At 41.0% G+C, this 95218-nt stretch carries 79 protein-coding genes, 1 tRNA gene, 1 pseudogene, 1 riboswitch and 1 other annotated feature; of the genes and pseudogenes, 68 read left to right on the top strand and 13 right to left on the bottom strand.

Annotated elements, in window-relative coordinates:
- Positions 1 to 223 precede the first annotated feature (223 nt).
- Positions 224 to 823, bottom strand: a complete 600-nt coding sequence (locus GMA13_RS06320) for a zeta toxin family protein (RefSeq protein WP_255883245.1) — start codon at positions 821 to 823, stop codon at positions 224 to 226.
- A 272-nt stretch (positions 824 to 1095) separates the two neighbouring features.
- Between GMA13_RS06320 and GMA13_RS06315 the strand changes: the two genes are divergently transcribed.
- A complete protein-coding gene (locus GMA13_RS06315) occupies positions 1096 to 4194 on the top strand; it encodes an ATP-binding protein (protein WP_255883244.1) in 3099 nt (1032 codons plus the stop codon).
- Between the two features lie 864 nt (positions 4195 to 5058).
- Here the strand turns inward: GMA13_RS06315 and GMA13_RS06310 are convergent.
- Positions 5059 to 5134, bottom strand: a tRNA-Val gene (locus GMA13_RS06310).
- A gap of 168 nt (positions 5135 to 5302) precedes the next feature.
- Positions 5303 to 5506 (top strand) — a binding site (T-box leader).
- A gap of 59 nt (positions 5507 to 5565) precedes the next feature.
- Here GMA13_RS06310 and alaS point away from each other — a divergent pair.
- The 6 genes from alaS to GMA13_RS06280 all read left to right on the top strand — a co-directional run bounded on the left by alaS (position 5566) and on the right by GMA13_RS06280 (position 13342).
- Complete coding sequence (gene alaS / locus GMA13_RS06305; protein WP_255883242.1) at positions 5566 to 8202, top strand: alanine--tRNA ligase; 2637 nt, start codon at positions 5566 to 5568, stop codon at positions 8200 to 8202.
- 13 nt (positions 8203 to 8215) lie between these two features.
- Positions 8216 to 8623 (top strand): hypothetical protein, encoded by a 408-nt coding sequence (locus tag GMA13_RS06300; protein ID WP_255883240.1) that lies wholly within the window; start codon positions 8216 to 8218, stop codon positions 8621 to 8623.
- A gap of 81 nt (positions 8624 to 8704) precedes the next feature.
- The gene (locus GMA13_RS06295; RefSeq protein ID WP_255883238.1) at positions 8705 to 10030 is read left to right on the top strand and encodes a carboxyl transferase domain-containing protein; all 1326 of its coding nucleotides are present in this window, start codon (positions 8705 to 8707) and stop codon (positions 10028 to 10030) included.
- Positions 10031 to 10091: 61 nt separating this feature from the next.
- The gene (locus GMA13_RS06290; RefSeq protein WP_255883236.1) at positions 10092 to 10454 is read left to right on the top strand and encodes a biotin/lipoyl-containing protein; all 363 of its coding nucleotides are present in this window, start codon (positions 10092 to 10094) and stop codon (positions 10452 to 10454) included.
- A gap of 31 nt (positions 10455 to 10485) precedes the next feature.
- Positions 10486 to 11889, top strand: coding sequence for an oxaloacetate decarboxylase subunit alpha (locus GMA13_RS06285; RefSeq protein ID WP_255883234.1), 1404 nt, complete (start codon positions 10486 to 10488; stop codon positions 11887 to 11889).
- A gap of 229 nt (positions 11890 to 12118) precedes the next feature.
- The gene (locus GMA13_RS06280; protein ID WP_255883232.1) at positions 12119 to 13342 is read left to right on the top strand and encodes a HAMP domain-containing sensor histidine kinase; all 1224 of its coding nucleotides are present in this window, start codon (positions 12119 to 12121) and stop codon (positions 13340 to 13342) included.
- Positions 13343 to 13391: 49 nt separating this feature from the next.
- Here the strand turns inward: GMA13_RS06280 and GMA13_RS06275 are convergent, their stop codons facing one another.
- The 10 genes from GMA13_RS06275 to GMA13_RS06230 form a co-directional block, all read right to left on the bottom strand.
- Complete coding sequence (locus tag GMA13_RS06275) at positions 13392 to 13811, bottom strand: GNAT family N-acetyltransferase (protein WP_255883231.1); 420 nt, start codon at positions 13809 to 13811, stop codon at positions 13392 to 13394.
- Positions 13812 to 13813: 2 nt separating this feature from the next.
- The gene (thiD, locus tag GMA13_RS06270; RefSeq protein WP_255883246.1) at positions 13814 to 14614 is read right to left on the bottom strand and encodes a bifunctional hydroxymethylpyrimidine kinase/phosphomethylpyrimidine kinase; all 801 of its coding nucleotides are present in this window, start codon (positions 14612 to 14614) and stop codon (positions 13814 to 13816) included.
- Entirely contained in the window at positions 14610 to 15260 is a 651-nt protein-coding gene (locus GMA13_RS06265) for an HAD family phosphatase (protein ID WP_255883230.1), read from the bottom strand. The genes thiD and GMA13_RS06265 overlap by 5 nt, the downstream gene beginning before the upstream one ends.
- 12 nt (positions 15261 to 15272) lie before the next feature.
- Positions 15273 to 16580, bottom strand: a complete 1308-nt coding sequence (gene thiC / locus GMA13_RS06260; protein ID WP_255883228.1) for a phosphomethylpyrimidine synthase ThiC — start codon at positions 16578 to 16580, stop codon at positions 15273 to 15275.
- Positions 16581 to 16624: 44 nt separating this feature from the next.
- Positions 16625 to 16724, bottom strand: a riboswitch (TPP riboswitch).
- 104 nt (positions 16725 to 16828) lie between these two features.
- Positions 16829 to 17968 (bottom strand): L,D-transpeptidase, encoded by a 1140-nt coding sequence (locus GMA13_RS06255; RefSeq protein ID WP_255883227.1) that lies wholly within the window; start codon positions 17966 to 17968, stop codon positions 16829 to 16831.
- A gap of 195 nt (positions 17969 to 18163) precedes the next feature.
- Positions 18164 to 18601 (bottom strand): Rrf2 family transcriptional regulator, encoded by a 438-nt coding sequence (locus GMA13_RS06250; RefSeq protein ID WP_255883226.1) that lies wholly within the window; start codon positions 18599 to 18601, stop codon positions 18164 to 18166.
- A 189-nt stretch (positions 18602 to 18790) separates the two neighbouring features.
- Positions 18791 to 19342 (bottom strand): nucleoside triphosphate pyrophosphatase, encoded by a 552-nt coding sequence (locus GMA13_RS06245; RefSeq protein ID WP_255883223.1) that lies wholly within the window; start codon positions 19340 to 19342, stop codon positions 18791 to 18793.
- A 26-nt stretch (positions 19343 to 19368) separates the two neighbouring features.
- Positions 19369 to 20319, bottom strand: coding sequence for an RluA family pseudouridine synthase (locus GMA13_RS06240; protein ID WP_255883221.1), 951 nt, complete (start codon positions 20317 to 20319; stop codon positions 19369 to 19371).
- A gap of 54 nt (positions 20320 to 20373) precedes the next feature.
- Entirely contained in the window at positions 20374 to 21108 is a 735-nt protein-coding gene (locus GMA13_RS06235; RefSeq protein ID WP_255883220.1) for a YebC/PmpR family DNA-binding transcriptional regulator, read from the bottom strand.
- 92 nt (positions 21109 to 21200) lie between these two features.
- Positions 21201 to 22196, bottom strand: coding sequence for an asparaginase (locus GMA13_RS06230; RefSeq protein ID WP_255883219.1), 996 nt, complete (start codon positions 22194 to 22196; stop codon positions 21201 to 21203).
- A gap of 181 nt (positions 22197 to 22377) precedes the next feature.
- Between GMA13_RS06230 and GMA13_RS06225 the strand changes: the two genes are divergently transcribed.
- The 54 genes and pseudogenes from GMA13_RS06225 (at position 22378) to GMA13_RS05960 (ending at position 84335) form a co-directional block, all read left to right on the top strand.
- Positions 22378 to 23256, top strand: a complete 879-nt coding sequence (locus GMA13_RS06225; RefSeq protein WP_255883218.1) for a YicC/YloC family endoribonuclease — start codon at positions 22378 to 22380, stop codon at positions 23254 to 23256.
- Positions 23257 to 23270: 14 nt separating this feature from the next.
- Positions 23271 to 23522 (top strand): DUF370 domain-containing protein, encoded by a 252-nt coding sequence (locus GMA13_RS06220; protein ID WP_255883217.1) that lies wholly within the window; start codon positions 23271 to 23273, stop codon positions 23520 to 23522.
- A complete protein-coding gene (gmk, locus tag GMA13_RS06215; RefSeq protein WP_255883216.1) occupies positions 23515 to 24117 on the top strand; it encodes a guanylate kinase in 603 nt (200 codons plus the stop codon). The genes GMA13_RS06220 and gmk overlap by 8 nt, the downstream gene beginning before the upstream one ends.
- Position 24118: 1 nt before the next feature.
- A complete protein-coding gene (gene rpoZ / locus GMA13_RS06210; RefSeq protein WP_255883215.1) occupies positions 24119 to 24328 on the top strand; it encodes a DNA-directed RNA polymerase subunit omega in 210 nt (69 codons plus the stop codon).
- Positions 24321 to 26780, top strand: a complete 2460-nt coding sequence (gene priA, locus GMA13_RS06205) for a primosomal protein N' (protein WP_255883214.1) — start codon at positions 24321 to 24323, stop codon at positions 26778 to 26780. Before rpoZ ends, priA begins: the two co-directional genes overlap by 8 nt.
- A gap of 13 nt (positions 26781 to 26793) precedes the next feature.
- The gene (gene def, locus GMA13_RS06200) at positions 26794 to 27264 is read left to right on the top strand and encodes a peptide deformylase (protein WP_255883213.1); all 471 of its coding nucleotides are present in this window, start codon (positions 26794 to 26796) and stop codon (positions 27262 to 27264) included.
- 8 nt (positions 27265 to 27272) lie between these two features.
- Positions 27273 to 28190, top strand: a complete 918-nt coding sequence (fmt, locus tag GMA13_RS06195; protein ID WP_255883212.1) for a methionyl-tRNA formyltransferase — start codon at positions 27273 to 27275, stop codon at positions 28188 to 28190.
- Between the two features lie 15 nt (positions 28191 to 28205).
- Entirely contained in the window at positions 28206 to 28913 is a 708-nt protein-coding gene (locus tag GMA13_RS06190) for a zinc metallopeptidase (protein ID WP_255883211.1), read from the top strand.
- A 39-nt stretch (positions 28914 to 28952) separates the two neighbouring features.
- A complete protein-coding gene (gene rsmB, locus GMA13_RS06185) occupies positions 28953 to 30287 on the top strand; it encodes a 16S rRNA (cytosine(967)-C(5))-methyltransferase RsmB (protein WP_255883210.1) in 1335 nt (444 codons plus the stop codon).
- Complete coding sequence (rlmN, locus tag GMA13_RS06180) at positions 30280 to 31320, top strand: 23S rRNA (adenine(2503)-C(2))-methyltransferase RlmN (protein WP_255883209.1); 1041 nt, start codon at positions 30280 to 30282, stop codon at positions 31318 to 31320. The genes rsmB and rlmN overlap by 8 nt, the downstream gene beginning before the upstream one ends.
- A gap of 57 nt (positions 31321 to 31377) precedes the next feature.
- Positions 31378 to 32127 carry a Stp1/IreP family PP2C-type Ser/Thr phosphatase gene (locus GMA13_RS06175; protein WP_255883208.1) on the top strand — a complete coding sequence of 250 codons (750 nt, stop codon included), beginning with the start codon at positions 31378 to 31380 and terminating at the stop codon, positions 32125 to 32127.
- Positions 32128 to 32130: 3 nt separating this feature from the next.
- The gene (pknB, locus tag GMA13_RS06170) at positions 32131 to 34185 is read left to right on the top strand and encodes a Stk1 family PASTA domain-containing Ser/Thr kinase (RefSeq protein WP_255883207.1); all 2055 of its coding nucleotides are present in this window, start codon (positions 32131 to 32133) and stop codon (positions 34183 to 34185) included.
- 53 nt (positions 34186 to 34238) lie between these two features.
- Positions 34239 to 35123, top strand: coding sequence for a ribosome small subunit-dependent GTPase A (gene rsgA / locus GMA13_RS06165; RefSeq protein WP_255883206.1), 885 nt, complete (start codon positions 34239 to 34241; stop codon positions 35121 to 35123).
- On the top strand, positions 35108 to 35743 hold the full coding sequence (locus GMA13_RS06160) for a thiamine diphosphokinase (RefSeq protein WP_255883205.1): 636 nt from the start codon (positions 35108 to 35110) through the stop codon (positions 35741 to 35743). The genes rsgA and GMA13_RS06160 overlap by 16 nt, the downstream gene beginning before the upstream one ends.
- Before the next feature lie 30 nt (positions 35744 to 35773).
- Complete coding sequence (locus GMA13_RS06155) at positions 35774 to 36490, top strand: hypothetical protein (RefSeq protein WP_255883204.1); 717 nt, start codon at positions 35774 to 35776, stop codon at positions 36488 to 36490.
- Positions 36491 to 36575: 85 nt separating this feature from the next.
- Complete coding sequence (locus GMA13_RS06150; RefSeq protein ID WP_255883203.1) at positions 36576 to 37085, top strand: hypothetical protein; 510 nt, start codon at positions 36576 to 36578, stop codon at positions 37083 to 37085.
- A gap of 31 nt (positions 37086 to 37116) precedes the next feature.
- Positions 37117 to 38388 carry an O-acetylhomoserine aminocarboxypropyltransferase/cysteine synthase family protein gene (locus GMA13_RS06145; protein WP_255883202.1) on the top strand — a complete coding sequence of 424 codons (1272 nt, stop codon included), beginning with the start codon at positions 37117 to 37119 and terminating at the stop codon, positions 38386 to 38388.
- A gap of 4 nt (positions 38389 to 38392) precedes the next feature.
- Positions 38393 to 39055: a cobalamin biosynthesis protein CobQ gene (locus GMA13_RS06140; protein WP_255883201.1), complete on the top strand. Its 663-nt coding sequence runs from the start codon at positions 38393 to 38395 to the stop codon at positions 39053 to 39055.
- Between the two features lie 37 nt (positions 39056 to 39092).
- Positions 39093 to 39299 (top strand): 4Fe-4S binding protein, encoded by a 207-nt coding sequence (locus tag GMA13_RS06135; protein WP_255883200.1) that lies wholly within the window; start codon positions 39093 to 39095, stop codon positions 39297 to 39299.
- Between the two features lie 23 nt (positions 39300 to 39322).
- Positions 39323 to 40384, top strand: coding sequence for a 3-methyl-2-oxobutanoate dehydrogenase subunit VorB (locus tag GMA13_RS06130; protein ID WP_255883199.1), 1062 nt, complete (start codon positions 39323 to 39325; stop codon positions 40382 to 40384).
- Entirely contained in the window at positions 40384 to 41139 is a 756-nt protein-coding gene (locus GMA13_RS06125; protein WP_255883198.1) for a thiamine pyrophosphate-dependent enzyme, read from the top strand. Before GMA13_RS06130 ends, GMA13_RS06125 begins: the two co-directional genes overlap by 1 nt.
- Entirely contained in the window at positions 41136 to 41672 is a 537-nt protein-coding gene (locus tag GMA13_RS06120; protein WP_255883197.1) for a 2-oxoacid:acceptor oxidoreductase family protein, read from the top strand. The genes GMA13_RS06125 and GMA13_RS06120 overlap by 4 nt, the downstream gene beginning before the upstream one ends.
- Before the next feature lies 1 nt (position 41673).
- Complete coding sequence (locus GMA13_RS06115; protein ID WP_255883196.1) at positions 41674 to 42312, top strand: HAD family hydrolase; 639 nt, start codon at positions 41674 to 41676, stop codon at positions 42310 to 42312.
- 121 nt (positions 42313 to 42433) lie between these two features.
- Complete coding sequence (locus GMA13_RS06110; protein ID WP_255883195.1) at positions 42434 to 43696, top strand: chloride channel protein; 1263 nt, start codon at positions 42434 to 42436, stop codon at positions 43694 to 43696.
- Positions 43697 to 43719: 23 nt separating this feature from the next.
- Positions 43720 to 44631 (top strand): aldo/keto reductase family oxidoreductase, encoded by a 912-nt coding sequence (locus GMA13_RS06105; RefSeq protein WP_255883194.1) that lies wholly within the window; start codon positions 43720 to 43722, stop codon positions 44629 to 44631.
- A 120-nt stretch (positions 44632 to 44751) separates the two neighbouring features.
- Complete coding sequence (locus GMA13_RS06100) at positions 44752 to 47490, top strand: CDP-glycerol glycerophosphotransferase family protein (protein WP_255883193.1); 2739 nt, start codon at positions 44752 to 44754, stop codon at positions 47488 to 47490.
- 281 nt (positions 47491 to 47771) lie between these two features.
- Positions 47772 to 55013: a Calx-beta domain-containing protein gene (locus GMA13_RS06095; RefSeq protein ID WP_255883192.1), complete on the top strand. Its 7242-nt coding sequence runs from the start codon at positions 47772 to 47774 to the stop codon at positions 55011 to 55013.
- Positions 55014 to 55064: 51 nt separating this feature from the next.
- Entirely contained in the window at positions 55065 to 55622 is a 558-nt protein-coding gene (locus GMA13_RS06090) for a DUF308 domain-containing protein (RefSeq protein WP_255883191.1), read from the top strand.
- Entirely contained in the window at positions 55619 to 57355 is a 1737-nt protein-coding gene (locus GMA13_RS06085) for an ABC transporter ATP-binding protein (RefSeq protein WP_255883189.1), read from the top strand. The genes GMA13_RS06090 and GMA13_RS06085 overlap by 4 nt, the downstream gene beginning before the upstream one ends.
- The gene (locus tag GMA13_RS06080) at positions 57352 to 59130 is read left to right on the top strand and encodes an ABC transporter ATP-binding protein (protein ID WP_255883188.1); all 1779 of its coding nucleotides are present in this window, start codon (positions 57352 to 57354) and stop codon (positions 59128 to 59130) included. Before GMA13_RS06085 ends, GMA13_RS06080 begins: the two co-directional genes overlap by 4 nt.
- Before the next feature lie 230 nt (positions 59131 to 59360).
- Positions 59361 to 60093, top strand: a pseudogene (locus tag GMA13_RS06075) (macro domain-containing protein).
- Between the two features lie 386 nt (positions 60094 to 60479).
- Positions 60480 to 62123, top strand: a complete 1644-nt coding sequence (locus GMA13_RS06070; protein ID WP_255883187.1) for an Ig-like domain-containing protein — start codon at positions 60480 to 60482, stop codon at positions 62121 to 62123.
- 316 nt (positions 62124 to 62439) lie between these two features.
- The gene (locus GMA13_RS06065; RefSeq protein WP_255883186.1) at positions 62440 to 63156 is read left to right on the top strand and encodes a YveK family protein; all 717 of its coding nucleotides are present in this window, start codon (positions 62440 to 62442) and stop codon (positions 63154 to 63156) included.
- Complete coding sequence (locus tag GMA13_RS06060) at positions 63153 to 63917, top strand: CpsD/CapB family tyrosine-protein kinase (protein ID WP_255883185.1); 765 nt, start codon at positions 63153 to 63155, stop codon at positions 63915 to 63917. Before GMA13_RS06065 ends, GMA13_RS06060 begins: the two co-directional genes overlap by 4 nt.
- A gap of 2 nt (positions 63918 to 63919) precedes the next feature.
- A complete protein-coding gene (locus GMA13_RS06055) occupies positions 63920 to 64675 on the top strand; it encodes a tyrosine-protein phosphatase (RefSeq protein ID WP_255883184.1) in 756 nt (251 codons plus the stop codon).
- A gap of 15 nt (positions 64676 to 64690) precedes the next feature.
- The gene (gene rfbA / locus GMA13_RS06050; protein WP_255883183.1) at positions 64691 to 65575 is read left to right on the top strand and encodes a glucose-1-phosphate thymidylyltransferase RfbA; all 885 of its coding nucleotides are present in this window, start codon (positions 64691 to 64693) and stop codon (positions 65573 to 65575) included.
- Positions 65576 to 65651: 76 nt separating this feature from the next.
- A complete protein-coding gene (rfbB, locus tag GMA13_RS06045; protein ID WP_255883182.1) occupies positions 65652 to 66680 on the top strand; it encodes a dTDP-glucose 4,6-dehydratase in 1029 nt (342 codons plus the stop codon).
- Positions 66681 to 66723: 43 nt separating this feature from the next.
- Complete coding sequence (locus GMA13_RS06040; RefSeq protein WP_255883181.1) at positions 66724 to 67377, top strand: deoxynucleoside kinase; 654 nt, start codon at positions 66724 to 66726, stop codon at positions 67375 to 67377.
- An 11-nt stretch (positions 67378 to 67388) separates the two neighbouring features.
- The gene (gene rfbC, locus GMA13_RS06035; RefSeq protein WP_255883180.1) at positions 67389 to 67943 is read left to right on the top strand and encodes a dTDP-4-dehydrorhamnose 3,5-epimerase; all 555 of its coding nucleotides are present in this window, start codon (positions 67389 to 67391) and stop codon (positions 67941 to 67943) included.
- A 45-nt stretch (positions 67944 to 67988) separates the two neighbouring features.
- Positions 67989 to 69104 (top strand): DegT/DnrJ/EryC1/StrS aminotransferase family protein, encoded by a 1116-nt coding sequence (locus tag GMA13_RS06030; RefSeq protein WP_255883179.1) that lies wholly within the window; start codon positions 67989 to 67991, stop codon positions 69102 to 69104.
- 5 nt (positions 69105 to 69109) lie between these two features.
- Complete coding sequence (locus tag GMA13_RS06025) at positions 69110 to 70267, top strand: acyltransferase (protein ID WP_255883178.1); 1158 nt, start codon at positions 69110 to 69112, stop codon at positions 70265 to 70267.
- Between the two features lies 1 nt (position 70268).
- Positions 70269 to 71477 (top strand): ATP-grasp domain-containing protein, encoded by a 1209-nt coding sequence (locus GMA13_RS06020; RefSeq protein WP_255883177.1) that lies wholly within the window; start codon positions 70269 to 70271, stop codon positions 71475 to 71477.
- 48 nt (positions 71478 to 71525) lie between these two features.
- Positions 71526 to 72485: a hypothetical protein gene (locus tag GMA13_RS06015; RefSeq protein ID WP_255883176.1), complete on the top strand. Its 960-nt coding sequence runs from the start codon at positions 71526 to 71528 to the stop codon at positions 72483 to 72485.
- A 287-nt stretch (positions 72486 to 72772) separates the two neighbouring features.
- Complete coding sequence (locus GMA13_RS06010) at positions 72773 to 73810, top strand: O-antigen ligase (RefSeq protein ID WP_255883175.1); 1038 nt, start codon at positions 72773 to 72775, stop codon at positions 73808 to 73810.
- 23 nt (positions 73811 to 73833) lie between these two features.
- Positions 73834 to 75189, top strand: a complete 1356-nt coding sequence (locus tag GMA13_RS06005; protein WP_255883174.1) for an MmgE/PrpD family protein — start codon at positions 73834 to 73836, stop codon at positions 75187 to 75189.
- A gap of 6 nt (positions 75190 to 75195) precedes the next feature.
- The gene (locus GMA13_RS06000) at positions 75196 to 76161 is read left to right on the top strand and encodes an aldo/keto reductase (protein WP_255883173.1); all 966 of its coding nucleotides are present in this window, start codon (positions 75196 to 75198) and stop codon (positions 76159 to 76161) included.
- 8 nt (positions 76162 to 76169) lie between these two features.
- Positions 76170 to 77309 carry a phosphonopyruvate decarboxylase gene (gene aepY / locus GMA13_RS05995; RefSeq protein WP_255883172.1) on the top strand — a complete coding sequence of 380 codons (1140 nt, stop codon included), beginning with the start codon at positions 76170 to 76172 and terminating at the stop codon, positions 77307 to 77309.
- Positions 77310 to 78212, top strand: a complete 903-nt coding sequence (locus GMA13_RS05990; RefSeq protein WP_255883171.1) for a peptidase — start codon at positions 77310 to 77312, stop codon at positions 78210 to 78212. It abuts the gene before it with no gap.
- Between the two features lie 44 nt (positions 78213 to 78256).
- A complete protein-coding gene (locus GMA13_RS05985) occupies positions 78257 to 79405 on the top strand; it encodes an HpcH/HpaI aldolase/citrate lyase family protein (RefSeq protein ID WP_255883170.1) in 1149 nt (382 codons plus the stop codon).
- A 10-nt stretch (positions 79406 to 79415) separates the two neighbouring features.
- Complete coding sequence (locus tag GMA13_RS05980) at positions 79416 to 79895, top strand: fumarate hydratase C-terminal domain-containing protein (RefSeq protein WP_255883169.1); 480 nt, start codon at positions 79416 to 79418, stop codon at positions 79893 to 79895.
- The gene (locus GMA13_RS05975; protein ID WP_255883168.1) at positions 79895 to 80767 is read left to right on the top strand and encodes a fumarate hydratase; all 873 of its coding nucleotides are present in this window, start codon (positions 79895 to 79897) and stop codon (positions 80765 to 80767) included. The genes GMA13_RS05980 and GMA13_RS05975 overlap by 1 nt, the downstream gene beginning before the upstream one ends.
- Before the next feature lie 37 nt (positions 80768 to 80804).
- Positions 80805 to 81620: a sugar transferase gene (locus GMA13_RS05970; protein WP_255883167.1), complete on the top strand. Its 816-nt coding sequence runs from the start codon at positions 80805 to 80807 to the stop codon at positions 81618 to 81620.
- The gene (locus GMA13_RS05965) at positions 81617 to 82885 is read left to right on the top strand and encodes an acetyl-CoA carboxylase biotin carboxylase subunit family protein (protein WP_255883166.1); all 1269 of its coding nucleotides are present in this window, start codon (positions 81617 to 81619) and stop codon (positions 82883 to 82885) included. The genes GMA13_RS05970 and GMA13_RS05965 overlap by 4 nt, the downstream gene beginning before the upstream one ends.
- A 40-nt stretch (positions 82886 to 82925) precedes the next feature.
- Positions 82926 to 84335, top strand: coding sequence for a lipopolysaccharide biosynthesis protein (locus GMA13_RS05960; protein WP_255883165.1), 1410 nt, complete (start codon positions 82926 to 82928; stop codon positions 84333 to 84335).
- Positions 84336 to 84444: 109 nt separating this feature from the next.
- On the opposite strand, the gene GMA13_RS05955 is transcribed toward GMA13_RS05960, so the two are convergent.
- Positions 84445 to 87276, bottom strand: a complete 2832-nt coding sequence (locus tag GMA13_RS05955; RefSeq protein WP_255883164.1) for a hypothetical protein — start codon at positions 87274 to 87276, stop codon at positions 84445 to 84447.
- A gap of 300 nt (positions 87277 to 87576) precedes the next feature.
- On the opposite strand from GMA13_RS05955, the gene galE reads away from it, so the two are divergent.
- The 7 genes from galE (at position 87577) to GMA13_RS05920 (ending at position 95044) form a co-directional block, all read left to right on the top strand.
- Positions 87577 to 88572, top strand: a complete 996-nt coding sequence (gene galE / locus GMA13_RS05950) for a UDP-glucose 4-epimerase GalE (protein ID WP_255883163.1) — start codon at positions 87577 to 87579, stop codon at positions 88570 to 88572.
- Between the two features lie 53 nt (positions 88573 to 88625).
- Entirely contained in the window at positions 88626 to 88934 is a 309-nt protein-coding gene (locus tag GMA13_RS05945; RefSeq protein ID WP_255883162.1) for a hypothetical protein, read from the top strand.
- 338 nt (positions 88935 to 89272) lie between these two features.
- Positions 89273 to 90778 carry an amino acid adenylation domain-containing protein gene (locus GMA13_RS05940; protein ID WP_255883161.1) on the top strand — a complete coding sequence of 502 codons (1506 nt, stop codon included), beginning with the start codon at positions 89273 to 89275 and terminating at the stop codon, positions 90776 to 90778.
- Between the two features lie 56 nt (positions 90779 to 90834).
- The gene (locus tag GMA13_RS05935; protein ID WP_255883160.1) at positions 90835 to 91062 is read left to right on the top strand and encodes an acyl carrier protein; all 228 of its coding nucleotides are present in this window, start codon (positions 90835 to 90837) and stop codon (positions 91060 to 91062) included.
- Between the two features lie 14 nt (positions 91063 to 91076).
- Positions 91077 to 92252: a diaminopimelate decarboxylase gene (locus GMA13_RS05930; RefSeq protein WP_255883159.1), complete on the top strand. Its 1176-nt coding sequence runs from the start codon at positions 91077 to 91079 to the stop codon at positions 92250 to 92252.
- Positions 92253 to 92273: 21 nt separating this feature from the next.
- Positions 92274 to 93896, top strand: a complete 1623-nt coding sequence (locus GMA13_RS05925) for an MBOAT family protein (RefSeq protein ID WP_255883158.1) — start codon at positions 92274 to 92276, stop codon at positions 93894 to 93896.
- Between the two features lie 8 nt (positions 93897 to 93904).
- The gene (locus GMA13_RS05920; RefSeq protein ID WP_255883157.1) at positions 93905 to 95044 is read left to right on the top strand and encodes a hypothetical protein; all 1140 of its coding nucleotides are present in this window, start codon (positions 93905 to 93907) and stop codon (positions 95042 to 95044) included.
- Positions 95045 to 95218 lie beyond the last annotated feature (174 nt).

The raw sequence follows: 95218 nt of genomic DNA, 5'->3' as shown, positions 1-95218 counted from the left end.
CTTATTATTTCTGTTTCATATTCCTTTACATGTCGATAACTTCTTGGCATAAAAATATCCCTCCTGATGTATATTCTACATCAAGAGGGGTCTTTTTTCTATTGTCCATTTTTTACGGACTTGTTCAAGCGGAACCGGTTCCGCTTTTCTTATCAATACAGAAAAAACCCCCTTGAGATTACGCATACTTAGGTGTGAACTCAAGGGGGTTTAAACAGACGTTTTATAGCTTTAGATTATTAGCTTTGACAATTTTATCAATTTTCTGTTGCTGACGTGTAAGTAGCTCTTTCATCCAATTTGGCTGCTCATAACCATGAGTAATTATTTCTCCGTTTTTATACATTCCAACTTCTTTGTATCCGTTGAAATTGTCATAAAAGTAAGCAACATCACAATATGGAAGAATGCGCTCAAGATTTTCAAATCTGTGCTCAAATCTTTTCAAGACATCATCTTTTGAAATGTTATGACCGCCTTTTCTGACTCTGTTTTCAATGCGATCAAGGGACTCTGTTACAGTATCAAGTCCAACATAGTAAAGACGGATATAATATCCTTTTTCTTTGGCTTTTGTCACCGTCTTTTCGGTTCTGACTCCGCTTAACGTTGTTTCCTGAGTGAATGTAATTCCTTTTGAAAGACAATCATTAATCAAAGCGACAGCATGTTTACCTCCGAGTAATCGGTTGCCTCCGAATTTTTCATTAATTTTATCAACATCAATAATCATGCCAAAATCATTAAGACGAGATTTTAATGAGCCAATTAAGCTACTTTTTCCTACGCCGTTTACTCCACCAACAATATTATATATTTTCAAAACAATCGCCCCTTAGTAATGACTAAATAATAATACAATATATCAATTTAGTCAAGAGCATTAATGTAAGCAAAACCGGAACCGGTTCCGCTTTTATAAATTAAAATATATTGTACGAAAATAAGTTAATGAATTTTTGCATTTATTATTTAAATATGTATTGATAATTTAATTGTAATATGATAATATTTCACATAGGTGATATTTAATCACATCACACATTTATTGATTTCGTAAAATTGTGTAATTCAATACGACGGGAGAGTTAAAACATGATTAATGATATTTTAAATTATTGGTATAAAATTGAATATTTTACACCTTGTTGGCCTATAGACGTAAAGAGGGATATCAATCTTAAAAACCTGGATAAAATAGTTTTGCCGTGGATGAAAGAGCAAAATGATAAAAAAATAAAGCTCAGTTATGATTTGTACTTTGGTAAAATTAAATCAATTGATTTAATAAAGTGGATGTTGAATGAACTTCACGAACAGGTAGAAGAACGTATTGAGCCAGATAATTCAATTACGTGTATATTTGCTTTTAAAGTTGATGAAAAGGGTTATTATGTTGATAAATCATTTTCGGTTTCAAGTTTTGTGTGGGCAGTTTGTGCATTAGTGTCTTCAGGCTCAATTAGAACAGAAATTAATCCTAAGGAAGTTAAGAGCTTTGAGGAAGAGATGAATCTAGTGATAATAAAAGAGCAGGATGATTGTAAAAAACCTCTTGATAAATTGGGTTTAGAGAATCTTTTTGTTAAAATAATTCTTCGCAAGTTAAAATTATACGAAGGATTAGCAGATTTTTCTCTATGGGCTCGAAAGAAAACACAATACGTAAAAAAAGATGGAAGTTTTTCGGATATTGATCCAGCGACTGAACTGTTCCAAAGCTTTTATCTTAATGATATCAAAAGGGTAATTGATCATCCGAGCCCAAAGATTAATGAATACGTGCTTGCAGGTGTACAGGATGAGAATAAAAGACATCGAATTTTAATAGATTCTGATGTACAAGAAATGAAAAAATGTTTAGCAGCATATAATTTTCCCTTAGGATTATGGCCGGGAGAATACAATCCTTCCTTAATGCAACAGATAGGTATAAATATTTGTACCAAAGGAAACGAAGATATATTTTCAATTAATGGACCACCCGGAACCGGTAAGACTACGCTGCTTAAAGAAATTGTTGCCTCAAATGTAATAGAGAGGGCAAGACTTTTAATTGATTACGACAAACCGGATGATGCATTTAGTGTTGCAGAATTTAAAAATCCATGTGACCAATATAATTGCACATATTACCGTATGGATGAAAGATTGAAGAAGTATGGAATAATAGTAGCTTCAAATAACAATGCAGCAGTTGAGAATATCTCATTAGAGCTCCCAAAAATTCCATCAAAGCCAAAGGATAGAACCGAAAGATTTTTTGGACAAGGTAATGAAATTTCAAATGATGTATATTTTTCTGATGTTGCAAGCGAGCTTATAGGAAAACCAGCATGGGGACTTGTTTCTGCAAAACTCGGTAAAAAGGAAAATTTAAAAAAATTAAAGGAACGTCTTTGGTGGGCTAAAGACGGAATTACATTAAAACGATACTATGAGGAAGAGGTCTGTGATTGGAACAGTGCACGCGAAAAATTTGAATTAGCCTTAAAAAAAGTATTAGACGAGAGAAAACAAATTATATATGCGCAAAAATTGACAGAAAAAGGTGAATCACTTGATTTAATTAGAACAAATTTAGTTTTAAATTTGGAAAAATATAAACAGATGAAATTGCATTATTTGGATAAGGAAAAAAGAACAAAGTGTGAATATGATAAGTTAAGTCAATTAGTTACAAGATTAAATTTAATCAATGTCAGAATTAATAGTTTGAATTCAAGTATGAGTTTTTTTCAGAGATTTTTAAAGAGTAACTCAGTAGTAAAAGAGCTACGATGTTTGCGTATTGAAAAGCAAGATATAATTTTTAAAATTGCTGAGCAAAAAAAGATTAATGATAGACTCGAAGAAGAAATAAAGAACTTAAATAATGAAATTTTAAGTTATAGGCATATGTTGGATAGGGAGACTGAAAAATTAAATTTTATAAAAGATTATAATAATGTTGCTGATGATAAATTTTGGGCTGACATAACAAAAAACGAAAAATCACAAGCAAGCTGTCCTTGGGTGTATGAAAGATACAATGAAATGAGAGAAGAACTGTTTTATCAGGCGCTTCAAGTAAATAAAGCATTTGTGTTATCAAGCAAACACGTTAAACAAAACTTGCAACGACTATTTTCTCTGTGGGATGGCAAATACTCTATTGATGATTGTAAAAATTCATATGGAGATCTATTGAATACATTGTTATTGGTGATTCCGGTTATATCTACGACATTTGCTTCTACAGAAACTTTTTTATCGGATATTCAACAAGATGAGCTTGGACTGCTTATTGTTGATGAGGCTGGGCAGGCTACTCCCCAAAGTGCTTTAGGGGCTTTATGGCGTTGTAAAAGAGCGATCATAGTAGGAGATCCTCTACAAGTTGAACCCGTTTTGACTGTTCCAAAAGAGTTGATTAAACGTTTTGCAGATGAATATAATATCTCGGCGTATTATAAGACGCCAGAAATTTCTGTCCAAAAGCTTGCTGATGATATAAATTTATATGGCGGATATAGAAATGTTAATGGTGAAAAAATATGGCTCGGTTGTCCGTTGGTTGTCCATAGACGTTGCTTAAGTCCGATGTTTGAAATTTCAAATGAAGTGGCGTATGAGAATAAAATGTTTTCTAAGACGAACCCACCAAAAGAGGGCACCGTTTTTGTGTTTGAAGATTCAGTATGGTTTGATATCAAGGGTAGGGAAAATGGAAATAAAGATCATACTGTTAAAAATCAAATTGATTTCACTAGAAGTGTATTTAAAGAGTCCATTGAAGTTTCACATGGATTCCCAAATATGTATATTATTACACCATTTAAACGCGTAGCTGATAATTTAAGAAAGATGATGCGTTCTGTATTACTACAATCTGAATATATTGATAGTGAAAGTGTAGATGATTGGATAAAGGAGCATTGTGGTACCGTCCACACATTTCAAGGCAAAGAAGCTCGTGAGGTAATACTTGTTTTAGGATGCGATAATCAATCTGGAAAAGGTGCAGCTCAATGGGTAGGACAGAAGCCGAATATTATTAACGTTGCTGTTTCTAGAGCGCAATTCAGAATAGCCGTCGTTGGAGATTATGATTTGTGGAAAAACATACCGAATGTTCAGGTGATATGCAAATATTTAGAAGACAGGATAAAAAGTATACCTTTAGAGATGGGTGGACTACAACAAAGAAACTGAGGAGACACTATATAGCTTGATGATAAAATAATACCAAGCTATTAAAAGGCTGTATGACTGTATGTAATATTGGTGCAGTTTTGCGAGATTAGCTTTAATCTTCTTTTTTTGAATAGTAATAATTTTATCAGAAACCCGGAACCGGTTCCGCTTTTACAAAACAACCCCACCGTCAGACGCAGCTCTGAGTAGCCGCAAGTCTGAACGGTGGGGGATTTTTTATCTATAAAATTTATAAGAAAAAATTTTACCAAATTATTCAAAAATACTTGATTTATTCGTTGAGATGTGTTACACTATAAAGGAATAAAGAAGAATAAAGCAACCATAGCCCACAACTTGTTACCAGCAAATTGTGAGCTTGCACCTCTCAAAGTGTTGAAGCACTTTAGAGACTTATGGAAGCCATATCTACGGTTATAATACCGTATTTGGAATACATTTGTCAAGTTCGCCACTTTGAGTTTTGTAGAAAAGTGGTGAACTTCTTTTTTCACTACAATTGAATTAGTTGCGGAAACTAAGACGAAGAGCCTGCGACAGCTATGCGATGAACGCCAAGACCTCGGTTTAACCGATGAGCGGGGAGCGAGCCAATTTACGGGGGTAAATTGCTACTGCGGCGCTCGGGTAAGGATTTCCGATGGTAAGGAACAAAAATCCTGAAGAGGAAGCTTTAACCAAACTCTTAAAACACTGGCAAGACGTTGATTTTTCCGGTACAGGCTTTTTACCGGATTAGCCGTTAAGGGCAGTGATAATAAGTTTCCGACAGACAACAAAAATGTTATCAATCTGATGATTGATAGGGTGTTGCTTAGCCACCGGCAAGCGGCGATTAAGCAATGTCCTATCGTTATCAGTTGGTGGGAACAATAGGGCTCGAACCTATGACCCTCTGCTTGTAAGGCAGATGCTCTCCCAGCTGAGCTATGCTCCCTTTTTTCAACGGTTAATATAATATCACAACAACGTAATTTTGTCAATACATAATTTCCGTTTAAGGTGGTCTTTGGATAAAAATTTGCCGTTTTAACTGCATTTTTTACTGTAAAATTATTGACACCATTCCACGAAAAATGTATAATTATTTTAATGTGAATACGAAACAATGGCTGTGAAAGGACAAATTACCGACATCTTGCTGTTCAGAGAGAAAGCCCTCGGCTGAAAGGCTTTTCTGCAAAAAGGTATGAGCCATCCTTGAGCCTGCGGCGAAGAGCCGCACGTATGTCGGCGTTAACGGCGCTAAAGCGGCAGAACTCGTTCTGCAATTTGGGTGGTACCGCAGGATTATACTCTTGCCCCATGTTTGGGGCAGGAGTTTTTTTTGTTTCGTAGATAATTTTATTACATAAGGAGATTTTTGTAATGCAGTGGACAGGACTTAACGAACTTAGAGAAAAGTATTTATCTTTTTTTGAGAGTAAGGGCCATTTGCGATTGCCGAGCTTTTCTTTGATTCCAAAGAACGACAAGAGCCTTTTGCTGATTAATTCCGGCATGGCGCCGATGAAAAAGTACTTCACAGGCGAGATTACACCTCCGAGAAAGAGAGTAACAACCTGCCAGAAGTGTATCAGAACACCTGATATTGAAAGAGTTGGCATAACCGCACGTCACGGAACATTTTTTGAAATGCTCGGAAACTTCTCGTTCGGAGATTATTTCAAGCACGAAGCTACCGCTTGGGCATGGGAGTTCTTTACAAAGGTGCTTGAAATTCCTGAGGAGAAGCTCTATGTTTCAATATACGAAAACGACGATCAGGCCTACGACATTTGGACAAAGGAAATCGGTGTTTCACCTGAGCATATGGTAAGACTCGGCAAGGAGGATAACTTCTGGGAGCACGGCACAGGTCCGTGTGGCCCTTGTTCTGAGATTTATTTTGACAGAGGGCCGGAAAAGGGCTGCGGCAAGCCTGATTGTGCAGTAGGCTGTGACTGTGACAGATACGTTGAGGTCTGGAATCTTGTATTTACTCAGTTTGACAGTGACGGCAACGGCAATTATGCTCCGCTTGACCACCCGAATATTGACACAGGAATGGGTCTTGAAAGACTTGCCTGTGTAATGCAGGGTGTTGACAACCTTTTCCTTGTTGATACCGTCCAGAATATTATGAAGAAAATCAGCGAGCTTACCGGCGTTGCATACGGTGAGAATGATAAGTATGATATTTCCCTGCGTGTTATCACCGACCATATCAGAAGCACAACCTTTATGATTGGCGACGGTGTAATGCCGAGCAACGAGGGCAGAGGCTATGTTCTCAGAAGGCTTTTAAGGAGGGCTTCACGTCACGGCAGATTGTTGGGCGTTAAGGAGCCTTTCCTTTACAAGGTTTGCTCAACTGTAATTGAAGAGAATAAAACTGCATATCCTGAGCTTGTAGAGAAAAAAGATTTTATTGAGCATCTCATAAAGGTTGAAGAGGAAAACTTTAACAAAACAGTTGAACAGGGCTTTGCAATGCTCTATGAGTTTATAGACAAAGAGGACAGTGAGATTTTCTCCGGCGAAAGAGCGTTTAAGCTCAGCGACACCTACGGCTTCCCAATTGACCTCACAAAGGAAATTTTAGCGGAAAAGGGCATTAAGGTTGATGAGAAACGCTACAAGGAACTTTTGGAAAAGCAAAAGGAAAATTCAAAAAATGCAAGGGATAAGTCAGGCACCGAGGCTTGGCTGAGTGAAAACACAGACTTAAGCGGCGTTGATAAGACGGAGTTTGTCGGTTATACCGATTATTCGGCGCAGGCTGAGGTTGCAGCCATTATCAAAGACGGAAAAAGAGTAGACGCCGTATATCAGGATGAGAAGGCTGTTGTAATTCTTAATAAGACCCCATTTTATGCAGAAAGCGGTGGTCAGGCATCAGATACAGGCGTTATCACCGCTGATAATGCGAGCGCAAGGGTACAAACCGTTTCAAAGAATCACGACGGTGTGTTTATGCACACTGTAAATCTTACAAGCGGTATGCTCTCTGTCGGTGATAAGGTTAACGCTCAGATAGATGTTGAAAAGCGTAAGGATACGATGAGAAACCATACAGGTGCTCACCTTCTTCAGGCGGCTCTGCGTCAGGTTCTTGGAACACACGTTCAGCAGGCAGGTCAGCTTGTAAATGATGACAGAATCCGTTTTGACTTTACTCACTTCTCACCGCTTACTGCAGAGGAAATTGCAAAGATTGAGAGAACGGTAAATGAAGAAATTCTTAAAGCTGAGGAGGTTGTTACCAAGGAAATGCCGATTGCAGAGGCTCAAAAGCTCGGCGCAATGGCTCTGTTCGGAGAGAAATACGGCGATATAGTAAGAGTTGTAAAAGCCGGCGACTTTTCCGTTGAATTCTGCGGCGGTACTCATGAGAACAACACATCAAAGCTTGGTCTGTTCAAAATCGTCAGCGAATCCTCAGTTGCGGCAGGCGTCAGAAGAATTGAAGCCGTTACAGGTCACGGCGTTCTCAATACTATAAACAGCTATATGGAGCTGATTCACAAGGCGGTAGCCGCTTTAAGGCTGAATAACCCTGTTGACCTTGCAAGAGGCTGTGAGCAACTTGTCAGCGACAACAAGGAAATGTCAAAGGAAATTGAGCGACTTAACGATTTAATGGCATCAATGCGTATGGGTATGCTCTTTAATAATGCGTACAAGGTTAAGGGTGTCAAGGTTGTATCTGCTGCGTTTAACAACGTAAATGCTGATATGCTCAGGGCAATGTGCCAAAATGCTATCGACAAAACACCTAAGTGCGTTGTTGTGCTTGCAGGTATGAGAGATGGCAAGGTAACATTTGCGTGCAGCTGCGGCAAAGAGGCAAGGGAGCTTCACGGTGCTAATGCAGGCAAGATAGTAAAAGAGGTTGCCAAAATTGCAGGCGGTAACGGCGGCGGCAAGCCGGACATTGCTATGGCAGGTGCAAAAGACCCAACAAAGGTTGACGAAGCAATCATGGCTGTAAACGACATTGTTTCAAACCTTGTTCATGAATAAGTGGTGAAATAAAATGCTTTGTGTTAAACCTACAAATGATGAAAAGCTAAAAAGCGAGATATTAAGCAAGAATGAAATATTTGGTGCTAAGCCCGATGTGCTGACTGCTGTTGAAAGCGGAAGGCTTCTCGGCTATGTCGCCGTTGATCCGATTGACAGGGAATTGAGACTTGCGAATTTCAATATTACAGATTGTGACAGTCTTGACAATCCGAGCAGAGATAACCTTGAAATAGCTGAATATCTGCTTAGAGCAGCAGGAAATTACGCTTACAACAGGCTAATGTTAACCTTAAGCTGTGAAATTCCCGAATACAAACCAATTCTTAAACGATTCGGCTTTGAAGAAATAAACAATAAATTTCAGCTTGATATAAAAGTATTGTTCAAAAAGTGCGAAAATTGCGCATCGGGTCATTAACACTTGTAGTTTTCGCCGATTTACCTTATAATTAATTTGTATATTTTTAAAGATTTTGCAGTATGAAACGGAGGAATAAGAATGAGTACACTCAATAAAAAAGAGGTAATTTCTCAGGCTAAGCAGGAGATAGCAAATTCTGTTGCTTACAAAAGACTTGCCGCTCTTTTTGACGATGGAACATTCACTGAAATTGATGCTTTTGTAAAGAGCAGCGATTCCTATGCCGAGGTTGTCGCAGGTTACGGAGCAGTTAACGGCTGCCCTGCATATGCATTCGCTCAGAACAGTGATTTTGCAGGCGGCGCAATGTCCAAGGCACAGGCGTCAAAGCTTGAAAAAATTTATGATTTAGCGGTTAAAACAGGCAGTCCTGTAATCGGTCTTTATGATTCAAACGGCGCAAGAATGAACGAAGGCGTTGATATGCTCGGCGGTTACGGAAAAATTCTCAACAGCATCAGCAATCTTTCAGGTGTTGTTCCGCAGCTTTCCGTAATTCTTGGTAACTGCTTTGGTGCAGGTGCGCTCAATGCCGCAAATGCGGATGTTATCATTATGAGCAAGGATGCTAAGTTCACTGTTGCAACAAACGGCACAGGCGGCGGCAGTGATGAAGCATATGAGTGCGGTCTTGTTGATGCTGTGGCTGAAAGCGAAGCCGAGGCAATTGAAAAGGCTCGTGAGCTTATTACCTATCTTCCGTCCAATAACCTTTCTATGGCTCCTATTGCTGACAGCGCAGATGCAGAAGCTGTGTCCGGTGATGACCCGATTGCTCTTACAGTTGACGCAGGAACATTCTTTGAGCTTAAGGCTGGCAGCGGAAAGAACGCAAAGGTCGGTTTTGCAAGAATCTGCGGCAGCACAGCAGCTGTTGTTTCAACAAACGGTGAAGAGCTTGACTGCAAGGACTGCAAGAAGATTGCAGATTTCGTTAATCTTTGCGACAGCTTTGCAATTCCCGTTGTTACATTCGCAAACAGCAAGGGCTTTAAGTGCTTGAAGTCAGCTTCCAAGCTTGCCGCAGTTTATGCTCAGGCTACAACAGTTAAAGCCACAGTTGTAACAGGCGAGGCTTACGGCCCGTTCTATGTTGCAGTTGCAGGAACAGGCGCAAATGCCGATGTTACCTTTGCTTGGGCAGACGCAAGCATTGCTCCGCTTCCGCCGGTAACAGGTGCAAATATCCTTTGGGCAGATAAGATGGCTGTTCCGGTTTCACAGCAGCAGGCTGTTATTGACGAGTTCAAGGCAACACAGTGCAGCGCATTTGCAGCAGCAGCCAAGGGATATGTTGAGGATATAATCAACCCGGAGAACACAAGAGCAAAGCTCTTTGCAGCCCTTGATATGTTGGCTGGAAAGAGAGTTTCTACACTTCCGAAGAAGCACAGCACAATCTGATTTTTTCGTACTGCTTATACTTTTATATATTAATGAATAAAACTTAAAAGGAATGATAATAATGAAAAATTTGAGAATTACTGTAAACGGCACTGCATATGATGTTCAGGTTGAGGAGCTGGGTTCGTCAGCAGCTCCGGCACCGGCACCGGCACCTGCTCCGGCGGCAGCTCCGGCACCCGCAGCAGCACCTGCTCCGGCAACAGGTGCAGGCGAGCCGTTAAAGGCTCCAATGCCCGGTACTATTGTTTCCGTTAATGTTACAGCAGGTCAAAGCGTAAACGAGGGCGACGTTGTTGTTATTTTAGAGGCTATGAAGATGGAAAATGAGATTATGGCACCAAAGGCAGGTACAATTACCTCTGTTTCCGTTTCAAAGGGCGAGAGCGTTGCTTCAGGAGCTGTTCTTGTTACAATTCAGTAATATAGAAAGCTTATAGAAAGGACTGACTAAAATGGCAAAGAAAAAAATTCTTGTAACCGAAACAGCGCTTAGAGACGCACATCAGTCTTTGATTGCAACAAGAATGTCAACCGAGGATATGCTTCCGATTTTGCCGATGCTCGACAAGGTTGGTTATCATTCCCTTGAGTGTTGGGGCGGCGCTACATTCGACTCATGTCTCAGATTCTTGAATGAGGACCCATGGGAAAGACTGCGTACAATCAGAAAGAACTGCCCAAACACAAAGCTTCAGATGCTTTTCAGAGGGCAGAATATGCTCGGCTACCGTCACTATGCAGACGATGTTCTTGAATATTTTGTGCAGAAATCCTGCGCAAACGGTATTGACATTATCAGAATATTTGATGCGCTCAACGATATCAAAAACCTTAAAACTGCAATCACGGCAGCTAAAAAAGAAGGCGCTCATGTTCAAGTTGCAATTTCATACACAACAGGCCCTGTATTTACAAACGACTATTACGTAAAGTATGCTAAAAAGATTGCAGAGGCCGGTGCAGATTCAATCTGCATTAAAGATATGGCTGCACTTTTGACTCCTACTAAGACAGTTGAGCTTGTTAAGGCTATCAAGAAGGCAGTTAATCTTCCTGTTGATTTGCACACGCACTACACATCGGGTCTTGCATCTATGTGTCTGTTAAAGGGCGTTGAGGCAGGTGCTGATATAATCGACACAGCTATTTCTCCGCTTGCACTTGGTACGTCACACGCACCGACAGAGTCAATGGTTGCCGCACTTGAAGGCACAGATTACGATACAGGCCTTGACCTTAAGCTTTTGAATGAAATCAGAACCTATTTTATGGGATTAAGAGAAAAATATATTGCTTCAGGCCTTTTGGACCCGAAGATGCTCGCAACAGATACAAACGCACTTATGTATCAGGTTCCGGGCGGAATGCTCTCAAATCTTCTTTCTCAGCTAAAGCAGGCTGGCAAGGAGGATCAGTTTACACAGGTTCTCGAAGAGGTTCCGAGAGTTAGGAAAGATTCCGGTTATCCGCCGCTTGTTACTCCAACATCTCAGATTGTCGGTACTCAGGCTGTGTTCAATGTCATCACAGGCGAGCGCTACAAGATGTGTACAAACGAGTTTAAGGATCTTGTAGCGGGAAAATACGGCACAACTCCTGTTCGTATTGATGATGACTTCAGAAAGAAGATTATCGGCGATGAAAAGCCTGTTACATGCCGTCCGGCAGATCTCCTTGCACCTGAGCTTGACTCACTCAAGGCTGAGTGTGCTCAGTGGACACAGCAGGAGGAGGACGTATTGTCCTATGCTATGTTCCCGAAGGTTGCGGTAGATTTCTTCAAAAAGCGCCGTGATGCACAGGCTGGAATTGACAGAGCAAACCTTGACGAGGAAAAGCAAATTCATCCGGTTTGATTAAACTAAATTAAATTTAAGTTGGGCAACAGCAAGACAATGTAATCTTGCTGTTGCCCTTTTACGATAGCTGTTTTTATTAGATTGTATGTTAGAGTAGGAATTGAGCGGATATAGCATTTTGCTTATATATATGTAAATCTTTTTTGTGCTATTGCATTGCTCTGCGCCTTATGATAAATTAAATATGTTAGAAATTGTCTGATTAAAAGGAGGTTTTGCTTACAGTATGAAACGCTCGCATAAATTCATAATTGCATTTCTTGTGCTTACCGTAATATTTTCGTTTTTGACCGCAGCTGTTACAGCTTTTCAGCTTGATAAAATCCGAGCTGCTTCAAACGAAGGTGTGTTAAGAGCTATTTCAGCAGTGAAGCAAATATGCCCCGATATTAGCGACACTGAAATAGCCAAGATATTAAATGGCAAAGAATATGATAAAAGTCTGGTTGATAGCCTTAAGGCTTACGGTATTTCTCTTGATGATGATTGGGCTGTATATCAAAACCGAGTGATTGCACAGAAGGTTGTAACATTAAATGCAGTATTGTGCGGCGCTATCTGTCTTGTACTGTGCACCTTGTTTCTGCTGTACAGACATAAGCAAAGGGCAGAGGCACGTCGTCTTACGGAATACGTAGAGCGAATCAACAAAAAGGAATATGACCTTTTAATGGAAGAAAACGGTGAGGACGAAATGTCTCTTCTGCGCAATGAGATATACAAGACAACTGTTATGCTCAAGGAACAGCGTGACAATTCTCAAAAGGATAAGGAGAGCCTTAAAGATTCATTGTCTGATATTTCACATCAGCTGCGAACACCATTGACCTCAATCCTTGTTATGGTTGACAATATTCTTGACAACGACAATATGCCGCCGGAAATTCGGTATGAATTTTTGCGTGATATTCGCCGCAGTGCAACCTCAATGAGCTTTTATGTTCAGTCTATACTTACGCTTTCAAGGCTTGAGGTAAATTCCGTCAAGATGAAATCTAAGGAAGAAAGCCTGCTTGGAATAATTAACGAATGTATTCAAAACACTGAGGTTTTGTCCGAGCTTAAGGGGGTTACCGTGACGGCTCAGTGCGATGAAAACCTTAATCTTGTATGTGACTTCAAATGGCTAAGCGAGGCTCTAACCAATATTGTAAAAAACTGCGTTGAACACACTCCTTGCGGCGGTGAGGTGTGTTTGTCAGCACAAAAGACGAAGCTGTATGTCAAAATAACAATATGCGATAACGGAGAGGGCATAACTCCGCAGGATTTGCCGCATATATTTGAACGCTATTATAAGGGCAAAAACTCAAGTGATGAAAGCATCGGCATCGGTCTTGCTCTTGCAAAGGTTATAATTGAAAAAAGCGGCGGTATCATTTCCGTTTATTCAACCGTTGGAAAGGGAACAACCTTTGACATACGCTTTTTCCCTAATGTAAACAGATAAATATAACCCTGATTGTCGGACTGATTTTACAGCCGATAATCGGGGTATTTTATAGCATTTTTTCCATATGTATATGCTCGCAGTATTCGTCATAATATATGTCACCGCTTGCAGTAAAGCCTTGCTTTTCATAAAAGCCTTTTGCCCTTACCTGCGAGGAAAGCGAAAGCTTTTCACCGCCAAGTGACCTAATATACTTTTCCGCCTCTTTTACCATCAAGGCTCCAAGCTGCTTGCCTCGGTGTTCCTTAAGTACCGCAAGCCTGCCTATAATAAACTCGTTTGCTCCGTCACCCTTGAAAAAGCGGCAGCAGGCAATCGGAGAGTTATCATCATACACTACCAAATGCCACGCTTTTTCGTCGGTGTCGTCAAACTCGTTTACAAAACCCTGCTCCGTAATAAAGACAGTTTGTCTTATATCTTTTGCGAATTGCGGCAGGTATGAGGTTATTTCTATGCGTATCAAGCTTATCTCTCCGTCCCTTCAGAGGCAAATCTGTAATTGTGTAGCAGAGGGCCGCTACCATTACCAATGTCAAAATTTACTCTTAATGCACCGCTGATATATTCTTTTGCTGCTGTTACACTGCTGCATATGCTCTTTCCGTCTGCAAGACCGCAGGCTATCGCCGAGGATAGGGTACAGCCTGTGCCGTGGGTGTTGTTGTTTTGAATTTTCGGCGAGCAGAACCATTTATATTCTTTGCCGTCAAACAGCAAATCATCAGCGTCGCAGCTGCTGTGGCCGCCCTTTATCAGCACGGCAGTATGGCACTTATTATATATGAGTTTTGCGGCATTTTCTGCATCAGCCTTGCCGTTTATGGCTATGCCGCTTAAAGCCTCAGCCTCAGGAATGTTTGGCGTCACAATCGAAGCCAGCGGCAGTAAGGAACCTGTTAGCTCGTCAATTGCGTCCTGCTGTAAAAGAGGACTTCCGCTTGTCGATATCATAACAGGGTCAAGGACTATATTCCTTGCGCCGTATTTTTTCAGGCTCTGTGCAATCGCTTTGATTATTCCGGCATTTGACACCATACCTATCTTTACGCTGTCAGGAACAATATCCTCAAAAACGCACTCAAGCTGCTTTGCAACAAACTCAGGCGTGACGTCCGAAACACCGTAAACCCCTGTTGTGTTCTGTGCTGTGAGCGAGGTTATTGCACTCATTGCATACATACCGAAGCAGGTTATAGTCTTAATGTCTGCTTGAATACCTGCACCGCCGCTTGAGTCTGAGCCGGCTATTGTAAGCACTGATTTAATCATAAATTTTTTTCCACTCCTTCATAGAGTTGAGATATACATCGGCAATATCTTTAATTTCATCTGCATTTTTGTCGGCTTCGCTGTCATATACAGCCGCAACGTTAAAGCCTGCACGTTTTGCAGTTTTAACAGCGTAAAGTGCGTCCTCAAACACCCAGGTGTTTTCCTTCTTTGTTCCAAGATGCTCTAAAGCAAGTTCATATATTTGCGCAGTATCCTTGCTGATTCCAAGCTCAGTTCCCGAAAAATACTTGGAAAAATACTTGTCAAGGCTACATCTGGTTGCCGCTGCTTTTACAAGAAAGGTCACATTTGTTGTTGCAACGCACATCTTTATGCCGTTGCTTTTAATTTCTTCAAGAGCCTGCATAACGCCGTCTTTCGGCTGAACCTTGTCCGTATATTCAAATTGTGCTATACGGTTAATATCATCTATTATTTCTGAAACCGTGCGGTCTATACCGTAATTCTCTTTTAAATATTCTGCCGCTTGCTTTATATTCATTGCGGCAACATCTTCAACTAAACCCTCACGAGGCTGTTTTGACATAGACAGCAGGTATTTACCTGCCGCCATACGCCATACATACATTGAGTCATACAATGTTCCGTCAAAGTCAAATATTATTCCGTCAATGCTCATATCAGCAACACCTTATTCGTCAAATATGGATACAATTTCACCGTCGAGTATGCGGTTCATATTCTTAACGGCGCAGAAGTTGCCGCACATACTGCAAGTATCTTCTTTTTCAGGCTTTGCCTCGGCACGGTATCTTTTCGCTTTTTCAGGGTCAATGGAGATTTCAAACATTTTCTCCCAGTCGAGCTTTTTTCTCGCTTTATCCATCTCCAAATCCCATTCAATAGCACCCTTAACACCCTTTGCAATGTCTGCGGCGTGAGCGGCAATTCTTGTGGCTATAATGCCCTCCTTAACATCGTTGACGTCAGGTAGTCTTAAATGCTCTGCCGGCGTTACATAGCACAGGAATGAAGCGCCGCTTGAAGCGGCAATAGCTCCGCCTATTGCAGAGGTTATGTGGTCATATCCCGGAGCAATGTCTGTAACGATAGGGCCGAGAACATAGAACGGTGCGCCGTGACAAAGAGTCTTTTGGATTTCCATATTAGCCGCAATCTGATTAATCGGCATATGTCCGGGTCCTTCAATCATAACCTGTACGTCCTTTTCCCAAGCTCTCTTTGTAAGCTCACCGAGAGTGATAAGTTCTTCAATCTGAGATGCGTCAGTTGCGTCCATAAGGCAACCCGGACGGCAGGCGTCGCCAAGACTTATTGTAACATCATATTCTCGGCAGATGTCAAGAATTTCGTCATAATACTGATAAAACGGGTTTTCCTCGCCTGTCATTTCCATCCAGGCAAAGATAATAGAGCCGCCTCTCGAAACTATGTTCATAAGTCTTTTATTCTTTTTGAACTTTTTGGCTGTTTCCTTGTTTATACCGCAGTGAATTGTCATAAAATCAACGCCGTCCTCAGCGTGCATACGTACAATATCAATCCACTCTCTTGCGGTGATAGTTTTAAGAGCCTTGTGGTAGTACACAACAGCGTCATAAATCGGTACAGTGCCTATCATAGCAGGACACTCAGATGTAAGCCTTCTTCTGAATTTCTGCGTATCGCCGTATGAGCTTAAGTCCATAATAGCTTCTGCACCCATATCCACAGCGCTTTTAACCTTCTCAAGTTCCATATCAATGTCCTTCCAGTCACGTGATGTGCCGAGGTTTACGTTGATTTTTGTCTTTAGCATAGAACCGAGTCCGTTAGGCTCTATGGCTTTGTGCCGCTTGTTGCAGGGGATAATAACCTTACCCTCAGCCATAAGCCTTATAAGCTCATCTCGGTCTATACGCTCCTTAGCGGCAACAGCCTCCATTTCTTTTGTAAAGATGCCCTTTCTTGCGGCATCCATTTGAGTAGTGTACTCCATAAAAAGACCTCCTAAAAAAACAAGGTATACATACTTATATGCATACCTATAATTTTCTGTAATTCCTACGTTGGCATTATCCAAATCAGGTATAAGGGTCGAAGCCGAACTTCCTCTCAGCAAAAAGCTCCCCATATTTTGTTTAATTCTACTCTACCATTTCAGCGGCTTTTTGTCAATATAAAAGACAGCGGCAAATCGGATTAACCGTATCTGACGCTGTCTGATTTTAAATATTTATTACAGTTTTAGTAATAGCCGCCGTCTGAATAGCCGTCACCGCTGTCCGAGTAACCGCTATCGCCGCTGTCCGAGTAACCACCGTCGCCACTGTCCGAGTAACCGTCATCGTCACTGCCCGAGTAACCGCTATCCCCGTCAGAATAATCATATGATGAGGACGTTTCATCTTGCGGTTCATCATATGATGTTGTGTCATCACTTGATGTGTATTCATCAGTAGGCTGAGTGTCATCTGTTGTTTCAACTATATAACCGCTGCTGCCTGTGTCCGGGACCTTAACGGTGCCGCTGATGACAACCGGCGTTCCGAGTACAATATTTTCATATATCTTCTTCATTGCATCAAGCGGAGTGTTAATACAGCCGTTTGAACCCTGATAAGTATAAATATCGCCGCCGTAGCCGGTATCTCTCCACTGTGAATCGTGAAGACCTATATCGTTTGATACATTAATTCCAACCCAGTATTGTGTGGTTACGTCCCAAGTAGGCCCCATAAGGTGAGCAGGTGACGCAAGCTTTCTAACCTCAAAATATCCTGTCGGGGTGTCACAGGCTCCTGCTGTGCCTGTGACAACAGGTGTTTCAACAAGAAGCTTGTTGTTCTTGTAGAACCACATAGTCTGCTTGTCAATGTCAATATGAATGTATGTGTCGCCAACGTCATATCCGTCAATCTGCTGGCTTTCAATGCAGGTAACGGACTTATCAGTTGCTTCGCCGTATACAGTGTCATAGCCTGTCCGAGAGTTATACGGCTTTACTCTGAAATAATATGTATCACCGGTATTAAGCTCCTTAGTTTCGTAGTTTAACTGGTTTGTGGAAATCAGGTGCTCATAGTTTGAACCGTCCTTAGACATATACACCTCATAGCCGGTTGCATTTTTTGATTCACTCCAGTTGAGTTTTATTTTTCTTTTGTCTGAGCTTAACTCAAGCTTTACAGCTGACGGAACAGCAAGCTCCTCTCCGTCAGTAATAGGCGTACTTGAAACCACCATAATAGCACTTTCACCGTTTGTGCTGCAACAGGCAGAAAGCAACACAGCAGCAGCAATTACTGCTACTAAAAAACAAAGAACACGAAAAATAACAGTGAACCTTCCGTTGCCTGTACTTAAAACCTTCCCTTTTTTTGCCATCAAAATTCACCAAGCTGCTTTCGTAAGATAATAAGTTGATTATAACACAAGTTTTTTGTAAATTAAAGAGTGGATTTGAGTTTTATGGAAAATATATGAATTATTATGTAGTTTAAGCGTTATAAGATGTAAAAATACCTACAAAACAAAAATCCGAAATACTGCAAAGCGTATTCCGGATAAAATTATTCTTGATTATATAGAGTAATTATCAAAGGCTTCTTCACTTTGACTGTCAATCAAGTCCTGTAATGTTATACCGTCAAGGTAATCAGTCATAACCTTATAAAGACCTTTCCACATATTAAGCGTCATACATTCGCCGCTTCTATCGCAATAGTTCGGATTCTGTTCCAAGCAGGAAACAGGGGCGATACCTCCCTCAGTTGTACGCAGAATTTCGCCGACAGTATAGCTGTCCGGCGATTTTGAAAGCTTATATCCTCCCTGATAACCTCTGTTTGTTTGTAGATAATCAGCTCCGTTAAGAAGCGGAACAATCTGCTCCAGATATTTTTTTGAAACTCCCTGACGTTTTGCAATGTCCTTCAGTGCAACATATCCGCCGTCAGCGTGTATAGCAAGGTCAAGCAGCATTCTCAGCGCATACCGACCTTTTGTGGAAATCTTCATTGAATTCACCTCTAAATGTAATTATACCACATATTCTGCGCAAAAATCAATATATTTTCCGTCGATAATCCGTACATTGTGTATAGCATAATATGATAAAGATGACTTGTGTTAACGCAGGCAATGATATTAATTTGACTTGTTTCTTAAAAGCTGAAGAGGATTCATCGCAGTGACAGAATCAAAATCTTATATAATCTCCTCAATCCTTCTTTTAAGCGCCGCAACAGGTAAGCCGACAACATTGTAGTAATCTCCGTTTATACTCTTGACAAGCGCAGCTCCTTTGCCTTGAATACCGTAAGCGCCTGCCTTATCCATCGGCTCTCCTGTGTCAACATACGCATTGATTTCATCTTCTGAAAGTGTGAAAAACTCGACAGCCGTTGTCTGTGAAAAAGAAATAACCTCATTTCTGTAATATATAGAACAGCCTGTGATAACCTTGTGCTCTTTGCCTGAGAGCATTTTAAGGGTTTTGCAGGCTTCTTCTTTTGTTTTCGGCTTGCCAAGCATAATGCCGCCTATGAATACTCCCGTATCACAGCCTATTACAATATCATTAAAATGCATTAAGTGAATATGCTCAGCCTTTTTTAACGCAAGATACTCAGGTGTTTTTTCAAGTGGAATATCCTCTGTTATGCACTCGTCTATGTTGGCAGGCTCAACCGTGAAGCTGTCGCATATTAAAGATAAAAGCTGCTGCCTGCGTGGAGAAGCCGAAGCAAGAATAATCATTGTTATACCTCACTTATATTTATAATTTACTTCATCACAAAATGGACATTCTTAGCCTCAAACTCTCTGCCGTTGAGGTAGTCAAGAACGCCGCCGCTTTCATTAAAATCAAACCTAAGCTTATATGCGTACAGAGCCTGATATTTGTAGTCGCTGTCAACGTTTTCTCTTTTGCCGTACTTAACATCTCCGCAAAGCGGATGTCCTATGCTTGCAAGATGCGCCCTTATTTGATGAGTTCTGCCGGTGATAAGCTCAACCTCCAAAAGCGAGGTATTGTCGTTTCTTTCTTCTAAAACACGGTACTTTGTTATCATCGTCTTGCTGCCGTCAACAGGCTTTTGCAATACCTTAACCTTGTTTTGCTTTTCGTTTTTAATCATATATGCGCTCAGGGTGTCCTCTTTAATGTCAAAATGTCCGTGAGCTGCACAAAGGTACAGCTTTTCAATCTCACGGCTTTTAATTTTTAAATTCAGCTCACGCAAAGCCTCTGCATTTTTTGCGCCTATAACAAGACCTCCTGTGTTGCGATCAATTCTGTTTGCAAAGGCAGGTGAGAAGCTCTGTTCACTTTCGGGGTCATATTCGCCTTTGCTGTAAAGATAGTGTTTAAGTCTTGTAACAAGGCTGTCAAAATGGTAGCTTCCATCCGGGTGAACAAGAACGCCCTGCTTTTTGTCAACGATTATTATATTTTCATCCTCATATATTATGTCAATTTGTTTTGGTGCCTTCATAAAGTCATACTGCTTTTTCTTCGGTTTAGCGTCAAAAAACTCGTCCTTAATGTAGAGCGTTATAACATCGCCTTGATTAAGCTTAAGCGAAATATCGGGCTTTTTGCCGTTTACCTTTATGCACTTTTTTCTTAAATACATATACATCATAGATTTGGGCATAGTTGTAAAATGCTTTGACAAAAACTTGTCAAGCCGCTGTCCCGAATCGTTTTTGTTAATTATAATTTCTCTCATAGTCACCGTAAAAAGGCGAGTGCAAAAGCACCCGCCAAAAGTTAGTTTAAATTATTATTCCATTTCCCAGTTATGCCATACGTTCTGAACGTCATCATTGTCCTCAAGCATATCAAGAAGCTTTTGCATCTTTGTGAGCTGATCCTCATCGGTAAGTTTTGTGTAGGTGCTCGGAACCATTTCAACCTCAGCTGACGCAAAGGTATAGCCCTTAGCACTTAAATCCTCGTTAATGCCGGAGAAATCGTCAGGCTCTGTGAAAATCTCAAAAACATCATCGTCAGCCTGAAAATCTGCTGCACCTGCCTCTAAAGCGTCCTCCATAACCTTGTCTTCGTCAAGGTCACATTCCTCACGGTCAATAACCAAAACGCCCTTCTTCTCGAACATAAATGTAACGCATCCGGGTGTACCTAAGTTTCCGCCGTGCTTGTCAAATGCGTGGCGAACGTCAGCTGCTGTTCTGTTCTTGTTGTCTGTCAGAGTTTCAACTATAACAGCAATTCCGCCCGGGCCGTAGCCTTCGTATGTAATAGCCTCGTAGTTGTTAGCGTTGCCCTCGCCTGACGCCTTCTTGATGATTCTTTCAATGTTATCATTCGGCACATTGTTTGCCTTAGCCTTTGCAATGCAGTCACGAAGCTTTGAGTTTACGCTTGGGTCTGCGCTGCCTCCGTCACGAACTGCAACAGCAAGCTCTCTGCCGATTTTTGTAAAAACTTTTGCTCTTGCGGCGTCATTCTTACCCTTTTTCTGCTTAATTGTACTCCATTTATTATGTCCTGACATATATATAAATCCTCCCGAAAAAATTGTCGCTAATTATTCTATCACAAATTCTATCTCTTTGCAACTGTTGAAATACCTCGGTTGCGGCATATTTAAGCCAAATTTATCTCTTCGCATATATTTTTTGCAAACAGCCTTGCCGCTTTGATGCGATTTTCGCAAACGCTCAAAAGCCACAAAAGCTTGCAGTAGGCACTTTCCAAGGTCATATCACAGGCAGAAATTATTCCTAACCGTTCTAAGCTGTTCCCAACGGCATACCTCGACGGAATGATGACGCCATGCCGACACTGAGAAACCATAACAAGCAAAACTCCCTTTTGTACAGCATATTCAACCGCATCCTCCCACGCCTTATTCGGAAGTCCTCCTGTGCCGTAGCCGCAAAGCACAATACCGTCATATCCGCAGTCCGAGCAAAGTTTTAAAACCTCTCCGTTATCTCCGGGAGTAATGTTGATTGAAATTACCTTAGCGTCAAGCTTTTTTTCTTTACTGCACGGCAGTTCACCTGTGTATAAACAGCCTGTGTTTTCACAGAAAAAGCGTGTTGTGCCGTTTTTTATTCTTCCCGCATAATCCTTGTTGACAGACACGAAGCCGTCACCAATTCCTGTTTCCTCTTTGTAACCACGAGTACCGTAAATTATTCGTGAGCCGAACACAATATACACTCCGCAAATACCGCAGCAGGCGGCTTTAATTGCATTTGTAAGATTGTCGGGTGCGTCGCTGTTTTCTTCAAACATAGTTTTCTGCGAGCCTGTGATTATAACAGGCTTGTTTAACTTGCACAATAAAAACGAAAGCATAGCCGCTGTATATGCGAGCGTGTCAGTTCCGTGAGTTATCACAAATCCGTCATATATATCAGCCTTGCCTGTTATTTCGTCAGCAATAAGCTCCCAATGCTCAGGCTTTATAGAGGTGCTGTCAATAAATAAAAGGTCGCTGTAATCAATATTAACGCCGCTGTCAACTGTGATAAAATGTAAAAGCTCAGCGCCGTACAGCGCAGGGGACAGGGCTTGGTTGCCGCTGCCGCAGGAGATTGTTCCGCCTGTTGTGATAAGCAATATTTTTTTCATAGTCAGTCACCTCGCAGAAAAATAGTGTAATACTATAATATAGCAAACAAATGCTTTTATCAATATTAAGCTCAATATTTACACTTTTATGTTTTTTCAGCCTTGCAATTAAATGCAAAAAATGGTATTATAATAGTGTTTATAAATTGGTGTACTGCGCCATAGCGAATGGGATGGTAAAATGGTAAGAAGTATGACAGGCTTCGGCAGAAGCGAGAAAAAGCTTGACGGACGGGAAATTACGGTAGAAATAAAGTCCGTTAATCACCGCTATTTTGAATTTGGCTGCCGTGTGTCGAGAGGTTATGCTTTTTTAGAGGAAAAACTAAAGGCTCATATCCAGAAATCGGTCACAAGGGGCAAGGTTGATGTTTTTGTGTCTATAACCGACTGTGAGGAGAAGCAGGCGAATGTGTCTGTTAATCACTCTCTTGCCTCAGGCTATGTTGCCGCACTCAAGGAACTTAAGGAAAGCTACTGTCTTGCCGGCGAAATCTCTGTGAGCGATATTATGCGCTTTAACGATATTTTCACGGTGCATAAAGCTCCTGAAGACGAGGACGCCGTTTGGCAGAGTGTAAAAACTGTTTTGGACAGTGCGCTTGAAAGTTTCATCACAATGAGGGAACATGAGGGCGTTAAGATGAAGGAGGACATTCTAAGCCGCAGTGAAACGATTTTATCGCTTGTTTCAAAGGTTGAGGAAAAATCCCCCGAAACCGTTACAAAGTACCGCCAAAGACTTGAAGAGAGGCTCAAGGAGATACTCAGCGGAGTAAATATTGACGAGCAGAGAATTCTTACCGAGGCGGCTATTTTTGCCGACAAGGTTGCAGTTGCTGAGGAAACAGTAAGACTACGCAGTCACTTTGACCAAATGTTTGCTATGCTTGACAGCAGTGAACCAATCGGCAGAAAGCTTGACTTCATATTGCAGGAGATGAACCGTGAAACAAACACGATAGGCTCAAAGGTTCAGGACGCACAGCTTGCCCATATTGTTGTTGAAATTAAGGGCGAGCTTGAAAAAATCAGGGAGCAGCTGCAAAACATCGAGTAATTCGGGGTGAATTTATGAGGTTAATCAATATTGGTTTCGGAAATCTTGTGTCGGCTGATAAAATTGTTGCAATAGTATCTCCTGATTCCGCACCGATAAAGAGAATGGTGCAGGATGCGAAGGAGCAAGGAACGCTGGTTGACGCAACCTATGGCAGAAAAACAAAATCGGTTATTATAACCGACTGCGATATGATAGTGCTGTCGGCAAAAACTGCCGAGAGCTTTGAAAACAAAAGCGCAAAGGTGGCAGATGAAAATGAATAATAAAGGAAGAGCTGTTATAATCTCAGGCCCGTCAGGGTCGGGAAAAGGTACAACAGTTGGTGCGTTGCTTGAAGCAAGACCTGATTTGAAGCTTTCAATCTCGGCGACAACACGCTCACCAAGACCGGGTGAACAGCACGGGGTAAACTATTTTTATCTTACCTGTGATGAGTTCAATAATAAGATTAAAAACGGCGAGATGCTTGAATATGCTATGTACTGCGATAATCTTTACGGCACGCCAAAGGAGTATATTGAGCAGTGCATAAACAGCGGTGAGGATATTATCCTTGAAATAGAGGTTCAGGGTGGTGCGCAGGTAAAGGCGAAGATGCCTGATGCGATTTCAATTTTTCTTATTCCGCCAAACAGAGAGTCACTTGAAAAGCGCCTGAGAGGCAGAGGAACCGAAACCGAGGAGGTTATCCTTGCACGTTTGGCTCAGTCCTATGAGGAGCTTAAATATGCGGATAAATATGACTATGTAGTTATCTGCGGCGAAATGAACAAGTGTGTTAGTGATATTTTAAATATTATAGACAGTGAAAAGCTGAAAAGCGCAAATATGCAGGATTATATAAAGGAGAATTTTTGATATGAATATGATAAGACCTTCAATTGACGATATGTTAGCAAACAGAACAACAAGATACGCTTTGGTAGTTGGCGTTGCAAAAAGAGCAAGAGAGATTGCCGCCGAGTTTCATGACGAAGGTATTGTTACTGATAAGAAGCCTGTATTGATGGCTGTTGAGGATTTTAAACAGCATCGTTACGGCATACTTGAACCGGACGTAAATGACTGATATTAATAAGAAAATTTGCAGGGTGGCGGTTGAAAACGCCGCCTTTGGCTTTGATAAGCTATTTGATTACGAAATAGGTGAAGATATCGCTGCGCAAAACGTTATCGGCTGTCGTGTGCTTGTACCGTTCGGAAAGTCAAGAAAGCAACGTCAGGGCATTGTTTTTGACGTTTTCAGCGGTGACGGCGACAGTACAAAAAGTCTAAAAAAAATATCAGTCGTTTTAGATCGGGAACCGCTTCTTTCAGATGAGATGTTAAGGCTTGCGGCGTTTATCAAATCGCAGTATTTCTGCACCTATTACGAGGCGGCAAGGGCAATGCTGCCGGCAGGCTTCAATTATAAAATCAAGGAAACATATTGTCTTAACGCCGATTACAAAGGAAAGCTTATACTTGATGATACTGAGCAGGCAATAGTTTCCTTTGTCGGCTCGGCAAACCACTCTGTATCACGGCAGGAAATATGCTCGGCTTTTGAGCTTGATTTTAACACAAAGCTCCTTGATGACCTTTGCAAAAGCGGTGTGCTTGAATCAAGCGAAAGCGCAGTAAGATGTGTCGGTGATTTGAGCGAAAAAATGGTTGAGCTTTGCACCTTTGATGATGAAGCAGACGCCCTTACGCCAAAGCAAAAAGAGGTTTTTGAGCTTCTGAAAATGGCGGGCGAAATTTCTTTAAAGGAAATAATATATTTTACCGGATACACCAAGGCTGTGGTTGACGCTCTTGTGAAAAAGGGCTATGCAAGGTACTTTGACCGTGAGGTTATCAAGAGTGCTGAGCCGTCAGTTAATGCTGAAACAGTTCAGGAAATAAGTCTGACGCAGGAGCAAAACAGAGCCTACCTTGGCTTGTGTGAAAAATACAAAACCCAAAAGCCGTGTGTGTCGCTTTTGTACGGCGTAACAGGCTCAGGCAAGACCTCGGTTTTTATGAAACTGATTGATAGGATTTCAAAGGACGGCAGGGGTATAATCGTAATGGTGCCTGAAATTGCCTTAACGCCGCAGATTATCAATATTTTTAAGGCTCGCTACGGAGGTAGTGTAGCTGTGTTTCACAGCGCATTATCGCTTGGCGAGAGAATAAACGAATGGAAAAGGGTGCGGTGCGGTGAAGCAAAAATCGCCATCGGCACAAGATCGGCAGTTTTTGCGCCTGTTCAGAACCTTGGACTTATTATAATGGACGAGGAACAGGAATATACCTATAAATCAGAAAGCACTCCACGCTATCACGCACGGGAGGTTGCTAAGTTCAGATGCAAGGAAAATTCCTGTATGCTGCTTTTGTCCTCGGCTACTCCGAGCATTGAGAGCTACTATAAGGCGCAAACAGGAGTGTATTCTCTCTTTACGCTTAGCAAACGCTACGGCAAGGCTCAGCTTCCGCCTGTGCTTGTTGCCGATATGAATATAGAGCTGGAGCAGGGTAATAAAACCGTTGTTTCCTCAGTTTTGCTTCAAAGCCTGCAAGAGAATTTAGCCGAAGGCAAGCAGTCTATTCTATTGCTCAACCGCCGAGGTTACAACACGTTTGTCGCATGCCGCCATTGCAAGGAGGTTGTAAGCTGCCCCAACTGCTCAATTTCTTTGACCTATCATTCTGCTAACAATCGCCTTATGTGCCATTACTGCGGTTATTCAATTGCTTTAACCGATAAATGCCCGTCCTGCCATGAGCACGGACTGCGTTTTTCGGGAACAGGAACACAAAAGGCAGAGGAAACCTTGGCGGCTCTGCTTCCAGGCGCAAGAATACTCCGCCTAGACGCCGACGCAACAATGCGTAAAAATTCACACGAAACTTTGCTCGGCTCGTTTAAGCGAGGAGAGTACGATATTTTAATTGGAACTCAGATGGTTGCAAAGGGACTTGACTTTCCGAATGTCACGCTTGTAGGCGTTTTGTCGGCAGACCAGATATTATACAGTGACGATTACAGGAGCTTTGAACGCAGCTTTTCACTGCTTACACAGGTTGTCGGCAGAGCCGGAAGAGGTGATTGCCCCGGCAGGGCAGTTATTCAAACATTCACTCCTGACAGCTACGTAATAAATCTTTCCGCTATGCAGGACTATCTTGCATTTTACAACACGGAGCTTGCAATGCGTCGCAGCCTTTTGTATCCGCCGTTTTCCGATATTTGTATGATAGGCTTTGTCGGCGATAACGAGCTGTTAACGGCAAACGCCGCTAAGGAGTGTACTCGTCTTTTGTGCCGAAGTGCAAGGGAAACCTACCCACAGCTTCCGCTTCGTGTGCTCGGACCTACTGCTGCGGCGGTAAAAAAAGTTAGCAATAAATACAGATATAAAACAGTTTTAAAATATAAAAACAGCAGGAATTTCCGCACGATGCTGTCACAGCTTCTTATTGACTTCGGGAAAATCAGCAAGTATTCCCGTGTGACGGTATATGTTGACGTTAATCCCGAATCAATACTATAAGGATGTGGTTTCAGTGGCAATCAGAAATATTGTAAAACAGGGCGACAGCATTCTTACAAAGAAATGCCGCACCGTTGAAAAATTCGATGACCGCCTTTTTCAGCTTCTTGATGATATGAAGGAAACGCTTGCTCAGTCAGGCGGTGTTGGTCTTGCGGCTCCGCAGGTGGGCATTTTAAAAAGAGTAGTCGTAATTGATACGGGCGAAAGAGTAGTGGAGTTTATTAATCCTGAGGTTATCAAAACAAAGGGAACACAGCAATCTGTCGAGGGCTGTCTTTCTTGCCCTGATGTATGGGGAATAACAAACAGACCAATGTACGCCACAATTAAGGCGCAGGACAGACACGGCAATGAGTTCTCAATGAACGGCGAGGGCTTGCTTGCAAAGGCGTTCTGCCATGAATGTGACCACCTTGAAGGAATTTTGTTTACAAAATACATCATCAAAAAAATTGACCCTGCCGAGCTTTCAAGAAAGTGAGTGGTAAAATGAGAGTTGTATTTATGGGTACGCCTGACTTTGCCGTGCCTTGCCTTGAAGCGCTTATAAACGCCGATTATGATGTCATCGGAACATTTACTCAGCCGGACAAGCCAAAGGGCAGAGGCTACACTCTTGCGCCACCGCCTGTAAAGGTTACGGCGCTTGAACACAATATTCCGGTCTTTCAGCCTAAAACGCTTAAGGACGGTGATGCCTTAAATATCCTTAAGGAGTTAGCTCCAGACTGCATAGTTGTTGTAGCTTACGGAAAAATACTTCCAAAGGCTATTCTTGATTTGCCGAAATACGGCTGCATAAACGTTCACGCTTCCTTGCTGCCGAAATACAGAGGTGCTGCGCCGATACAGTGGAGTGTTTTAAACGGAGAAGCTGAAACAGGCGTTACCTCTATGTATATGGACGAGGGGCTTGATACGGGCGATATGATTATGAAGCGTTCATGCAAAATCGACGAAAATGAAACGGCAGGTCAGCTTCATGATAAATTGTCACAGCTTGGAGCGTCTATTATTGTTGATACACTTACGGCGCTTGAAAACGGCACTGCGAAGCGTGAAAAGCAGAATGACAGCGACTCCTGCTATTCTCCTATGCTTGATAAGTCGCTTTGCCAAATCAATTGGAGCGACACTGCAAAGCAGGTGCACAACAAGGTGAGAGGCTTAAGTCCCTGGCCTGTTGCAATTGCGTCAATAAACGGTAAGAAAGTTAAAATTCATCAGACACGCCTTTCAGACAAACAGGGAACACCGGGCGAGATAATTGCAACCTCACCGTTAACGGTAGCCTGCGGATGCGGCAGTGTAATTATTGACGAGCTTCAGCTCGAGGGCAAAAAAAGGATGGATAGCCAATCATTTTTAAATGGACATAAGCTTAATATTGGAGACAAATTTCAATGAGGGGTGCTGACTTTAATGTGTCTTTATTATTTTGACAAAACCTATCTGATTTTTATTGTTCCGGCAATAATTATTTCGTTCATAGCCTCAGCAAGAGTTAATTCTGCCTTTAACAAGTATTCAAAAATCGGCAACCGCAGAGCATTAACAGGCGCACAGGCTGCATATAATGTGTTAGCTTCACACGGAATAACTAATGTGCGAATTGAGCACGTCAGAGGTAAGCTGACCGACCATTTTGACCCACGCACAAACACCATAAGGCTGTCTGATGCAGTTTATAGCTGTACGACTATTGCGGCTGTCGGGGTTGCCGCACACGAGGCAGGACATGCCGTTCAGCACGCTGTCGGCTATGTGCCGAATAAAATCCGCAGTGCAATTGTGCCTGTTGTAAACATCGGCTCAAAGCTTTCTTGGATTGTAATTCTGGTTGGACTTTTCCTGCCGGTTCAGTACGATTTTGTTCTTTATATCGGTATTGTGCTGTATTCTCTCACCGTTGTGTTCTCTATTGTAACACTTCCTGTTGAGTTTAACGCCAGCCGCCGTGCCCTTCAAACAATTAAGTCAACCAATATGCTAAGCGCCGAGGACGAGTATTCCGGCGCAAGGGCAGTGCTTTCGGCTGCAGCAATGACGTATGTTGCCTCTGCGTTTGCTTCAATAATGAGCCTGCTGCGCTTGCTTGTTATAGCGGCAGGACGAAGCAACCGAAGATAAATTTCAATATTATCACAGTTAAAGGGAGCCTGCGGCTAAATGGGAAACAGCAGAAAAACATCGTTTAAGGCGCTTTACAACGTGCTTTATAACGACGCATATTCAAATATAGAAATAAACCGAGCCATAAAAGCGTCACAGCTTGACCGCCGTGACGCTGCTCTTGCGTCTGCAATATTTTACGGCGTGCTTGAGCGCAGGCTCACTCTTGACAAAATAATACGACAGTATTCAACCATACCACTTAGAAAAATTGAGGATAAAGTGCTGATACTTCTTGAGCAGGCGCTATATCAAATTTTGTATTTTGATAAAATACCGGACAGTGCGGCTGTTAACGAAGCTGTAAAGCTTTGTAAATCATTAAGGCTTAATAAATCGGCAGGCTTTATAAACGGTGTTTTACGCTCTTTTTTGCGTGCGAATAAAGCATACAATACCCCCGATATTGCTAATAACCGTCTTGACAGCCTTTCGTTTACCTATTCCTGTCCTGTTGAGATAATTAAAATTCTTGACAGCTCCTACGGTGAAAAACTAACTGAGGACATTTTAAAATCCCTGTTTGGCAGACCGCCTGTAACCGCAGCTGTAAACACACTTAAAGCAACGCCTGTCGAGCTTATTGAAAGTCTTTTAAAGCAGGGTGTTAAGGCGCAGCTTTCAAACCTTGCAAATAATTCTGTTGAACTGTCTGACACAGGCTCTATTGAAGAGATTGAATCGTTCAGGCAGGGACTTTTCTATGTTCAGGACGAGGCGTCGCAGATTGCAATTGAGCTTTTAAATCCGCAGGCAGGTGAAACTATAATTGACGTTTGCTCAGCTCCGGGCGGAAAAAGCTTTAAATCCGCCGTACTTATGAAAAACAAAGGCAAAATCTATTCCTACGATTTGCACCCGCATAAGGTTGAGCTTATTAAAAAAACAGCAAAACGCCTTGGCATTAATATAATCAATTCTGCTGTCCGTGACGCATTGTCAGACAGTAAAAACGAGTTAGCCGATAAGGTTATATGCGATGTTCCGTGTTCGGGCCTTGGCGTTATTCGCCGCAAGCCTGAGATAAGATACAAAAACACAGATAATTTTTCAGCTTTACCGCCTCTGCAATACAAAATACTAATAAAATCTTCACAACTTGTTAAAAAAGGCGGAGTATTATTATATTCGACCTGTACTCTCAATAAAGCTGAAAATAACGATATATCGGACAAATTTTTAAAGGAGAATGAAGGTTTTAAGCCGCTTAAGCTTAAGCTGCCGAAAACCATAAAAAGGGTTATTCCGGAAAATGATAACTGCCTGACGCTTTTGCCGAGCGAGCATAACACTGACGGCTTTTTTGTCAGCGCATTTGTAAGGTGTGAATAAATTGCAGGATATTAAGTCGCTTAGCGTAAAAGAGCTTGAGCTGGCTCTTGAAAAAATTGGAGAGCCAAAGTATAGGGCAAAACAAATTTTTCAATGGATTCACAAAAAATATGTGCAATCTTTCGATGATATGCTCAATATTTCCAAAAATCTCAGAGAAAAACTCAAAGAAATTTATTATATATCCTCTTCAGCTATTGAAAAAAAGTTGATTTCTTGTTATGATAGTACAGTAAAATACCTTTTTTCGCTCAAAGACGGAGAATATGTCGAGGCTGTGCTTATGAGCTATCATCACGGCTACTCGGCGTGTATTTCGACTCAGGCAGGCTGTAAAATGGGCTGTACCTTCTGCGCAACAGGGCAGGGTGGTTTTCGCCGGAACCTTACAGCGGGCGAAATGCTTTCTCAGCTTCAGACGATGGAGAAGGACGAAAACGTGCGCATTTCTAACGTTGTTTTAATGGGCATGGGCGAGCCGCTTGATAATTTTGACAATGTGGTTAAGTTTCTGAGCCTTGTTTCGTCAGATGACGGAATGAATATTGGTATGCGTCACATTGCTTTGTCTACCTGCGGTCTTGCCGATAAGATACTGAAGCTTGCTGAATTAAAGCTTCAGATAACACTGTCCATCTCTTTGCATGCACCGAGCGATGAAATTAGAAATAAAACAATGCCGGTAAATAAACGCTTCCCTATTGATACGCTGTTGAGCGCCTGCAGGGAATATATTGACAAAACAGGCAGAAGAATAACCTTTGAATATGCAATGATTGACGGTGTGAATGATTCTGTTGAATGTGCAGGGCTTCTATGTTCAAGGCTTAAGGGGATGCTCTGCCACGTTAATTTGATTCCTGTTAATGAGGTTGATAAAACCGGCTACAAAAAAAGCGGCAAAAAAAGTCTAAATGCTTTTTGCGCTTATCTTAACGGCCACGGTATACCGGCAACTATCCGCCGTACACTCGGCTCGGACATAAATGCCTCCTGCGGACAGCTAAGAGGCAAAGCGACAATAGATAATTAAGTAATAAATCAATTTATGTTATATAGATATGGCGGTTAACCAAAGGGAGGTAACAGCTTGGAAGTATTTTTAAAAAGTGATATAGGTCTTGTAAGATCTACAAACCAGGACGCCTGCACAGGCGGAGTTTTTTCGGGAGATGCTGCCTGGGCTGTTGTATGTGACGGTATGGGCGGTGCAAACGGTGGCAATGTTGCAAGCTCCGTTGCGGTTAAAGAAATATCACGCAGATTAAAAAGAGGTTACAGGGACAGCTTAAGTGATGAAGATATTGTCAATTTGCTTACCGAGTCTGTTCAGAAAGCAAACAATAAGCTTTATAAAATTCAGAAAGGCGATCCGGAGCTTCGTGGAATGGGAACAACGGTTGAGCTTGTGCTTGTAAAGGGCAACAAGCTTCACATAGTTCATGCAGGTGACAGCCGTGTTTACAGCATACGGGGAAGGCGAATAAAGCAACTGACAATTGACCACTCTGTTGTTCAGGAAATGGTTGCTAAGGGGGAAATTACCTCAGAGCAGGCTATGGCTCACCCAAACAAAAACATAATTACCCGTGCTTTAGGTATAGTTCCCGAAATTCATCTTGACTATATAGAGAGCGAATTTAAGGATGACGATTATGTTGTAATCTGCACAGACGGGCTTTCAAACTACATAAAGCCCGCCGAGTTTGTCAGAATGTCAAGGACAAACAGCGGCGAGGATTACACGCAGGCGCTTGTAAACTCCGCAAAGGATTTAGGCGGCAGCGACAATATCACGGTTGCAGTAATTACAAATTCTGTAGAATTGGGAGTAGATTAATTTATGGATAAATATTCGGGCAAAAAGCTTGACGGAAGATATGACATACATGAGCTTATCGGTACAGGCGGTATGGCTATGGTTTACCGTGCCTATGATACGCTTGATGACAGAACTGTTGCAATAAAGATATTGAAGGATGAGTTTTCTGCAAACGATGAATTCATTCGTCGTTTTAAAAATGAATCAAAGGCAATTGCTGTTTTGAATCATCAGAACATTGTTAAGGTTTATGACGTTAGCTTTGGTGATGTAATTCAGTATATTGTAATGGAATATATCGACGGAATCACCCTTAAGGAGTATATCGAATTACAAGATAATAATATAAGCTGGAAAGAGGCAGTGCTTTTTACAACTCAGATTTTGCAGGCTCTTGAGCATGCGCACAGCAAGGGCATTGTTCACCGTGACATAAAGCCGCAAAACATTATGCTTTTGCAGGACGGTACAATCAAGGTTACGGATTTCGGCATAGCTCGCTTCAGCAGTGTTGAAACAAGAACTATGACTGATAAGGCTATAGGTTCTGTTCACTATATTGCACCCGAACAGGCAAAGGGTGAGCTTACCGACGGAAAAACCGACATTTATTCTGTCGGAGTAATGCTTTATGAAATGCTCGCAGGAAAGCTTCCGTTCGAGGCTGATAATGCGGTTTCAGTAGCTATTATGCAGCTGCAGGAGGTTCCGAAGCCGATAAAGGAGATTAATCCGGATGTTCCGGACGGCCTTGCGGAGATAACTCTCAAGGCAATGCAGAAGGATCCGTCACTTCGTTATCAGAGCGCAAGGGAAATGCTTGATGATATTGAACTGTTCAAGCAGAACCCATCTATTGTGTTTGAATACAAGTATATGGCTCCAAAGGGCAATTCATCAAAATTATCGGATTCATTTGACGATAACGGAGGTTCCGTTTCAGATGATGCATATAATGACGAATACGGAAAATATGCCGCAGACGCAGAGAAGGCAAAATCGCCGGCCGGTTCAATTTTTGCCGGTATTATATCGGCATTTATACTGGTTGCAATAGTTTGCTGTATTCTCGGTGCATTTCAGGCTTGCCAAAGTCAGAACACAATCGCCGTTGATATCCCGAATTTTGTCGGAATGAACTCTGACGATGTAATTAACAGCGGAAAATACGACTTTAAATTTGAAACAGTAAATTCCTTTGACCCGAACCAGGCTATCGGCACTATTTTAAAGCAGTCACCTGAATCAGGCTCAAAACAGATTAAGGAGGGTTCAACAATTACCCTCACGGTAAACAGTACAAGCACTGTTGTATCTGTTCCTTATGTAAACGGCTATTCAGCGGATAATGCACTTGCTAAAATGAACGATAAGAACCTTAAGGCTCAGATTGTTTATGTTGAAGATCCGGACACTGCCGTTGATATGGTTCTTGACACTTCTCCAAAGGCAGGCTCTGAGGTTGAGGTTGACTCACCAATCAAAGTGTTCGTAAGCCGTGAACGTACAACTGATACTGTGTTGCTTCCGAATGTTGTCGGTCAGTCACTTGACTCTGCAAAGTACACTCTTGAATCTCTCGGCTTCGAGGTTGACTACGAATACAACGAAAAGGTTGACAAGGAAAAGGATTCCGTTTTGGCTCAAAGCCCAGGATACGATGTTGAATATAAGGTTGGCGAAAAGGTAAAGCTTATTGTTGCAAAAGGAATTGACAAGACAAAGACCTGTACACTCAATATTGACCTTCCGGCGGATGTTGACAGAGAGGTATTTGTACGAGTAACAATTGACGGCGTTGTAAGCGAGGAATACTCACAGAACGTTATTCCAAAATACAACAGCACCTATGAGGTGAAAATTACAGCCGAAGGCACAGTGTACGTTCAGGTATCACTTAATGAAAATCTCTACCGTGAATATGAGATTGACTTTAATAAGGGTGAGATTGTGAACTCAGCTAAATATGATTTTGTTGAGGATTCAACTCTACCGACAGAGGAAACAACCGAGCCTGAAACTGAGTCTGAAACAGATTCAGAGGATATGCCTGCGTGGACAGATCCGGAATTATAATAATGGCTATTCATGGTAATGCACTGTAACAAAAATAAACCTTGGGTGATTTTGTGATAACTGAAAAAGGCATTATAACAAAATTAATCGGCGGCTTCTATTATGTGGAAGCCGCCGAAAAGATATATGAATGTAAGGCGAGAGGAGCATTCCGTTTAAAGGGCAACGCTCCCTGCGTAGGCGATTACGTTGAAATTGGCGTTCCGAATGATGGTTATTGCGTTATTGAGAAGGTGTTGCCGAGGAAAAACAGACTTGTCCGTCCGGCTTTAGCCAATATCGACAGGCTCGTTATTGTTTCGTCTGTAATTTCACCGACGCCTAATACGCTTATTATAGATAAAATGATTGCAACGGCAGTGAAAAAAGGAATTGAGCCAATGCTGGTTATAAGCAAAACGGATTTATGCTCGCCTGACGAGCTATTCAGGATTTATTCTAATTCCGGCATAAATACGCTTTGCTTTTCATCAAAGGATTATAATACCGGTGAGCTAAAAAGCCGTATTCTTGCAAAAGGCATAACGGCGTTCACAGGCAATTCCGGCGTTGGAAAATCAACACTTTTAAATGCAATGCTGCCGGAAACTGCTGCTGAAACAGGCGACATCAGCAAAAAGCTTGGCAGGGGCAGACACACAACAAGAACGGTTGAGCTTCATAAAAATGAAATGGGCTATGTTGCCGATACTCCGGGTTTTTCGACGGTAGATTTGCAGAGATATGAAATAATTAAGAAGGACGAGCTTGTACACTGCTTTTCAGAGTTTGAGCCGTATCTTGACGATTGCCGCTTTACCTCCTGCTCACACACAAAGGAGCTTGGCTGTGCTGTGCTTGAAGCAATTAAAAACGGCAAAATAGAAAAATCACGCCACCAAAGCTATGTTGCTATGTATAACGAGGTTAAGGACCTTAAGGAATGGGAAATGAAATGAAAAGGTGCGTTATAATATCAGCAGCTCCGTTTGCAGATATATGCTTTTTTAAAAATCAAATAACACAGGATGACTTTGTAATCTGTGCTGACGGCGGCTATGTATATGCTGAAAAAGCCGGAGTAACACCTGATTTAATCGTAGGTGACTTCGACTCCTCAACAGTACCGAGTTCTGATGTTGAAACTGTAATTTTGCCTGTACATAAGGACGATACAGATACTATGTACGCTGTTCGTGAGGGAATAAAGAGAAACATAAATAATTTTGTTTTCCTTGCTGCAACAGGGGGCAGAGAGGACCACACGATTGCTAATTGTTCGATTTTGCTTTATCTTAAGCATCACGGCTGCAACGGCGAAATTTTAAGCGAGAAAACGAGAATTTTTCTTCTTGAAAACGAGGAGATACACATTAAAAATCAAAAGGATAAAACCTTTTCGATTTTTCCCTTTGCCTGCAAAAGCTGCGGCGTTACGCTTTCAGGCTTTTACTATCCGCTTGACTGCTACACCCTAAAAGCAGAATTCCCGCTCGGCGTCAGCAATGTTATTACCACTGATGACGCTGTGGTAAGTGTCAGCGGTGGCACGGCAATAATCTGTATTACCGATTTGTAAATCAAAATTATAACAATATAGAGGTGAAAAATGTTTCTTAGAGTTACGTCAAAAAATATAGAAAAAGCCGACACCTTTATGATTGAATGTGACGGCAAAAAAAGACCTATTGACAGCTTTTCAAGCTCTGCCTCGTTTGACTGCGGCGAGCAGATTAACTGTCACGCTAATATAGAGTTTGTACCCCAGAACCTCACAATGCGCCCGATAAATCGAATTATTTTTGTTATCAAGGAGATACTCACTGCAATATTGTTTTTCCTTGTATTTGATAAAGGTGCATGGTACGAAAATATTGACCCGATAAGAATAAAGAAAAAGATAGCGTTCAAGCCCTCGTCCGACCAGACGGGTGAAATGAGCTTTGAATTCTCCCGAAGCGTCTTTGATAAAAGGCAGGGCAAATATTCCCTCCCGCAGTTATTTGTAAAGACGAACGGAGTTGTTTTATCGGAAGAAATCGGCTATCTGCCGAACCTCGGCGGCGTACAGCTTGGCTTTCTGCACTATATTTTCCAAATTGTAGTTCCGTGCGTTATCCTTTTGGCTTTGTGTGCCTACGGAATAGTTGCGTCTGTTTTCGCTTTAAACATTCCGCTGCTTATTCTGCTTTCAGTTTGCGCTATGCTCATCATCGGTTTTGCAATAGTTATGCTGTTCAGAGGCTCAAGAATGAAAAAATGCGTTGAAAATATAATTCTTTTGCAGCTTAAGAAGTTAAAGCAGAACGGTAAAACAATCGGATAATGTAATTAATAGTACACAAATTTGCAATATCTGTCGTATCTTGATATAATAGTATACGCTATGAGATGCACAAGGAGGTCGCAACGTGAAATATTACTGCAATCGTTGTCACAAACTATATAACGATAAAAGAGCTTGCCCAAACTGCAATGAGGTCTTGACTAAAAAAATAAGCGATTCAAGCCATATTGCAATAGTAAGCGCATTCGGAATAGAAAAGGACAGAATCACAGCCGCTCTTGAGGACGCTGATATACCATATGCCGAAAGAGCAGAGAAAAAAGAAGCATCTGCAAATGCTGTAACCGGAATTGATAATGCAAGATATAAAATTGAAGTTCCGTATTCGTTTTATGACAAAGCAATGGAAATACTTATCGGAATAAATGCAGTAAGCCCCGATGAATATGTCGAGAGTGCAGGGGATGAAGTGCAAGAAAATTCTTCGCCTAAAACTGAAGAGTTCGAGGAAATGTCCTCCGGCAAGCGTATAGCCGTAAGAGTAATTTCAGCTGTTCTGTTCATTCTTCTTGTTGCACTCGTTATCGGCGGAGTGGATTTTATAACAGGAATTATTAAAGGCCTTTTTGTCTGAGATAAAATAAAATAGGAAAGTGGTAGATAAAATGGATAAGAAAAAAAGCACAATATGTGTTCAGGGTTGTTATGAGCCTAATGACGGTGACCCACGTGTAATACCTATTGTTCAGAGCACAACATATAAATATAACAGTGCAGAAACAATGGGAAAGCTTTTTGACCTTGAGGCTGACGGCTTCTTCTATACAAGGCTTGCAAACCCAACGTTGGACGCAGTTGAAAAGAAAATTGCTGCTCTTGAGGGTGGTGTAGGCGCAATGCTTACAGCTTCCGGTCAGGCGGCTTCACTTATGTCTATAACAAATATCTGTAAGGCAGGCGACCATGTTGTCTGTGCCAGCGCTATTTATGGCGGAACATTCAACCTGTTCAACAAAACCCTTCGTGATTTAGGCATAGAATTCACATTTATGAATCCGACGGCAACAGAAGACGAGATTATGGCGGCTTTCAAGGATAACACAAGAGCTGTTTTTACAGAGAGCCTTGCTAACCCGTCGCTTGTTGTGACCGATATTGAGCTGTACGCACGCTGTGCTCATGCCCACAATGTACCGCTTATCGTTGATAATACCTTCCCAACGCCAATCAACTGCCATCCGTTTGAGTTTGGCGCAGATATAATTGTCCATTCAACCACAAAATATATGGACGGCCACGCTGTTGCCCTCGGCGGCGTTATTGTTGACAGCGGCAAGTTTGACTGGGCTAAGGGTGGCTACGATATGCTGACCACGCCTGACGAAACATACCATGGCGTTGTTTATACCGAAACCTTTGGCAATGCGGCGTATATAGTTAAGGCAAGAACACATCTTATGAGAGATATGGGCGCACAGGCAGCTCCGATGAATGCTTTCCTGCTTAATATTGGACTTGAAACGCTTCATTTAAGAGTTCCGCGTCACTGTGAAAACGCTCTGATTCTTGCAAAATTTCTTGATGAAAATGATAAAATCGAATGGGTAAATTACCCCGGACTTGAGAATAATAAATATTATAGTCTTGCTCAGAAGTATATGCCAAACGGCAGCAGCGGCGTTATATCCTTTGGTGTAAAAGGTGGAAGAAAAGCCGCTGAGAAGCTAATGGAATCTCTTGAGCTTGCGGCTATGGTAGTTCACGTTGCAGATGCACGTACAAGCGTGTTGCATCCGGCAAGCACTACTCACAGACAAATGACAGACGAGCAGCTTGCGGAGTGCGGCATAAGCCCGAATATGATAAGACTCTCAGTAGGTATTGAAGATATTGAAGACTTGCTTGCAGATTTCAAGCAGGCACTGGAAAAGATTTGATTTAATGATAAACTTTAAGCATCTTACAATAGTTTTAGGTCACTACGGATGCGGCAAAACTAATTTGTCGCTCAATATTGCCCTTGATTTGGCAAGCAGAGGAAAAAGTGTAACCATTGCAGATCTCGATGTTGTCAATCCATATTTCCGCACTGGCGACTATAAGGAGCTTTTGCAGGAAAAGGGGATAAAGGTTGTTGCGCCTGTTTTCGTTTCTACAAACCTTGATAATCCCTCTCTGCCTGCTTCTATGGACACAATATTTGAAAATAGCGACGATTATGTTGTTGTTGATGTCGGCGGTGATGATGTCGGCGCATATGCACTTGGCAGGTATTCCAAAAAAATCAATGCGCATCCGGACAAGGATATTTTCTATGTGGTCAACAAATTCCGTTCGCTTACGTCTACACCCTCAGAATGTGCAGAAATTCTTTATGAAATAGAAAGCGCTGCAAGGGTAAAAGCAACGGCTGTTGTGAACAATTCTCATCTTCAGCATCTTACTACAACTGAAGATATTTTATCCTCAGTTGATTTTGCAAAGGAAACGGCAAAAATATTAAACCTGCCGCTTGCCTTTACAACAGCAAAACCGGAAGTTTTCAGCGAACTTAACTTAGACTCTCTTTACAGGGTCAAGCAAATAGTTAAGCCTCCGTTTTGAAACATATAATTAATTTAGCGATAGGAGGTAAAGTGTTATGGCAAAAATTACTGTTAAAGAAAACCTTTGCAAGGGCTGCGAGCTTTGTGTAAACTCTTGTCCAAAGCATATCATTGCTCTTAAGCTTGATGTGATCAACGCCAAAGGCTATCATCCGGCCTCTCTTATTAATGAGGAGGAATGTATCGGCTGCAAGGCGTGCGCTACAATGTGCCCGGATCTTGCAATAACGGTTGAAAGATAACAATTCAGAAAGGAAATGTTACAATGGCAGAAAGATTTTTAATGAAGGGTAACGAAGCTCTTGCCGAAGCCGCTATTCAGGCAGGCTGCCGCCATTTCTTCGGTTATCCAATAACACCTCAGACAGAGCTTGCCGCATATATGTCAAAGAAAATGCCTAAAATCGGCGGTACATATCTTCAGGCTGAGTCTGAGCTTGCGGCAGCTAATATGGTTTTAGGCTGTGCCAGCGCAGGTTGCAGAGCAATGACATCATCAAGCTCGCCCGGAATCAGCCTTAAAACAGAGGCTATATCATATATGGCAGGTTCAGATGTTCCTGCTCTTATTATCAACGTACAGCGTGGCGGCCCCGGTCTTGGCGGAATTCAGCCGTCACAGGCTGACTATTGGCAGGCTACTAAAGCAACAGGTCACGGCGATTTTCAGATTCTTGTTTTTGCTCCTGCAACTGTTCAGGAAATGGTAAATCTTGTAGGCAAGGCTTTTGATTTGGGCGACAAATACAGAATGCCTGCTATGATTTTAGCTGACGGTATGCTCGGTCAGATGATGGAGCCTGTTGAAATTCCGGACGGCAGCGATGTTCAGCTTCCGGAAAAGCCTTGGGCTACAAACGGACACCAAAACAAAAGAGAACACAACATCATCAATTCACTCTATCTTACCCCGCAGGCGCTTGAAAAGCTTGTTAAGGACAGATTTGAAAGATATGAAATAATTAAGAAGAATGAGCAGATGGCTGAGGAATATCTTACAGATGACGCAGATATTATCGTAGTAGCTTACGGTGCGTCTGCAAGAGTATCGCACAGTGCCGTTGACAGCGCAAGAGAACAGGGTATAAAGGCTGGTCTTATCCGCCCGATTACGCTATGGCCTTTCCCGACAGACGTTCTGAATAAGGCTGCGTCACACGCAAAGGCTTTCTTAAGTGTTGAAATGTCAATGGGACAGATGGTTGACGATGTTAAGCTTGCCATCAATTGCTCAAAGCCTGTTTCCTTCTACGGCAGAACAGGCGGTATGATACCAACACCAGATGAGATTCTTGCAGAAATTATTAAGCTTGGAGGCGAAAGATAATGGCAGTAGTTTTTGAAAAACCGCACGCATTAACAGACGCTCCGTTCCATTATTGCCCGGGCTGCACACACGGTATTATCCACCGTCTTGTTGCCGAGGTTATAGACGAGTTAGGCGTTGAAGGCAAAACAGTCGGCGTTTCACCGGTTGGCTGTGCCGTTATGAACTATGATTATTTTAACTGCGATATGGTTGAGGCTCCGCACGGCAGAGCACCGGCTGTTGCAACCGGACTTAAAAGAGCAAAGCCGGATAATGTGATTTTTACATATCAGGGCGACGGTGACCTTGCCGCTATCGGTACTGCCGAAACTGTTCATGCTGCAACAAGAGGCGAAAACATTACCGTTATTTTTGTAAACAACACAATCTACGGTATGACAGGCGGTCAGATGGCACCAACATCGCTGCCGGGTCAGGTAACGCAGACAACTCCGTATGGTCGTGACGTAAACACAGCAGGCTTCCCTGTAAGGGTTTGCGAGATGCTCTCAACTCTTGACGGTGTTGCGCTTGCTCAGCGTGTTGCTGTTGACTGCGTTAAAAACGTTAACACAGCTAAGAAGGCAATCAAAAAGGCTTTCCAGAATCAGATAGACAAAAAAGGCTTCTCAATTGTAGAGGTACTGTCAACCTGCCCGACAAACTGGGGCTTATCTCCTGTTGAGGCACTTGACTGGCTGCGTGAGAATATGATTCCGTATTATCCTCTCGGAGTATATAAGGACGAGGAAAAGGGGGCAAGAATAAAATGAGCAAAAATTATAATATGATTCTTGCCGGCTTCGGCGGACAGGGAATACTCTTTGCCGGTAAGGTAATAGCCTACGGCGGACTTCTTGACGAAAAGGAAATTTCATGGCTTCCGTCATATGGTCCTGAAATGAGAGGCGGCACAGCAAACTGCAATGTTTGCATTTCAGACAAAGCAATCGGTTCTCCGCTTGTTACATCGCCCGACACCTTTATTGCAATGAATCTTCCGTCCTTTGATAAATTCATTAATTCAGTTCAGCCGGGCGGAACAGTTGTTGTTGACAGTTTCCTTGTTGATAAAAAGGTTGAGCGTGACGATTTGAACGTATTTTATGTTCCTGCAACAAAGCTTGCAGAAGAGCAGGGCCTTAAGGGACTTGCGAACATCATTCTTGTTGGTAAGCTTTTTAAGGAAACAGGCTTTTGCAGTGAGGAATCACTCTACAAGGCTATTGAAAAGTGTGTTCCTGCACGTAAGGCAAATATGCTTGAAGCCAATAAAAAGGCTATAAAGCTTGGTATGGAGCAGTAAAATGTCAGCTCCGTCCTGTGTTTTTTGGGATTACAACGGCACGCTGATAGATGATGTTGGCACAGCTCTTGAGTCTGTCAATGATATGCTCAGAAAAAGAGGTAAGCCGATTATCAATCTTGAACAGTACAGAAGCTATATTGATGTGCCAATATCTCGGTTTTACGAGCATATTTTTGACTTGAACGAAATTTCCTTTGATACAATAGCACAAGAGTTTGCCATAGGCTATGAAAAGCACATTGGCGAAAACCCTGTTATGCAGGGCGCTGAGGAATTGCTCACTCACTTTTCTAAGCTTGGCAGCTTTCAGGCAATTATTTCCGGCTCGCAGCAGAGCGTAATAGAACGTGGGGCAAAGCGTTACGGCTTGTTCGGATATTTTGATTTAATATCGGGAGCTGATGACCACTTTGTTCAGAGCAAGGTCAAAAGAGCAGAGAATATTGCAAAAAGCCACTGTAAAAGCAGCGATGAAATACTTGTCATAGGCGACTGTGTTCAGGATTACGAGGTGTCAAAGGCTCTTGGAGCACAATGCATATTGTTAACGGCAGGACACCAGAGCCGTTATGATTTACAGCGCACAGGCACAATGGTTGTTGACAGCCTGTTAGATATTAAGGATATATTCACTTGATATAATAAATTTAATTTCAGTTTTCTTAAAGCGCCGCACGTTAATATTGTGCGGTGCTTTTTATGCGGCTCAATGCTTGAAAAAAGAACAATGTAATGGTAATATATTACAGGTGATACATATGGAGTTAAACCTTAAAAAGCATATACACACAATCAAGGATTTTTCCCTTGCATTTTTGAAATGGATATTGGTTGCTGCCCTGTGCGGCATTATTGGCGGTCTTATTGGTGCGGCATTTGACAAAAGTGTTGCATTTGTCAGCGGTTTATGGAATACGCATACATGGCTGCTCTTTCTTCTGCCGCTTGGCGGTGTTGTTATAGTCTTTCTTTACCGCATATGTAAAATGGACGAGAGTGTTGGCACTAATAATATTATAAATTCCGTGCGTACAGGCAACGGTGTTCCAATTATACTTGCGCCGCTTATTTTCGTAAGCACTGTTATAACGCACCTTTTCGGCGGTTCGGCAGGTCGAGAGGGTGCGGCGCTGCAGCTTGGCGGAACGCTCGGTGCAAAAATCGGCACTCAGTTCAAGATGAAACCAAAGGACGAAAACATAGCTATAATGTGCGGAATGAGCGCTGTTTTTTCGGCTCTGTTTGGCACACCGGTTACAGCGTCAATTATGGCTATGGAGGTTACAAGCGTCGGTGTAATGTACTACGCAGGCTTTCTTCCGTGCGTGTTTTCGTCCATTATAGCCGTTAGGCTTTCAAGCTTCCTCGGTGTTGAGCCTTTTGCCTTGAAAATTATGTCTGTGCCTGATTTCAATTTTATTCCTGCATTACAGGTGGTTGTGATTGCCGCAGTTTGTGCAGGTGTGAGCATTGTGTTCTGTTTTGTGCTGAAATCAGCTCACCGCTATGCAATGGTTTATCTGAAAAATCAGTATTTACGTGTAATAGTCGGCGGCTGTGCTATAATACTGTTAACCCTTCTGTTGAACACAAGGGACTACAACGGAATCGGTATCAGCGTTATTGAGCGTGCCGTAAACCTTGGGCAGGTAAAACCTGAGGCATTCGCATTGAAGCTTATTTTTACGGTTATAACAATAGGCAGCGGCTACAAGGGCGGCGAGATTGTGCCAACCTTTTTCATTGGTGCAACTCTTGGTGGCTTGATTGGCAGCCTGATAGGCGCCGATGTAAGCTTTGCCGCAGCTATCGGTTTGATTGCACTTTTCTGCGGCGTAACAAACTGTCCGATAGCTTCGCTTGTTCTGAGTGTTGAAATCTTTGGCTCACAGGGCATCTTGTATTTTGCAATTGCCTGCGCCGTAAGCTATATGTTGTCAGGCTACTACGGACTATACAGCAGTCAGAAGATTATGTATTCAAAGCTAAGGGCAGAGCTTATTAATATAAATACAAAATAGAAAATAGAAAGAGGATTATTACTATGAAATATCAGAATTTCGGAGGAAACTCAACTTCTGCAATAATTATGGGATGTATGCGCCTGAACCAAATAGAGAAAAACGGTGCATTTTCACTGATAGATTCAGCAATCGACAGCGGTATAAATCACTTTGACCATGCCGATATTTACGGAGACGGTGAATGTGAGAGTATATTTGGAGAGTATCTAAAGAATAATCCTTCATCAAGAGATAAACTGTTTATTCAAAGTAAATGCGGAATAAGACAGGGTTATTATGATTTTTCAAAGGAGCATATTTTAAACAGCGTTGACCAAAGTCTTAAAAGACTTAATATTGACAGCCTTGATTGCCTTTTGCTACATCGTCCCGATGCTCTTTTTGAGCCGGAGGAGATAGCGGACGCTTTTGAATTGCTCCAAATCAGCGGTAAGGTAAAAGCCTTTGGTGTAAGCAATATGAACTCAATGCAGCTTGAACTTTTAAGAAAATACGTTAAAGCTCCTATAATTGCAAACCAGCTTCAATTCGGCCCAATGTTTACAGGTATGATTGATTTCGCCTTAAATGAAAATATGACAAAACCCGAATCTGCTGACCGTGACGGAATGATTCTTGATTATTGTCGACTTAACGGCATAACAATTCAAGCATGGTCACCGTTTCAGTACGGCTTTTTTGAGGGTGCGTTTGTGGACAACGAAAAATTCCCTCAACTCAACCGGTGTTTGCAAAGAATAGCCGATAGCTACGGAGTTACAAAAAATGCAATAGTCAGCGCTTGGGTGTTGCGCCACCCTGCTAATATGCAGTTAATTGCAGGAACAACAAACAGACTCAGGCTTAATGAGATATGTCAAGGGGCAGACATAACTCTTTCAAGACAGCAATGGTATGAAATTTACAAAGCCACAGGTAAAACTCTTCCGTAAAGCAATCAGCACTTTTATAAATTTTAGTAATTTACATTTTATTTGCAGTGTGCTATAATACGACAGGTTAACAGAGATTAGTTACAGTTTATATAAATTATTTTATGGGGCGAATTTGAGATGAAAGAATTAAGAGAAAAAGAAATTACCGTTATTATTATAGCTGATGATGACAGCGTTTCTAAGCTTCCAAAAACTATTTCGTCAGTTGAAGCTTGCAGTACATCAAATTGCATCTTAACAAACATAATTGTTATTGATGCGACTACAAAGGGAGTAGCAAAGGTAGACTCTAAAGTAAAAAATCAAATAATAAAGAAGCAGCATAACGAGTTTATGGGAGCAGCTTTAAACAGAGCTGTGGATACGCTTTCAACACAGTTTGTTTCATTTTTTGGCAGTGGAGACTTTGTATCAACCGGATTTTTTGAAAAAACCGTTGCTAACATAAAAAAACACAAGGTTCGCTTTGCGTCTGTTGAATCGTTTTGCTTTGTACCCTCGCTTGACCGTGAGGAAAAGAGTGCGCTTAATAAATCCGGCAGATTTTTAAATGACGCCGCTGTATCTGTTGAAGAAAGATGCGATTTTATCCAGACTACTGCAAATGCCACTGTTTTTCTGTCATCGGTATTTAAAGAGCGTATGTTTAATGCCAATATTAAGTATGAGTATTATCAGGATTATATGATGAAGCTTTTGCTTGACAATCCGGTATATGGCGTTGTTTCAGGGGAAAAGTATAATTTCTTTAAGCCTCAGGAGGACAATGCGCTTTACCACATAAACACTATATATAAAGATTGGTATATAGATTCGCTTGCAGATTTTCTTATTCCGCTTATGGAGTGCTCTCAGCAGGAAAACGGTGAATTGCCGCTGTTTATCAGCTTCTATATTATGTATTATTTTCAGGCTCGTTTTCTTGCAAATATGAATAACAGAAACAAGCGTGTAATGACTGATAACGAGCTTAAGGCGTTCTTTGCTATGATGCGCCACGTTCTGAAAAAAACAAATGATGGTATTATTCTTAACAAAAACCGTTTTCCGGCGTTTTCTTACAGCTTAGAGTGCGCTTTGATGTTTAAAGAGATTAAAAGCGGCAGCTCTGGGCTTAACAGAGTTGTTGTTGAGGATAAAAATGACGCAATATTAAGCATTAATGAAACTGACAGTAATGTTTTTGTATCAAGGCTTTCAAGTATGCATATCGGTGTCCATGTTCTTGACTACACAGACGGCAGGCTTACTATTGACGGGTCTTTCAGAAACGTATATATCGCAGAAGAATTAAACCTCTATGCTTTGTTTAACGGCAAAAAATATACGTTGGAAAACAATGACCGCTATTCACTCACAAAATATTTTGGCATCAGCGCATATAAAAAATTCACTTTCCATCTTGAATTACCGCTTGACAGCTCAAGACAGGAGCAGAAGCTCCAATTCTTTGCAAAAGTCGGTTCAACTGTTGTGCCGCTCAACTACTCTTTCTTGCATCATTGGGCAAAGCTTGCTGTTAACCCTGAAGCAAGCTACTGGTGCTTTAACCGCTACATTGCAAAGCACAGCGCAGAGGAAAAGGCAATTATTATTGAAAAATCCAGCAGATTGAAGAAGCTCAAAAGCGAGCTTAAGTTTCTCCCGCAGCTGTTCAGAGAAAGCAAGAAATATTTTCTGTTGCGTCTTTTATATGATGTGACAATTCCGTTTTTCAAGAATAAAAAGATTTGGCTTATGTACGATAAGCTCTACAAGGGCGGAGATAGCTGTGAATATCTTTACCGTGCAACGGCCAAGAATAACGACGGAATAACAAAGTATTATATTATCGACAAAAATACTTCCGATTATAAGTCGCTTAAGGCTGACGGCTATAAGCCTGTTGCAACACGCTCAATAAAGCACCGCTTGGCGTTTTTGCACTCTGATATTGTGCTGATAACAAACTCAAATCTGTTCCCTTTTAACGGCTACAATATGGATCGTTCACGCTTTATCAGGGGCTTGTGCAACTTTGGCTCAATGTGCCTTCAGCACGGCTTGACCGTTCAGAAATGCGCTATGGCTCAGCAGAGAATCATAGATAACACCAAGATGTATTTTATTGCGTCAAAGTATGAAAAGGGCAATCTTGAACATCACGCATATAATTACAAGGGCTTTGATATAATTAAGTTAACAGGTATTGGCAGATATGACGGTCTGAAAAATAATGATCAGAAACAGATTTTGCTCTCTCCTACATGGAGAATGTATAACGCAATGCCGGTTACATCAAGTGAGGGAGTTCAGCGTGAATACAATCCTGAGTTTAAGTATACCGTGTATTATAAGATTTATAATGACCTTATCAACAATGAAAAGCTTTTGAACTGTGCTAAGAAAAACGGATATAAGATAAAATATCTGCTTCACCCTATACTCAGCGCACAGCTTAAGGATTTTAAACCCGGCGATGGAGCAGAGGTAATAGCCTCTGTCGGCGATTTAAGCTATGAAAAAATTCTCACCGAGTCAAGCCTTATGGTAACTGACTATTCAGGCGTGCAGTTTGACTTTGCATATATGAAAAAGCCGCTTGTTTATTTTCACCCGTCACAGCTTCCTGCTCACTATGATGACGGCTGTTTCTTCTATGATACAATGGGATTTGGCGAAATCTGCACAGAGAGCGAGCAGCTTGTGGATACACTATGCGCATATATGGAGAACGGCTGTAAGATGAGCCAAAAGTATATTGACAGAGTTGATGATTTCTATAATTTCCACGATCATAACAACTGCGAAAGAATATATAAGGAAATACTCAATTTCCAAAAGCAGGTTGACCGTGATAAAATGAGAACAAAATAAAATGACAAAACTCAATAAATCTGCCATACCGGTCAGTATTTTTATGTTTTTGCTCAAAAATTCTTTACCACCCACGGATAAATTTCCGTGGGTGGTTCTGTATATTAGATACCTCAGCAAAGGCAGTGGCTGTAAAGTTATTCAAAAGCATTAAATTGTAACGAAAGAATTTTTCAACATTTTTTTGTAAAATTTTATTATGTGATTGACGAAATACATAAAAAATGTTATAATATATATGATTATTATCGTATATATACAAGTTTTGGAGGTGCGATTATATGGCTAAAACAAAAAGAGCTAAGAAAATCTGTAAGGAGATTGTTGCGCTTGTTCTGAGCCTGTCAATTATGTTGTGCTGTGTTCCGTATTTATCCGCTTCAGCGAAAGAAACGGAAAAGAGTTACACACGGCTGTACGATTATGACGAGCTTGCACATCGCTATCTTTCTGAGAACGAGGAGGCAAAGTCCGAATATCCAAACGGTGCTTTTATGTTTCCGCTTTCATCGTCACAGCTCAAGCAGAACGAGCTGTACGCAGTTGAGGTGTTCAGAGAGGGCGGGACAAAAGGAGAAGCGTCCATCACGGTTAAATCAGTCGATATGACAGCTCAGTACGGTATTGACTATGAGATTTTCCTTGATAATAAGTACGGCTCCTCACCGGTTGACGGTAAAGCAAACCCGTATTACGATATGGAGGAATACAGCTTCATTGCAACGCATACTCAAAAGGAGGTTGTTTATGCGTCAAACAATGACGAAAACACTCAGCAGGTGCGTAAGGACGCAAGTGATTACAATGATTATCTTCTCAATGAAGTAATGCCAACATCAGGTGAGTTTACTCTGAATTTTGCAGACGGCGAAAATTCCAAAACCATTTATATTCAGACCCACCGCAAGGACGAGGTTACGGCAAACCTGGAGTTTACGCTGAACCTTTGTAACCCTAATGGCGGCAGCATAGGCGTGCAGACAAGCTGTGCCTTTACAATTCTTGAGGAAAGAGAAATTCCGCCAACTTACCTTGAGCTTGTCGAGGGCAGTGTGAATCCTGAAAGTGAGGAAGCTTATATTACTGTAAAAAGAAGCGGTAATATTGGAACAACAGGTACGTTTACAATAAGAACGGAGTCTGCCTCCGCAAAGGCAGGGGAAGCATATCAACCTGTTCAAATGCCGCTTGAGTTTACCCCCGGTATGTCTGAAATCAAGGTGCCTGTAACAATGCTTAAAAACGCCCAAAGCGGAACATATTTTAATGCCTGCCTTGAGGATATAACTGTTGCAGACAGCAAAAATCAGATAAAAAGAATGAATATTTCCGATAAGGCGGCGGTAGAGGGCAAGCACCAAACTACCCTTACAGCCTCTGAGGAATATATTTCCTCCGGTTCAATGGTAAACACAAATTCAGGAACGCGCGGTGTTCAGCTGATTGATGCTTCACAATTTTTTGTTTCAACTGTTACCGACAGAGGTACCGGAAGTCAGGATCACGGATATCACCATGACGGATCCGATATGAAACTTGAATATGACAATAACTGGAGCAGTTCAAACAACTGTATATCCGTAAGGTCAAATGAAAAGATTAATTTTACAGGCGTTGATTCAATTACAATCGCAATAGATAACTTCTCCGGTTCAACTGTGTCGGACGACCAGCTGTTTTATGTTGCGGACAGCGATAAATTCAAATCCGATACTTCAAATTATGACTGGGTTGACAAACTTGGCGGCTATGGTGGCTGTTGGCAAATGACAAACATCTCAAATTCTTTTATTCAGAATACAGCCTCACTTGACCAATCAAAGGTTAAGGGCAGTCATTATCTGTATCTTGCTTTGCATAAGGGTGCAGTTGTGGGTTATGCAGGCTATAAGGTTTATAACCGGGGAACCAGTCAGGTTGACCACAATCTGCGGCTTAATATGACAAAATATAACCTGACTATTATAGAGCCTAACTCCACACCGATATACGTAGACGGCAAACTTGTTAATACTCAGGTTGCAAAAAATCATCAGCTTGTAGACCCTGCTTCAATGCACGATAATGACCGAAATACAGGCACTTCATTCTCAATTTACAGAGATGAATCTACTGCAATTTCTGCAATTGTCGACTCTCAGTTTAATAATCTTGTAAAGCTTGAGGGTGTATATTTCTGCGAAAGCGGAAGAACGTCGAATCATTCAGAGCTTTATAAGCTTGGCAGCGATTCCTTCACTCTTACATCTGAAATTCTTGAAAAATATTCTTCCTATATAAACGACAAAAAGATAGTTATTCAGCCTGTATATACAGTGGCTGACTCAAATCTTAAAATTGAAAGCTTTGATAATACTAAGACTAACGGACAGAAATTTGTTGCCGACAACAACAGCTGTACAGGTAATTTTTATTATAACAATGAGCTTGTAGGAACATTAAGCTGGACAAAGTCAGAGCGTGAAAACGGCAACTATCTTGTTGCCGATACACTCAAATTTAATTTTGAATATGCTGACAATACATCGTCAAAGCTTTGGAATATGAAGCTTGACACAAGGGCGGCTTCCACCGAAAGCCTGCTTTCCTCTGCTGACATCATAACTGTTAATACAGGCACATTTTCTGCGAACATTCAGCTTTCGGATTTGTATTTTTCGGTAACTCCGAACTTTTATCTTGCAGATACTACAACAGTGCTTAATATTACAAATCCCAATTACGGTGACTTTATCGGAAAGGGCGGCAAGTACGCAAAGCAGAATTCCGACGGTTCTGTCACTCTCAAGGGCTACTCCTCTGAAGACGGCGCAACAGACACCGTATTTACAGATATGTCTGTCAACGAGATAATCACTTTTTATGCACAGCCAAATTCAGGCTATCGTGCAAAGTGGAGCTATACAGACAGTGCCTCGCACCAAACTAAAACATATTACGGAAACAGCTTTTTCTACGCTATACAAAATCCGTATTACATAGATGATAATCACATAACCCTGACGTTTGAAAAGACAGGCGGCAATTATTATTCATTCAGCTTTTACGGTCAAACCCTTTTACAGGAAGGCTCAATAATAAATCCGCCTACAAGTCAGACCGAAACATATAACCTTGTCAGCGGAGCGCAGATAACAATGGACAGTTATTCTGCCTTGTCTGATGCAAACGGAGAGTTCCATCTTGAAACAAACCCCGGAGAGGAAAACTCCGAAATTGTCAAGATTTCTGCGTCAGCAGATGAAATTCACAGAGCATTAGTTTTCTACAACAATCAGTATTACATTTGTGATATTGATATGTCGGAATACCTTTCATCGGGCAGTGTTTCAAGCATTACGGCACAGCTTAAGCTTGACTATAAAACGAACGGAGTAATGCCGACTTCAATTTATGCATTGTCATCTGACGGAACTGTTTACGGCGATACCATTACCTTAATCACGGCTAATGCTGTTCAGTTTGATATGACTATAAATACAAAAGGTCAGAGCAAGGACAAGCCGGTAAATCTTGTTCGCTGGTCTGTTGAAAATGAGGACGGCGTAAAATCATCATATGATGTTGAGCTTGACGAGGGAGAAACCGTTTCTCATTGGGCAAATACGCTTTCGGAAATTATAAAGCAGGGCGACAAGCTTTATGTGGAGTTAATGTGGAAAGGCTATGACTCTGACGCAAACGCCATTTATTCAAGCTACGGTAAATTTGATACAGGCTACAGCTTTATTGCAACATCGGTAACAGATACAATTACCTATGCCCCCGATGTCGGCGCTCCTTCTACAATGAGCCAGCCTATACCCGTGCTCGGACCTGTAAGTCCAACTATTTCCATAAAGGGCTTCACACCCATAATCAATACCGGCACAGCCGGAACAGACAATGACGGACACGAAATTCATACTATTACAATAGGCATTAGCTTTGGCAAGCTGAAAAATATTGCTGCAAAGGACAGCAAATGGTCTACTTTCGGTCCGATTGATAAGGCAAAATCTCTTGGAGATATGTTAAGCAATTTTGACGCTGCCAACAACAGTCTTTCCGGACTTCCCAAATTTGCCGGTGGAAAATCACTTGCAAATTCACTTAATATGAAAACCGCTGTTAAGCTTTCTTTCAGCGTAACCTTATGCTATCAGGGAAATTATTATGTTGATGAAGATTCGGGCGATTGGAAGTTTGTAGGCAATCTGTTTATTGCCGGCGCAGGCGGTTCAATAAGGGTAAGCATTCCGTTTGTGCTGTGTTATATACCCTGCTTTGCTTACTTTACAGCTTCGATAAATGTAAATATTTATATGGGCATTTTTGCAAATACAGACGGTGAAACCGGAGAATCGGTTGCGCTGACTCTTGATCAGCTTGCTGATGCCGAGGCTTCCACCTTCCAGGGTGTATATGAACTGAAAATAGGACTTGGCGCAGGCGTTGGAATAGGTTTTGACGGTCTGTTGTCTGCGTCGGGCGGAGTCGATTTCCAATTTGACATTCAGTTTAATGACTATATGAGAGGTTACGGAACTGTCGGTATGTCAGGAAGCATAACTCTTGAATTGCTTTTCTTAAAGGCTTCGTGGAGCGACCAGTTCTTTAAGACTGAAATGTTCAATACTCTTAATGACTCGGAGAATTTTATGAATGTACGTGCGCTTCAGTCAAAGATTGAAACTGACTTGCTTAAAAATACGACTATCGGCGATATGGTTATTTCAACAGCAGATGCGTCAAACAAACTATATTCTCAGCGAGGAATTACCGAAGAAAAGGTGATTGAAGGAACTCAGTCCCCTGTAAATCCCGAAATCATATCAATAGGCAATAACAGATACCTCATTGTAAGCACAGCAACGGATGCCTCAACATCTAAAAATAATGTTCTGCATTATTATATTTACGATGAATCTTCAGATGAGATAGTTGAGTCAGGTCCTCTTCTTAAAAAAGCAATAGAGAACGCTTTTGGTGAAGCAGCTGAAAATGAGCTGGAGAAGCTTACAGCTGATTATCAAAAAATAGATAACGATGCGGTTATGACAGACTGCGGTGATGATATTCTTATCGCTTGGAATAAGTGTGTTGTGGCAGATGACAATGACAACAGTGCATTGCTCAATTCTGTAGGCATTGCAACAATTTACTACAATAAGGCAAGCGGCAAATTCCACGACTATAAGGTAATATCAGATAAAAACAAAAAGTTTATGTATATGACACCAAAGCTTGCATATAACAGCAGCACAGATACTGCTCAGGTTTTCTATCAGGCAATGAATGTTGAGAATCTTACTCTTGATACAACACTTGAGGAGCTTCAGTCTTACCCAACGGTTCTGCTCACCTCATATCGCAGCGCAGATACAGGCAAATGGTCAGACGGAGAGCCAATATCTATCAACGGCAAGTATCTTAAATATTTTGATGCAGCACCATACGGCGATGAAATTATGCTTTCCTATGTAGCTTCTAATACATGCGGATTTACGCTTGATTCAGTTGACGAATTTGAAATAGAAAACGATTTCGATACTTCAATGTTTGATACCGGTAATTCAATGTATATTCAGCAGTTCAATGTAAACGACGGCAAGCTTACATCTACAAATCCTATGCGAATTACTAAAGACGGATATGTAACGGCAAATCCAAAGCTTATAAATGTAAGTGCAGATGGTATACAAAATACTCTTCTGTTCTATAAGTGCAACGGACTTTATGCTTATCAGAATATAACCAATATTCTGACTAACGGACTGTATACAAATTCAGACGGGCAGTTACAGATAAGCGAAGCATACGTTGAACCTAAATTTATATCAAATGAAGAGGATTACACGGTAAATGATGACTTTTCGGTTTATAGTAACACAAACGGAGATATCTATGCGCTATGGACTACAACCGAAAGCAACCAGCAGCAAATCTGGGCAAAACAGTTTGTATTTAACAGAATTGATAAGGTAACAGAGGTAGGTAAGCTTGATTCTAACGGAATGACAATATGCGATGAAAACTCAAATCCTGTTACGGAAAAGCTTGATACTCCCTTGTATTTCCTTAACGGATATTGGGGCGGAAAAACTTACCTGACCGAAGGCGGAATTTACGGAAGCGACAATACGGGACTGTATAAGGACAACTTTACGGCGCTTGTTCTTGATAACGGCGACCTGCTTACTGTTTTCAATGCATATGACAGAGAAATAACAGATAGTGGATGCAAATATGTAAACAATATGCTTGTTGTTTCAGAATATAATACAGATTCCGAATATCATACGCCTGAAAAAATTGACGCAATCGAATTTAACAACGATTACCCAACCGGCGGTGAAACAGTTAATGTTGCCTGCCACGCTGAAAATCTCGGCGTTAAATCAGGCAGAAATGTTACTGCAACATTGTATGTAAACGGAAAAGCCTATGACAGCATTACCGAAGATGTTTGGCTGTCGGCACAGGCAAAGACGTTTGATTTCTATTATACTTTGCCGCAGGGGCAAAGGGCAGACGGCGTATCAATGTACTTCACAGTAACAGAAAACGGTGAGGAAAAGCTTGTTTCAGATTCGTTTACGTTTAAGCAGGGTCCTGACATTGAGATAACAGGGCTTACACTTTCTGAAATCAACCTGATTACGGAGGATAACGATAACGCAAAATTCTTTGTTCGTGCAAAAGTTCAGAATAAGGGCAACGAAGCTTACACAGGCGGAGATTATGTTCGACTTGTTGACTTCAACGTTGAGGAAATGTGTAAGGCTATGGAGGACGGCTATAAAGCAGAAAAACCAATTTACACCTCCTTCGGCAGAGAGATGATTAACAGCATTGAAATTGGCAATACAACCGAGGTTTGCTTTATTTCAGAGGATATTCCGTCACAGGTATTTGAGAAGACGGGAACTGATACTGCATATCTTGAATGTATAGTTTCCGACAAGGATGAGGCTGATTGGGATACACGCAATTCTGAAGAAAAATTCAGCTCAAAATCGGAATTCTATCCGGGTCTTACTTCAAAGCCGGTTCCGAAAAAGGCTAAATCACTTATCGTAAACGACATTACCGTTCAGGTTGACAAACAGCAAAAGCTCACTAAGAGCGTTAATCCTGTTTCCTCTCTTGTTAACAGTAAGGTTTCTTACTCATCATCAGATGAGAGTATTGCAACAGTTGACGATTTCGGCGTTGTTACGGGACACAAGGAGGGCACAGCGGTTATTACAGCCTCTATTGACGGAATTACCGACGTTGCCGAGGTAACTGTCAGCAGCACTCCCGCTCCGACTCAGCCCACCGAGACTCAACCCACCGAGGCTCAACCCACCGACGAAAGCGGTGCAACCGACGGCACAGATGCAACTCAGCCGTCAGCTTCGGATGGCGACAATGCTATCAAAGACGGACAAGCGGGCGCAATTCAAACAGGAGGCGTTGTGTTGACAGCAATATTACTTACAATGCTTGCCTGTGCAGTTGTTGTTTACTTCCTTAGAAAGAGAAGAATAGAAAATTAAGTGAAAAGGTCTTGATTTTGCAGGTCTTATAATAAAAAATGGAGTGATATTATGAAAGTTTTTAACTGTATTTTTGGCATATTTTCTATATTTGCCGCAATCTACTGTATCTTTTTTCCGGGCTTGACGTTTTTAAACAGCGGATGGATTGTTACCGTTTTGCTCGGAGCGTGGGGTATATGTGCAATCTTTGATTATGCGTCAAATAAGAGCAGCGGAAAGTCGAAGTCAGAAGCGGCAGTAGGAACGCTTGGACTTGTAGCCGGTATTGCCGCAGCGGTTTTATCCGTAGTTTCATTGTTTATTCCCGGCATTAGGCTTCTACTTGATACGTTTATTCTCTGCATCTTTGCAGGCTGGCTTTTTGTAAGCGGAATAAACTCTATTGCAGATTCCTTCAAGGTCAAAAAAACAGGTTCAAAAAGCTGGATTCTGTCGCTTATTTTGGGAATTCTTGTGCTGCTTGCCGCAATCTACGGCATTTTCAACTTGATTTTCCTCGCACAGACCCTTGGCTTGGTTATTGGATTTATGCTTATGACATACGGCATAAGGCTTATTATGTCAGTGTTTGAGAAAACCGACGGTGACAACGGAGGTCAAGTATGAAATACGTTTTTAAAGAGCTTCTGAAGTTTAAAAAGGAGCTTGTGCTGATTGTTTTAACAGTCATCGGCACAACCCTTTGCACCTTGGGGCTGCCATCCCTGCTTATGAAGCTTATCGACAAAGCTATTCCGGAAAAGAATATGCCTCTTGTTTTTGAGGTTGGCGGAATTATGCTGCTGCTTGTTGTAATCGGCGTAATTTGCGGAATTATTACAAGCCGTGCCTCCGCAACCGTTTCAATGGCAGTCGGCAGAAATTTAAGAAGCCGGATTTTCAAAAAGGTTCAGTATTTTTCGCAGACAGAAATTGATAAATTCACAGCGTCCTCTCTTATTACAAGAACAAACAATGATATTACACAGGTGCAAACCTTTATCAATCAATGCCTTAGAATAGCTGTGCAAGCGCCTATTATGTGTATTTGCGGAGTAATTCTTGCAATTTCAAGCAGCCCAAGTCTTTCGGGCGTGCTGGTAATTTCAATTCCGCTTATGGCAGTTGTTCTTGTTTTAATTGCAAAAATCGCTGTACCGCTTTCAACAAAAATCCAGCTTAAAATCGACCGCATAAATCTTGTAATGCGTGAAAAGCTTACGGGCGTGCGTGTTATCAGAGCTTTTGGCACCTCTGAGTTTGAAAGCGACAAGTTTGACAAGATTAACAGGGATTATCAAAAGACGAATAAAAAGCTTCAAAGAACAACAAACTCTGTTCTTCCAATCCTTACTCTTATTCTTTCGTTTACTGCCGCTATGGTTATGCTTATGGCGGCAAACCAGTCGGTTAATAAGGGTATCGATTATACAATCGGTGAGGTTATGGCTATTATACAGTACATAATGCAGATTATGGTGGCCGTTATTATGCTCACGCTTGTGTTTATTTTGCTTCCCCGTGCGGCTACTGCTGCCGCAAGAGCAAAGGAGGTTCTTGATTGCGAGCCTGTAATTAAAAATAAAGAGCAGACAACCGATAATACGGAATTAAAGGGCTATCTTGCATTTAAAGACGTTTCGTTCACATATCCCGGTGCAGACTTTCCTGCAATTAAAAATTTGTCGTTTGAGGCTAAGCCCGGTGAAACTACGGCGATAATTGGTGGTACGGGAATGGGCAAGTCCACAATTGTCAATCTTATTCCTCGCCTTTACGACGTATGTGAAGGTCAGGTGCTTGTAGACGGAGTTGACGTCCGTGATTACGACACCGAGGTGCTCAGAAATAAGATAGGCTTCGTGCCTCAAAAGGCAGTGCTGTTTTCCGGCACAATAGACTCGAACATAGCCTTCGGTGATGAAAATGCAGACGAGGACAGAATTGAAGAGGCGGTCAAAATTGCTCAGTCCTATGATTTCATAATGAAGAAGGAGGACGGCTTTAATTCTCCTATTTCACAGGGAGGCACAAATGTTTCGGGCGGTCAGCGTCAAAGACTTGCAATTGCCAGAGCAATTGTACGCAAGCCTGAAATATATGTTTTTGACGACAGCTTCTCAGCCCTTGACTTCAAAACAGACAAGGCTTTGCGAACAGCGCTTGCAAAGGAAACCGATAACGCAACTGTTGTTATAGTTGCCCAGCGAATAAGCACAATAATGGACGCAGACAGAATTATTGTAATAGAAAAAGGAGAGGTTGCCGGTATAGGCACTCACAGCGAGCTGCTTAAAACCTGTGACGTTTACAAGGAGATTGTAAGCTCTCAGATGAGTAAGGAGGATATGGAGAAATGAGAAAAAATAAAATATCCCCTAAGAAGGACGGAGCTTACAAAAGACTGTTTTCTTACATTAAACCCTATCGTGGCAGGCTTATTATTGCAATTATTTTTGTTTTGCTCTCAACAATAGCATATTCCTTGGCGCCGCTGTTTATGGGCTGTGCAACAAACTCTCTTGCAGAGATTTTCACAAGCGGAAACTTCGGTGAGGCGGCAAAGGGCTTTATTACCTTCCTTGCTCTTATGGGCGGAGCATATGCGTTTAATGCTGTGTTCTCATACATAGGAACGTGGCTTATTGTAGGTGTTACGGAAAACACAATATTTGATTTAAGAAAAAGCATAGACAAAAAGCTCTCAAAGCTTCCTCTTAATTATTATGATACAAATTCCTACGGCGACATTTTAAGCCGTGTAACAAATGATGTAGATACTGTTTCAAGCTCACTTCAGCAGAGTATATATCAGGTGCTTAATGCAATTTTTACAATAGTAATTATCTTGGTAATTATGTTCAGCATAAGCGGAGTTCTGACATTTGTGGGGCTTGCCATAGTGCCTGTTGCACTGTTTATTTCCGCAAAAATTGCGAAAAAATCACAGATAAAGTTTAATGAACAGCAGGCAAAAACAGGTCAGCTTAACGGCTATGTTGAGGAGTATTACAGCGGACACAACGTAGTAACTGTATTTGGTAGGGAAGAGGATGTTATCGAAAACTTTGAGGACACAAACCAAAAGCTTTACGAAGCCTCAAAAGAGGGACAGTTCCTTGCCGGAACATTGACGCCTATTATGCAGAATATGACAAACTTCGGCTATGCACTTGTTTGCTTTGCCGGCGCAATTATGGCTATTTTGGGCGGACTTTCAATCGGTATGATTCAGTCGTTCACGCAGTATCTCAGGCAGTTTTCACAGCCGCTTACACAGGTAATGCAAATTACAAACATAATCCAGTCAACAGGCTCTGCCGCTGCAAGAATTTTTGAATTCCTTGACGAAGAAGAAGAGGTTAAGGAAGCTGAAAATCCCAAATTCCCATCTGAGCTTAAGGGTGAGGTTGAGTTTGACCATATCAGATTCGGCTATCTCCCTCACCAAACCTTAATTCACGACTTAAATATTACAATCGGCGCAGGTGAAAAGACAGCAATAGTTGGTCCTACCGGTGCAGGTAAAACAACGCTTGTTAACCTGATAATGCGTTTTTACGATGTCAGAAGCGGCGCAATCAGAATTGACGGGGTTGATATCCGTGATATGAAGAGGGAAAGACTAAGGGAAATCTTTGGAATGGTGCTTCAGGATACTTGGCTTTATAACGGAACAATCCGTGAAAATATTCGTTATGGCAAGCTTGACGCAACAGATGAGGAAGTTGAACAGGCGGCTAAAAAAGCCAGAGCCGACGCCTTTATCAGATCTTTGCCCGGAGGCTATGACTTTGTATTGCAGGAGGGCGCAGGCAACATTGCACAGGGACAAAGACAACTGTTGACAATTGCAAGAGCTATGCTAAACAATCCGCCTATACTGATTCTCGACGAGGCAACCTCATCGGTTGATACCCGTACTGAGGTGCTTATTCAGGAGGCTATGTCTGAGATGATGAGGGGCAAAACCTCATTTGTAATTGCACACAGACTTTCTACCATTAAGGACTCCGACAACATTCTATATATGCAGGACGGTGATATTCTTGAAGTAGGAAATCACGAGACCCTTATGCAGAAGGACGGCTTGTACGCAAAGCTGTATAACAGTCAGTTTGCCGACAGTAAATAACACATAAAACCGTAACACCCTCACACTGAGTTTATGTTAGTGTGAGGGTGTTTTTGACATTTGTTACTAATGTAAAGTTAACTCAATTATGAAAGTCCGTTTAAGCGTAAATAACGCTCAAGGAAAATCTGATTATATTATTTGGAATAAGGAGAATTATGTGGTACAATTTGAAATGAAAATAAATGTAAATGCGTACTGTATAAATATTGAGATGAGAGGTTGATGAAATGCCTATAAAAATAATAAGAGCTGATATAACAAAGTTGAAGGTTGACGCAATAGTAAACGCCGCAAATAATTCACTTTTGGGCGGCGGAGGAGTGGACGGAGCAATACACGCAGCGGCAGGCAGAGGACTGCTTGAGGAGTGTATAAAGCTTGATGGCTGTGCGACCGGCAAGGCTAAAATTACGGGAGCATACAAGTTGCCCTGTAAATACGTAATCCATACGGTAGGTCCGATATGGCGTGGCGGCGAATATAACGAAAAACAGCTTCTTACCGATTGCTACGAAAACTCTCTTGTGCTCGCTAAGCAGTATAAATGTGAAACCGTAGCGTTTCCTCTTATATCATCCGGTGCATACGGATATCCAAAGGCGGAAGCCTTAAAGGTAGCAACAGACGCCATCAGCGATTTTCTTTTAGAAAACGATATGCTTGTTTACATAGTTGTATTTGATAAAAAGGCATATTCTATCGGCGAAAAACTGTTCTGTGATATTCAGCAGTTCATTGACGACAAATACGCCGAGCAAAACAACGGCAATAGCCTTTGCAATATCCCTTGAATTATCTCTTGATGAAACAAAGGAGCTTCTTATGAAAGCCGGCTTTGCGCTATCGCACAGCAATAAGTTTGATATAATCATCGAGTATTTTATAATGAACGGAATCTACAATATTTTTGAAATCAACGAGGCACTCTTTGCGTTTGACCTAAGCTTGCTCGGTGTATAATTTGTTGCATTGCAGGCGACATTTCATAAATAAATTATATCGCTGATTTTGTCGCCGAGGTTTGTTACGATCTGATGTATGTGTTTTGATTTTGCCTATCTTGACACAGTGATGATGAAAGCTTATAATAAAAAAGTAAAACTGAATGTTAAATTGGAGTTCACGGTGATTGTCGGATTATAATTCCGATTTATGTAATTGTCATTTTTGCTGTTTCTTAGGAAAGCAATTGATAAGACTTCACAAATTACAAATAAACTATGTAACATAATAAAATTACAATAGTATAAATTCCTTATAAGATAGTTATAATCAAAAAAGCAGGTGAAATGTTAATTCATTACCTGCTTTCTTAATAGGATATATTCTGAAAATTGGTGCGGATTATGAAAAAGAAAAACAGGACTACATGGATAAAAGCAAGGTCGGTTTTGTGTGTATGCATAGCAAGCTTGATGACGCTTTCAGCAATTTCGGCAGGTGCAGTTAAACAGGAAACGCTTGAAACAAATAACAATGTTCAGTCAGCGGCAGAGAAAAGTACGCCTATACTCGGTGACGTAAACTCAGACGGCAATGTAACGCTTCGTGATGCCATAGAGGTTCAGAAAAATTCACTTTCGATAATTGGGATATCAGACAGCCAAAAGATTTGCGCCGACGTTGACAGAAACGGCAAGGTTAATCTTCTTGACAGTCTGTATATACAAAAATATGCTTTGCAAATACCAATAGCAATAACGGGTATCGGCAAAGCAATTTCATCTGTTGGCTCCGACACGGTTACGCTTAATAAATCCGCCCTAACGCTTGGAGTGGGTGAGAGCTATACGCTTATAAAATCCTCGCCAACCGGAACGAATCTGACAACCGCTGTTTATTCAAGCGACAATACGTCTGTTGTAACAGTAACTTTAAGAGGCGGGGTGTTGAGTGCAAAAAGTGTCGGAAAAGCCGTTGTTACAATAAAAACTGCAAATGGTGCAACAGCCTCTTGCACGGTAACTGTAAAAAAAGCGCCTACAAGCATTACTCTAAACAGAATTCTGCTGAACCTTAACCTCGGCGAAAGCTACTATCTTGACACATCTTTCCCAATTGGCGAGGGAGCAAACGTAAAATATAAAAGCAACAACACAAGTGTTGCGTCAGTTAATTCTTCGGGCGGTTTGGTAACGGCAAAGAAAGCCGGTACAGCAAAGATAACAGCAACAACATATAACGGAAAAAGTGCAACCTGCACAGTAACGGTTACAAATTTAAACCTGCCTGCGCCGATAACTGAAGATAATATCGTTAATGGTATGAAAAGAGGAACAAAAAGCTTGTCAGAGGTGCTTGGCTTTAAATTTAGCTATTACCTTAGCTGGCTTGATAATCACGATTTTGACAGCTCAAAGCCTGATTATTATATAGGAACGCCGTATGCAGGAGCTGATTGCCGTGTACCCAACGCACTGAAAGGTAAAGCTTTTGGTCACAATGATGCTGTTGGAGATTGCAAAATGAGCAATACGGGCTTTGTATGGCATACTTTGTATGCCGCCTGTACTTACGGCAAGGGTGACAATTCAGCAACAAACAGCGACGGCTATTTCGCAGGCTTACATAACTCAAAAAAATGTCAATACTATTCGCCAACCGGCGTAAAAATACCTACGCTTGATAAATCAGACGGCATAAGCTGGTATGAGATGTATTCGCAACAGCAGGTAAAGAGATATTACTATAAGTCAAAAGACGCAATGCTTCAGTCCGGTGTTCTTGAAAAAGGCGACATTATCTGGCAGTTCTCAAACAGAACATACAACGGTAAGGCAGCTGAAAATCTGTCAAGTTCCTTGCACCATGTTGGTATTTATTATCCTGCCACATATAAGGGGAAAAGCGTCAATTTCTGGCATTCAGGTCTTGACGGCGGAATTGATTCTAACGGTTGGGGAACAATGAGTAACTCAATCACACAAATTACAGGTATGACTTCAGATGATAATATAAAACTATATGTAGTTATTAAAGTTGCTCCATAATAATACTTATGCACAAGATGTTGCCTTTAAGTTAAATTAAAGTCGGTTGCTTTCATAATTTATAAGTTGAAAGCAACCGGCTTTTTTGGTATAAAATGTAACTGCAAGAGAGAAAATATCCATATCTTTCTAATTGAATATTTTGCCAATAAAAAATAGTTCTTTACAAAAGAAAATTCTACCTGTTATGCAAGTAAAAAATGAGTGAAAGCAGTCGTGATTTGTTGACATTAAGATAAAAATAGGTTAATATATTAGAGTAAACTTGGGTAACTATGTTATAAATTTTCGAACAAAAATACTAAGGAGAATGGCAATGGATGAAGTAAAAGAACAACATAGCGAAAAAGAAATAGACCTCAGATTTATATTTGAGATTATTAGGAAAAACATTATTCCGCTTGTTCTTGTTACAGTAATAGCAGGTGCAATATCGTTTTTTGGCTCAATGATTTTCATACCAAAGCAGTATGAAGCTGATGCTATGCTGATTGTTAATAACAAGAAAAATGATACACAGGCGGTAAACTCTGCTGAAATTGTAGCGGCTCAGAACCTTGCCGAGGTGTATTCAATCATAATCAAATCTGACACCGTTTTACAGCAAGTAATTGATGACCTAAAGCTCAGCATGACATATGAGCAGCTTTATAAAGCAATTTCTGTTTCCTGTATTGATCAAACGCAGGTTATCAGCATAAAAATGCGCAGTACTGACGCTGAGTTTGCAAAGGAAGTTATTGCCGATGTTGTTAAGGTGGCTCCGCCGATAATTCAAGATAAGGTTGACGCAGGCTCCGTTAAAGTAATAAGCGAAGCAAGAATTTCAAACAACGGAAACCCTGTAAGCCCAAGTTTGAAAAAGAACGCTATAATTGGCGCACTTATTGGTCTTGTGATTACGCTTGCTTTTGTGTTTATTAAGACATTCTTCAGAAACACGTTTAAGACAGAAAACGATATTACAAATACATTGGGAGTTCCTTTGCTCGGAATCATTCCTGAGATTGACGAAAAGGAGTTTGCAAGATGAGCATATTTAAGCACAAGGAAAAGCCAATTGTAAAAAAGTTTTACAGTGTGGCAAATAAAAATGCACCGTTTCAGTTTGTCGAGGCATATAAGATGCTCAGCACAAACCTTGAATTCATAACAGTAGCTGAAAAGTGCAAGAACATTATGATAACCTCCTCCCTTGCAAATGAGGGCAAAACAAACGCAGCCTTGAACCTTGCCCTGACGTTGGCAGGTTACGGAAAAAAGGTCTGCTTTGTTGAGTGTGACCTTCGCCGCCCGACAATTCACCGCTATTTTGATGCTCAAAGAAAGACAAGCGGACTTACAAATATCCTTACCGGACAGGTTGAGCTTCACGACGTAATCAGAAAGGTTCGTGACAGAGATTTGGGTATAATCTTTGCCGGTGCAACACCGCCGAATCCGTCTGAGCTTTTGGCGAGCCCAAAGATGAAGGAGGTTGTAGATGAGCTGGAGAAGGAATATGACTATATAATCTACGATACACCGCCTGTTTTTGTTGTTACAGATGCTGCGGCTCTTGGCAGATATATGGACGGCGCAGTGCTTGTTGTAAAGCACAATGCAACTGATAAAAATGTTGTATTAAAGGCGAAGAAAAACCTTGAAAATGCAGGTGTAAAGATTTTCGGCGCAATTTACAGCGAATTCAGCGAGAAAACCGGCTCGTATCCCGGCTATAACTATAACTATTATTATTATGATAGTCAGCGGGGCGACAACGGTGACGTTCACAAAAGCAGCGAGGGTAAATAAAAATGGTTGATTTGCATTGTCACATTCTGCCCGGCATAGATGACGGTGCACAGACGGTTGAGGAATCAATCGAGCTGTTAAGTGCGCACCGCAAGCAGAGAATACGTTCAGTGGTGTTCACTCCGCATTTCAACTTTGAACGCACAGATATTAAAACCTTCTGTAACCGCCGTGAAAAGAGTCTTGAGCTTTTGAGTGCCTCGCAGGAATTTATTGACTTGGATATACAAGTAAAATCAGGCGCAGAGGTTTACTTCTCTGTAAGACTCAACGAAGAGGAGTTAGACCCACTGTGCATTGAGGGAACAAATTATATACTTATTGAATTACCTGTAACAGCACGACCCTACGGACTTACGCATACATTAAGAGCACTTTTGAACAGAGGGTATATTCCGATTTTAGCGCATGTTGAGCGTTATCCTTATTTGGCGGAGGATCCGACGGTTCTGTATGAGTTAGTTATGCAGGGGTGTCTTGCGCAGGTTAACACAGGTGCAATACTCAAGGATAATGAGCGCACTGCAATGGCGATGAAGTATCTCAGATGGGAGCTTGCACAGCTTATTTCAAGCGATACACATTCTATGACAAAGCGTCCTCCGAACATAAAACAGGCTATGAGTGTTGTCGAAAACAAGCTTGGCGGTCAATATATACGATGGCTTGATAAAAATAGCGAGGATGTGTTTAACGGCAGATATATAGATTTGCCGGTTGTGAAAAAGCCGAAGAAATTTTTCGGGGTATGGAGATAAGGAGACAACAGCGAAATGAAAGGTATTATTTTAGCCGGAGGCTCCGGAACAAGATTATATCCTTTGACAAAGGTAACGTCAAAGCAATTGCTGCCGGTTTATGACAAACCGATGATTTATTATCCGTTGTCCACATTAATGCTTGCCGGCATCAGAGATATTTTAATTATCTCAACACCGGATGATACCTCAAGATTTGAACAGCTTTTGGGTGACGGACATCAGTTCGGTATAAATCTTGCTTATGCAGTTCAGCCGTCACCGGATGGTTTGGCACAGGCATTTATCATTGGTGAGGAGTTTATAGGGGACGAGCCTTGTGCCCTTATTCTCGGTGACAATATTTTTTACGGCAACGGATTGGGTAAAAAATTAAAATGTGCCGTAAAACACGCAGAAGAAGGCAGAGCAACTGTTTTTGGCTTTTATATAGAAGACCCTCACAGCTTTGGTGTTGTTGAGTTTGACAGGAACAATAAGGTTCTTTCCCTTGAGGAGAAACCATCACAACCGAAAAGTAATTACGCTGTAACAGGCTTATATTTTTATCCGTCAGGCGTGAGCGAGATGGCTAAGCAGGTAAAGCCGTCGGCAAGAGGCGAGCTTGAAATTACTACTCTAAATAAAATGTACCTTGAAAAAGATGAGCTTGACTGCGATGTTCTGGGCAGAGGGTTCTCATGGCTTGATACTGGAACTATGGATAATTTAATGGAAGCAGCAAGCTTTATTCAGATGCTTCAGAATATGCAGGGCGTTGTTGTGTCAGCACCTGAGGAGGTCGCTTACAGGTTGCATATGATAAGCAAGGAGCAGCTTCTTGATGCAGCGGCAATGTATGGAAAATCAAATTACGGTAAGCATTTAATGGCTGTTGCAAGTGGCAGAATGCCTAAATAAGTTTTTCAGTACAAAAATAGTAAGCATTGTTAGTAGATGATGTTTTATACACGCACTGGGGTGTGGAGGAAAGATTATGACAATTATCGTAACCGGTGGAGCCGGATTTATTGGGAGTAATTTTGTGTTTCATATGCTTAGCAAGTATCCGGATTACCGTATCGTCTGTCTTGATAAGCTGACCTATGCAGGAAATCTTAGCACACTTGCCCCTGTTATGGATAATCCGAACTTCAGATTTGTAAGGGCTGATATTTGCGACAGACAGGCTGTTTATAAGCTATTTGAAGAAGAGCATCCTGATATTGTAGTGAATTTTGCGGCTGAATCTCATGTTGACCGCTCAATTGAAGATCCCGGCATCTTCCTTCAGACTAATATAATGGGAACGGCAACTTTGATGGACGCTTGCAGAAAGTACGGAATCACAAGATACCATCAGGTAAGCACAGATGAGGTGTATGGCGATTTACCTCTGGATAGACCTGATATGTTCTTTACTGAAGAAACTCCAATACACACAAGCTCTCCGTACAGCAGCTCAAAGGCTGCGGCTGATTTGCTTGTTTTGGCTTATCACAGAACATACGGCATTCCTGTTTCCATAAGCCGTTGTTCCAATAACTACGGCCCGTATCATTTTCCGGAGAAGCTTATTCCGCTTATGATTGCGAACTGTCTTAACGATAAGCCGCTGCCTGTTTACGGAGAGGGTTTAAATGTTCGTGACTGGCTGTATGTTGAAGACCATTGCAAGGCTATTGACCTTGTAATACACAAAGGCAGAATCGGCGAGGTGTATAACATCGGCGGACACAATGAAATGAAGAATATCGACATTGTTAAATTAATTTGCAAAGCATTAGATAAGCCGGAAAGCCTGATTACACACGTAACAGACCGTAAAGGCCACGATATGAGATATGCCATTGACCCGACAAAGATTCATAATGAGCTTGGCTGGTTGCCTGAAACTAAGTTTGCAGACGGTATAAAAAAGACAATTCAGTGGTATCTTGACAACCGTGAGTGGTGGGAAACAATCATCAGTGGCGAGTATCAGAACTACTATGAGCAGATGTATGGCTCAAGAGAATCACTGTAAACAAGCTGATTAATTATCCATAATTTCTTCAGGGGTGAACTGTGTGAGAGGTAAATTAATTGTAATAGAAGGCTTGGACGGCAGCGGTAAGGCTACTCAGGCTCAGCTGCTGTGCAAATGCTTGGAGGAGCAGGGGATAAAAGTCAGAAAGGTATCATTTCCGAATTATGATTCTGACTCATCCGCACTTGTAAAAATGTATTTGAACGGTGAATTCGGAAAAGACCCTAATGATGTAAATGCTTATGCAGCATCGTCATTTTACGCAGTTGACAGATACGCTTCATATAAGAAGGATTGGGGAAAATTTTATGAAGACGGCGGCGTTATTGTAGCTGACCGTTATACAACATCAAATGCTATTCATCAATGCAGTAAGCTTTGTAAGGAAGCTTGGGACGGATTTCTTGAATGGCTTTTTATATTTGAGTATGAAACCCTCGGAATCCCTGCGCCTGATACTGTAATTTATCTCAAGGTTGACACAGAAGTAAGCCAAATGCTGATGACCGGAAGATATAAAGGTGATGAGAGTAAAAAGGATATTCACGAAGGAAATCTCGATTATTTGAATCGCAGCAGAAAGGCTGCCGCTTATTGTAGTAAAAAGCTTGGCTGGAAAGAAATTGAGTGCTGCTGCGGTAACGGTATGAGAAGTATAGAAGAAATACACAAAGATGTTTTAAGTAAAATTTGAGGAGAGAGCTTATGTACACAGTAGAAGAAACAGCTTTGCCGGAAGTTTTAATTCTTACTCCAAAAACTTTTGAAGATAACAGGGGAGCATTTTTTGAAGCTTTCAGTTGGAAATCCTTAAAGGAAGTTGGAATTGAGCTTGATGTGAAGCAGGAAAATCACATTATCAACCTCAAAAAAGGCGTTGTCAGAGGCTTACATTTTCAGAATGAACCTCACGCCCAGGCTAAGCTTGTAAAATGCATCAGCGGCATAGTCGATGATGTTGCAGTGGATTTGAGAAAAGGCTCTCCTACATATCTGAAATGGGTAATGGTTGAGCTGTCGGCAGAGAATAAGAAACAGCTTTATCTGCCAAAAGGTTTTGCTCACGGAGTAATTTCAAGAACAGAATACAGTGAGATACAGTATTATGTTGACGCACCGTATGCACCTGAATCAGACAGGAACATCAGGTTTGACGAACCCGCAATCGGAGTTGACTGGAAAGAGGACAATCCAGTGCTTTCACCAAAGGATCAGAACGCTCCTTCCTTAGCGGAAAGCGACTGCAATTTCAATTACTAAAATTAATTAGCATATAAATTCAACAGTGCAGAGGAGATAAATTTAATGAGCAGAATCAATGTTACTAAATCATCTATGCCGCCTTTTGAAGAGTATATAGAAGCTCTACGTCCTGTTTGGGAAAGCCGCTGGCTGTCCAACAGAGGAACCGCTTCTGTAGAATTTGAAGAAAATCTTAAGAAATATCTGGGTTGTGATAATGTTTGGCTTTTTGCTAACGGTCATGTTGCAATGGAGGTCGCTTTGCAGAGCCTTGATTTAAATAAGACTATGCCGAATGGTGTTAAGGGCGAGGTTATCACAACAGCGTACACACATATATCCACAACAGAAGCTATTGTACGCAACGGTCTTGAGCCTGTTTTTGTAGATGTTAAAGAAGATAACTACACAATCAATCCGGAATTGATTGAATCAGCCATAACTGATAAAACTGTTGCAATTGTAGCAACACATGTTTACGGTTTCCTCTGTGATGTCAGGGCGATTGATGAGATTGCAAAAAAGCATAACCTTAAGGTTGTTTATGACGCTGCTCATGCCTTTGGTGTAACCTTGAATGGTGTAAGCTCAGCAAACTTTGGTGATGCAGCAATGTTCAGTACACACGCCACTAAGGTGTTCCATACTATTGAAGGCGGACTTGTTACATATAAAGACCCTGAGCTATTCAAGGCAATGCAATATATTGTTAACTTCGGTTTCACCGGTCAGGAAACTGCTGATTATGTAGGTACCAATGCACGTATGAATGAGTTTGAAGCAGTTATGGGTATCTGCAATCTTCGTCATATAGACGAGGAAATCGCAAAGCGTAAAATCATTGGTGACCGTTTCACAGAGCGTTTGGATGGTGTTAAGGGCATTAAGTTAATAAAGCCTGAAGAGGGTCTTGTTTGGAATTATGCATATTATCCGGTTATTTTCGACGGTTACAATGAGAACCGTGACGAAATCAAAGCTAAGCTTGAAGCGGAAAACATTTTTCCAAGAAAGTATTTCTATCCGATAACAAATAAATTTGCTTGCTTTGCTGAGAAATACGGCAACGCTGATGTTCCTGTATCAGCTCACGCTGCTGATTGTGTTTTAACCTTGCCAATGTACGCTGATTTAACTCTTGAAGAAGCAGACAAAATCTGCGATGTAATTTTGAGGTAAGATGTATGCACGGCATTGAAAAGAAAAGACAGATTAAATCATACAACGCATTTAGAGGAATATGTGCGCTTGGAATTTTGTTTTCACATATGTCCTATTTGTCCGATGCAAGTAATCCGTTCTGGGCGACGTTTTATGACCACTTTATGAAATACGGTTCACGCTGTACATCGTTTTTCTTCATAATGTCCGGTTTTTTGCTTGCCTACACGTGGAAAGAGCTTCCTTTTAATAAGTATATAAAAGGAAAGCTTAAAAGGATATATCCGTTGACTTTATTTGTATTTATTCTCGCTGTTGGTTGTTCTTTTATCCTGAACGATACGGTTAATGAAGGAGTAGCAATCGGCAGTACGCAATGGATAATAAATGCTGTACTGAATATAACAATGCTTAAAGCTTTTGTTCCTGTTGAGAGTGTGTTCTATTCATTCCACGGTCCGTCATGGTATATTTCTGTTCTTTTTATATTCTATATTGTTGGCTATTTCATAGTTAAAAGCCTGAAAAATAAAAACAGTAATATATGTGATAAAAGAAATAGCAATAGAAAAGCTTTGCTTTTTATTTCAGTAGTTTGCGCAATAGCTTATCTAATTCAGCTTGCGGTATGTCTTGTTGTTGATATAAACGCTTTATCTGACTGTCAACTTTACCTTACGTATATAAATCCGTATTTCCGTATCTTCGGAGAAGGTTTACTTGGAATTTTGCTTTGCGAATATATGCCTGCAATTCGAGAAAAAATCAGCAACCTTAACAAAAGCATATTGGAGATAGTTGCTTTTCTTGCTTTTATTGGCTTCTTTTTGGTAAATAATTTTATCCACAGTTCAGTTTGGAGCGCTTGGATTTGGTTTGTTCCTGTATCGCTCATTATAATTGCGTATAATGAAGATGCCGGAATAGTATCTAAAATTGCAAAGGGACGTTTTTGGCAGTTCCTTGGCAATGTTTCATTCGAGCTTTATATGACACACGCTTTTGTCTATGAGGGACTTCCTGTTATTGCAGGAGTAGTAAGCACTGAGCTTAAAGGCTGGCTGATTTATCACGCAGGAACAAGATTCTTGATTACGCTGGTTGCAAGCGTTATTTTTGCGTGGGTTGTACATTTGATTTTAAATATCGGAAAATTGAAAAAGAAACAGAGGGTAAATTGAGATGAAAAAATTATTGCTGCTTGGCGGTGGCCGTTATTTGCTTCCTGTGATAAAGGCGGCTCACAAGCTTGGTGTATATGTTATTACAGCAGATTATCTTCCGGATAATATTGCACACAAACATTCTGATGAATATCACAATATCAGTGTTATAGATAAAGAAGCGGTTTTAGAATGTGCTAAAGAATTAAATATTGACGGTATTATGTCGTTTGCCTGTGATCCGGGTGTAGTAACGGCGGCTTATGTAGCTGAGAAAATGGGCTTGCCGTTTCAGGGATCTTATGAAGCTGTTTCAATTTTGCAGGATAAAGGACTTTTCAGACAATTCTTGACAGATAACGGTTTTAATACTCCTCATGCCAAGAGATATATAGATGCTGATAAGCCTTTTGAAGATATTGATTTCTTTACATGGCCGGTGATTGTAAAGCCTGTTGATTCTGCAGGAAGTAAGGGTGTTACACGAGTTGATACTCCGGAAATGTTGCGTCCGGCAATTAATATAGCAATGGAAGAATCTATGGGCGGTTCTTTCATTATTGAAGATTTCTTGACTTTTGACGGTTACCATTCCAGCACAGATCCATTTTCTGTTAATGGTGAACTTAAGTATTGCACTTATTCTGATCAATTATTTGATAAAGATGCTGATAATCCATATACACCTTCAATGATTATTTGGCCTTCGACTATGAAGAATGAGAATCAGAGATACCTGACCAAAGAAATTCAGCGTCTTATTAAGATTCTTGGTATGACTACAGGAATATATAATATAGAAACTTGTGTAGGAGCAAACGGTAAACCTTATATTATGGAGGTTTCTACACGAGGCGGTGGTTGTAAAATTGCAGAGCTACAGAGAGAAGCCTATGGCATTGATTTAATTGAAAACGAAGTTAGAAAAGCGGTAGGAATTCCTGTAACAGAAATTAAGCAGACACAATGCGATGGTCATTGGTGTGAAATGGTTATTCACGCAAGACCCGGACAGAGTGGTGTATTAAAAGAAATCAGAATTGATCAGGAAATTCAAGATAAATATGTAAAGATGGTTGAACTATCTGCTAAAATAGGCGATTTTGTCAAACCGTTTACCGGAGCAAATATGGCTTTGGGCGATATGTTCCTTAGATTTGATTCACGAGAAGAACTTGATGAAGTTATGTCACGAGCACAAGAATGGCTTCATATAGACTTAGCGTAATAGAATTTCAGTTTAATTAACCGAAGAAACAGAAAAGGACTATTTTATATGAAAGAAATAGGCGGATTTATCGAGTTGGATCACTATGCCGGAAAAATGCTGCATGAAGAGGCAATCGCATTGAATTGCGGAAGAAATGCACTGGCGTATCTGATTCAGGCAAGAAAAATAAATAAAATGGCGCTTCCTTATTTTATGTGTGACTCGGTATTCAATCTCTGCAAACAGCAGAATGTTGAAATCCGTTACTATCATATTGACGAGCATTTCCTACCTGAAGAAATCGACCTGATGGAAGATGAATGGCTCTATCTTGCTGATATTTACGGTCAGCTTGTTAAGGAAGACATACGCCGCATTTGCAATAAATATCAAAGAGTAATCGTTGATTATGCACAGGCATATTTTGAAATACCATTAGACGGAGTAGATTCTCTCTATACGTGCCGCAAATTCTTCGGCGTGCCGGACGGAGCGTTTCTCTATACGGACGCAAGGCTCGAAAAGCCGCTGCAGCAGGATGAATCTTTTGAGCGAATGCGCTTTTTACTCGGTCGCTTTGAGCGCACAGCGTCGGAATTTTACAGTGAATATGTAGAGAATAACAAGCTGTTTGACACCGCTCCGATAATGAGAATGTCAAAGCTGACAGAGAATCTGTTGCATGCAGTTGATTACGAGCAGGTAAAAAATATTCGCACAGCGAATTTTGATTATCTTAAAAAGCATCTTTGTGAGATAAATTTACTGAACCTTAACAGTGCTGACGGTGCTTTTGCTTATCCGCTTTTTCTTGAAAATGGTGCACAGGTTCGTAAAAAACTGATTGCTCAGAAGATATATGTGCCAACCCTATGGCCGAATGTGTTAGAGGAGCTTCCCGAAACATATTATGAGCATCAGCTGGCAAAAAATATTTTGCCTTTGCCGTGCGACCAGAGATATGACGAAGCGGACATGGAGTATATATGCAGCAATATTTTAAAAATTGCAGCGTCTATTAATTGACAGGAGTAGGATTTATGTACAAATTGGGGAAAATTACGCTTGATAAACAAATAATTCCCTTATGCATATTACTTATCACGGCTAGCCTGAAATGGTTGTTTGAAGGGGTTTTGAGTAGCCCCTTTTATGAAGTGATTTTTTTGGTAGTTGGATTACTCTTTTTTATTAATAAAGGAAAAATCAGTTTTAATACATCTGCTGCAGTTTGGTTATTGTATATATCCAACCTGTTTTTTAGCGTTTTATTCCATAATCCGTCTGTTGGGCGAATAGGTCGAGTTTTGGTAATGATATTGATAACCAGCTATGTTTTCTTTGTCGATTATGCAATCGAGAAATATTATGATGTATATCGATTCTTGATAAAGCTAACCGTTATATACGCTGTTTTTGTTTTTTTGCAATATTTTTTAAAGGATACCTTCAACAATATTTACTTTTCGTTGTTAAATGATTCATATTCATATGTTGCAAACCACTACTATAACCAAGGCTATTATTTTGGACTGATTTTTAATCCACACGAAATAGCGGCTTTGCTTTCTATTACTATTGTTGCGCTGCTGCTTTGGCAAATAATCAATCGAAAAAAGAATGTGTTTGTAATATGCTTGATTATCGTATTGCTTATACCCTTATTGCTCTCACAAAAAAAGGCGGTTATATTCTTATCGTTTATTGCTTTTTTCTTGGTAGTTTGTGTTATGTTTGCTTCGAAAAAACAGTGGATAAGACTCGGTGTTTTTCTTGTGGTTGTTGTATTAGGTTATTATATTCTGACTTACTATATATCTAACAACCCCGACAGCGACTTGTTTTATAGATTAGCGCAATTTCTCGACAACGTAAACAGCGGCGAAAGTTACGATTCAGGCAGAAGCGTTTTGTATGACTATGCGTGGGCAGAGTTTGAGAAGCATAAGCTTTTCGGCATAGGCTGGAAATCATTTAATTCCTTAACTACAACAGTTTTTGGCTATGCTTCCGGACACGAAGTAAATATGGACTATTTGCAGTGGCTGTGTGAAACCGGTATTGTCGGATTTACAATGAATATGATACCTGTGCTTGTTACGTTGTATAGGACGATTTATATCTGCGTGAAGTATGTAAAAAACATGACAAACAATAAAGCAAAATGTGCCGTTATGGTAGCGATTTTCTCTCAATTTTTCACAGTGATGTATGCCTTTTTTGAGATTCCGTTTTATGATATCGTTCTGTTTACGCTGTATATTCTGTCTTGTATTGTTATAAACAGCGCATATAAAGAAGCAAGACGAAGGTATTCACACCAATCACATATACTGAGAGCAGGATATTAAATGTTAGAAATAGGAGTGCCGGAATGAGTATGGAAATATCTGCGTTTCTGAGCGAAAAGGTTGAAAAGATTAATCGGTTATCTGATGCCGATATAAATCAGCTTAGATTGCTTTTATTAGATTTTTTTGCGGCAGCATTTGCGGGGTATAAACAAAATACCGAATTTAATAAATGTGTGCGGAATACGGTCTTTGCACAGGGCGGCACGGAAGAGTCGTCGGTTCTGATGTCAAACCGAAAAATTCCGGCACGAGCTGCGGCTTTTATGAATTCGCTTTACGGTCACGGTGCCGAACTTGATGATGGTAATAAAAAAGCTATGGGGCATGTTGGCGTTCACATAATACCTGCAGTGTTGGCTTTAGCTGAGTCTGAGAAAAAAAAGCAGGATGAAATTCTGACTGCAATAGCTGCCGGATATGAGGTGTATATTCGTATTTCCTCAGCAGCACAGCCCGGTATGGTGGACAGATCCTTCCATTCAACAGGTATGGCGGGAGCTCCGGCTTGTGCGGCGGCTTGCGCTAAGCTTATTGGATTAGACGCAAAAGGAATAGAAAGTGCTATGGCATTAGCTTGCACGATGTCAAGTGGACTTTTGACATATAGCGAATCAAGACAAATGATAAAGCCGATTAATCCGGCAAAGGCGGCAGAAACAGGTGTATTTGCGGCTCGTCTTGCCAAGGAAGGCGTAAAAGGACCGCTGAATTGCTTAGAAGGACCTCACGGATGGTTTAAGGCTGTGACTGAAAAGATAGATGAAACAATGATTACTGACGATAACTCAGGAAAATTATTGATTCATGACTGCTATTTTAAGCTTTATCCGTCTTGCAGACACACACACTGCGGAATAGAGGCGGCAATTAACCTTCATCGAAGGGTTTCTTCCGATAAAATTAAAAAAGTTCAAGTGAATATATATCCTAATGCTATAAAGCTGGCAGGACAGATTCGTTTTCCAAAGGATGCAGACGAAACAAAATTCTCAATTCACTATACCTTAGCATGTGCGCTTTTGTACGGTGAGTATGGAGTTGACTATATGAATCCGCCTAAAATGGTGGATGAGGTTATATCAATGATTCAAATAATCAATTTGATACCTGATGAAACTATGGAAAACCGAAGCAAAGGAATTCGAGGTACAAAGGTAACTGTCTTTCTTGAAGATGACTCGTATATAAGTGAAACTGTTTCAGTGCCAAAAGGCGACCCTGAAAAGCCTTTACAAAAAGAGGACATTATCGAGAAATTAAAGACCTGTGCCAAAGGGCTTGTTGATGATGAATCATTGGAGCATTTGATTAGCTGTCTTACAAGCTTTGGACAGCATACAGAGATTGATTCGAAGACATTATTTTTCAAGGAGTGATGTACTGTGGGTGTACAAAATTTCATACTCGGCACGATGACATTCGGAGAATCCGTGTTCGGCGATGATGTTGTTCAAATGATAAAAACCTTTATTGATTACGGATTTTCTGAGCTTGATACAGCCTATGTGTATAACGAGGGTCAAAGTGAGCAGCTTATAGGAGCTGCTTTAAAAGAGCTTGGCAGCGATAACGTTAAAATTTCTACCAAGGTTAATCCACGTATCACTGGCAAGCTGGACGGAGCTGCGGCATATGCACAGCTTAACGAATCTCTGAGCAGATTGGGTGTGGATTGCGTTGACACGTTCTATCTGCATTTTCCTGATTCAAAAACACCAATTGAGTCGGTGCTTGAAGCGTGTGCCGATTTGCATCAGCAAGGAAAATTTTCCGAACTTGGACTTAGTAACTTTCCGGCATGGCTGGTAGCTGATGTTTATCATAAATGTAAAAGCAACGGTTGGGTTCTTCCTACGGTATATGAGGGCATTTATAATCCGCTGACAAGAAAAGCTGAAACAGAACTTGATGATGCACTTAATTATTTTGGTATAAGATTTTGTGCGTATAATCCTATGGCAGGCGGTCTGCTTACGGGCAGATACAGTAATTTTGAAGATGCTCCGACTGACGGCAGATTTACTCACCGACCAAACTACCAGAAGCGTTATTGGAAAGAGAGTTTCTTTAAAGCGGTAAATGAGCTGAAATCAGTATGCGAAAATAGCGATATCAGCATTATTGAAGCAACCTATCGCTGGATGGCGTTTCATTCTATGCTAAAGAGCGAAAGAGGCGATGCAATTATCATAGGTGCATCAAAGCTTAATCACCTTAAGCAAAATATGGAAACGATAAAGCAGGGACCGCTTCCGGACGAGTTAGTAGACGCATTTAAGTCTGCGTGGAAGTTATGCAAAGCAGACAGTCCGGAGTATTTTAGGTTTTACGGCGATGCAATGAATTAGGAGGAAACATGTTAAATCAAGAACGATTTTGTGGTGAGCTTAATAAGAACGGTGTGTCTTTCTTTACGGGAGTGCCGGATTCTTACTTGAATGGATTTTGCAATTATATTTTAAAAAATGTGCCGAATGACAGAAACATAATTGCGGCTAATGAAGGAAATGCAATCGGAATAGCGTCCGGTCATTATTTTGCAACTGAAGAGATTCCGCTTGTATATATGCAGAATTCCGGTATAGGCAACACAGTTAATCCGATAGCTTCGCTTGTGGATGAAAACGTGTATGCTGTCCCGATGCTGCTGTTAATTGGATGGAGAGGTCAGCCCGGCACAGGGGATTGGGCGCAGCACGAGCTTCAGGGAGAAATTACTACAAAGCTGCTTGAGGTAATGCACATTCCTTATGCTGTTCTTGAAGATGATGACGACGCAGCAGCATTAGCTGTTCGTAAGGCTGTTGAGGAGGCTCGCAAGAGCCGCAAACCTTATGGTCTGATTGCGCCGAAAGGCGTTATGGCAGGCGAAAAAGGAAACAACAAGGATGACATATATCCAATGAGCAGAGAGCAGGCAATAGAGGTTATTCTTGACCATATGCCGAAGGATACAATTTACTCTGCTACAACAGGACGGGCAACAAGAGAGTTGTTTTTTCTCAGAGAACGCAGAGGTGAGGGAAAAGAGTGTGATTTCCTGAACGTAGGTTCTATGGGACATGCTTCATCGGTAGCTTTGGGCATAGCAATTTCAAAGCCGGAACGTAAGGTTGTATGTTTGGATGGCGACTCTGCTGCTATGATGCATATGGGTGCTATGACTATGGTCAGTAAGATAAAGGCTCCGAATTTTATCCACGTTGTGCTGAATAACGGAGCTCACGAATCTGTTGGCGGTCAGCCTTCAGCAGGACATCTGATAGATTTTACTTCTATTGCAGCAGCCTGCGGCTATGCTACCGTCGGCAAGGCTGCAGAAAACGAGTATGAGCTGATTGATGCATTGAAACAGCTTCAATATTCAGACAAGGCTGGATTTATTGATGTCAGAATTCACAAGGGTTTAAGCGGAAAATTGCCGCCGCTTGACTTTTCTCATAGAGAGGCTATTGATAATTTGATAAACGAACTGAACCGTAAGGAGGATAAATAAATGAACAGTATGGAACAAACAAGAGCGTTTCTGAAATCTATTAACCTGCCGGAGGGTGACGCTTACAATCTTCCAATGTCGGAAAAACGTTTTTCGGACGGCGGACAGTACCGTTTTGAAGTGCCCGGTATTCAGGGTCCTAAGGTTATGAAAGCTTTGCTTGATGCAATGGACAGCTACGGCATTGCTCTACATCGTGTAACGCAGACTCAAGGAATTATGCGCCTGACAGATAACGAGATTGCCAAGATGGTGGAATATGCTGCAGATTACGGTACTGACCTGATTCTTGCAATAGGACCCAGAGCAACTACTGATACAAGTGCGTCTGTCAATACACCTGAGGGAGTTAGAATGGGATACAGACTTCGTGGTCAGGAGCAGATTGTAAGAGCAGTTGAAGATGTAAAGAGAGCGGCAAAATTAGGCTGCCGAGGCTTCCTTGTTTATGACGAGGGTTGTTTGTGGCTGCTCAACGAGATGCGTAAAGCAGGAGAGATTCCGGCAGACTGCCATTTTAAAATTTCTGCACATGCCGGTCACGGCAATCCGTGTTCCGCAAAGCTTTTGGAAACAATCGGGGCAGATTCAATCAATCCTGTGCGAGATATTCAGCTGCAGATGCTCGCTGCAATGCGTCAGGCAGTAGATTGCCCGATTGATATACATACAGAAAACCCGAAATCAACAGGCGGCTTCATTCGTCACTATGAGGTGCCCGAAATGATTCGTATTGCTGCTCCAATATATTTAAAGACAGGCGGCTCTGTTGCACAGACTCACAGTTGGGACTCAACAGAGGACGATGCAAGAAAACGTGCTAAGCAGGTTAGTCTTGTAAAGCGTATGATTGATGAGTATTATCCGGAGGCTGTTCAGTCACCTAAGGGAAGTATTAAATAAAGAATTTTATAATGAATTAAAAATGAGAGGGATATTAGAGGAATATGAGACATCATCTTTATAATTCGGATTTCAGCTTTGTTGTTGAGCCGGAGAATTTTGATAAGTATACTGAGCGTGAATTGCTTCAATATTGCCTTGGTGCAACCATGTATATGCCAGGCACAAAGGATTTCGCTCCTAAGATTTTGTCGGGAGCAATGCCGGGGTTAACTACTATTGTGTTATGCTTTGAAGACGCTTGTCCCGAGGAGCGGGTTCCGGAAGCCGAGGAGAATGTACATAAATTGCTTGATACGGTTACATCAGCTGTTGAGAACGGAGCATTATCCCCACAGAGAGTCCCGTTGATTTTTGTGCGTGTACGCAATTTGGAGCAATTCAAACATTTCGGAGAAAACTTGACAAAGCATCAGGTTAAATCCCTCTGCGGAATCAATTTCCCAAAGTTCAATGCAGAAAACGGATATGAATATTACGCATATCTTAAAGACTTAAATGAGCGCTTCGGAGAGATTCTATATGGAATGCCAATCATTGAGGATCCTGAAGTGGCTTATAAAGAAACAAGAATGCAGGAGCTTGTAGGAATTAAAAAAATTCTTGATAAATACCATGACCTCGTTCTTCAGGTTCGTGTTGGCGGAACTGATTTTTCCTCAGTGTTTGGTGTGCGCAGAGGCGTAGACTATTCAATTTATGATATTATGACTGTTCGTGAATGTTTATCGGATATCATTAATGTTTGCGGAAGAAATAACGATTATGTTATATCCGGTCCGGTTTGGGAGTATTTCCGTGCTCCGAAAAGATTGATGTTTGAGGAATTGCCGAAGCATAATTTTGAAGATTATTTAATGAAGCGTCTTCCAATCGTTAATAACGAGGTTGACGGCTTGCTTCGTGAGGTAATTCTTGATAAGGCCAACGGCTTTGTAGGTAGAACAGTTATTCACCCAACTCATATAAAATTTGTTAATGCTCTGATGGCTGTTACAAAAGAGGAATACGATGATGCTTGTATGATACTCGGAAATCAGCAGGGTGGAGTTGTAAAGGGTTCCGGTTTAAATAAGATGAATGAGATTAAGCCGCATACAAACTGGGCAACAAAAATTTATATGCGTGCGAGAGCTTACGGTGTAATCGAAAACGAGGCTGCATACATTAAATTGTTTGCGGTAAACGAGTGAGGATATAGCTATGGAAATCTGCACACCAATTACTGACGAAGTAATACAGAGCCTGAATGTTGGAGATATGATTTACATTTCAGGCAATATTTTTTGTGGTCGTGATGCTGTACTGCCCAGAATTGTATGTGGGGAATCCAATGTAGATTTACAGGGGAGTGTTATCTTTCACACCGCTGTCAGCCCGGCAGGCGTTGGTCCAACGTCCAGCAATAAACTGGAGATTGAATCGAGTATTGGGCCTTTGTCTAAGATGGGGGTAAGGCTTCATCTCGGAAAGGGAGCAATTCATACTGAAACGGTTAGAGCTTTAGAGAAATATAATTCGGTTTACGCAGTTATCCCACCGGTTACAGCGCTTTTGGGTGAAAAAACTTTAGAGCAGGAATTGGTTGCTTTTCCTGAATTGGGAATGGAAGCGTTATATCGGTTAAAGGTTGACCGTTACCCTGCAATTATAGCCGCAGCGCATGGAAGGAGTATTTACTGATGGATAATGAACGTATCATAGAGTTGGTAAAAAATACCCTTGTTGCTGCCGGTTCTACCTTTAAACAGGATAAGAAAGATGCCTATTGCCGTGCAATAGCGGCAGAAACAAATGAAAAAGCAAAGTGGGTTATGGAGACAATTCTTGAAAATGCAGAGGCTGCTGAGAAGAACCATAGCCCTTTGTGCGACGATTCAGGTATTCCGCATTTAGTGCTGGAGGTCGGTCCGAATTCTGCTGTTACAGGCAATATGCTTGATGCAATCAAAAAAGGCGTACAGGAAGGCTTGCGGAAGCTACCGGGTCGCCCTATGGGCATTATGGGTGATGACAGTCACCGTATAGATCAGTCAGGCGGACTTAATCCCGATTCAGCAGGGGTGGAGCCTTCTCCGATTTTAGTAAGAAGAACAGAAGAAGATGTTATCCGCCTTCATATTATGATGTTTGGCGGTGGACCTGCAATAAGAGCAAAAACATACAGAGTTTTTCACAAACATAATACACAGGTTGTTATTGATGAAATTGTATCGTGGTCAAAAGAAGCGGTTGCTCAGCTTGGTTGTTCTCCATGCACGCTTGCAGTGGGGATAGGCAGATCTCATTTTGAGGCTTCATCTATGATGATGCAGGCATTAGTTGACGGGACATACGATTATCAGAGCGAAATGGAGAAAGAGATAACCCGCAGAGTAAATGAGTCTGATGTTGGACCGCTTGGTTTACATGGAAATACAAGTGTTCTTGCAACATTTTTGAAGGTTGGACCTCAAAGAGCAAGCGGAGTAAGGATTGTTTGTGTAAGACCGTGCTGTTGCTTTGAGCCGAGAATAGCAAGCGTAGACTTAATTAATAACGAGGAATCATTATGATATTCTGTTCATTTATAGATGAAAGGAAACAGTATCAATGAAATGGGAAGATTTGACAACTGAACAGCGGAGAAAATTAGCTGAAAATTTAGCAGAAGAAAGATTACCTGAGATCAACCTGCATTGCGCAGAAATTGTACCCAGTAGTACTTTCTATGCCCGTTATGTTAAAAGAATAATAGATATATTATTCTCAGCTCTTGTACTTATAATTACATTACCTATTAATTTTGTAATCGGAATTATTACGTTTTTTGATGTTGGATCTCCTATCTTTTTTAAGCAACAGCGCATCGGAAAAAATGAAAAGGTGTTTACAATCGTAAAGTTCAGAAATATGCGCAATGACAGGGATGAAAACGGAGATTTACTTCCTGCCTCTCAGCGTGTAACAAAATTCGGAACATTTGTCAGAAAAACTTCTCTGGATGAGTTGCTCAATTTTTGGAGTATCTTAAAAGGAGATATGAGCCTGATTGGTCCAAGACCACTGCTTCCTCAATATCTTATTCGTTTTAATAAGCACCATAGGTGTAGATTTATGGTTAGGCCGGGTTTGGAATGTCCTCCAAGGAAGCTTACAAACACGGCGTGGACTTGGCAGGAACGCTTTGACAATGATGTGTGGTATGTTGAAAACTTGAGCTTCATTGTGGATTGCAAAATGGTTTTTAATCTGTTTAGATATGCACTTGACCCCAAAATGTCAAGTATGCGGGCAAACGCAAAAATCGGCACATTTATGGGATACAGCAGCGATGGACGTGCGATTACGCATGACGATATTGAACAAGAATATTTTGACGCATTTGTGAATGAGTCCGAGCATAGCAGAATGGAGACAAAAGTATGAGTTCACTTAAGGGAAAAAAATTGTTGGTTCTTGGCGGAAAAGCTATAATGAAGGATATTGTTGTCAGGGCAAAAGAGTTGGGTGTATACACCATCGTTATAGATAACAGATCTTATGAGGTTTCGCCTGCAAAGCAGATTGCAAATAAATATTACAACATCAGTTTCTCAGATATTGATAAAGTGCTGGAATTGATTAATCAGGAGCATATTGACGGAGTTTTGACAGGCTTTACAGATTCATATCTTGAATACTATAAAGAAATATGCGAAAAAGGTGGACTACCGTGCTACGGTGGCAGCCATCAATTTAAAATTGCCACAGATAAATCCGCTTTCAAAAAAGCCTGTGTTGACGCAGGTGTTCCGGTTATACCCGGCAGAGAAGTTACTACTTTGGAGGAAGCAAAAAAAGAAGCGGAAAAGCATGGCTATCCGGTGATTTTAAAGCCTGCAGATAACAGCGGCTCAAGAGGCGTTGTCAAGTGTATTGATGAAAAGAACATTGATGATGCATTTTCATACGCTATGTCTTTTTCTTCCATTGGCGTTGTTATCGTAGAAAAGTTTATGGACTGTGAAAATATAGCAACGTCCTATTTTGCGGCAAACGGAGATGTCAGGCTTACCACTACCTGCGAAAGAAAATTACATATTTCAGAAGATACCGGTTCATCCATTACTTCGTATACTTTATACCCTTCAAAATATACAGATAGATATATTAATGAGGTAAATGATGCAGTAATAGGTATGCTGCAAAAAAATGGTTTCAATAACGGTATGATAGCTTTTCAGACTTTTGTAGATAATAAATCATTCTATTTCTGTGAAATGTGTTTCAGACCGAGCGGAGGTCATCATTATATTTTAATCCAGGATCAGAATAAGGTAGATGAAATGGCGTTGCTTATCGAATTTGCAGTTAGCGGAAATTGCAGAGATTCTTGGAAATTAGATAAAGAAACACCGTATTTTGAAAATGACTGCGCAATGGTTAAAGTAATTGGAACAACAGGAAAAGTTGTACATAGATTTGACGGTGTTGATAAGGTTAGCGAAAGAGAAGAAGTTATTAAAATAATTCCTATGTGTAACATCGGGGATACAGTGGGCGCAGACGGAACAACAGCACAGGTACTTGCAACAATTTGGTACAGATGCAAAGACGGAACAAATCCGGAAGAGCTTGCAGAAGATATTGCAAGTGACTTAATAATTGAAGACGAACAGGGCGAGTCAATAGCAAGAATATCTATAATGTGATTTCTGCAATTTCAAGAAATAACGGAGGGATTGAACAACTATGAGCAGAGAAGGGGCATTGGCGAAGAATACTGCAATTTTAGCTATAGGAACTTTCTTTCCGAAATTTGCAATTTTTATTACACTACCTATCTTAACAGCTTTTTTAACGAAGAATGAGTACGGAACCTACGATTTGGTATTGACCCTTGTATCGTTAATTCTGCCAACGGCAACTCTTCAGATTCAGTCGGCTGCGTTTCGTTACCTGATTGACGTTCGACACGATGAGAAAGAAAAGAAAGCCATAATTACTAACATATACGGGTTTATCATTCCGGTTTCAGCAGTTGCATTGATTATTATGTGGTTTTTTATGTATAACCTTGATTTGCCGGTTAAGCTCATAATAACCGCATATTTCTTCTGCGACATTATTTCAAATGCTAATAAACAGATAATAAGAGGTTTATCTGATAATACCGCATACGCCATTGGCTCTATAATAAGCGCATTAGGTCAGATAATTCTTGTTTTGGTTCTTGTTCTTTGGTTAAAAGAGGGGCTGTTTGGCGGAATTGCTGCAATGTGTGTTGCCGAATTGCTATCATCAGCTTACTTGCTGGTAAAAGGGCATATATTTAGATACATTAGCATACGTGAATTAAGCTTTCATAGGCTTAAGAGACTGCTGTCTTACTCTTGGCCGATGGTACCAAATTCATTGTCACAGTGGATAATGCACGTTTCCGATAGGATTATAATTACCTTTTCTATGGGTCTGGCGGCAAATGCGGTTTATGCCGTAGCTTATAAAATACCGTCCATATTATCATTTGCTCAGACTACATTTAATATGGCTTGGCAGGAGAATGCAACATTGGTATCAAAAGATGATGATGTGGAAAGATATTATTCCTCAATGTTTGCAACTCTTTTCAATATTGTAGCAGGTTGTATGGCATTCTTGATAGGTATTACTCCACTTTTGTTTAAGCTACTGATAAACGGAGATTATGCAGAGGCTTATAACCAAATTCCGATTCTGTATATGGGCATATTCTTTTATTGCCTTTCAGCTTTTTGGGGCGGAATTTATGTGGCATACAAAAAGACAAAGATTGTTGCAACAACTACTATTGCGGCTGCGTTAATGAATTTGGTAATAGATATCGTAGCTATAAATTGGATAGGCTTGTATGCGGCTTCTATATCAACTTTAGTCAGCTATATTTTTCTGTGCATTTTTCGTTTGATAAGCGTTCAGAAGTTCTTAAAGCTAAAATACGATTTCAAATATATTTTTGTAGTTTTAGGAATTTTAACGGTAGAGTGTATTTTAAGCTTTCAACAGCAATTTGTTTTGAATATAGTGAATTTTGTTTTCGGAACTGCTGCATTTTTGTTCTTGAATCGTAAATTGATAAGTGTAGTGTTAAATAAAGTAAAAAAGATTTTAGATAAAAAATAAAAAGAATTTTCTGAAATTAAATAAATAAAAACAGTGCTGCCGCAGATGAATATAGTCATTTGCAACAGCACTGTTTTGTCTAATAGTTCTATGTTGAGTAAAAACGATATTATGTTGCGGCTGTCGGAATAAAAGTCAATCGACCTCCGAAATTTCTGCCACGGGTGCCACCGCCGTAATGGCAAGCCCATGAGCAAGCCCCGGCAATACGGTCATAATACCAGCCGCCGCCAATTCGTGCAATATTGTATCCGTTCAGGTTTTCAGTTGCATAGCAGTAGTCGCCAACCGGAAGTGAAGAATTTCCTCCTGTTTCAGAAGGCATCAACAGCCAATCGTATTCTTCCTTTCCATAGCCCATTGCATTGATATATCCGCTTTCACTTGGAATAGTAAAACCGGCAGCTTTGTAATTGTCGCTGTGAGTAGACTCTGCAAAATTCAAGTCGTCGGCAATAAAAGGTTGACCGCCATCCATATTGCCGTCACCCCAGATGTTAATACCGTTAACACACTTCCAGATATTGCCCCAAGGATTCTCTATGCCACGATAGGATACTGACACCTTGCCGGATTCAGTATATATGCTGCCACTACCGTTGATTGTATTCATCGTCTGAATAGCCTGACCGGTTGTGTTACCTAATAAACTTGTTGCGCCGGTAATAGAAGAGCAGTTGTATGCTGTATCGTCTGTAATATTAACAACACCGGGACCAATAGCCGATTGCATGTTCATTGTTCCAAGCTCAATCATCATTAATAATTGATTTGCAGATACGGATTTAATAGTATCACAGTGCCAGCCTGTGCCTCTGTTTGCCGAAAGAGTTTCAAAATTTGCTCTGGTAAGATTTTTATATAAGCCTGAAATCGGTTTAATTCCTGATATGGAACAGATTAGGTCTGAACTTAAATCTATATCTGTTGATGTATCTGAATCGTCGGTAATGTATTTATTGGTAGAGGCTTCATACATACTTCCTTCATAGGCAGAATATAAGATATAATCAACTTCATTTCCGTCAGCGTCAAAAAATGCAGGATGAAGCTTAAACCCATCGTGCGGCCTTGATGTAACATAATAATTCGCTTTGCGCATATGATAGCCAATTCCTGTCGATTTGTTTTTCTCGTAAATCACAGGAACAACCTTGTAGTAAAAGGCAGGCTGATAAACCATAACCTGACCGTTAGAGCCATCTTCAGCATAATTTTCATCACCGTAATATGCGGTGATTATACCATCATCATCAACATTACAACGCCTTCTGCCGCCATACATTTTAAATTTATCAAAATCTGTACCGGCTGATAAATCAATAGCTCCGGCTAATCGCATGAACTTCCTGTTTTCAAAATCCACTTGAAGTCCGACAACTTCATCGCCCAACCCGATGTTAGCCTTTATGTCTGATATTTCCTTTAATGCTGTCGCAGCTTTGTTCTCAAGGTCAGTTATTCTTGTATTAAACGCTGTGTCTGTGTTAGTGTGTGTTTCAATATCTTCGCTAATTCTCATAACACTCTCTTGAACGTCTGAAATATCATTTTCAGCAACAGTCAACCTTTCACTGTTGTCGTTGACAGTGGATTTTACAGCTTCAAAAGCCTGTTTATCAGCCAAAACATCGGAAGTAATAGATGCAATATCCCTCTGAATGTTTTCAACAGCTGACTTAACCTCCGCAACATTGTCGCTGTTCTTCTTGATTTCAGTAGAGTGTGTCAAGAGTGTTTGGCTCATTTTGTTTACTTCAGTCTGTAAATTATCAATAGCAGCTGTGTGATTTTCAAGCTTGCCTTCTGCAACCGTAATCCTGAAGCTGTTTGATGTTATGTCGGCTTTTATCTCGCTCAATAAGTCACGTTCCTCACTATCGCTTACATAGGCGCACACACTTTGAATCATCAATTTGGGTGCGCTGCCGTCAGATGGAGCAGGAATGTAAACACCTAAGCCGTTAAATTCAGTTTTATCACCGCCAAGCTTAAATGTCTGACCTGTGTCGCCAAGAAGTGTCCAAAGTGTTACCCATTCGCCTGTGGATATAGTTTGACAGGATGAATTTGCCCCGACATATTCGGTTATGTTTGAATGTATAATGTTGCTGTCGCACAAATAGTTGTAGTAGTCTAAATATCGTCCGCCGATAGGGAAGACCTTTAAATCGCTCTCAACGGCTTTAAGCCTCATTGATACGAGAATTTGTTTACTACTGCCACGCATAATTTGAATTGGTTTATCAAACATTGCGTAAACACTGCCCGGATTCCCCGTTGTTCCTTGAGCAACTACGCATCCGTCCTCAGCAGTAAGCGTTAAACCGTTTGTTTGAAAGTGCTCTGAGCCGATATTATCCGCCGTAAACCCGACCGATTGCTTCACGCAATTTTTGGCGTTTAAAAAACGCTGAGCAGTTAAAGCGGACTTTTCTATCGCATTAATTCTGTCACCAAGAAGCTTGTAGCCGCCTCTTGAATCCTTAACCTCGCTTTCTCCGACTTCGGGGTTGTTAAGCGTTGCTTCTATTCTTGAGGTCAATGCGTTGAGCGCTGAAAATTCAGGTGTGTTTGCCGCTGTTCCGTCACCGATAGATTCAGAAACGTAGATGTAAATTATCGGACTTGATACTACTGCACCTGTGTTATCAAATAGTGTGAGCTGAAGCTTGTGGTTCCCCGTATGAGCAAGCATAGCACTTGTAAGCGGCGCAATAACTCGGTTGTCAAGAATCTCACATTCACCTATGTCAACTGTTTCATTATTATAACTGCATTTCAGCTGAGCTGAGCAATCTGAAATGTCAGCCTCGGAACCGTCGGATGTTAGCGTTACAACCAGTCGCCTGCCGGCTGTGTCACCCTGAACAGCAAACGACGGAATGCAATTCGGCTTTTTTAAGTCGACGGTAATAGGATAATCAATTTGTAATGCCATTAAATCACCTCAAATAAAAATATTACGGCGATACTGAATAGAGCAGTACCGCCAAATTTCTCCGCCTAATATAATTATAGAACAAATGTTCTATAAAATAAATAGCTTATCTAAAATTTGTGTCAAAGAAAACAGTGCTGTTTTGTTTTTAGGACAGCGCAAAAAATTAAGCAAAAAAAGCTTGACAATAATTTATTCTGTTAATAGTTTCCAAATTACGCCAATAAAACAAAAACATTTGACATTTTATGTTTTTTATTAGATAATTAAATTATAGATATATTACAAAGGAGATTTACAATGAAAATTCTTGTGCTCGGCGGAGCAGGATATATCGGCTCACACACAGTTTATAGCCTTGTTGAAAAAGGAAATGATGTTGTAATATTTGATAATTTTGAAACAGGCTATATTGAGGCGGCTCATCCCGATGCTAAGGTTTATAAGGGTGACCTGCGTAATCGTGCGGATATAAATAGCGTTCTTGATAAGGAAACGGGTATAAACGCCGTGATACACTTTGCCGCAAATTCACTTGTCGGTGAAAGTATGACAAATCCGCTTAAATACTACGATAATAACCTGTGCGGTACAAAGGTTTTACTTGAGTCATTGGTAGCACACGGAATAAAAAATATAGTATTTTCATCAACAGCGGCAACCTATGGCGAGCCGATACATACTCCTATTCTTGAAAATGACCCGACCAACCCAACTAACTGCTACGGCGAAACTAAAAGAGCTATGGAGAGAATGTTCTATTGGACAGAACAAGCTCACGGCTTAAAATACGTTTCTCTGCGCTACTTCAATGCCTGCGGAGCGCATATAAGCGGTAAAATAGGCGAGGCTCACAACCCTGAAACACACCTTATCCCAATTATTTTGCAGGCGACAAACGGGACGAGAGATCACGTAAGCATATTCGGAACGGACTATAACACTCCCGACGGAACCTGTATTCGTGACTATATTCATGTGACCGACCTTGCACAGGCTCATATTTTAGCTGTTGAGTATCTTTTAAACGGTGGTGAAAGCGATATTTTTAACCTTGGCAATGGCGTTGGCTTCTCTGTTAGGGAAGTGATTGAAACAGCTAAGAAGGTTACAGGGAAGAAGATAAAGGTGATTGAGGAGGAACGCCGTGCAGGTGACCCTGCAATACTTATTGCTTCAAGCGAAAAGGCGAAGAAAGTTCTTGGCTGGAAACCTGAATTTGACGACCTCTCAACGATAATTGAAACTGCGTGGAAATGGCACAGCACACATCCAAACGGCTACAATACTAATTAATAAAGGTTTGGGATAAAGTCTTATTGACGACTTTCCTGAAAAAGGAGGACAATATGAAGACTTTAAGAAAAATTACTGCGATATTATTATCAGCTGCTTGCGCAGCAGCTTTCTGCTCCTGTGCTCAGCAATACCCAGCGGCAAGCGATTTCAGCGCAAATGAAATTGAGAATTCATATAACAATACCTTGAGCGGCGCAAGAATGGGATATCATAACAATACGCTTTATTGTCCCAAATATACCAACGGAAGTTCGTTTAATGGTGTTTATGCAGTAAACAATGATGGGGTTGAAGAAATCGTCGAAGGCAATGCACCTAACCGTCCACGAAAGTGTGACGGTTTTTTCTTGCCCACTTGACACAGTGGAGTGTTTGCGATATACTATATTGTACTATAATCAATAGAACAATCCGGTGCAATCTCTAAGGTTCTACAAAATATTCTTTTAAAAAGGATTCGTTCTTATATATATAAATCGTCAAAAAGTAACATTGAAATTGTGTGGCTTTTTCGTGCATTACCTTGCTGAATATTTGATAAAGATAATTTTGATATATTTTCAAGGCTTTGCGGTAAAAAGCCTTGACTATCAAAGCAAAAAAACATACAATATAATGAAGAATAATGAAGAAACTTGTGGTTTATTGGCTTTTTCAAGGTTTTGCAAAATAACTGCAAATATAACAGAGGTATTTTATGAATATATCAGTATTGGATTGGCTTAACTGCACAGCAGAAAAATATCCCAACAAAACTGCTTTTTCCGATTCTGAAAAGAGCATATCTTTTTCTGAATACAACCGCTACACCAAATCAATAGGTTCTTACCTTGCTGAATTTGTGACAGCGGGGAGTCCTGTTGTTGTTATGACAGGCAGACATATTTTTACTCCGGCTTGCTTTCTCGGAATTGTAAGGGCAGGCTGTTTTTATGCACCTATTGATGCGACTATGCCGCAGGCAAGGTTGAATCAAATCATAAATGTTATTAAAGCAGAATATATGATTGTTGACAGAGAGCATCTTGAAATTGCAAGTGCACTCGATTTCAGCGGCAGAATAATTGTTATGGAGGATATTCTTGACTATCCCTGCAACGAAAGTCTGCTTGCTCAGGCTGTTTCATTTTTAAATGAGCAGGCGCCGCTTTATGTTATTTTTACTTCAGGTTCAACAGGAGTGCCAAAAGGCGTAATTACCTCTCATCATTCGCTTATGTGTTATATTGACGCTGTAAGCGAGGTGCTTAAGGTAGATGATAACGATGTATTCGGCAGCCAGTCGCCTCTTGACTATATTGCGGCAGTACGTGATATCTACCTGCCGATAAAAACAGGAGCCTCAACGGTAATAATTCCTAAAAGTGAGTTTTCAATGCCGACTCAGCTTTTTGATACGCTCAATAAGAATAAGGTAACCGCTCTGTGCTGGAGTGTTGCCGGAGTTGAGCTTCCTGCAAAGCTTGGAGCTTTTGATGTGTTAAAGCCTGAATATCTTAAAAAGGTTTGTTTTTCAGGCTCAGTAATGCCGGGTAAATACCTTAGAATATGGCAGCAGGCTTTGCCTGATGTTATGTATGTTAACCAGTACGGACCTACCGAGGCAACCGCATCCTGCACATATTATGTTGTTGATAAAGAGGTTACAGACGATACCGTTTTGCCGATTGGCGTTCCATACAAGAACTACTCTATTATGTTGCTCAACGAAGACGGAACAGCAACACAGCAGGGCGAAATTGGCGAAATTTGTGTAAAAGGCCCGATTCTTGCGCTCGGCTATTACGGCAATCCGGAAAAAACTGACGAATCCTTTATTCAGAATCCTCTGAATAAAAACTACCGTGAGCTTATTTACAAAACAGGTGACCTCGGCAGCTGGAACGAGGACGGGCTTCTTGAGTTTCACGGAAGAATGGACCGTCAGATTAAGCATATGGGACACAGAATTGAGCTTGGTGAAATAGAAGCAACAGCAAAACAGCTTGATAATATTTCAGACTGCTGTGCTTTGTATAATAAAGAAAAGGAGCATTTGTACCTGTTCTATACAGGCATTGCTTCGTCAAAAGAAATTGTTCTGCATTTCAGAAGAATTCTGCCGGCGTTTATGGTGCCGAGAAAGCTTGTAAATTTAGATGCACTTCCAGTGCTTCCAAACGGCAAAACTGATATGCAGGCATTAAAGACTTATTTCAAATAATTACAATTACAAGAGAACATAATAAACAATTAAAATTACAGAAAGAGGTAAATAAAATGGAAGAATTAATGGAAATATTAGGCGAATTAAGACCTGACGTAGATTTTGAAAACGAAACAGCGCTTATCACAGACGGCATACTTGACTCTTTTGACATAGTTGCGCTTGTTGGCGAGCTTAATGATGCGTTTGACATTGAAATCAAGCCAAACAACCTTGTTCCGGATAACTTTAATTCCGCTAAGGCAATGATGGCTCTCATTGAGCAACTTCAGGATGAATAATAAAGAGGTTTTCTATGAACGAAACACTTTTAAGGCAGCTTCTTGCTGACGTTAAAACACCGTCATATATTTTTAATCAGGATGAATTCTTAAATCGTGCTAATCTTGTAAGAAAAGCGTTTGGTGAGAAAACAGGTCTGTGTTTTTCAATTAAAGCTAATCCGTTTTTGCTCGGTTGCCTTCCTGATACGTTTAATAAAATAGAGGTGTGCAGTCCGGGTGAGCTTACAATCTGCATAAAAACCGGAATTGACAGCTCGAAAATCATTTTTTCAGGAGTCAACAAAACCGCAGCAGATGTTGAGCGTGCTATGGAATACGGTGCCGGTACCTTTACAGCAGAAAGCTTTCTCCACGTATCCCTTATTAACAACAGTGCAATTAATAGAGGCATAACAGTGCCTGTTCTTGTCCGTGTTACGGGCGGAAGTCAATTTGGAATGGACGAGAATGACGTTATCTCTCTTATTAACAACCGGCACAAATATAAGGGCGTTGAGTTTGTAGGTCTGCATTACTTCACAGGAACTCAAAAACGCAAGCCTGCCGCAATCGAAAAGGAGCTTGACTACATTTCGCACTTCGCTGAAAGACTGAAAGCCGAAACAGGATTTGAAACTAAGCGAATTGAATACGGCACGGGTCTTGCAGTTGACTATTTCAAGGACAACGCTGACGAGCTTGAGCAGGAACGCCTTGAGGCTATATCTGCCAAGGTAAGGCAAATTTCAAATAGGTATGAGCTGACAGTCGAGATGGGCAGATTTTTTGCCGCCTCCTGCGGTTATTACCTGACAAGGGTAATGGACGTTAAAACTAATTGCGGAGTAAACTATGCAATTTGTGACGGAGGACTTAACCAGCTTAAGTATGACGGTCAGATACAGGGAATGCAGATTCCGAAAATCATACATATTAAGAATAATGAAGCAGCAGAATCTAAGCTTCAGAAGTGGACTCTTTGCGGAAGCCTTTGCACAACAGCGGATATTCTTGCAAGAGATGCTCAGTTTGACTCGCTTGAAATAGGAGATACGCTTGTGTTTTGCCGCACGGGAGCATATTCTGCTATGGAGGGAATGGCTGTTTTTCTTAGCAGAGAAATGCCTGTTATATCTCTTTATTCTAAGGCACAGGGACTAAAAATTTTGCGCAATCTTATTTATACCGATATTTTTAACACACCATAAATTGTATTAGAGGAAGATATTTTGAGCTATACATCATTTAACTTTTTAATTTTTGTATTGGCTGCAATGCTGTTGTATTTTCTATTTCCTTTAAAAAAGCAAAAATGGGTTGTGCTACTCGTTGCAAGCTATGTATTTTATCTTTTCGCAGGATATAAGTATGTAGCTTTTATATTGTTTACAACCCTCAGTACATATCTTATAGCTTTATGGATTGAGAAAATTTCAACTGCATCAAAGGCAATAATAAAACAGAATAAAAACGAATGGAGCAGGGAGAAGAAGAAGGAATATAAGGACAAAATCAAGACAAGAAAACGCCTTGTAATGGCACTTGCGCTTGTACTGAATTTTGGTATTCTTGCTTTTCTTAAGTATTATAACTTTTTTGCAGGAAGTTTGAATGATATTTTCACATCCTTTGGAATGGATTTTTCTGCTCCAACCCTCAGCCTCTTCCTGCCGCTTGGCATTTCGTTCTACACGTTCCAGTCAATGGGATATGTAGTAGACGTATATAGGGAAAAGACCCCTGCCGAGCGAAATCCGTTTAAGTTTGCTTTGTTTGTTTCGTTTTTTCCGCAGATTATTCAAGGTCCTATCAGCATTTACGACCAACTTGCTCATCAGCTTTACGAGCCGCACAGCTTTGATTTTACACGCTTTAAGCATGGCTTACAGTTGATTTTGTGGGGACTTGTAAAGAAAATGATATTTGCCGACCGAGCTGTTATTGCAATCAATACGGTAACTGCTAATTACGGCGACTACAACGGAACGACGCTTATGTTTACTATTTTGCTTTATGCTTTCCAGCTTTATGCAGATTTTTCCGGTGGTATCGACATTTCGAGAGGCGTTGCTCAGATATTCGGTATAGATATGATGGAAAATTTCAAGCGTCCGTATTTCTCTAAGGATATCAACGAGTATTGGCGCAGATGGCATATGTCGCTTGGTAATTGGTTTAAAAATTACCTGTTCTATCCGCTTGCAATGTCATCGCTTTTTATAAACATAAGCAAGAAGATGAAGTCCACAAAATTTGGTTCAACCGTTGCCGGAGCGCACATTGCTAAGGTGCTTCCGACAAGTATAGCGTCCTTTATTGTGTTCTTTATGGTCGGCGTATGGCACGGTGCAAATTGGAAGTATATTGGGTTCGGCGTATGGAACGGCGGTATTATAATGCTGTCTGTTCTTATGAAGCCGACTTTTGAATGGATTCATAAAAAGCTTCATATCAACGCCCGGTCTTTCCCGTACACCGTATTCCAAATTTTCAGGACGTTTATTGTTGTTCTTGTCGGCTATGTTTTTGATGTTGCACCTTCATTTTCTGAGGCTATAAATACCTTTGGGCTGTTCTTTACAGACCAAAATCTCTCAGTAGGGTACTTGCAGATTAGTACGCTCGGACTCGGCAAAAAAGAATACCTGTTGCTTTTGGTGGGAGTCATTCTTATATTCATTGTCAGTCTTATACAGGAGCGCAACGAAAAGACAACTATACGGAGTATGCTTGACAAAAAGCCGTTTATTATCCGCTGGGCAGTTGTGTTTATAGCGGTAATGTCGCTTGTCATTTTTGGCGTTTATGGCTCAGGCTTTAATGCCGCCGACTTTGTATATATGCAGTTTTAGAGGTTCATATGAAAAAGAAAAAATATATTATCCGAGCTGTAAAGGTTCTTTCACTTCTGACAGCGATTGTATTGCTGACTGCATTTTTGCAGGAATTTGTACTTTGCCATGCTGACCATAACAGAGAGCGTATCAAGGGCTTTTATCTTGAGGATAAGGATTCAATTGATGTTGTGTTAATTGGAGCAAGCGAAATTTATTCAAGCTATGCACCGGGATACGCCTATGAAAAATTCGGCTTCACAAGCTATCCTATTGCAACGCAGTCAAATATTATATCGAGTTACAAAAACCAAATAAAGGCAGCAATAGAGCAGCAGCACCCGAAGCTTATCGTTGTTGAAATAAACGGTGCGCTTTACGGCAATGACAAACAACTTGAAAAGGAAGCTAATTTCAGAAATTATGCTGACAATATTCCTTTAGACAGTAATAAAATTGAGCTTGTTCAGGGCTTTGCACCTGACAATCAGATTGAGCATTATGTGCCTATTATAAAATACCATTCTGTATGGAATGACTGGCCTGCCGGCTTGAAATGGAATCTTTCTATTATGCAGGACAGGCTGAGGGGTTATAACCTGCTTAAGGGTATTAAGAGTAAATCTCAAATATTCAAGCCGAGGGAAAAGGTCTATAATGACACCCTGAAAAACAATAATCAAAAAAAGGCGCTCACCCAAAAATCTGAAGCATATCTTCGTGAGCTTCTTGAGTACTGTAAATCCGAGAATCTTACTAATGTTGTTTTTACAAGATTTCCTCACGTAGTAACTAAAAAATCTCTTTCAAGATTTATGCGAACTAACACCGCAGCTGATATAGTAGCTGAATATGGCTATGATTTTCTTAACTTTGAGAAAAACTTTGAAGATACCGGTCTTGAAGCTCCTGATGATTTCTATAATCTTGACCATCTTAATATTTACGGTCAAAAAAAGTTTACTGAATACTTAGGCAATATACTTTGCAGTAAGTACGGTGTTTCCGAAAGCATACTTACCGACTCCCAAAAGGCAGAGTGGGATACCTGTGCTGAATACTACAATGCCTATTACAAGTACACCGAGGATTTAATTAATAAAGGAAAGGTCGACGAGATCGGCGAAGAGTGTTTTGATATGGAGAAAATAAAAAAGTTTCTTTAGGCATTGAAAAACTAAAAAATAAATCCCTTGAATAGCTCGTTTGAACTGTGAACTGCCCCAAGTTATGCAGACAGTACAAAAAAGCCTACTTGATGTAGTTAAAATTAAAATTTAAGCAACAAACTGATTTCGTTTTTCTAGCGGAGTCAGTTTTGTTTTTGTTTGAATACGATA

Source organism: Ruminococcus sp. zg-924 (assembly GCF_024433635.1).
Lineage (GTDB): Bacteria > Bacillota > Clostridia > Oscillospirales > Acutalibacteraceae > UBA7067.
Note: the sequence above shows the minus strand (reverse complement) of the source record. Positions and strands in the feature narration are given on the sequence as shown.

Bases quoted from the DNA above. Each gene is read 5' to 3' on its own strand.
- GMA13_RS06315 (WP_255883244.1), top strand. From the start codon at position 1,096: ATGATTAATGATATTTTAAATTATTGGTATAAAATTGAATATTTTACA.
- alaS (WP_255883242.1), top strand. From the start codon at position 5,566: ATGCAGTGGACAGGACTTAACGAACTTAGAGAAAAGTATTTATCTTTT.
- GMA13_RS06300 (WP_255883240.1), top strand. From the start codon at position 8,216: ATGCTTTGTGTTAAACCTACAAATGATGAAAAGCTAAAAAGCGAGATA.
- GMA13_RS06295 (WP_255883238.1), top strand. From the start codon at position 8,705: ATGAGTACACTCAATAAAAAAGAGGTAATTTCTCAGGCTAAGCAGGAG.
- GMA13_RS06290 (WP_255883236.1), top strand. From the start codon at position 10,092: ATGAAAAATTTGAGAATTACTGTAAACGGCACTGCATATGATGTTCAG.
- GMA13_RS06285 (WP_255883234.1), top strand. From the start codon at position 10,486: ATGGCAAAGAAAAAAATTCTTGTAACCGAAACAGCGCTTAGAGACGCA.
- GMA13_RS06280 (WP_255883232.1), top strand. From the start codon at position 12,119: ATGAAACGCTCGCATAAATTCATAATTGCATTTCTTGTGCTTACCGTA.
- GMA13_RS06265 (WP_255883230.1), bottom strand. From the start codon at position 15,260: ATGAGCATTGACGGAATAATATTTGACTTTGACGGAACATTGTATGAC.
- thiC (WP_255883228.1), bottom strand. From the start codon at position 16,580: ATGGAGTACACTACTCAAATGGATGCCGCAAGAAAGGGCATCTTTACA.
- GMA13_RS06255 (WP_255883227.1), bottom strand. From the start codon at position 17,968: ATGGCAAAAAAAGGGAAGGTTTTAAGTACAGGCAACGGAAGGTTCACT.
- GMA13_RS06250 (WP_255883226.1), bottom strand. From the start codon at position 18,601: ATGAAGATTTCCACAAAAGGTCGGTATGCGCTGAGAATGCTGCTTGAC.
- GMA13_RS06245 (WP_255883223.1), bottom strand. From the start codon at position 19,342: ATGATTATTCTTGCTTCGGCTTCTCCACGCAGGCAGCAGCTTTTATCT.
- GMA13_RS06240 (WP_255883221.1), bottom strand. From the start codon at position 20,319: ATGAGAGAAATTATAATTAACAAAAACGATTCGGGACAGCGGCTTGAC.
- GMA13_RS06235 (WP_255883220.1), bottom strand. From the start codon at position 21,108: ATGTCAGGACATAATAAATGGAGTACAATTAAGCAGAAAAAGGGTAAG.
- GMA13_RS06230 (WP_255883219.1), bottom strand. From the start codon at position 22,196: ATGAAAAAAATATTGCTTATCACAACAGGCGGAACAATCTCCTGCGGC.
- GMA13_RS06225 (WP_255883218.1), top strand. From the start codon at position 22,378: ATGGTAAGAAGTATGACAGGCTTCGGCAGAAGCGAGAAAAAGCTTGAC.
- GMA13_RS06220 (WP_255883217.1), top strand. From the start codon at position 23,271: ATGAGGTTAATCAATATTGGTTTCGGAAATCTTGTGTCGGCTGATAAA.
- gmk (WP_255883216.1), top strand. From the start codon at position 23,515: ATGAATAATAAAGGAAGAGCTGTTATAATCTCAGGCCCGTCAGGGTCG.
- rpoZ (WP_255883215.1), top strand. From the start codon at position 24,119: ATGAATATGATAAGACCTTCAATTGACGATATGTTAGCAAACAGAACA.
- priA (WP_255883214.1), top strand. From the start codon at position 24,321: ATGACTGATATTAATAAGAAAATTTGCAGGGTGGCGGTTGAAAACGCC.
- fmt (WP_255883212.1), top strand. From the start codon at position 27,273: ATGAGAGTTGTATTTATGGGTACGCCTGACTTTGCCGTGCCTTGCCTT.
- GMA13_RS06190 (WP_255883211.1), top strand. From the start codon at position 28,206: ATGTGTCTTTATTATTTTGACAAAACCTATCTGATTTTTATTGTTCCG.
- rsmB (WP_255883210.1), top strand. From the start codon at position 28,953: ATGGGAAACAGCAGAAAAACATCGTTTAAGGCGCTTTACAACGTGCTT.
- pknB (WP_255883207.1), top strand. From the start codon at position 32,131: ATGGATAAATATTCGGGCAAAAAGCTTGACGGAAGATATGACATACAT.
- GMA13_RS06160 (WP_255883205.1), top strand. From the start codon at position 35,108: ATGGGAAATGAAATGAAAAGGTGCGTTATAATATCAGCAGCTCCGTTT.
- GMA13_RS06155 (WP_255883204.1), top strand. From the start codon at position 35,774: ATGTTTCTTAGAGTTACGTCAAAAAATATAGAAAAAGCCGACACCTTT.
- GMA13_RS06145 (WP_255883202.1), top strand. From the start codon at position 37,117: ATGGATAAGAAAAAAAGCACAATATGTGTTCAGGGTTGTTATGAGCCT.
- GMA13_RS06140 (WP_255883201.1), top strand. From the start codon at position 38,393: ATGATAAACTTTAAGCATCTTACAATAGTTTTAGGTCACTACGGATGC.
- GMA13_RS06135 (WP_255883200.1), top strand. From the start codon at position 39,093: ATGGCAAAAATTACTGTTAAAGAAAACCTTTGCAAGGGCTGCGAGCTT.
- GMA13_RS06130 (WP_255883199.1), top strand. From the start codon at position 39,323: ATGGCAGAAAGATTTTTAATGAAGGGTAACGAAGCTCTTGCCGAAGCC.
- GMA13_RS06125 (WP_255883198.1), top strand. From the start codon at position 40,384: ATGGCAGTAGTTTTTGAAAAACCGCACGCATTAACAGACGCTCCGTTC.
- GMA13_RS06120 (WP_255883197.1), top strand. From the start codon at position 41,136: ATGAGCAAAAATTATAATATGATTCTTGCCGGCTTCGGCGGACAGGGA.
- GMA13_RS06115 (WP_255883196.1), top strand. From the start codon at position 41,674: ATGTCAGCTCCGTCCTGTGTTTTTTGGGATTACAACGGCACGCTGATA.
- GMA13_RS06110 (WP_255883195.1), top strand. From the start codon at position 42,434: ATGGAGTTAAACCTTAAAAAGCATATACACACAATCAAGGATTTTTCC.
- GMA13_RS06105 (WP_255883194.1), top strand. From the start codon at position 43,720: ATGAAATATCAGAATTTCGGAGGAAACTCAACTTCTGCAATAATTATG.
- GMA13_RS06100 (WP_255883193.1), top strand. From the start codon at position 44,752: ATGAAAGAATTAAGAGAAAAAGAAATTACCGTTATTATTATAGCTGAT.
- GMA13_RS06095 (WP_255883192.1), top strand. From the start codon at position 47,772: ATGGCTAAAACAAAAAGAGCTAAGAAAATCTGTAAGGAGATTGTTGCG.
- GMA13_RS06090 (WP_255883191.1), top strand. From the start codon at position 55,065: ATGAAAGTTTTTAACTGTATTTTTGGCATATTTTCTATATTTGCCGCA.
- GMA13_RS06085 (WP_255883189.1), top strand. From the start codon at position 55,619: ATGAAATACGTTTTTAAAGAGCTTCTGAAGTTTAAAAAGGAGCTTGTG.
- GMA13_RS06080 (WP_255883188.1), top strand. From the start codon at position 57,352: ATGAGAAAAAATAAAATATCCCCTAAGAAGGACGGAGCTTACAAAAGA.
- GMA13_RS06070 (WP_255883187.1), top strand. From the start codon at position 60,480: ATGAAAAAGAAAAACAGGACTACATGGATAAAAGCAAGGTCGGTTTTG.
- GMA13_RS06065 (WP_255883186.1), top strand. From the start codon at position 62,440: ATGGATGAAGTAAAAGAACAACATAGCGAAAAAGAAATAGACCTCAGA.
- GMA13_RS06060 (WP_255883185.1), top strand. From the start codon at position 63,153: ATGAGCATATTTAAGCACAAGGAAAAGCCAATTGTAAAAAAGTTTTAC.
- GMA13_RS06055 (WP_255883184.1), top strand. From the start codon at position 63,920: ATGGTTGATTTGCATTGTCACATTCTGCCCGGCATAGATGACGGTGCA.
- rfbA (WP_255883183.1), top strand. From the start codon at position 64,691: ATGAAAGGTATTATTTTAGCCGGAGGCTCCGGAACAAGATTATATCCT.
- rfbB (WP_255883182.1), top strand. From the start codon at position 65,652: ATGACAATTATCGTAACCGGTGGAGCCGGATTTATTGGGAGTAATTTT.
- rfbC (WP_255883180.1), top strand. From the start codon at position 67,389: ATGTACACAGTAGAAGAAACAGCTTTGCCGGAAGTTTTAATTCTTACT.
- GMA13_RS06030 (WP_255883179.1), top strand. From the start codon at position 67,989: ATGAGCAGAATCAATGTTACTAAATCATCTATGCCGCCTTTTGAAGAG.
- GMA13_RS06025 (WP_255883178.1), top strand. From the start codon at position 69,110: ATGCACGGCATTGAAAAGAAAAGACAGATTAAATCATACAACGCATTT.
- GMA13_RS06020 (WP_255883177.1), top strand. From the start codon at position 70,269: ATGAAAAAATTATTGCTGCTTGGCGGTGGCCGTTATTTGCTTCCTGTG.
- GMA13_RS06015 (WP_255883176.1), top strand. From the start codon at position 71,526: ATGAAAGAAATAGGCGGATTTATCGAGTTGGATCACTATGCCGGAAAA.
- GMA13_RS06010 (WP_255883175.1), top strand. From the start codon at position 72,773: ATGATATTGATAACCAGCTATGTTTTCTTTGTCGATTATGCAATCGAG.
- GMA13_RS06005 (WP_255883174.1), top strand. From the start codon at position 73,834: ATGAGTATGGAAATATCTGCGTTTCTGAGCGAAAAGGTTGAAAAGATT.
- aepY (WP_255883172.1), top strand. From the start codon at position 76,170: ATGTTAAATCAAGAACGATTTTGTGGTGAGCTTAATAAGAACGGTGTG.
- GMA13_RS05990 (WP_255883171.1), top strand. From the start codon at position 77,310: ATGAACAGTATGGAACAAACAAGAGCGTTTCTGAAATCTATTAACCTG.
- GMA13_RS05985 (WP_255883170.1), top strand. From the start codon at position 78,257: ATGAGACATCATCTTTATAATTCGGATTTCAGCTTTGTTGTTGAGCCG.
- GMA13_RS05980 (WP_255883169.1), top strand. From the start codon at position 79,416: ATGGAAATCTGCACACCAATTACTGACGAAGTAATACAGAGCCTGAAT.
- GMA13_RS05975 (WP_255883168.1), top strand. From the start codon at position 79,895: ATGGATAATGAACGTATCATAGAGTTGGTAAAAAATACCCTTGTTGCT.
- GMA13_RS05970 (WP_255883167.1), top strand. From the start codon at position 80,805: ATGAAATGGGAAGATTTGACAACTGAACAGCGGAGAAAATTAGCTGAA.
- GMA13_RS05965 (WP_255883166.1), top strand. From the start codon at position 81,617: ATGAGTTCACTTAAGGGAAAAAAATTGTTGGTTCTTGGCGGAAAAGCT.
- GMA13_RS05960 (WP_255883165.1), top strand. From the start codon at position 82,926: ATGAGCAGAGAAGGGGCATTGGCGAAGAATACTGCAATTTTAGCTATA.
- GMA13_RS05955 (WP_255883164.1), bottom strand. From the start codon at position 87,276: ATGGCATTACAAATTGATTATCCTATTACCGTCGACTTAAAAAAGCCG.
- galE (WP_255883163.1), top strand. From the start codon at position 87,577: ATGAAAATTCTTGTGCTCGGCGGAGCAGGATATATCGGCTCACACACA.
- GMA13_RS05945 (WP_255883162.1), top strand. From the start codon at position 88,626: ATGAAGACTTTAAGAAAAATTACTGCGATATTATTATCAGCTGCTTGC.
- GMA13_RS05940 (WP_255883161.1), top strand. From the start codon at position 89,273: ATGAATATATCAGTATTGGATTGGCTTAACTGCACAGCAGAAAAATAT.
- GMA13_RS05935 (WP_255883160.1), top strand. From the start codon at position 90,835: ATGGAAGAATTAATGGAAATATTAGGCGAATTAAGACCTGACGTAGAT.
- GMA13_RS05930 (WP_255883159.1), top strand. From the start codon at position 91,077: ATGAACGAAACACTTTTAAGGCAGCTTCTTGCTGACGTTAAAACACCG.
- GMA13_RS05920 (WP_255883157.1), top strand. From the start codon at position 93,905: ATGAAAAAGAAAAAATATATTATCCGAGCTGTAAAGGTTCTTTCACTT.